This window comes from Bradyrhizobium sp. Pa8 (genome assembly GCF_052588265.1).
Genome location: NZ_CP176767.1, coordinates 8154918 through 8266716 on the forward strand (window position 1 = coordinate 8154918; position 111799 = coordinate 8266716).

112 protein-coding genes (2 of these 112 only partly in view) are annotated in these 111799 nt (G+C 65.0%); 61 read left to right on the forward strand and 51 right to left on the reverse strand.

The genetic code is table 11. The features are described from left to right. Together ACKWRH_RS38630 and ACKWRH_RS38635 are read left to right on the forward strand one after the other, a co-directional pair. Positions 1-500, forward strand: the 3' portion of a protein-coding gene (locus ACKWRH_RS38630; protein WP_445217813.1) for a 23S rRNA (adenine(2030)-N(6))-methyltransferase RlmJ. The gene continues 361 nt to the left of window position 1, outside the view; only the last 500 of its 861 coding nucleotides appear in the window; the start codon falls outside the window, past its left edge; its stop codon occupies positions 498-500. Positions 501-755: 255 nt separating this feature from the next. Continuing rightward, on the forward strand, positions 756-971 hold the full coding sequence (locus ACKWRH_RS38635; protein WP_008544396.1) for a cold-shock protein: 216 nt from the start codon (positions 756-758) through the stop codon (positions 969-971). Between the two features lie 85 nt (positions 972-1056). Here ACKWRH_RS38635 and ACKWRH_RS38640 read toward each other — a convergent pair whose 3' ends face one another. Beyond that, positions 1057-1680 carry an outer membrane protein gene (locus ACKWRH_RS38640; RefSeq protein ID WP_445217814.1) on the reverse strand — a complete coding sequence of 208 codons (624 nt, stop codon included), beginning with the start codon at positions 1678-1680 and terminating at the stop codon, positions 1057-1059. Between the two features lie 249 nt (positions 1681-1929). Between ACKWRH_RS38640 and uvrC the strand changes: the two genes are divergently transcribed. The 7 genes from uvrC to ACKWRH_RS38675 all read left to right on the forward strand — a co-directional run bounded on the left by uvrC (position 1930) and on the right by ACKWRH_RS38675 (position 8240). Then, complete coding sequence (gene uvrC / locus ACKWRH_RS38645) at positions 1930-3993, forward strand: excinuclease ABC subunit UvrC (RefSeq protein WP_445217815.1); 2064 nt, start codon at positions 1930-1932, stop codon at positions 3991-3993. Between the two features lie 96 nt (positions 3994-4089). Beyond that, entirely contained in the window at positions 4090-4707 is a 618-nt protein-coding gene (pgsA, locus tag ACKWRH_RS38650; RefSeq protein ID WP_445217816.1) for a CDP-diacylglycerol--glycerol-3-phosphate 3-phosphatidyltransferase, read from the forward strand. After that, positions 4704-4955 (forward strand): molybdopterin converting factor subunit 1, encoded by a 252-nt coding sequence (moaD, locus tag ACKWRH_RS38655; RefSeq protein ID WP_018318355.1) that lies wholly within the window; start codon positions 4704-4706, stop codon positions 4953-4955. The genes pgsA and moaD overlap by 4 nt, the downstream gene beginning before the upstream one ends. 3 nt (positions 4956-4958) lie before the next feature. Further along, the gene (locus ACKWRH_RS38660) at positions 4959-5471 is read left to right on the forward strand and encodes a molybdenum cofactor biosynthesis protein MoaE (RefSeq protein ID WP_445217817.1); all 513 of its coding nucleotides are present in this window, start codon (positions 4959-4961) and stop codon (positions 5469-5471) included. Then, entirely contained in the window at positions 5471-6430 is a 960-nt protein-coding gene (prmB, locus tag ACKWRH_RS38665) for a 50S ribosomal protein L3 N(5)-glutamine methyltransferase (RefSeq protein ID WP_445217818.1), read from the forward strand. The genes ACKWRH_RS38660 and prmB overlap by 1 nt, the downstream gene beginning before the upstream one ends. Positions 6431-6520: 90 nt before the next feature. Continuing rightward, positions 6521-7108 (forward strand): phage holin family protein, encoded by a 588-nt coding sequence (locus ACKWRH_RS38670; RefSeq protein WP_445217819.1) that lies wholly within the window; start codon positions 6521-6523, stop codon positions 7106-7108. Between the two features lies 1 nt (position 7109). Then, a complete protein-coding gene (locus tag ACKWRH_RS38675) occupies positions 7110-8240 on the forward strand; it encodes a YihY/virulence factor BrkB family protein (RefSeq protein WP_445217820.1) in 1131 nt (376 codons plus the stop codon). 49 nt (positions 8241-8289) lie between these two features. On the opposite strand, the gene ACKWRH_RS38680 is transcribed toward ACKWRH_RS38675, so the two are convergent. Continuing rightward, positions 8290-9129: a class I SAM-dependent methyltransferase gene (locus ACKWRH_RS38680; protein ID WP_445217821.1), complete on the reverse strand. Its 840-nt coding sequence runs from the start codon at positions 9127-9129 to the stop codon at positions 8290-8292. Positions 9130-9249: 120 nt separating this feature from the next. Here ACKWRH_RS38680 and ACKWRH_RS38685 point away from each other — a divergent pair, with 120 nt between their 5' ends. The 3 genes from ACKWRH_RS38685 to ACKWRH_RS38695 all read left to right on the forward strand — a co-directional run bounded on the left by ACKWRH_RS38685 (position 9250) and on the right by ACKWRH_RS38695 (position 13400). After that, positions 9250-10812, forward strand: a complete 1563-nt coding sequence (locus ACKWRH_RS38685; protein WP_445217822.1) for a winged helix-turn-helix domain-containing tetratricopeptide repeat protein — start codon at positions 9250-9252, stop codon at positions 10810-10812. A 230-nt stretch (positions 10813-11042) separates the two neighbouring features. Beyond that, complete coding sequence (locus ACKWRH_RS38690) at positions 11043-12530, forward strand: EAL domain-containing protein (RefSeq protein WP_445217823.1); 1488 nt, start codon at positions 11043-11045, stop codon at positions 12528-12530. Positions 12531-12545: 15 nt separating this feature from the next. Beyond that, positions 12546-13400 (forward strand): TIGR01459 family HAD-type hydrolase, encoded by an 855-nt coding sequence (locus ACKWRH_RS38695; protein WP_014491965.1) that lies wholly within the window; start codon positions 12546-12548, stop codon positions 13398-13400. A 215-nt stretch (positions 13401-13615) separates the two neighbouring features. Here ACKWRH_RS38695 and ACKWRH_RS38700 read toward each other — a convergent pair whose 3' ends face one another. Continuing rightward, entirely contained in the window at positions 13616-14011 is a 396-nt protein-coding gene (locus ACKWRH_RS38700; RefSeq protein WP_007596883.1) for a response regulator, read from the reverse strand. 233 nt (positions 14012-14244) lie between these two features. Here ACKWRH_RS38700 and ACKWRH_RS38705 point away from each other — a divergent pair, with 233 nt between their 5' ends. The 8 genes from ACKWRH_RS38705 to ACKWRH_RS38740 all read left to right on the forward strand — a co-directional run bounded on the left by ACKWRH_RS38705 (position 14245) and on the right by ACKWRH_RS38740 (position 24372). Then, positions 14245-15216, forward strand: coding sequence for a bifunctional riboflavin kinase/FAD synthetase (locus ACKWRH_RS38705; RefSeq protein ID WP_445217824.1), 972 nt, complete (start codon positions 14245-14247; stop codon positions 15214-15216). Positions 15217-15434: 218 nt separating this feature from the next. Next, the gene (ileS, locus tag ACKWRH_RS38710) at positions 15435-18434 is read left to right on the forward strand and encodes an isoleucine--tRNA ligase (protein ID WP_445217825.1); all 3000 of its coding nucleotides are present in this window, start codon (positions 15435-15437) and stop codon (positions 18432-18434) included. A 9-nt stretch (positions 18435-18443) separates the two neighbouring features. Next, complete coding sequence (gene lspA / locus ACKWRH_RS38715; protein WP_445217826.1) at positions 18444-18938, forward strand: signal peptidase II; 495 nt, start codon at positions 18444-18446, stop codon at positions 18936-18938. 106 nt (positions 18939-19044) lie between these two features. After that, positions 19045-19767: a hypothetical protein gene (locus ACKWRH_RS38720; protein ID WP_445222553.1), complete on the forward strand. Its 723-nt coding sequence runs from the start codon at positions 19045-19047 to the stop codon at positions 19765-19767. A gap of 202 nt (positions 19768-19969) precedes the next feature. Next, positions 19970-21361 (forward strand): M16 family metallopeptidase, encoded by a 1392-nt coding sequence (locus ACKWRH_RS38725; protein ID WP_445217827.1) that lies wholly within the window; start codon positions 19970-19972, stop codon positions 21359-21361. Continuing rightward, a complete protein-coding gene (locus ACKWRH_RS38730) occupies positions 21358-22725 on the forward strand; it encodes a M16 family metallopeptidase (protein ID WP_445217828.1) in 1368 nt (455 codons plus the stop codon). Before ACKWRH_RS38725 ends, ACKWRH_RS38730 begins: the two co-directional genes overlap by 4 nt. Positions 22726-22842: 117 nt before the next feature. Further along, positions 22843-23262, forward strand: a complete 420-nt coding sequence (gene arfB, locus ACKWRH_RS38735) for an alternative ribosome rescue aminoacyl-tRNA hydrolase ArfB (protein WP_445217829.1) — start codon at positions 22843-22845, stop codon at positions 23260-23262. 161 nt (positions 23263-23423) lie between these two features. After that, positions 23424-24372 (forward strand): IS630 family transposase gene (locus ACKWRH_RS38740; protein ID WP_445215585.1). Its coding sequence is split into 2 segments (ribosomal slippage): positions 23424-23759 and positions 23761-24372, totalling 948 coding nucleotides; the frame shifts between segments, so codons are not numbered across the junction. A 6-nt stretch (positions 24373-24378) separates the two neighbouring features. On the opposite strand, the gene ACKWRH_RS38745 is transcribed toward ACKWRH_RS38740, so the two are convergent. Next, positions 24379-24684, reverse strand: a complete 306-nt coding sequence (locus ACKWRH_RS38745) for a hypothetical protein (protein ID WP_445217830.1) — start codon at positions 24682-24684, stop codon at positions 24379-24381. A 303-nt stretch (positions 24685-24987) separates the two neighbouring features. Here ACKWRH_RS38745 and ACKWRH_RS38750 point away from each other — a divergent pair, with 303 nt between their 5' ends. The 4 genes from ACKWRH_RS38750 to ACKWRH_RS38765 are packed head-to-tail and all read left to right on the forward strand — an operon-like array spanning position 24988 to position 27962. Then, complete coding sequence (locus ACKWRH_RS38750; RefSeq protein WP_445222554.1) at positions 24988-25374, forward strand: c-type cytochrome; 387 nt, start codon at positions 24988-24990, stop codon at positions 25372-25374. After that, positions 25375-25770, forward strand: a complete 396-nt coding sequence (locus ACKWRH_RS38755) for a VOC family protein (RefSeq protein ID WP_445217831.1) — start codon at positions 25375-25377, stop codon at positions 25768-25770. Positions 25771-25815: 45 nt separating this feature from the next. Then, complete coding sequence (locus ACKWRH_RS38760) at positions 25816-26364, forward strand: gluconate 2-dehydrogenase subunit 3 family protein (protein WP_445217832.1); 549 nt, start codon at positions 25816-25818, stop codon at positions 26362-26364. A gap of 29 nt (positions 26365-26393) precedes the next feature. Then, a complete protein-coding gene (locus ACKWRH_RS38765; protein WP_445217833.1) occupies positions 26394-27962 on the forward strand; it encodes a GMC family oxidoreductase in 1569 nt (522 codons plus the stop codon). 248 nt (positions 27963-28210) lie between these two features. On the opposite strand, the gene ACKWRH_RS38770 is transcribed toward ACKWRH_RS38765, so the two are convergent. Further along, entirely contained in the window at positions 28211-28528 is a 318-nt protein-coding gene (locus ACKWRH_RS38770) for a ribbon-helix-helix domain-containing protein (protein WP_445217834.1), read from the reverse strand. Positions 28529-28769: 241 nt separating this feature from the next. Between ACKWRH_RS38770 and mutL the strand changes: the two genes are divergently transcribed. Next, entirely contained in the window at positions 28770-30584 is a 1815-nt protein-coding gene (mutL, locus tag ACKWRH_RS38775) for a DNA mismatch repair endonuclease MutL (protein WP_445217835.1), read from the forward strand. 104 nt (positions 30585-30688) lie between these two features. On the opposite strand, the gene rsmD is transcribed toward mutL, so the two are convergent. Together rsmD and ACKWRH_RS38785 are read right to left on the reverse strand one after the other, a co-directional pair. Then, positions 30689-31243 carry a 16S rRNA (guanine(966)-N(2))-methyltransferase RsmD gene (gene rsmD, locus ACKWRH_RS38780; RefSeq protein WP_445217836.1) on the reverse strand — a complete coding sequence of 185 codons (555 nt, stop codon included), beginning with the start codon at positions 31241-31243 and terminating at the stop codon, positions 30689-30691. Further along, the gene (locus tag ACKWRH_RS38785) at positions 31244-33322 is read right to left on the reverse strand and encodes a pseudouridine synthase (RefSeq protein ID WP_445217837.1); all 2079 of its coding nucleotides are present in this window, start codon (positions 33320-33322) and stop codon (positions 31244-31246) included. It lies immediately after the preceding gene. Positions 33323-33441: 119 nt separating this feature from the next. On the opposite strand from ACKWRH_RS38785, the gene ACKWRH_RS38790 reads away from it, so the two are divergent. Further along, positions 33442-33900, forward strand: coding sequence for a nucleoside deaminase (locus ACKWRH_RS38790; RefSeq protein ID WP_038945284.1), 459 nt, complete (start codon positions 33442-33444; stop codon positions 33898-33900). Here the strand turns inward: ACKWRH_RS38790 and ACKWRH_RS38795 are convergent. The 5 genes from ACKWRH_RS38795 to ACKWRH_RS38815 form a co-directional block, all read right to left on the reverse strand. Next, complete coding sequence (locus tag ACKWRH_RS38795) at positions 33897-34802, reverse strand: alpha/beta fold hydrolase (protein ID WP_445217838.1); 906 nt, start codon at positions 34800-34802, stop codon at positions 33897-33899. The genes ACKWRH_RS38790 and ACKWRH_RS38795 overlap by 4 nt on opposite strands. Positions 34803-35017: 215 nt before the next feature. After that, positions 35018-36301 carry a phosphoribosylamine--glycine ligase gene (gene purD, locus ACKWRH_RS38800; RefSeq protein WP_445217839.1) on the reverse strand — a complete coding sequence of 428 codons (1284 nt, stop codon included), beginning with the start codon at positions 36299-36301 and terminating at the stop codon, positions 35018-35020. A 219-nt stretch (positions 36302-36520) separates the two neighbouring features. Beyond that, positions 36521-36820, reverse strand: a complete 300-nt coding sequence (locus tag ACKWRH_RS38805) for a winged helix-turn-helix domain-containing protein (protein WP_445217840.1) — start codon at positions 36818-36820, stop codon at positions 36521-36523. A 3-nt stretch (positions 36821-36823) separates the two neighbouring features. Beyond that, positions 36824-37378, reverse strand: a complete 555-nt coding sequence (locus ACKWRH_RS38810; protein ID WP_445217841.1) for a hypothetical protein — start codon at positions 37376-37378, stop codon at positions 36824-36826. Beyond that, the gene (locus ACKWRH_RS38815; RefSeq protein WP_445217842.1) at positions 37375-38385 is read right to left on the reverse strand and encodes an alpha/beta hydrolase; all 1011 of its coding nucleotides are present in this window, start codon (positions 38383-38385) and stop codon (positions 37375-37377) included. The genes ACKWRH_RS38810 and ACKWRH_RS38815 overlap by 4 nt, the downstream gene beginning before the upstream one ends. A 138-nt stretch (positions 38386-38523) precedes the next feature. Here ACKWRH_RS38815 and xseA point away from each other — a divergent pair, with 138 nt between their 5' ends. Next, the gene (xseA, locus tag ACKWRH_RS38820) at positions 38524-40146 is read left to right on the forward strand and encodes an exodeoxyribonuclease VII large subunit (protein ID WP_445217843.1); all 1623 of its coding nucleotides are present in this window, start codon (positions 38524-38526) and stop codon (positions 40144-40146) included. 178 nt (positions 40147-40324) lie between these two features. Here the strand turns inward: xseA and ACKWRH_RS38825 are convergent, their stop codons facing one another. Together ACKWRH_RS38825 and ACKWRH_RS38830 are read right to left on the reverse strand one after the other, a co-directional pair. Continuing rightward, positions 40325-40474 (reverse strand): hypothetical protein, encoded by a 150-nt coding sequence (locus ACKWRH_RS38825; RefSeq protein ID WP_196236551.1) that lies wholly within the window; start codon positions 40472-40474, stop codon positions 40325-40327. 219 nt (positions 40475-40693) lie between these two features. Beyond that, complete coding sequence (locus ACKWRH_RS38830) at positions 40694-41518, reverse strand: dienelactone hydrolase family protein (protein WP_445217844.1); 825 nt, start codon at positions 41516-41518, stop codon at positions 40694-40696. Between the two features lie 195 nt (positions 41519-41713). Here ACKWRH_RS38830 and ACKWRH_RS38835 point away from each other — a divergent pair, with 195 nt between their 5' ends. Then, the gene (locus ACKWRH_RS38835) at positions 41714-41941 is read left to right on the forward strand and encodes a DUF2093 domain-containing protein (protein WP_014491939.1); all 228 of its coding nucleotides are present in this window, start codon (positions 41714-41716) and stop codon (positions 41939-41941) included. A 16-nt stretch (positions 41942-41957) separates the two neighbouring features. Here the strand turns inward: ACKWRH_RS38835 and ACKWRH_RS38840 are convergent, their stop codons facing one another. The 9 genes from ACKWRH_RS38840 to ACKWRH_RS38880 form a co-directional block, all read right to left on the reverse strand. Further along, positions 41958-42272, reverse strand: a complete 315-nt coding sequence (locus tag ACKWRH_RS38840) for a hypothetical protein (protein ID WP_445217845.1) — start codon at positions 42270-42272, stop codon at positions 41958-41960. 534 nt (positions 42273-42806) lie between these two features. Further along, on the reverse strand, positions 42807-42977 hold the full coding sequence (locus ACKWRH_RS38845) for a hypothetical protein (RefSeq protein WP_445217846.1): 171 nt from the start codon (positions 42975-42977) through the stop codon (positions 42807-42809). 379 nt (positions 42978-43356) lie between these two features. Continuing rightward, complete coding sequence (locus ACKWRH_RS38850; protein ID WP_445217847.1) at positions 43357-43692, reverse strand: GYD domain-containing protein; 336 nt, start codon at positions 43690-43692, stop codon at positions 43357-43359. A 314-nt stretch (positions 43693-44006) separates the two neighbouring features. Further along, positions 44007-45023: a tetraacyldisaccharide 4'-kinase gene (gene lpxK, locus ACKWRH_RS38855; RefSeq protein ID WP_445217848.1), complete on the reverse strand. Its 1017-nt coding sequence runs from the start codon at positions 45021-45023 to the stop codon at positions 44007-44009. Beyond that, positions 45016-46350, reverse strand: coding sequence for a 3-deoxy-D-manno-octulosonic acid transferase (locus tag ACKWRH_RS38860; RefSeq protein ID WP_445217849.1), 1335 nt, complete (start codon positions 46348-46350; stop codon positions 45016-45018). The genes lpxK and ACKWRH_RS38860 overlap by 8 nt, the downstream gene beginning before the upstream one ends. Continuing rightward, complete coding sequence (locus ACKWRH_RS38865; protein WP_445217850.1) at positions 46313-47026, reverse strand: lysophospholipid acyltransferase family protein; 714 nt, start codon at positions 47024-47026, stop codon at positions 46313-46315. Before ACKWRH_RS38865 ends, ACKWRH_RS38860 begins: the two co-directional genes overlap by 38 nt. Further along, on the reverse strand, positions 47023-47265 hold the full coding sequence (locus ACKWRH_RS38870; protein ID WP_014491932.1) for a DUF4170 domain-containing protein: 243 nt from the start codon (positions 47263-47265) through the stop codon (positions 47023-47025). Before ACKWRH_RS38870 ends, ACKWRH_RS38865 begins: the two co-directional genes overlap by 4 nt. A 60-nt stretch (positions 47266-47325) precedes the next feature. Next, a complete protein-coding gene (locus tag ACKWRH_RS38875) occupies positions 47326-48144 on the reverse strand; it encodes a 3'(2'),5'-bisphosphate nucleotidase CysQ (protein WP_445217851.1) in 819 nt (272 codons plus the stop codon). Further along, entirely contained in the window at positions 48131-49534 is a 1404-nt protein-coding gene (locus ACKWRH_RS38880) for a TldD/PmbA family protein (RefSeq protein WP_445217852.1), read from the reverse strand. Before ACKWRH_RS38880 ends, ACKWRH_RS38875 begins: the two co-directional genes overlap by 14 nt. A 276-nt stretch (positions 49535-49810) precedes the next feature. On the opposite strand from ACKWRH_RS38880, the gene ACKWRH_RS38885 reads away from it, so the two are divergent. Continuing rightward, positions 49811-50329 (forward strand): DUF6101 family protein, encoded by a 519-nt coding sequence (locus tag ACKWRH_RS38885; RefSeq protein ID WP_445217853.1) that lies wholly within the window; start codon positions 49811-49813, stop codon positions 50327-50329. 143 nt (positions 50330-50472) lie between these two features. Here the strand turns inward: ACKWRH_RS38885 and ubiA are convergent, their stop codons facing one another. Both ubiA and ACKWRH_RS38895 read right to left on the reverse strand, forming a co-directional pair. Beyond that, positions 50473-51405 carry a 4-hydroxybenzoate octaprenyltransferase gene (gene ubiA, locus ACKWRH_RS38890; RefSeq protein WP_445217854.1) on the reverse strand — a complete coding sequence of 311 codons (933 nt, stop codon included), beginning with the start codon at positions 51403-51405 and terminating at the stop codon, positions 50473-50475. Continuing rightward, on the reverse strand, positions 51402-52061 hold the full coding sequence (locus ACKWRH_RS38895; RefSeq protein WP_445217855.1) for a hypothetical protein: 660 nt from the start codon (positions 52059-52061) through the stop codon (positions 51402-51404). Before ACKWRH_RS38895 ends, ubiA begins: the two co-directional genes overlap by 4 nt. A 211-nt stretch (positions 52062-52272) precedes the next feature. On the opposite strand from ACKWRH_RS38895, the gene ACKWRH_RS38900 reads away from it, so the two are divergent. After that, positions 52273-53037, forward strand: a complete 765-nt coding sequence (locus tag ACKWRH_RS38900) for a 16S rRNA (uracil(1498)-N(3))-methyltransferase (RefSeq protein ID WP_445217856.1) — start codon at positions 52273-52275, stop codon at positions 53035-53037. Positions 53038-53093: 56 nt separating this feature from the next. Here the strand turns inward: ACKWRH_RS38900 and ACKWRH_RS38905 are convergent, their stop codons facing one another. Both ACKWRH_RS38905 and ACKWRH_RS38910 read right to left on the reverse strand, forming a co-directional pair. Beyond that, a complete protein-coding gene (locus tag ACKWRH_RS38905) occupies positions 53094-54104 on the reverse strand; it encodes a helix-turn-helix domain-containing protein (RefSeq protein ID WP_445217857.1) in 1011 nt (336 codons plus the stop codon). Positions 54105-54114: 10 nt separating this feature from the next. Then, entirely contained in the window at positions 54115-54621 is a 507-nt protein-coding gene (locus ACKWRH_RS38910) for a hypothetical protein (protein WP_445217858.1), read from the reverse strand. 200 nt (positions 54622-54821) lie between these two features. Between ACKWRH_RS38910 and ACKWRH_RS38915 the strand changes: the two genes are divergently transcribed. The 6 genes from ACKWRH_RS38915 (at position 54822) to ACKWRH_RS38940 (ending at position 60329) form a co-directional block, all read left to right on the forward strand. Then, complete coding sequence (locus ACKWRH_RS38915; RefSeq protein WP_445217859.1) at positions 54822-55040, forward strand: hypothetical protein; 219 nt, start codon at positions 54822-54824, stop codon at positions 55038-55040. Between the two features lie 193 nt (positions 55041-55233). After that, complete coding sequence (locus ACKWRH_RS38920; RefSeq protein WP_445217860.1) at positions 55234-56385, forward strand: ATP phosphoribosyltransferase regulatory subunit; 1152 nt, start codon at positions 55234-55236, stop codon at positions 56383-56385. A gap of 3 nt (positions 56386-56388) precedes the next feature. Beyond that, positions 56389-57366, forward strand: a complete 978-nt coding sequence (gene hisG / locus ACKWRH_RS38925; RefSeq protein ID WP_445217861.1) for an ATP phosphoribosyltransferase — start codon at positions 56389-56391, stop codon at positions 57364-57366. A gap of 85 nt (positions 57367-57451) precedes the next feature. Then, the gene (locus ACKWRH_RS38930) at positions 57452-58498 is read left to right on the forward strand and encodes a glycosyltransferase family 2 protein (protein ID WP_445217862.1); all 1047 of its coding nucleotides are present in this window, start codon (positions 57452-57454) and stop codon (positions 58496-58498) included. Further along, entirely contained in the window at positions 58495-59340 is an 846-nt protein-coding gene (locus ACKWRH_RS38935; RefSeq protein ID WP_445217863.1) for a ChbG/HpnK family deacetylase, read from the forward strand. Before ACKWRH_RS38930 ends, ACKWRH_RS38935 begins: the two co-directional genes overlap by 4 nt. 125 nt (positions 59341-59465) lie before the next feature. Beyond that, the gene (locus tag ACKWRH_RS38940; RefSeq protein WP_445217864.1) at positions 59466-60329 is read left to right on the forward strand and encodes a DUF2076 domain-containing protein; all 864 of its coding nucleotides are present in this window, start codon (positions 59466-59468) and stop codon (positions 60327-60329) included. A 113-nt stretch (positions 60330-60442) separates the two neighbouring features. Here the strand turns inward: ACKWRH_RS38940 and ACKWRH_RS38945 are convergent, their stop codons facing one another. After that, complete coding sequence (locus tag ACKWRH_RS38945; RefSeq protein WP_445217865.1) at positions 60443-61258, reverse strand: L,D-transpeptidase; 816 nt, start codon at positions 61256-61258, stop codon at positions 60443-60445. 314 nt (positions 61259-61572) lie between these two features. Here ACKWRH_RS38945 and ACKWRH_RS38950 point away from each other — a divergent pair, with 314 nt between their 5' ends. After that, positions 61573-62352: a protein phosphatase CheZ gene (locus ACKWRH_RS38950; RefSeq protein WP_028157918.1), complete on the forward strand. Its 780-nt coding sequence runs from the start codon at positions 61573-61575 to the stop codon at positions 62350-62352. 193 nt (positions 62353-62545) lie between these two features. Here the strand turns inward: ACKWRH_RS38950 and ACKWRH_RS38955 are convergent, their stop codons facing one another. After that, entirely contained in the window at positions 62546-63067 is a 522-nt protein-coding gene (locus ACKWRH_RS38955; RefSeq protein WP_445217866.1) for a hypothetical protein, read from the reverse strand. Between the two features lie 329 nt (positions 63068-63396). Between ACKWRH_RS38955 and ACKWRH_RS38960 the strand changes: the two genes are divergently transcribed. From ACKWRH_RS38960 to ACKWRH_RS38970, 3 genes are all read left to right on the forward strand, one after another. Further along, positions 63397-63693: a co-chaperone GroES gene (locus ACKWRH_RS38960; RefSeq protein WP_014491914.1), complete on the forward strand. Its 297-nt coding sequence runs from the start codon at positions 63397-63399 to the stop codon at positions 63691-63693. Between the two features lie 108 nt (positions 63694-63801). Then, complete coding sequence (gene groL, locus ACKWRH_RS38965) at positions 63802-65433, forward strand: chaperonin GroEL (RefSeq protein WP_445217867.1); 1632 nt, start codon at positions 63802-63804, stop codon at positions 65431-65433. Between the two features lie 143 nt (positions 65434-65576). Beyond that, the gene (locus ACKWRH_RS38970) at positions 65577-66788 is read left to right on the forward strand and encodes a hypothetical protein (protein ID WP_445217868.1); all 1212 of its coding nucleotides are present in this window, start codon (positions 65577-65579) and stop codon (positions 66786-66788) included. 201 nt (positions 66789-66989) lie between these two features. On the opposite strand, the gene ACKWRH_RS38975 is transcribed toward ACKWRH_RS38970, so the two are convergent. After that, entirely contained in the window at positions 66990-67388 is a 399-nt protein-coding gene (locus ACKWRH_RS38975; protein ID WP_071909503.1) for an META domain-containing protein, read from the reverse strand. A gap of 242 nt (positions 67389-67630) precedes the next feature. After that, entirely contained in the window at positions 67631-69295 is a 1665-nt protein-coding gene (locus tag ACKWRH_RS38980; RefSeq protein ID WP_445217869.1) for an L-lactate permease, read from the reverse strand. A 311-nt stretch (positions 69296-69606) separates the two neighbouring features. Between ACKWRH_RS38980 and ACKWRH_RS38985 the strand changes: the two genes are divergently transcribed. Beyond that, on the forward strand, positions 69607-71367 hold the full coding sequence (locus ACKWRH_RS38985; RefSeq protein WP_445217870.1) for an ABC transporter ATP-binding protein/permease: 1761 nt from the start codon (positions 69607-69609) through the stop codon (positions 71365-71367). A 256-nt stretch (positions 71368-71623) separates the two neighbouring features. Here ACKWRH_RS38985 and ACKWRH_RS38990 read toward each other — a convergent pair whose 3' ends face one another. The 4 genes from ACKWRH_RS38990 to ACKWRH_RS39005 form a co-directional block, all read right to left on the reverse strand. Beyond that, positions 71624-72655 (reverse strand): TorF family putative porin, encoded by a 1032-nt coding sequence (locus ACKWRH_RS38990; RefSeq protein WP_071909500.1) that lies wholly within the window; start codon positions 72653-72655, stop codon positions 71624-71626. 452 nt (positions 72656-73107) lie between these two features. Beyond that, the gene (locus tag ACKWRH_RS38995; protein ID WP_071909499.1) at positions 73108-73482 is read right to left on the reverse strand and encodes a histone; all 375 of its coding nucleotides are present in this window, start codon (positions 73480-73482) and stop codon (positions 73108-73110) included. Between the two features lie 67 nt (positions 73483-73549). Further along, positions 73550-74872, reverse strand: coding sequence for a glycolate oxidase subunit GlcF (gene glcF, locus ACKWRH_RS39000; protein ID WP_445217871.1), 1323 nt, complete (start codon positions 74870-74872; stop codon positions 73550-73552). Further along, a complete protein-coding gene (locus tag ACKWRH_RS39005) occupies positions 74869-76107 on the reverse strand; it encodes an FAD-binding protein (protein WP_445217872.1) in 1239 nt (412 codons plus the stop codon). The genes glcF and ACKWRH_RS39005 overlap by 4 nt, the downstream gene beginning before the upstream one ends. A gap of 222 nt (positions 76108-76329) precedes the next feature. Here ACKWRH_RS39005 and ACKWRH_RS39010 point away from each other — a divergent pair, with 222 nt between their 5' ends. Then, positions 76330-76815, forward strand: a complete 486-nt coding sequence (locus ACKWRH_RS39010; RefSeq protein ID WP_445217873.1) for a putative quinol monooxygenase — start codon at positions 76330-76332, stop codon at positions 76813-76815. 47 nt (positions 76816-76862) lie between these two features. Here the strand turns inward: ACKWRH_RS39010 and ACKWRH_RS39015 are convergent, their stop codons facing one another. After that, positions 76863-78356, reverse strand: a complete 1494-nt coding sequence (locus tag ACKWRH_RS39015; RefSeq protein ID WP_445217874.1) for an FAD-linked oxidase C-terminal domain-containing protein — start codon at positions 78354-78356, stop codon at positions 76863-76865. Positions 78357-78620: 264 nt separating this feature from the next. Here ACKWRH_RS39015 and cycA point away from each other — a divergent pair, with 264 nt between their 5' ends. Next, positions 78621-79016 (forward strand): cytochrome c-550 CycA, encoded by a 396-nt coding sequence (cycA, locus tag ACKWRH_RS39020; protein WP_445217875.1) that lies wholly within the window; start codon positions 78621-78623, stop codon positions 79014-79016. Positions 79017-79133: 117 nt separating this feature from the next. Here the strand turns inward: cycA and ACKWRH_RS39025 are convergent, their stop codons facing one another. After that, positions 79134-80090 (reverse strand): alpha/beta fold hydrolase, encoded by a 957-nt coding sequence (locus ACKWRH_RS39025; protein WP_445217876.1) that lies wholly within the window; start codon positions 80088-80090, stop codon positions 79134-79136. Positions 80091-80417: 327 nt separating this feature from the next. On the opposite strand from ACKWRH_RS39025, the gene ACKWRH_RS39030 reads away from it, so the two are divergent. Further along, entirely contained in the window at positions 80418-80600 is a 183-nt protein-coding gene (locus ACKWRH_RS39030; RefSeq protein WP_014491898.1) for a hypothetical protein, read from the forward strand. Between the two features lie 7 nt (positions 80601-80607). Here ACKWRH_RS39030 and ACKWRH_RS39035 read toward each other — a convergent pair whose 3' ends face one another. The 3 genes from ACKWRH_RS39035 to ykgO form a co-directional block, all read right to left on the reverse strand. Then, complete coding sequence (locus tag ACKWRH_RS39035; RefSeq protein WP_028147974.1) at positions 80608-80868, reverse strand: hypothetical protein; 261 nt, start codon at positions 80866-80868, stop codon at positions 80608-80610. Positions 80869-80992: 124 nt separating this feature from the next. Further along, positions 80993-81634, reverse strand: coding sequence for a tetratricopeptide repeat protein (locus ACKWRH_RS39040; protein ID WP_445217877.1), 642 nt, complete (start codon positions 81632-81634; stop codon positions 80993-80995). A 106-nt stretch (positions 81635-81740) separates the two neighbouring features. Then, on the reverse strand, positions 81741-81866 hold the full coding sequence (gene ykgO / locus ACKWRH_RS39045; protein WP_006611362.1) for a type B 50S ribosomal protein L36: 126 nt from the start codon (positions 81864-81866) through the stop codon (positions 81741-81743). Between the two features lie 341 nt (positions 81867-82207). Between ykgO and ACKWRH_RS39050 the strand changes: the two genes are divergently transcribed. The 4 genes from ACKWRH_RS39050 to ACKWRH_RS39065 all read left to right on the forward strand — a co-directional run bounded on the left by ACKWRH_RS39050 (position 82208) and on the right by ACKWRH_RS39065 (position 85620). Continuing rightward, complete coding sequence (locus ACKWRH_RS39050; RefSeq protein ID WP_027565452.1) at positions 82208-83092, forward strand: amidohydrolase family protein; 885 nt, start codon at positions 82208-82210, stop codon at positions 83090-83092. A gap of 227 nt (positions 83093-83319) precedes the next feature. After that, entirely contained in the window at positions 83320-84051 is a 732-nt protein-coding gene (locus tag ACKWRH_RS39055) for a haloacid dehalogenase type II (protein ID WP_445217878.1), read from the forward strand. Between the two features lie 41 nt (positions 84052-84092). Then, positions 84093-84560 carry a YbaK/EbsC family protein gene (locus ACKWRH_RS39060; protein ID WP_445217879.1) on the forward strand — a complete coding sequence of 156 codons (468 nt, stop codon included), beginning with the start codon at positions 84093-84095 and terminating at the stop codon, positions 84558-84560. Between the two features lie 193 nt (positions 84561-84753). Continuing rightward, positions 84754-85620, forward strand: a complete 867-nt coding sequence (locus ACKWRH_RS39065) for an adenylate/guanylate cyclase domain-containing protein (protein WP_445217880.1) — start codon at positions 84754-84756, stop codon at positions 85618-85620. A gap of 126 nt (positions 85621-85746) precedes the next feature. Here ACKWRH_RS39065 and ACKWRH_RS39070 read toward each other — a convergent pair whose 3' ends face one another. Beyond that, positions 85747-86109: a hypothetical protein gene (locus ACKWRH_RS39070; RefSeq protein ID WP_445217881.1), complete on the reverse strand. Its 363-nt coding sequence runs from the start codon at positions 86107-86109 to the stop codon at positions 85747-85749. A 95-nt stretch (positions 86110-86204) separates the two neighbouring features. Further along, positions 86205-87191 carry a tripartite tricarboxylate transporter substrate binding protein gene (locus ACKWRH_RS39075; protein WP_445222555.1) on the reverse strand — a complete coding sequence of 329 codons (987 nt, stop codon included), beginning with the start codon at positions 87189-87191 and terminating at the stop codon, positions 86205-86207. Between the two features lie 148 nt (positions 87192-87339). Here ACKWRH_RS39075 and ACKWRH_RS39080 point away from each other — a divergent pair, with 148 nt between their 5' ends. Further along, positions 87340-87597: a hypothetical protein gene (locus ACKWRH_RS39080; RefSeq protein WP_445217882.1), complete on the forward strand. Its 258-nt coding sequence runs from the start codon at positions 87340-87342 to the stop codon at positions 87595-87597. Between the two features lie 53 nt (positions 87598-87650). On the opposite strand, the gene ACKWRH_RS39085 is transcribed toward ACKWRH_RS39080, so the two are convergent. Both ACKWRH_RS39085 and ACKWRH_RS39090 read right to left on the reverse strand, forming a co-directional pair. Next, complete coding sequence (locus ACKWRH_RS39085) at positions 87651-88172, reverse strand: REP-associated tyrosine transposase (protein ID WP_445217883.1); 522 nt, start codon at positions 88170-88172, stop codon at positions 87651-87653. Positions 88173-88303: 131 nt separating this feature from the next. After that, the gene (locus ACKWRH_RS39090; RefSeq protein WP_445217884.1) at positions 88304-89236 is read right to left on the reverse strand and encodes a LysR family transcriptional regulator; all 933 of its coding nucleotides are present in this window, start codon (positions 89234-89236) and stop codon (positions 88304-88306) included. Between the two features lie 117 nt (positions 89237-89353). Here ACKWRH_RS39090 and ACKWRH_RS39095 point away from each other — a divergent pair, with 117 nt between their 5' ends. The 3 genes from ACKWRH_RS39095 to wrbA are packed head-to-tail and all read left to right on the forward strand — an operon-like array spanning position 89354 to position 91489. After that, a complete protein-coding gene (locus ACKWRH_RS39095; protein WP_028147961.1) occupies positions 89354-90106 on the forward strand; it encodes an SDR family NAD(P)-dependent oxidoreductase in 753 nt (250 codons plus the stop codon). A 38-nt stretch (positions 90107-90144) separates the two neighbouring features. Continuing rightward, positions 90145-90843 carry a pirin family protein gene (locus ACKWRH_RS39100; protein WP_166344778.1) on the forward strand — a complete coding sequence of 233 codons (699 nt, stop codon included), beginning with the start codon at positions 90145-90147 and terminating at the stop codon, positions 90841-90843. 46 nt (positions 90844-90889) lie between these two features. Further along, entirely contained in the window at positions 90890-91489 is a 600-nt protein-coding gene (gene wrbA, locus ACKWRH_RS39105) for an NAD(P)H:quinone oxidoreductase (RefSeq protein WP_445217885.1), read from the forward strand. Positions 91490-91768: 279 nt separating this feature from the next. Here wrbA and ACKWRH_RS39110 read toward each other — a convergent pair whose 3' ends face one another. Together ACKWRH_RS39110 and ACKWRH_RS39115 are read right to left on the reverse strand one after the other, a co-directional pair. Then, the gene (locus ACKWRH_RS39110) at positions 91769-92653 is read right to left on the reverse strand and encodes a protein-L-isoaspartate O-methyltransferase family protein (protein WP_445217886.1); all 885 of its coding nucleotides are present in this window, start codon (positions 92651-92653) and stop codon (positions 91769-91771) included. 113 nt (positions 92654-92766) lie between these two features. Then, positions 92767-93243: an Lrp/AsnC family transcriptional regulator gene (locus ACKWRH_RS39115; protein ID WP_014491880.1), complete on the reverse strand. Its 477-nt coding sequence runs from the start codon at positions 93241-93243 to the stop codon at positions 92767-92769. Between the two features lie 122 nt (positions 93244-93365). Here ACKWRH_RS39115 and ACKWRH_RS39120 point away from each other — a divergent pair, with 122 nt between their 5' ends. Next, positions 93366-93905 carry an RBBP9/YdeN family alpha/beta hydrolase gene (locus ACKWRH_RS39120; RefSeq protein WP_445217887.1) on the forward strand — a complete coding sequence of 180 codons (540 nt, stop codon included), beginning with the start codon at positions 93366-93368 and terminating at the stop codon, positions 93903-93905. A gap of 21 nt (positions 93906-93926) precedes the next feature. Here the strand turns inward: ACKWRH_RS39120 and ACKWRH_RS39125 are convergent, their stop codons facing one another. The 3 genes from ACKWRH_RS39125 to ACKWRH_RS39135 form a co-directional block, all read right to left on the reverse strand. Beyond that, positions 93927-95069 (reverse strand): GNAT family N-acetyltransferase, encoded by a 1143-nt coding sequence (locus ACKWRH_RS39125; protein ID WP_445217888.1) that lies wholly within the window; start codon positions 95067-95069, stop codon positions 93927-93929. Positions 95070-95186: 117 nt separating this feature from the next. After that, positions 95187-96539 carry an O-antigen ligase family protein gene (locus tag ACKWRH_RS39130; RefSeq protein WP_445217889.1) on the reverse strand — a complete coding sequence of 451 codons (1353 nt, stop codon included), beginning with the start codon at positions 96537-96539 and terminating at the stop codon, positions 95187-95189. A gap of 51 nt (positions 96540-96590) precedes the next feature. Then, positions 96591-97658 carry a glycosyltransferase gene (locus ACKWRH_RS39135; protein WP_445217890.1) on the reverse strand — a complete coding sequence of 356 codons (1068 nt, stop codon included), beginning with the start codon at positions 97656-97658 and terminating at the stop codon, positions 96591-96593. A 248-nt stretch (positions 97659-97906) separates the two neighbouring features. On the opposite strand from ACKWRH_RS39135, the gene ACKWRH_RS39140 reads away from it, so the two are divergent. After that, positions 97907-98893, forward strand: a complete 987-nt coding sequence (locus ACKWRH_RS39140; protein WP_445222556.1) for a glycosyltransferase — start codon at positions 97907-97909, stop codon at positions 98891-98893. A 15-nt stretch (positions 98894-98908) separates the two neighbouring features. Here the strand turns inward: ACKWRH_RS39140 and ACKWRH_RS39145 are convergent, their stop codons facing one another. Next, positions 98909-99937 carry a glycosyltransferase family 2 protein gene (locus ACKWRH_RS39145; protein WP_445217891.1) on the reverse strand — a complete coding sequence of 343 codons (1029 nt, stop codon included), beginning with the start codon at positions 99935-99937 and terminating at the stop codon, positions 98909-98911. A gap of 396 nt (positions 99938-100333) precedes the next feature. Here ACKWRH_RS39145 and ACKWRH_RS39150 point away from each other — a divergent pair, with 396 nt between their 5' ends. From ACKWRH_RS39150 to ACKWRH_RS39170, 5 genes are all read left to right on the forward strand, one after another. Continuing rightward, on the forward strand, positions 100334-101134 hold the full coding sequence (locus ACKWRH_RS39150) for a class I SAM-dependent methyltransferase (RefSeq protein ID WP_445217892.1): 801 nt from the start codon (positions 100334-100336) through the stop codon (positions 101132-101134). 282 nt (positions 101135-101416) lie between these two features. Next, complete coding sequence (locus ACKWRH_RS39155) at positions 101417-103798, forward strand: exopolysaccharide transport family protein (RefSeq protein ID WP_445217893.1); 2382 nt, start codon at positions 101417-101419, stop codon at positions 103796-103798. Next, positions 103791-104597 carry a WecB/TagA/CpsF family glycosyltransferase gene (locus ACKWRH_RS39160; RefSeq protein ID WP_014491871.1) on the forward strand — a complete coding sequence of 269 codons (807 nt, stop codon included), beginning with the start codon at positions 103791-103793 and terminating at the stop codon, positions 104595-104597. Before ACKWRH_RS39155 ends, ACKWRH_RS39160 begins: the two co-directional genes overlap by 8 nt. Positions 104598-104616: 19 nt before the next feature. Next, positions 104617-105609: a UDP-glucose 4-epimerase GalE gene (gene galE / locus ACKWRH_RS39165; protein WP_071909477.1), complete on the forward strand. Its 993-nt coding sequence runs from the start codon at positions 104617-104619 to the stop codon at positions 105607-105609. A gap of 223 nt (positions 105610-105832) precedes the next feature. Further along, a complete protein-coding gene (locus ACKWRH_RS39170; RefSeq protein WP_445217894.1) occupies positions 105833-106174 on the forward strand; it encodes a hypothetical protein in 342 nt (113 codons plus the stop codon). Here ACKWRH_RS39170 and ACKWRH_RS39175 read toward each other — a convergent pair. Further along, entirely contained in the window at positions 106148-110263 is a 4116-nt protein-coding gene (locus ACKWRH_RS39175) for a bifunctional diguanylate cyclase/phosphodiesterase (protein ID WP_445217895.1), read from the reverse strand. The genes ACKWRH_RS39170 and ACKWRH_RS39175 overlap by 27 nt on opposite strands. A gap of 294 nt (positions 110264-110557) precedes the next feature. Here ACKWRH_RS39175 and ACKWRH_RS39180 point away from each other — a divergent pair, with 294 nt between their 5' ends. Together ACKWRH_RS39180 and ACKWRH_RS39185 are read left to right on the forward strand one after the other, a co-directional pair. Beyond that, the gene (locus ACKWRH_RS39180; RefSeq protein WP_445217896.1) at positions 110558-111610 is read left to right on the forward strand and encodes an Ldh family oxidoreductase; all 1053 of its coding nucleotides are present in this window, start codon (positions 110558-110560) and stop codon (positions 111608-111610) included. A 19-nt stretch (positions 111611-111629) separates the two neighbouring features. Further along, a protein-coding gene (locus tag ACKWRH_RS39185; RefSeq protein WP_445217897.1) for an LLM class flavin-dependent oxidoreductase crosses the window boundary here: on the forward strand, positions 111630-111799 show its beginning. Its footprint extends 1198 nt past the window's final position; 170 of the gene's 1368 nt are visible here — the first part of the coding sequence; its start codon is at positions 111630-111632; its stop codon lies beyond the right edge, outside the window.

The following is a 111799-nucleotide window of genomic DNA, read 5'->3' on the forward strand; positions in this document are numbered from 1 at the left end:
TCGAGCCGAAGGCGCGCAAGGCGCTGATCAATGTGCTGCGCCGCGACGAACAGGCGCGCGTGGTTGATCTCGACGGCTGGGTCGCGCTGCCGGCCTTCGTGCCACCGAAGGAACGGCGCGGGCTCGTGCTGATCGACCCGCCGTTCGAGGCGAAAGACGAGTTCGAAAAGCTCGGCGACGCCTTCTCGGCGGCTTTCGCGAAATGGCCTACCGGTATCTATGTAATCTGGTATCCGGCCAAGAGCCGGCGCGCCACCGACACGCTGGTGCAATCAGTGGTGCGGCTCGCAGCCGCAGCAAAACCACCAGCAAAATGTCTGCGTCTCGAATTCAGTGTCGCGCCGCAGCTTGATGGCGCCGCCCTCACCTCCGCCGGATTGTTGATCGTCAATCCGCCGTACACGCTGCAAGGCGAGCTCAAGACGATCCTGCCCGAGCTGGAGATACCGCTCGGACAGGGCGGAGCTGCCAGATTCCGATTAGAGGTGCCGAGGCCGTAACACCCCGGCATTCTTGGGAAAAATATGCAGGAGCGGTAGTCAATCTGCAGAGAACCGTATTATGCTGTTTCCGTGACTGGCTTTACGTTCCGCTTCCGCGAATGGTTGCGGCGGAGTGAAGGCCTAAGAAAGATCCGATCGGACCGAAAGAAAAGGTCCGCCCAAGGATGGCCAGCTCCCGGGCTTCGTAAGGCCCGGTCATGTCGTGACGTGAGTCTGCGTCGCGACGGAGGAGCAATGAGGGGGAGTTTCCCGATGGCCATGACGGGAACGGTCAAGTTTTTTAACGGCGAGCGCGGCTACGGTTTCATCAAGCCCGACGATGGCGGCCGCGACGTCTTCGTGCACATTACTGCTGTGGAGCGGGCGGGACTGAAAGACCTCGCCGAAGGACAGCGCATTACTTTTGAAGTCGAGCCGGACAAGAAGGGGAAGGGACCAAAGGCGGTCAATTTGGTCATCCTCTCCTAGAGCGTTTTCGAGCGAACACCTGGCGAAAAAAATCCCGGCCGCGAGCGGCCGGGAGGCTGTTGTCCGGTATTTTCTTCTTCAGCTATCAGAAGTGATAGTTCACGCCTGCGCGCACAACGCTGGCGCTATAGCCGTTTGACACGCCAGTAATTGCGAACTGGCTCGTCGACAGATCGATGTAGAGATATTCGAGCTTGGCGCTCCAGTTCGGCGCGAAGCCGACTTCCGCGCCGGCACCGATGGTCCAGCCTGCGGTGGTGTGCGACTCCGTCCAGCCGAATGTCTGCGCGCGCAGCTCGCCGAAGGCGAGGCCGGCGGTGCCGTAGAACAGCACGTTGCTGAAGGCATAGCCGGCACGGCCGCGCAGCGTGCCGAACCAGGGATTGGAGAACTTCCACGGCGCGAAGGTGTCATCAGCGCCGGCGGCCTGGATATCGCCCTCGACGCCGAACACCCATGGACCGTTCTGGAAATTGTAGCCGGCCTGCACACCGCCAACGAAACCGGAGGGCTTGACGGGCGAGTTACTCACCGAGCCCCACCCATAGCCGAGATTGGCACCGAGATACGGACCGGCCCAGCTATAGGCATTGAGCGGCTGATTGACGGTGTAGGGCGCACCCTGCCCGTAATTGAGATCGGCGGCCTCTGCCGAAGCTGTCCAGCCGGCTGCAACCAACACGGCTGCGCCTACAACGAACCCCCTCATCGGTACTCTCCAACGCAACTGCCGCGCCCCGCGATGCCTGCGCCGCCGCGCAAGGCAAAATCGCATGGTTACGGAACCTCCTCTTTTTCGCGTAAGATTTATCGAGAGTTTTAAGTTAAAGGCCTGTTAAGCCGGGTTACCGCGCTCTTAACAGGCTTAAGCAAGCGTTACCCGGAACCGCGCCGCCATCCTGTGTGTGCCGCAAGGCTGGAACTTCAAATCGGCACCCCCAGCGCTTAAATTCGCATCATGGCTCACGATTCCACCGACAATCCGGACGACGCGCGCGCGCGCAAATCTCCGCGCGGCACGACGGCCGACGCCCCGCCGGAGAGCCTGGCGCCGCCGGACCTCGATCCCGCCACCACCGCTGGCGAGGACGAGGACGATGCGCTGCTGCCTGACATCCTGGAGGAGAGCGGCGCGGTCGGCGAAGAACCGCTGGCGACCGGCCATGAGGCGATCGAGCGCGCGGTCCGCCTCGCGCCCACCTCGCCGGGCGTCTATCGCATGCTCAGCGCCAATGCCGACGTGCTCTATGTCGGCAAGGCCAAGAACGTCAAAAAGCGCCTGTCGAACTATGCGCGCCAAAGCGCGCCGCAACCGGCGCGCATCCTGCGCATGATAGCAGCCACGGTGACCGTGGAGATCGTCTCGACCAACACCGAGACCGAAGCGCTGCTGCTGGAAGCCAATCTCATCAAGCAGCTCCGGCCGCGCTTCAACGTGCAGCTGCGCGACGACAAGTCGTTTCCCTACATCCTGATCACCGGCGACCATTGGGCGCCGCAGATCCTGAAGCACCGCGGCGCGCAGACCCGGCCCGGGCGCTATTTCGGCCCGTTCGCTTCCGCCGGCGCGGTCAACCGCACCATCACCGCCTTGCAGCGCGCGTTCCTGATCCGCTCCTGCACTGATTCCTTCTTCGAGAGCCGCTCGCGGCCCTGCCTGCTCTACCAGATCCGCCGCTGCGCCGGCCCCTGCACCCGCGAGATCGACTTCCCCGGCTATACGACGCTGGTGCGCGAAGCGACCGACTTCCTCTCCGGGAAGAGCCACGCGGTGAAGCAGGAGCTTGCCGCCGAGATGGAGAAGGCCTCCGGCGAGCTCGAATTCGAGAGCGCGGCGCTCTACCGCGACCGCCTCGCCGCGTTGTCGGCGATCCAGTCGCAGCAGGGCATCAATCCGCGCACGGTAGAAGAAGCCGACGTATTCGCCATCCACCAGGAGGGCGGCTTCTCCTGCGTCGAAGTGTTCTTCTTCCGCACCGGACAGAACTGGGGCAACCGCGCCTATTTCCCGCGCGCTGAGAAGACCTATACGCCGGAGGAAGTGCTGGGCTCCTTCCTCGCCCAGTTCTACGACGACAAGCCGCCGCCGAAGAACATCCTGCTCTCGCACGAGATCGAGGAGAGCGAGCTGCTCGCCAATGCGCTGTCGATCAAGGCCGGCCACAAGATCGAGGTCACGGCGCCCAAGCGCGGCGAGAAGAAGGAGCTGGTCGCCCACGCGCTGACCAATGCGCGCGAGGCGCTCGGCCGCAAGCTCGCGGACACCGCGACGCAAAGCCGGCTGCTCGACGCCATGGCCACGACGCTGAGCCTGCCGCATTCGCCCAAGCGCATCGAGGTCTACGACAACAGCCACATCCAGGGCACCAATGCGGTCGGCGCCATGATCGTCGCCGGCCCCGATGGTTTCGTGAAGAACCAGTACCGCAAGTTCAACATCAAGTCGGAAGGGCTCACACCCGGCGACGATTACGGCATGATGCGCGAGGTGCTGGAACGCCGCTTCAAGCGCCTGGTCAATCCGCCCGAGGACGCCGCCGGCAAGGCCAAGGACGACGACTTCCCGCAATGGCCCGACCTCGTGATCATCGACGGCGGTCGCGGGCAGCTCAACGCCGTCCGGGAGATCTTTACGAATCTCGGCCTGACCCAGGTGTCGCTGATGTCGGTCGCCAAGGGACCGGACCGGGATGCCGGCCGCGAAACCCTGTTCATGCCGGAGCGCGAGGCAATCAAGCTGGAGCCGCGCGATCCCGTGCTTTATTTCATCCAGCGCCTGCGCGACGAGGCCCACCGCTTCGTCATCGGCTCGCACCGCAAGCTGCGCAAGAAGGACATCCGCGAGGCCGGTTTGCAGGAGATTCCGGGCATCGGCCCGTCACGCAAACGTGCCTTGCTGCACCATTTCGGAACCCTGAAGGAGATCGAGCGGGCCTCGATCGTCGATCTCGGCAAGGTTCCGGGGGTGAGCGCCGAGAGCGCCCGCAGGATTTTCGACTATTTCCATCCCCAGCCGGGGTGAACTAAGGGGGCCGCGGTCATATGGTCGTCGCATGCTGCACCCCATTTGGGGAGCGGGACGGTTGACCTTCAGGCACGAGCGGTATTGGTAGGACGGATGAACATCGCCACGACACGAGGGACGACCAGCCGCGCGATGTCCCTCCCGAACATCCTGACCTATGGCCGGATCGCCGCGATCCCGGTCGTGGTCGGGTGCATCTATGCGCAGTCGATTCTGGATCAGCCGCTGTGGCTGCGGTGGGTCGCGGTCGCCATCTTCATCGCGGCAGCAGTGACCGATTACCTCGACGGCTATTACGCGCGGATCTGGAATCAGCAATCGGCATTCGGCCGGATGCTCGATCCGATCGCCGACAAGCTGCTGGTGGCCTCCTGCCTGCTGATGCTCGCCGCCGACGGCATCATCCATGGCTGGTCGCTGTGGGCCGCCATCGTGATCCTGTGCCGCGAGATCCTGGTCTCGGGCCTGCGCGAATATCTGGCCGCGTTGCGGGTCAGCGTTCCCGTGACAAAACTTGCGAAGTGGAAGACGACCGTTCAGCTCATCGCCATCGGCTTCCTGCTCGCGGGCCCGGCCGGCGATGAGGTGCTGCCCCTGGTCTCGATGATCGGGCTGGCGCTGCTCTGGGCCTCGGCGATCCTCACCATGTACACCGGCTACGACTATTTCCGCGCCGGCATCCATCACCTCATCAAGGAGGATGAGGCATGAAGGTGAAGTACTTTGCCTGGGTGCGCGAGCGCGTCGGCAAGGCCGAGGAGACCATCGAGCCGCCGGCGACCGTGCGCACCGTCGAGGAGCTGATCGCCTGGCTGTCCGGCCAGAGCGAGGCCTATGCCTACGCCTTCGAGAAGCCGAAGGTGATCCGCACCGCGATCGATCATGCCCACGTCAAATCGGACGCCGCGATCGCGGGCGCCCGCGAGATCGCGTTTTTCCCGCCGATGACCGGCGGCTAGGCCATGACCTCCCCCGTAAGCACCGTCCCCGTAAGCACCGTCCCCGTCAGCCCCTGCCTCGTCACCATCCGCATCCAGCAGGACGATTTCGACATCGCGCGCGAGATCGCGATCCTGACCGGGAGCCGCACCGACATCGGCGCGGTCGTGAGCTTTTCCGGCATCTGCCGCGGCGACGAGGACAGCGCGAAGATCGCCGCCCTCACGCTCGAACATTATCCCGGCATGGCGGAGGAAGAGATCAAGCGCCATGCCGACGAAGCCACATCGCGCTGGCCGCTGAACGGCGTCACCATCATTCATCGGGTCGGGCGGTTCATGCCGGGGCAGAACATCGTGCTGGTGCTCACGGCGTCGCAGCACCGCCAGGCGGCATTCCAGGCGGCCGAGTTCCTGATGGACTATCTCAAGACCAGCGCGCCGTTCTGGAAGAAGGAAGAGAGCGCCACCGGCACCGGCTGGGTCGAAGCCCACGCCCGTGACGACGAGGCCGCCGCACGCTGGACCCGATCCTGATGGCAAGAGTATCCAAAAAGACCGCGCGCGGCCGCGCGGCACCGAAACTCGCGAAGGTTGGCCGCGGCGAGTTGCTCACGCTGATCGATTTCGTGCGCTACGCCGTGAGCCGCTTCACCGAGGCCAAGCTCGCCTTTGCCCATGGCACGACCGATCCGGTCGCGGAAGCAGCCTTCCTGGTCTGCGAGGCCCTGCATCTGCATCCCGACCAGTTCGAGATCTTTGCCCATGCCTGCGTCACGTCGGCGGAAGGCAAGACCATCCTCGACCTCATCCATCAGCGCGTCACCACGCGCAAACCGGCTGCTTATCTCGTCAACAAGATCTACATGCGCGGCCTGCCCTTCTATGTCGACGAGCGCGTCATCGTTCCGCGCTCCTTCATCGGCGAACTGCTGGAGTCGCATTTCGGCGGCGACGGCGAGGCGGGCTCGCTGATCGACGACCCCACGGCCGTCGAGCGCGTGCTCGATCTCTGCACGGGCTCTGGATGTCTCGCCATCCTCGCCGCGCATCATTTCCCGAATGCCACCGTTGATGCCGTCGACATTTCCAAGGGCGCGCTCGAAGTCGCCGCGCGCAATGTTGAGGAGCACGGGCTCGACGAACGGGTCACGATCCATCGCGGCGACCTGTTCGCCCCGCTCGGCGAGAGCAGATACGACCTCATCATCACCAACCCGCCTTACGTCGATGCGGAAGGTATGGCCGCGCTGCCGCCGGAATGCCGGGCCGAGCCAAAGCTCGCCTTTGACGGCGGCCCCGACGGTCTCGACGTGGTGCGCCGGATCCTGCGCGATGCGCCCGATCACCTGACGCCGGATGGCGGCTTGATCTGCGAGATCGGCCGCGGCCGCGAACTGGTCGACGAGGCCTTTCCGGAACTGCCGCTGCTCTGGCTCGACACCGAGGAGTCCGAGGGCGAGGTGTTCTGGATCGCGGCCGCCGATCTCGGCTGATCCGTCACGGCACCTACGCTCCGCGCGGAACAAGTCAAATTCCGCCACGTTCATCCCCCGACGAATTTTTCGTTCTCGGAGGATGTCCGCATGCTCGCGCCATCGGGCGAATTGCTGCGCGCCGGCATGGCGCTCAAGATCAATCATCTCAAGCGCGCCGCGCGATCGTACTTGCGCGACCGCACCAATCAGGCCACGGGCCGCGCGACGTCCTATGCGGTCGCGGCAGGACTGTTTGCAGTGGCCGGGCTGTTCCTGATCGCCACCCTCTTTGTCGGCCTGATGGCCCTTTATCGTTGGGTCGCGATCACCCACGGACAATTCTGGGGCTTTGGTGCCGTCGCGGCCATACTCCTGGTGCTGGGCGTATCCTGCGCCGGCGTGGCTCTGGCCCAAATGAAGCGTCGGGACAAGCCGATCGTGCCGCTTGCCAGCCGCATGCGTGTTGCGATCGCCACCCCGCGGATCCCGCGCGGAACGGTCAAGCAGGCGGTGAAAGAGGTCGCAACGACGATTCCGCTGGTGCCGCACGCACCGGGCGAACGTGGCCGTGGCGGCAGTGCCGTGTCGGCTCGGACCAACCGGCCCGTGCAGCTGGGTCTGATGCTCGCAGCCGTCGGGCTGTTGGGCTTCACGGCCGCACGCCGGCGCCGGCACGGCCACAGATTGGACGCTTGAAATGCGCGCGCGGCACACCGAGCACCTCGACAGTTGGTTGCTGGTCGCCGCCACCGCCGTCTTCGTGCTGTCTGCGGAACGCTACTTTCAGGAGTCCGGCCCGATCGGGTCAGGGCCTCCGCAAAACCATCGCAACAATGAAGCAAGTTCGCCGGAAACGAGCCCGGCCGGCGCGGCGATGCAGCCCGGCCACGGCCGGCGCGCGAAAACCCCTTTCGCGATCCCGTGGGCGGGCTGGAAGGACATCTTCTGGCGCACCTATCAGCGCATCGACGACGATCGCCTGCTCGCGACCGCGGGCGGCGTCGTCTTCTTCGGGCTGCTCGCGATCTTTCCCGCCGTGACCGCGCTGGTCTCATCCTACGGACTGTTCGCCGATCCCTCGACGATCAGTTCCAACCTGCATTCGCTCGCGATGATGCTGCCCGAGGGCGCGTTCCAGATCGTCGAGGACCAGGTCGCGCGCGTGGTGTCCCACGGCAATACCGCCCTGGGTGTCACCTTCCTGTTTGGCCTCTTGCTCGCAATCTGGAGCGCCAATGCGGGCGTCAAAGCCATCTTCGATGCCCTCAACGTCGCCTATGAGGAGCGCGAAAAGCGCAGCTTCATCCGGCTGAACACGGTGTCGTTGGCTTTCACGGTCGGCGGCATCGCAGCGCTGCTGCTGATGGTGGGCACCGTGGTCGCCTTCCCGCTCGCGCTCAACCATCTCGGCATCGCGCCCGAGAGCAAGCTGATCGTCGCTCTCGCGCGATGGCCGGTGCTGTTCGTCATCCTGCTGGCGGCGCTTGCCGTCCTCTACCGTTTCGCACCGAGCCGCGACGCGCCGCGCTGGCAATGGCTGAGCCTCGGCGCCGTGACGGCCGCCATCCTCTGGATCGCCGGCTCGGCGCTCCTGTCCTGGTATCTCTCGGAATTCGCCAATTACAACGCGACCTACGGCTCGCTCGGCGCGGCGATCGGCTTGATGATGTGGATGTGGATGTCGGCGATCGCCATCATGTTCGGGGCCGAGCTGAACTCGGAGATCGAGCGGCAGACCCTTCGGGATACGACCACCGGGCCGCCCAAGCCGCTCGGCACCCGCGAGGCCGTCTCGGCCGACACGGTCGGCGCCGCCGCGCCATCCTGATTGCCGGCGGTCAGGCCGGGGCTCGGCCTGACCGGATCACGACAGCAATTCAGCGCTTGCTGATCACTGCCTCCAGATACTCGCTGTGCACCACCACCGTACCGTCGTCGGCACGGTTGAACTCGCCGAGCAGCGCCATGAGATCGCGCCGCAGCGCGGCCTGGCCGGTCTCCTCCAGCGCCGCGAACGCCTTCAGCATCGGCCCGTAATAGGACTTGAAAACCTCGAGCCAATGCTCCGGCGAGCGATAGCGGAAGACGAACATCCTGGGCTCGGCGGCGATCTCGGAGGCCTGGCCACCAAACATCTCTTCGAGCCGCCCCGGGGTGCCCCACAAGGCCGGCGACTTCACGCCCGCCGGCGGCGGCACATGCTTGCCGATGGTCTTGAAGAGCTGGCCGATGAAGCCCTGGGGCGTCCAGTTGGCGAGGCCGATCTTGCCGCCGGACTTGCAGACCCGCGCGAGCTCGGACGCCGCCTTGTCCTGATCCGGCGTGAACATGACGCCGAAGGTCGAGAGCACGACGTCGTAGCTGGCATCCGCAAACGGCAGCGCTTCGGCATCCGCTTCACGGAATTCGACGATCAGATGCTCCGCCGCGGCCCGTTCACGTCCCCGCTTGAGCAACGCGGGAACATAATCGGTCGATGTGACGTCGCACCAGCGCCGCGCGGCGGCCAGCGTCGCATTGCCGTTGCCGGCGGCGACATCAAGCACCTTGCTGCCGGCGCGCAAGTCGAGCGCCTCGCAGAGCTGCTCGCCGACGATCTGCAAGGTGGTGCCGACAATGGCATAGTCGCCGGATGACCAGGCGCCGTGCTGGCGCTGCTTGACGGCGGCGAGATCGGGTTGGGCGATGGCCGGCTTGAGCGCGGCGGTTGTCGACATGGCAATTCTCCTGCGGTTGAAAACGCCGGGACGATAGGGCGCATGCGGCTCGCTGGCCTTGAGAGCGGCGTTATTTTACGCTGAGAACACCTTGATTTCCCCGCGCGAGCCGAGGGCGGCGTGACATTTCATTTCGAGGATTTCGTGCTCGACCCCGAGCGCCGCGAATTGCGGCGGACAGAGACGCTCGTCGCGCTCGAGCCCCAGGTGTTCGATCTCCTGCTTTATCTGGTCCGCAACCGCGAGCGCGTGGTGACGCGGGATAATCTGCTCGACGCGATCTGGAACGGCCGCGTCGTCTCGGAATCGACGCTGACCAGCCGGATCAACGCGGCGCGGCGCGCGGTCAATGACAATGGCGAAGAGCAGCGGCTGATCCGCACCGTCGCGCGCAAAGGCGTGCGGTTCGTCGGCGAAGTGACCGAACGCTCCGCCGCGGCCTCATCGTCGACACCGGGCAAGCCGCCCAGCGCAACACCGACGGAATTGCCACTGCCCGATCGTCCCGCCATTGCCGTCCTGCCCTTCACCAACATGAGCGGCGAGGCCGAGCAGGATTATTTCTCCGACGGCATCAGCGAGGACATCATCACCGCGCTGTCGAAGCTGCGCTGGTTCTTCGTGATCGCGCGCAACTCCTCTTTTATCTACAAGGGCCGCACGGTTCACCTGCGGCAGGTCGCCGAGGAGCTCGGCGTGCGCTATGTCATCGAGGGCGGCGTCCGCAAGGAGGGCGATCGCGTCCGCATCACCGCGCAGCTCAACGATGTCGCCACCGGCAGCCATCTCTGGGCCGAACGCTACGACCGCGAGCTCGCCGACGTCTTCGCCGTACAGGACGAGATCACCGAACGCATCGTCGCCGCGATCGAGCCGCAGCTCTACGCCGCGGAGAATTTTCGCGCCGAGCGCAAGCCGCCCGACAGCCTGGACGCTTGGGACCTTCTGATGCGCGCCCTCTCCCATTACTGGCGCGTGACGCAGCAGGACCACGTCGCGGCGCGAGCCCTGCTCGAAAAGGCCATCGCGCTCGACCCGAACTACGGCAAGGCGCTCGGGCTGCTCGGCACCAGCTACATGTTCACGGCGCATATGGGCTGGATGGAGATGGCTGCGGCGCTGCCGGTGGCCGAGCGCGCGGCGCGGGCCGCGATCCGCGCCGACGACCAGGATGCCTGGGCGCATAATGCGCTCGGCCATGTCGATCTGTTCGCACGCCGGTTCGAGGATTCGCTTGCCGAATTCGAGACCGCGCTGCGGCTCAATCCGAACTTTGCGCTGGCGCAGGGCTATTATGGCCTGACGCTCAGCTATTGCGGCCGCTGGCGGGATGCCGACGACGCCGCGCGGCGGGCGATCCGCCTCAGCCCGCGCGACCCCTATGCACCCGTCTATTTCGGCATCGCCGCCTTTGCCCGCTTCCTCGGCAGGGACTATGCGGAAGCGATCCGGCTCGCACAGGAGGCCCTGCGCCAGCGCAGTGACTTCGTCGGCGGGCACCGGGTGCTGACCGCGGCCGCGGCCATGGCCGGGCAGACCGAGACCGCCCGCGCGGCGCTGAAGGAACTCCAGCGTGCCCAGCCCAACGTCTCGCTCGCCTGGATCGCCGAGTTCATGCCGATCAAACTCGCCGCCGACCGCGAGCACTACCTCGAAGCCTTTCGCCGGGCCGGCCTGACCTAGACTGTCCGGGCATGATCTCCGCGCAAGCGCGTTCCGCGTTTGTCGCGAGGGAAAACCGCTGCACACGTTTCCGGATCGTGCTCCGGCGCCCCGAACAGGCCGCTATCCCCTCGAATCAACAATGATGTTAAGGTCGCTTGGCTTGGGGGAGCATGAGGCGTGACGGGTTCGCACACTGACCCGTGTTTTCCCGGATGAGGTAGTCAGCTCTTTGAGGCGTAACGCGCGGCATGATTCGCATTTCGACGATCTTCATCGCCATCTGCATGGTTCTGGTCGCGGCCTCGCTCGGGCTTGTCCTCTACTCGGTCGCCGGCATCAGCGGAACCGAATCCGCCATCGTGGCGCTGACCGCGCTGACCTTCCTGATCCTCTACAACGCGGTTTCGATGCGGCTGCGCGACCGCAGTGACGTCGGCGGCCAGATCGCCGACCTCTCGCGCGGCACCGCCGACCTCGCCCGCCAGGTCGCCGAGTTCGGCCGCCGGCTCGCGGCGATGGAGGGGCGCATCGCCTCGGCCAATTCGACCAACTCCGACCGCATCCAGTCGGTGGTCGGCGAGATCAACGAGCTCGGCGGGCTGGTCAGGCAGCTCGCCACCACCGTGTCAGCCCATGAAGACCTCCTGGCCGGGGCCGCGCCGACACCCGCTACTGCTCCGGTCGCCCGGACAGAGCCGGAGGCGCCGCTCGACCTGATTGCGCCCTTCGAGGAGCGGTCGGCCCCCCCTCCGCCACCGCCCGCACCGCCGCCGCCGCCAACACCGGCGACCCAGACCCAGGGCGCCTTTCCGGTTCAGACGGCCAATGGCCGCAACCAGACCCAGTTACTGGCGACACTGCGCAACGCCATCGACGAGAACCGCATCGACATCTTCCTCCAGCCGATGGTGACGCTGCCGCAGCGCAAGGTTCGGTTCTACGAAGCCGTGACGCGCCTGCGCGACGAGCGCGACCAGCTGAGCGCCGCCGAGGAGTTCATCAGCATCGCCGAAGCCTCGGGTCTGATCGGACGCATCGACAACATGGTGATGCTGCGCTGTGTGCAGGTGCTGCGGCGCCTGATGGTGCGCAACAAGGATGTCGGCGTGTTCTGCAACGTCGCGGCCTCCACGCTCGGCAATTCCACGAGCTTCGCGCAGTGCCTCGACTTCCTCGAAGCCAACCGGGCGCTGGCGCCATCGCTGGTGCTGGAGTTCAAGCAGTCGACCTTCCGCAATCTCGGCCCGGCCGAGACCGAGAATCTGGCGGCGCTCGCCCAGCGCGGTTTCCGCTTCTCGATCGACCATGTCACAGACCTCAGGATCGAGCCGCGCGAGCTCGCCGATCGCGGCGTGCGCTTCATCAAGGTGCCGGCGTCCCTCCTGCTCGACCCCAGGCAGGCCTCGACCTCGGACATCCACCCTTCCGATCTCTCCGACCTGCTCGGCCGCTTCGGCATCGACCTGATCGCCGAACGGATCGAGGGCGAGCGCGCGGTGGTCGATTTGCTCGACTATGACGTGCGGTTCGGTCAGGGGTTCCTGTTCGCGCCGCCCCGCCCATTGCGGCCTGAGGGGGCATCTGCTACCGGCGGGGCCTCGCCGAACCCGGCACAGGAAATTCAGGGATCCAATGGCTCCGCTTCTCCCAGCCAAGGTACGACATCTGGCGCGACGTCTTCAGCGCCTCCAGCCCCACGTATCACCGGCAACGCGGCGCTCGCGCGCCGGATCTGATCGGCCGCACGCATCATGACCACGCTGCATTTCGCCGAAAGCCTGCGCGAGCTCGTAGGCGGCGTTGACGTTGTGCTCAGCGACATCTGGGGCGTGGTCCACAACGGCCTGGAATCCTTCCCCGAGGCCTGCGAGGCGCTGCACACCTATCGCAGCCGTGGCGGCACGGTGATCCTGATCACCAATGCCCCGCGCCCGGCCGACTCCGTCCAACGGCAATTGCGCAAGCTCGGCGTCGCGGACGAGACCTATGACGCGATCGTCTCGTCGGGCGACCTGACGCGGCTCTATGTCGCCGAGCATCCCGGCCGCAAGATGTTCTGGCTCGGACCCGAGCGCGACAACTCGATCTATCGCGGCCTCGATGCGACGACCGCGCCGCTGGAAGAAGCCGACTACATCGTCTGCACCGGCCTCTATGACGACGAGACCGAGACGGCGGAAGACTATCGCGGCATGATGCTGAAGGCGCGCGAGCGCAAGCTGACGCTGGTCTGCGCCAACCCTGATATCGTGGTGGAACGCGGCGACCGGCTGATCTATTGCGCCGGCGCGATCGCGGAACTGTATCGTGAACTCGGCGGCGAGGTGATCTTCTACGGCAAGCCGCATCGCCCGATCTACGAGCGCGCGATGATGCTCGCCGGCGAGCGCCAGGGTCATATGATCGACCGGAAGAAGGTGCTGGCAATCGGCGATTCCGTCCGCACCGACCTCACCGGCGCGCGCGAATTCGGCATCGACTGCCTGTTCGTCACCCGTGGCATCCATGCCGAGGAGTTCGAGGGCCTCGACCAGCTCGACCCGAAATCGGTGATGGAGTTGTTCGGCCACCCGCCCAAGGCGCTGATGCGCGAATTGAAGTGGTGATGGTGGAGCCCACGCAGGTTCTGCGGGCTTAGACCAATTGCTTAGACCTAAATGCCGTCATGGCCGGGCTCAGCCGTCCGAAGGACGGCGTCGCTTCCGCTCGCCTACGCCCCGGCCATCCACGTCTTCATTTGCAGGATCCAAGAACGTGGATGCCCGGGACAAGCCCGGGCATGACGATCTCTTTAGAGAGCTGCTATGCGGTCAGGCGGCGCTTACGCGCTCGCCATGTCCGGGAAGACCGCTTCGATCTTGGTCTTCAGCGTCGCCGCGTTGAACGGCTTGACGATGTAGTTGTTCACGCCGGCCTTCTTGGCCGCGATCACGTTCTCGGTCTTCGATTCCGCGGTGATCATGATGAAAGGCGTGGTGGCGAGGTTCGGATCCGCGCGCACTTCACGCAGCAGGTCGTAACCCGTCATCGGCTCCATGTTCCAATCGGAAATCACGAGCCCGTACTTCTTGCCACGCATCTTGTTCAGCGCCGCCGAACCGTCGCTTGCATCATCGATATTCTCGAAGCCAAGCTGCTTCAGGAGATTCCTGATGATACGGATCATGGTGCTGTAGTCATCAACCACCAGAACCGACATCGACAAATCAACCGCCATCTCGACTCCCCCAACGCAAACCCAGGAAATATTACGATCGGACCCGCCGGGGCCGGAGCCCCGCTGTTCCACATTTCAAGGACTAGCACCAAGGCGTTAAACAGCGCGTTAACTGGGGACGCCTCCGAAGGACTGAAATCACGTTCAATGCGACCGCTCCCCCTGCCGCTTGACTTCGTCCGGCCGGTCAAGCCACGGTCCGGACCGGTCCTGCCGCTTCGAGAATTCCCCTGATGGTCCCGCATTTTACCGTTATCCGCGACACAACGCCGGATTCCGCGATTTTGCGGGGCGCCGTGGTCGCCATGGGCAATTTTGACGGCGTTCATCTCGGCCATCGCGCGGTGATCGCAGCGGCGCTGGAAATGGGCCGGGCGCATGGCCGCCCTGCGCTGGCATTGACCTTCGAGCCGCATCCGCGCCGGTTTTTCAGCCCGAACACCCCGCAATTCCGCCTGACGGACGAGCGGGCCAAGCTGCGGCTTTTGGCCGGCACCGGGCTCGCCGGCGCCGTAGTCATGACCTTCGACAAGGCCAGGGCCGGGACCAGCGCGCAAGACTTCATTCACCATGACCTGATCGGGCGCCTCGGCGTCAGCGGCATCGCGGTCGGCTACGACTTTCATTTCGGCAAGGGTCGCGTCGGCTCGCCGAGCCTCCTGGTGAACGAGGCGCCCCGGCTCGGCATCGAGGTCGACGTGCAGGCCCATGTCGACATCGACGAGCGGCCGGTCTCCTCCAGCGCCATCCGGATCGCGCTCGCCGAGGGCCTCATCGACGAGGCCACCACCATGCTGGGCGCGCCCTGGTTCATCACCGGCGAGGTGATCCACGGCGAGAAGCGCGGCCGCGACCTCGGCTATCCCACCGCCAACATCCGCCTCGATGCCAATTGCGGCCTCAAGCACGGCATCTATGCGGTGCGGGTCGGCCGCGGCGCCGAGCGGCTGGACGGGGTGGCAAGCTTCGGCCGCCGTCCGACCTTTGATAATGGCGCGCCGCTGCTGGAAATCTTCCTGTTCGACTTCAAGGGCGACCTCTACGGACAAGCGCTCGACTGCGCCTTCGTCGGCTTCATCCGCGAGGAGCTGAAATTCGACAGCCTGGAGGCCCTGATCCGCCAGATGGACGACGATTCCGCCCGCGCCCGCGCCGTGCTGGCCGCCGCCCCGGACGCGTTTCCGCGGCTTGGCGTGATCGATTGAGGCCCAAATCCGGCCCACCGAACCTTTTGCGCTTCTACCTTTTGCGCTTCCCTTGGCCCCCTGCTATGGAGAGCCCATGTTTGCGCGGCGCATCATAGGGATTAGCGGCCCGGCTTCCGCCTGAGCCTGAAGGCTCGGCGCAAGACCGGGATTCTGTCGTTTCACCCCGCGATTCCAGTCGCTATCCGTTTCCGCGCCCTTCCGAGCCAGTCAGCCCCATGTCCGAAAAGCCGCAAAAGTCCGACGCCAAAGACTATTCCAAGACCCTTTATTTGCCGCAGACGGATTTCCCGATGCGCGCCGGCCTGCCGCAGCGCGAGCCGGAACTGCTGAAGTATTGGAACGACATCGGCCTCTACGACAAGCTGCGCCGGGAAGCCCAGGGCCGCGCCAAATTCGTGCTGCATGACGGCCCGCCCTACGCCAACGGCAACATCCATATCGGGCACGCGCTGAACAAGATCCTCAAGGACGTCGTGACCAAGAGCCAGCAGATGCTCGGCTTCGACTCCAATTACGTGCCGGGCTGGGACTGCCACGGCCTGCCGATCGAATGGAAGATCGAGGAGGAGAACTACCGCAAGAAGGGCAAGCAGAAGCCCGATTTCCGCGACTCCGCCGCGATGGTGGCGTTCCGCAAGGAATGCCGCGCCTATGCGACGCACTGGATCAACGTGCAGCGCGAGGAGTTCAAGCGGCTCGGCATCATCGGCGACTGGGATCATCCCTATCAGACGATGAGCTATCCGGCCGAAGCGCAGATCGCCCGGGAGCTGATGAAGTTCGCGGCCAACGGCACGCTGTATCGCGGCTCCAAGCCGGTGATGTGGAGCGTGGTCGAGAAGACCGCGCTTGCGGAAGCCGAGGTCGAGTACGAGGACTACACCTCCGACATCGTGTGGGTGAAGTTTCCCGTCACGTCACCGGCACATGGCGCACTCGCCAGTGCCTCCGTCGTGATCTGGACCACCACGCCCTGGACGCTGCCCGGCAACCGCGCGATCTCGTTCTCGCCGAAAATCGCCTACGGCCTCTATAAGGTGACGGATGCGCCCGCCGACAACTGGGCCAAGACCGGCGATCTCCTGATCCTGGCCGACGCGCTCGCCGCAGAAGTGTTCAAGCAGGCGCGCGTCACGTCCTACGAGAAGGTGCGCGACATTCCCGGCGATACGCTGGATGCCGTCGAATGTGCCCATCCCTTGCGCGGATTCGGCGGCGGTTACGAGTTCATCGTGCCGCTGCTCGCCGGCGATCACGTTACCGACGATACCGGCACCGGCTTCGTGCACACCGCACCCGGCCACGGCCGCGAGGACTTCGATGTCTGGATGGCGAATGCACGCGAGCTCGATGCGCGCGGCATCCCGACCGCGATCCCCTACACCGTCGATGAGAACGGGGCCTTCACCGATCATGCGCCGGGCTTCACCGGAAAACGCGTGATCAACGACAAGGGTGAGAGGGGCGATGCCAACGAGGCCGTGATCAAGGCGCTGATCGAGGGCGGCAAGCTGCTCGCCCGCGGCCGCCTCAAGCACCAATATCCGCACTCCTGGCGCTCGAAGAAGCCGGTGATCTTCCGCAACACGCCGCAGTGGTTCATCGCGATGGACAAGGACATCAGCGATGACGGCCATGCGAAGAAGGGCGACACGCTGCGCGCCCGCGCGCTGCATGCGATCTCGGTCACGCAATGGGTGCCTCCGGCGGGCGAGAACCGCATCAACGGCATGATCGCCAATCGTCCGGACTGGGTGATCTCGCGCCAGCGCGCCTGGGGCGTGCCGATCGCCGTGTTCGTGCGCGAGAAGAGCGACGGCTCGGCCGAGATCCTGCAGGACGAGATCGTCAACCAGCGCATCGCCGAAGCCTTCATGGAGGAAGGCGCCGACGCCTGGTACATGGACGGCGCCCGCGAACGCTTCCTTAGGGAACGCGCGAGCGAGGACTGGAAGAAGGTCGACGATATCTGCGACGTCTGGTTCGATTCAGGCTCCACGCATGCCTTCGTGCTCGAGGATCGCCAGAACTTCCCGCAGCTCGGCAACATCGTCCGCAAAATCGACGGCGGCAACGACACCGTGATGTATCTGGAAGGCAGCGACCAGCATCGCGGCTGGTTTCATTCCTCGCTGCTGGAAAGCGCAGGCACGCGGGGCCGCGCGCCCTACGACATCGTGCTCACCCACGGCTTCACGCTCGACGAGAACGGCCGCAAGATGTCGAAATCGCTCGGCAACACCGTCGAGCCGCAGAAGGTGATCAAGGATTCGGGCGCGGACATCCTGCGCCTGTGGGTCTGCGCCACCGACTATGCCGACGACCAGCGCATCGGCCCGGAGATCCTGAAGAACACCATCGAGACCTATCGCAAGCTGCGCAATTCGATCCGCTGGATGCTCGGTACGCTGCATCACTTCAAGGCGAGCGAGAAGGTCGCCTATGCCGAGATGCCCGAGCTCGAGCGGCTGATGCTGCACGAATTGGCCGGCCATGCCGAGACCGTTCGCAAGGCCTATGCCGCCTTCGACTACAAGACCGTGGTCGCAAGCCTGGCAGCCTTCATGAACTCCGAGCTGTCGGCGTTCTATTTCGATATCCGCAAGGACACGCTCTATTGCGACCCGCCGTCCTCGGCGGCGCGCAAGGCCGCGCTCACCACGATCGACCTGTTGTGCGACGCGCTCCTGAAGTGGCTCGCGCCAATCCTGAGCTTCACGACCGATGAAGCCTGGCGCATGTTCCGGCCGAACGCGGAGCCTTCCGTCCATCTGACCCTGTTTCCCGAAGGCATCGAGAAGCTCCGCGACGACAAGCTCGCCGCGAAGTGGGAGACCATCCGCAACGTCCGCCGCGTCGTCACCGGCGCGCTGGAGCTCGAACGCGCCGCCAAGAACATCGGCTCGTCGCTGGAGGCCTCGCCGGTGATCTATGTCGCCGACAGGGACATGATGATGACGCTGTTCGACGTCGATCTCGCCGAGGTCTGCATCACCTCGAACTACGAAGTGCGTGAGGGCGAGGCGCCGGCGAGCGCGTTCCGGCTTGATGCGGTGCCCGGCGTCGCGGTCGTGGTCGAGAAAGCGGTCGGCACCAAATGCGCCCGCTCCTGGAAGATCTCGCCCACGGTCGGTGAAGACCCTGAATACCCCGACGTCACCCCGCGCGACGCCCAGGCGCTGCGCGAATGGAAGGCGCTGGGGGTGGGGGTCTGATCCCCGGCCATGACCCCGCTTCGCGCCGGCATCCTCGCGGCAATGGTCACGCTGGTGGCCGACCAGGCCTCAAAGCTTTGGCTCCTGAACGTGTTCGACCTCGCCCGCCGTGGCGTGGTGAAGGTGACGCCGTTCTTCGATCTGGTGCTGGCCTGGAACATCGGGATCAGCTTCGGCTGGCTCCAGAACGACGGCCAGTCGGCGCAGATCGCGCTGATGGCGGTCAAGGTCGTCGCCGTAGTCGCGCTGGCGATCTGGATGGCCCGCTCGCACACCCTGCTCGCCACGATCGCGCTCGGGTTGATCATCGGCGGCGCGATCGGCAACGGCATCGACCGCTTCGCCTACGGCGCGGTGGTCGATTTCGCCCTGTTCCACATCGAGATCGGCGGAAATACCTATAATTGGTATGTGTTTAACCTCGCTGACGTGGCCATCGTTGTCGGGGTGGCGGCGCTATTGTATGATTCCTTCCTGGGGGTACCCGCCGCAAAAGCGCCCTGATCCCGGCCGATACGGACCGGCAGGTGGAACCCTGCTTTTTGCGAGGATTGGCCGCGTGCGAGCGGCAAAGTGCAGCAATCTGCCACAATATGGAACAGGTACAGTGATGCGCAGCTCCGAGACCAGCGGTTCGATGGTTCGAGACCCCAAAGCGGGGTTCTGGCGGGCGTTGAAATTGTCCGCGGTCATGCTCGGCATCGGCCTCGTCATGACGGCAGGCCCGGTCCGTGCCGGTGACGACGACGATGATGATGACGGGATGACCTTCGAAGAGAAGATCATCGACAATCTGATGTCCGGCATCGGCGCCAAGAGCATGGAAAAGCCCGGCATCGAATACCGCGAGCGCTCCCCGCTGGTCGTGCCGCCCAAGCTGGACCTGCCGCCTCCCGCGACCCAGGCCAAGAATGCACCGAACTGGCCCAAGGACCCCGAGGAGAAGCGTCGCAAGGAAGCCATTGCCGCGCGGAAGAAGGCCACGAAGGCGACGGAGAGCTGGCAGGCCGCCCAGCCGCTGACGCCCGCAGAGATGAAGGCCGGCCAGACGGCCGCCCCCGAGCGCACCAGCAACGACCCGATTCAGCCGGGCACCAACAGCAACCCGTCGCTCAGTCCCACCGAACTCGGCTACGCCGGTGGTCTGTGGAACATGATGAAGGGCGGCAAAAGCTCCGAAGAGAAGCAATTCACCAGCGAACCGCCGCGTTCGTCGCTGGTCGAGCCGCCGCCGGGCTACCAGACCCCCTCGCCGAACTACGCCTACGGTGCCGGGCCGGACAAGACGCGCCGGACCTATTTCGACATCATGTCGGGCAAGGAAAAGGAATAGCGTTCCTGTCCCACTGCGACATCCGGACAGGCGCATCCTGGCATCGGCGGTTTATGCACGCCGGGCGCCGTCTGCAAATTGCTAATCAGTAACTTGCCTACGCGTTGAGTTCTCTGCTTCGTGACGCGAAGCCTCAGCCGCACGGTGTAGCATGCCGTGCCTCCGAGCCGGATATCCGGGCTCGGCTTCCATAAGGATCATGATGTCCGCTTACCGATCGGCTGCCTGCCTCCTTGCCGCGCTGCTTTCGACGAGTGTCCTCTCAACCGGCGCCGCCCTCGCCCAGACCACGGTGACATCGGCTCCGCCCGCCAGCTTCACGCTCGGCAACGGCATGCAGGTCGTGGTGATCCCGGACCACCGCACGCCCGTGGTCACGGAGATGATCTGGTACAAGGTCGGCTCGGCCGACGAGACGCCCGGCAAGTCCGGGCTCGCCCACTTCCTCGAGCATCTGATGTTCAAGGGCACTTCGAAGCATCCGGTCGGCGAATTCTCCCAGACCGTGCTCCGCGTCGGCGGCAATGAGAACGCCTCGACCTCGGTCGACTACACCAACTACTACCAGCGCGTGCCGAAAGAGCAGTTGCCGACCATGATGGAGTTCGAGGCCGATCGCATGACCGGCCTGATCCTCAAGGACGAGAATGTGCTGCCCGAGCGCGACGTCGTGCTCGAAGAGTACAACATGCGGGTCGCCAACAATCCGGACGCGCGGCTCAACGAGCAGATCATGGCCGCGCTCTATCTCAACCATCCCTACGGCCGGCCGGTGATCGGCTGGCACCAGGAGATCGAGAAGCTCGACCGCGAGGATGCGCTCGCCTTCTATCGCCGCTTCTACGCGCCGAACAACGCGATCCTCGTGATCGCCGGCGACGTGGAAGCCGCCGACATCCGCCCGCTGGTCGAGCGGAATTTCGGCTCCATTCCGGCCCAGCCCGCGATCCCGGCGCGCCGTGTCCGCCCGCAGGAGCCGGAGCCGGCGGCGCCGCGCACGGTCACGCTGGCCGACCCGCGCGTCGAGCAGCCGAGCCTGCGCCGCTATTATCTGGTGCCCTCCGCGACCACGGCCGCGGCCGGCGAGAGCGCCGCCCTCGACGTGCTGGCGCAGCTGATGGGCAGCGGCAGCAATTCCTATCTCTACCGCGCGCTCGTGGTCGACAAGCCGCTCGCGGTCTCCGCCAGCGCCAGCTATTCGAGCATCTCGCTCGACCCGACCCAGTTCGCGATCTCGGCCTCACCGAAACCGGGCGTCAGCTTTGCCGATGTCGAGCAAGTGGTCGACGGCGTCATCGCCGACATCGCACAGAACCCGATCCGCGCCGAGGATCTCGAGCGGGTCAAGACCCAGCTCATTGCGGAAGCGATCTACGCCCAGGACAACCAGGCGGTGCTGGCGCGCTGGTATGGCGGCGCGCTGACCACGGGCCTCTCGATCGAGGACATCAGGAGCTGGCCCGACCGCATTCGCGCGGTCACCGCCGACCAGGTTCGCACTGTCGCGCAGAAATGGCTCGAGAAGAAGCGCTCGGTGACGGGCTATCTGATCAAGGACACCAATGCCGCCAAGCGCGAGGAGAAGCGTTCGTGACCTATCCCTTCCTTCGACGCGTTGCATTCTCGCTTGCCACCGGCGCGGCACTCGCGCTTGCTACGGTGTCGCCGTCACAGGCGGCTGCAAAGATCCAGCACCTGACTTCGCCGGGCGGCATCGAAGCCTGGTTCGTACAGGATGCGACCGTGCCGCTGATCGCCATGGAATATTCCTTTGCCGGCGGCTCGGCGCAGGATCCCAAGGACAAGTCCGGCGTCGCCAACCTGGTCGGCGACCTCCTCGACGAAGGCTCCGGCGATCTCGACTCCAAGACCTTCCATGAACGGCTCGACCGCCGCGCCATCGAGCTCTCCTTCAGCGCCACCCGCGATACGTTCCGCGGCAGCCTGCGGATGCTGCGCGACAACAAGGACGAAGCCTTCGACCTGCTCAGGAGCGCGCTGACCTCGCCGCATTTCGACACCGCCGACGTCGAGCGCATCCGCTCACAGGTGATCTCGGGCCTGCGCCGCGAGACCACCAATCCGTCGTCGCTGGCGAGCCGCAAATTCCTGGAGGTCGCGTTCGGCGACCATCCCTATGGCCGGCAGACCAATGGCACGCTGGACAGCGTGCCGACCATCACGGTCGCCGACATGAAGGATTATGTCGGCCGCGTGATTGCGAAGGACGGGCTGAAGATCGCGGTGGTCGGCGACGTCGATCCGGCGACGCTCGGCAAGCTGCTCGACCACACGTTCGGCAGCCTGCCCGCAAAGGCCAATCTTACGCCGGTCGCCGACGTCGAGGCGGCAAAACCGCCGCAGCGCGCCTTCGTGCCGCTCGACGTGCCGCAGACCGTCATCACCTTCGGCGGCCCCGGCGTGAAGCGCAGCGATCCGAACTTCATGGCCGCCTATGTCGTCAACCACATCCTGGGCGGCGGCGGACTGTCCTCGCGGCTCTATCGCGAGGTGCGCGAGAAGCGCGGGCTGGCTTATTCCGTGTTCGAATCGCTGCTCTGGATGGAACATTCGGCGGTCTTCATCGGCAACACCGGCACACGCGCCGACCGTGCCGGCGACACCATCGACGCCATCGACAAGGAAGTGCGCCGCATGGCCGAGGAGGGCCCGACGCAGAAGGAGCTCGACGAAGCCAAGTCCTACCTCAAGGGCTCGCAGATGCTGGCGCTGGATACCTCCTCAAAGCTCGCGCAGGCGCTGCTGCAATACCAGCAGGACAAGCTGCCGATCGACTATATCGAGAAGCGCAACGCCATCGTCGATGCGGTGACACTGAACGACGCCAAGGCGGCCGCCAAGCGCCTCTGGGGCCAGGGACTTCTGACCGTCGTCGTCGGCCGCGCGCCGCAGGCCGCCGCGCAGCCGGCGGCAGTGCCGGCGACGAAGTCGAACTGACGGTCCCCTGACGTCTCTGAAATGGCCGGGCTTGTCCCGGCCATTTGCGTTTCCAGGATGCGCCATTGCCGAACGTGGACGTCCGCGATATGTCCGGACATCACGAATGGTGCCATCATGCTGCGGATATCCCGCGATCTCGTCATCGACGAGGACGACATCGAGATCGGCTTCGTCCGCGCCTCCGGCCCGGGCGGGCAGAACGTCAACAAGGTCTCGACCTCGGCGCAGCTGCGCTTCGACACGCGCAAGCTGACCTTGCCGGAGGATGCGGCGATCCGGCTCGCCCGCATCGCCGGCCAGCGCATGACCAAGGACGGCGTGATCGTGATCCATGCCCAGCGCTTCCGCACCCAGGAGCGTAACCGCCAGGACGCCATCGACCGGCTCGTCGATATCCTGACCGAGGCAATGATACGACCGAAGCCGCGGCGCGCGACACGGCCGACCTTTGGCTCCAAGCAGCGCCGGCTCGACGGCAAGAAGCGCCGCAGCGACATCAAGGCAGGGCGGGGCGGCGGCCGCTTCGACGAATAGCAAGCAGACCCAGTCAAAAAACTCCGGCCGCAGGGCGACCGGAGTCTGCTTGCTTCACCCGGCGGGACTAGAGCCTTTCATTGCTTAATTGAATCGGAGGGGATTCCGGTTTTTGGCGGATTGTGATTCAAGATGCTGACTGGATTGGAGGCCAGCATCGCATGACCCGACCTCTTTCCCTGGATCTTCGCGAGCGTGTGGTGGCGTCGGTTTTGGCGGGCGAGAGCTGCCGGTCTGTGGCGGAACGGTTTGGTGTTGCGGTCTCGTCGGTTGTGAAGTGGTCACAGCGGCAGCGGGCGACCGGCTCGGTTGTGCCTGGCAAGATGGGCGGTCACCGCAAGCCTGTGCTTGATCCGCACCGCGCCTTCATCGTCGAGCGGATCACTCAGACGCCGCACCTGACGCTGCATGGTCTGAAGGCGGAACTGGCAACCCGTGGGGTCAAGGTCTCACACAACGCGGTCTGGCTGTTCCTGCGTCGGGAAGGGCTGCGGTTCAAAAAAAACACTGTTCGCCCTCGAACAGGCTCGCGCCGACGTCTCTCGTAGGCGCCAGCGTTGGCGATCCTGGCAGGCCGGACTTGATCCGGGCCGGCTCGTCTTCATCGATGAGACCTGGATCAAGACCAACATGGCCCCTTTGCGGGGCTGGGGCCCCAAAGGGGCACGCCTGCGCGGCTTCGCCCCACACGGTCACTGGCGTACCCTCACATTCCTCGGCGCGCTCCGTCATGACCAACTCACGGCACCCTGCGTCTTCGACGGCCCGATCAACGGCGAATGCTTCCGCGCTTATGTGAAGCACCTTCTCCTGCCAACCCTGCGCGAAGGCGACATCGTCATTCTCGACAATCTCGGAAGCCACAAGTCGAAAGCTGTCAGGCAGATGATCCAGGCTGCTGGCGCCAGGCTCTGGTACCTGCCGCCATACTCGCCCGACCTCAACCCGATCGAACAGGCCTTCTCCAAGATCAAACACTGGATGCGGCAAGCTCAGAAGCGCACCATCGAGGACACTTGGCGCCACATCGGTCACCTCGTCCACGACATCCAGCCTCGCGAATGCGCCAACTACTTCGCCAACGCCGGTTATGCTTCAGTCAAAATGTGAAACGCTCTAGTAGCGCTTGCTCGGGGCTGCACCGCCCGTCGCGGAATCGTCGGCGGTTCCCTTATGCGCAGCGCTACCGGTGGTGCCGACCGTGCCCTTGGTGCCTTTGGTCGACTTCATGCCCGTCTTCTCGCCCGCCACGCCCGGCTGAGCATTCATCTCCTCATCCCCGCTGCCCATGGTGCTGCCTTGCATCGGTTTGCCTTGCACGGTGCCGCCTGTCTTGGCGGGTGGCGCGCCTTGCGCGAGAACCGGCGTCGCAATGAGAGCCGATAGCGCGCATACGATCATCGAGGTCTTCACCAACTTCATCCATTTCTCCTGGATTTATCCGCGACGAATGGCTCGGCTGCATCCTGCGCCGCTCACCTGCACCGGGTCATTGCATCGCGTAGAGAGTTCAAGCGGCGCGGTTGTCATGCAATGCGCATGGTGTGGTGATCGTTTAGGGATTTGACGGCGGTTTCGCGGAATTGTGCTCCGCATATAAGGCATTGCGGAACACACGCGGCCACCAGCGTCTCCGCGCGCAGCGAAACAGCCCGCTACTACCACCGCATCTTTGACGCCGCCTAGAGTTTGCGCACGTTGATGTGGATGGGCGGATTCTTGGCGATGCGCGCAGTCGTGCTGGGATTGTGCACCGCGATGGTGCTGGTGGTGCGGGTTGCCGATGCGCAAATGCCCCTGCCCGCTGCGAAGCCACCGGATGGCGCGACACTGTTCAAGCAGCAATGCGCGGTGTGCCACACGACAAGCCTGTCAGAACCGACGCGGCAAGGCCCCCCGCTGGTCAAGACCGTGGGGCGCCCCGCCGGCAAGGTCGAGGGTTTTCACTATTCGGAGGGCCTCGCGAAAGCGGACTTCGTCTGGGACGAGGCCAGGCTCGATGCCTGGCTGGCCAACCCGCAGGCCGTCGTTCCCGGCGTGACCATGGTCTACCGGCAGGCCAAGCCGGAGACGCGCGCCGCCATCATCACCTACCTGAAGGAGCTGAACTGAATGGCAAAGCCCGTTCATTCCATGATCCGCGTGCTCGACGAGGCCCGCTCGCTCGACTTCTACAAGCACGCCTTCGGCTTGGAGGTCGCCGACCATCTGAAATTTTCGGACTTTGCCCTGATCTATCTGCGTCATCCCTCCTCACCTTTCGAGCTCGAGCTGACGGTGAATTTCGATCGCAAGGAGCCGTACCAGCTCGGCGACGGCTATGGACATATCGCCGTGGTGGTCGAGGATCTCGATGCCGAACATGCCCGCTTCGAGCGCGAGAAGCTCGCACCGGGACCGCTGCGCGACTTCAAGCACGACGGCAAGACGCTGGCGCGCTTCTTCTTCGTCAGCGATCCCGATGGCTACAAGATCGAGGTGATCCAGCGAGGGGGTCGTTTCGGCTGATCAAAATCACAAAAATCGAAATCACAAAATCTACGGAGGAATGCCATGAGAGAAGTCGATCGTCGAAGCAAGCACAGCCGCCGCGTCTTTCTCAAGGGCGCGGCGACCGCCGTTCCGGTCGTCGCTGTCGCGACCAGCGTCGCCGTCAGCATCGAGGACGCCTGGGCCGATGATGCCAGCACGCTTTCGCCCGCAACGATGAAGACGCTACTGAAGGTTGCGCGCGACATCTATCCGCACGACGTCCTCGGCGACAGCTACTACATCACGGCGATCAAGCCGTGGGACGGCAAGGCGGCCAAGGACCCCGCCGTCAAATTGCTGATCAGCGACGGCATCACGCGGCTCGATCAGAACGCGCGGGATCGCCACAAGGTGGCTTACGCCGAAGTACCATGGGAAGCCGACCGCGTGGTGCTGCTCAAGGAGATCGAGCAGAGCGACTTCTTCCAGAAGGTGCGCGGCGACCTCGTCGTGTCGCTCTACAACCAGAAAGAGGTCTGGCCGCGGTTCGGCTACGAAGGCTCCTCCGCCGAGCATGGCGGCTACATCAACCGCGGCTTTGCCGACATCGACTGGCTGCCGAAGGCTTAAGGCTCACCCAACGGTTCAGGAGAACGCATATGGCAAAATTCGATCTGAACGACTCCAGCGTTGTGGTGATCGTCGGCTCCGGTGCCGGCGGCGGCACGCTGGGCAACGAGCTCGCGCAGAAGGGCGTCAAGGTGGTCATTCTCGAAGCGGGTCCCCGCATCGAGAACCAGGACTTCGTCAACGACGAGTGGGAGAGCTTTTCCCAGCTCGCCTGGACCGATGCCCGCACCACGTCGGGGACCTGGCGCGTCGCCAGGGATTTCTCGGGCCTTCCCGCCTGGATCGTCAAGGCGGTCGGCGGCTCGACCACACACTGGGCCGGCGCGTCGCTGCGCTTCGACGAGCACGAGTTCAAGGTGAAGAGCGCCTACGGCAACATTCCCGGCGCCAATTTGCTGGACTGGCCGGTGACGCTGGCCGAAATGGAGCCGTGGTACGCCAAGGCCGAGAACAAGATGGGCGTGACGCGCACCAACGGCATTCCCGGACTTCCCGGCAACAATAATTTCAAGGTGCTGGAGGCCGGCGCGAAGAAGCTCGGCTACAAGACCGTGCACACCGGCAACATGGCGATCAACAGCCAGCCGCGCGATGGCCGCGGCGCCTGCCAGCAGATCGGCTTCTGCTTCCAGGGCTGCAAATCCGGCGCGAAATGGTCGACGCTCTACACCGAGATCCCCAAGGGCGAGGCGACCGGCAATCTCGAAGTCCGGCCGAGCAGCATGGCGGTCAAGATCGAGCATGACGCCGGCGGCAAGGTGACCGGCGTGGTGTACGCCGACGAGAGTGGCGCGATGCAGCGCCAGAAGGCGCGCATCGTCGCGGTCGCCGGCAATTCGATCGAGAGCCCGCGGCTGCTCCTGAACAGTGCCTCGACCATCTTCCCCGACGGCCTCGGCAATTCATCGGGCCAGGTCGGCCGCAACTACATGCGGCACATGACCGGCAGCGTCTACGCCGTGTTCGAGAAGTCGGTGCACATGTATCGCGGCACCACCATGGCCGGCATCATCCGCGATGAAGCCGCCAACAATCCGAAACGCGGCTTTGTCGGCGGTTACGAGATGGAGACGCTGTCGATCGGCCTGCCGTTCATGGCGGCGTTCCTCAATCCCGGCGCCTGGGGCCGTCCGTTCACGGCGGCGCTCGACGGCTATCCGCGGATGGCCGGCATGTGGCTGGTCGGCGAGGACATGCCGCAGGAGACCAACCGCATCACGCTCGATCCCGTCGTGAAGGACAAGTTCGGCCAAGCGGTCGCGAGCGTGCATTTTGACGACCATCCCAACGACCTCGCGATGCGCGCACATGCCTACAAGCAGGGTGCGGCGGTCTACGACGCCGTCGGCGCCACCGTGACCTATCCGACGCCTCCCTATCCGAGCACGCACAATCTCGGCACCAACAGGATGAGCGAGAAGCCCCGGGATGGCGTGGTCAACAAGTTCGGGCAGAGCCACGACGTCAAGAATCTGTTCGTCTCGGACGGCAGCCAGTTCACCAGCGGCGCAGCCTGCAATCCGACACTGACCATCGTCGCGCTCGCGATCCGGCAGGCGGATTACATTGCGGGGGCGATGCAGAAAAAGGAGATTTGACGTCGGGCGTCATCGGCTCCGCATGGAGCACACCGCTCTCTCCCCGTCATTGCGAGCGAAGCGAAGCAATCCAGAATCCCACCGCGGTGACGGTCTGGATTGCTTCGTCGCAAGGGCTCCTCGCAATGACGGCGGAGAGAGTATCGTAGCCCGGATGGGGAGCGAAGCGTAATCCGGGGTGCTCGCGGGTGAGCTGAATCCCGGATTCCGCTTCGCTTCATCCGGGCTACGCGCTTTTGTCGGGATAGCTACTCGGCCGCATCGAGGATGGGCGCGACGGTTGCCTTGAACTCCTGCACCGGCACCATGCTCCGGGAGCGGTAGATCAGGCAGGAGCAGCGCAGCAGCGAGGCGAAATTATTGACCTCGCCGTGATGGTCGAGCACCTCGTTGTAGAGCGTGGTCAGGAATTTTCCGACGCTCATGTTCTCCTTGGCCGCGATCTCCTCCAGCGTGTCCCAGAACGCCATTTCCAGCCGGATCGAGGTGCAGTGCCCGCCGATCCGCAACGAGCGGGTCTGGGATTCGTAGTTGCGTTGGGGCTGGTGCGCGAAGAAATTGCACATGGCGTCCTCCCGTCCTGTTGCCATTTTTTCACGATGCTACACCGCTGCCCGGCCCCCCACAATCATGACCGCAGCAGGGCAACCGCTCCGTCCTGGTTGCGCAATTTTCTCGAACGTCCAATCCCTTCAATGTGATAGGCATCCCTCTTCCCCAGGCCGCCACACGGCTGTTGCCCAACACATGCTTTTGACGCAACACGGCCTAGAATAGCGCCGTCTGCGAATCCAGATCGAAAGCCCCATGCCCGTCCGCCAGCTGCCAGAGCAAGTCGTCAACCGCATCGCCGCCGGCGAGGTGGTCGAGCGCCCGGCGAGCGTGGTCAAGGAACTGGTCGAGAACGCCATCGATGCCGGCGCGAGCCGGATCGACGTCTTCACCGATGGCGGCGGCCGGCGGCGGATCGGTATCACCGACGACGGCGGCGGCATGACCGCGAAGGACCTCGCGCTCGCGGTCGAACGCCATGCCACGTCAAAGCTCGACGACGAGGATCTGCTCCAGATCCGCACGCTCGGGTTCCGCGGCGAGGCGCTGCCCTCGATCGGCTCCGTCGCGCGTCTCTCGATCACGACGCGGCATGCGAGCGAACCACATGCCTGGGCGCTGTCAGTCGAGGGCGGCGACAAATCCGAGACCATGCCGGCGGCGCTGGCGCATGGCACGCGCGTCGAGGTCAACGACCTCTTCTATGCAACGCCCGCGCGGCTGAAATTCCTGAAGACCGATCGCACCGAGGCGGAGGCGATCCGCGAGGTGGTCAGGCGCCTCGCAATGGCGCGGCCCGACGTCGCCTTCACGCTCGCGGGCGAGGAACGCGCCCCGGTGACCTGGACCGCCGCGCTGCCCGGCGCCGCCGGACGGCTGACGCGGCTCGGCGATATCCTCGGTGCAGAATTCCGCAGCCACGCCATCGAGGTCCATGCCGAGCGCGAGGGCGTCGTCGTCGCCGGCTATGCCGCGGCGCCGGCGCTGACCAAGGCCAATGCGCTCGGGCAATATCTCTTCGTCAACGGCCGTCCCGTGCGCGACAAGCTGATCCTCGGCGCCGTGCGCGGGGCCTATGCCGACTATCTGCCGCGCGACCGCCATCCGGTGCTGGCGTTGTTCGTCACGCTCGATCCGCGCGAGGTCGATGCCAATGTGCATCCGGCCAAGACCGAGGTGCGCTTCCGCAATGCCGGCCTCGTGCGCGCGCTGATCGTGCACGGATTGAAGGAAGCGCTCGCGCGCGAGGGCCAGCGCACGGCCGCCAACAGTGGCGAGAGCGCGTTGTCCTCGTTCCGGCCCGCCTTCACGCCGCCGAGGCCTGCGAGCTGGGACTGGCGCGCCTCGCCATCCGCCCCGGTCGCGCCGATGCCGTCGTTCGACGGATCCGCTGCGCCCGTCTTCGCCGAGCGCGCACAGGCGGCGTTCGATGTCGGCTCGCCCAGTGCGGACGTGCGGATCGAGACGCAGCCGGTGGCCGATCTCGTCGACCGCCCGCTTGGTGCTGCGCGCACGCAGATCCACGAGACCTACATCGTCTCGCAAACCCGCGACGGCCTCATCATCGTCGACCAGCACGCCGCGCACGAGCGCATCGTCTACGAGCGGCTGAAGGCCTCGCTCGCCGCCAACGGCGTGCAGCGGCAGATCCTCCTGATCCCCGAGATCGTCGAGATGGACGAGGCGACGGTGGAGCGCCTGCTCGAGCGCAGCGAGGAGCTTGCGTCATTTGGGCTGGCGATCGAATCCTTCGGCCCCGGCGCGGTCGCGGTGCGCGAGACGCCGTCGCTGCTCGGCAAGACCAACGCAGGCGGGCTGCTCCGCGATCTCTCCGAGCATATGGCCGAATGGGACGAGGCGCTGCCGCTGGAGCGCCGCCTGATGCACGTCGCCGCGACCATGGCCTGCCACGGCTCGGTGCGCGCCGGCCGCCGGCTGCGGCCCGAGGAGATGAACGCGCTGCTCCGCGAGATGGAGGACACCCCGAACTCCGGCCAGTGCAATCACGGCCGGCCGACCTATGTCGAGCTGAAGCTGAGCGACGTGGAGAAGCTGTTCGGACGGCGGTGAACTGACGCTCTTGTAGGGTGGGTTAGCGAAGCGTAACCCACCACGGTCTTCCTCCGCGCAAGCAAGATGGTGGGTTACGCCTTCGGCTAACCCACCCTACAAAGCTACGGCTTCTTCAGAAACACGAACTCCGTGTCATCGTAAGCCCGCCGCTCCAGCTCCTCGTACCCCTCCGGCGTCACGAACTGCGCAGCCTTCGCCTCTTCCACCACGAGCAACGCACCCGGTGTCAGCCAGCCACCGTCGCGCAAGCTCACAAGCGCCTTCTCCGCAAATCCCTTGCCGTAGGGCGGATCGAGGAACACCAGCGAGAACGGCTCGACGGGATGCGCAGGCCCGAGATCGGTCGCATCGCGGCGATAGACCTTGGTCACGCCGCCAAGGCCGAGCGTCTCGACATTGTTGCGCAACAGCGCGCGGGCCTCGGCGCCGTTGTCGACGAACAGCGTGAACTTTGCGCCGCGCGAGGACGCCTCGATGCCGAGCGCGCCGGTGCCGGCGAAGAGATCGAGCACGCGCGCATCCTGGATCGGATCGTCATAGGCGTGCACGAGGATGTTGAACACGGACTCGCGCAAGCGGTCCGCCGTGGGGCGGATGTCGCGCGAGGACGGTGAGGCGAGATTGCGCCCCTTCAAACGACCGCCGACGACGCGCAATTAGTCCTCCCGCGGCGTCAGATCGCGCTTGCCGTGATAGCCGCGCTTGGGGCGGCGCGGCGGGCCGTAGCCGTTGGCCTCGGCCTCGTTGCGCTCGCGCGCTTCCTCGCTGCCGGTGCGCTGTACCAGCACGCGGCGGCCCTTGCGATCGTTGATCACGTCACGCTTGCTGGCAGGCTTCTTCTCGCGTGGCGCTTCGCCATCGGGTGAAGAAGATTTCTTCGGCACGTCGAACTGCGCGCCCGACTTCTCGATCACCTTGTCGCCGAGCTGATCACGCAGCACGCGCGACTTGATCTCCTCGACCTGGCCTTCGGAGACCTCGCCGAGCTGGAACGGCCCGTAGGACACGCGGATCAGCCGGTTCACCTCGAGCCCGAGATGGGCGCAGACGTTGCGCACCTCGCGGTTCTTGCCTTCGCGGATCGCGAACACCAGCCAGACATTGGCACCCTGGTCGCGCTCCAGCGTCGCCTCGATCGGACCGTATTTGACGCCCTCGACCTCGATGCCGTTCTTCAATTCGTCGAGCTGCGCCTGGGTGACGTCGCCATGGGCGCGAACGCGGTAGCGGCGCAGCCAGCCGGTGTCCGGCAGCTCGAGCGTACGCGCGAGCCCGCCGTCGTTGGTGAGCAGCAGCAGGCCTTCGGTGTTGAAGTCGAGCCGGCCGATCGAGATCAGCCGCGGCAGGCCTTCGGGCAGATTGTCGAACACGGTCGGACGGCCCTCGGGGTCGTCGTGCGTGGTCATCAGGCCGCGCGGCTTGTGATAGAGGAACAGCCGCGTGCGCTCGCGCTCCGGCAACGGCTTGCCGTCGACAGTGACGACATCGTTCGAGGTGATGTCGAGCGCCGGCGAATTGATGACGCGGCCGTTGACGGCGACGCGCCCCTGCGTGACCATCTCCTCGGCGTCGCGGCGCGAGGCGAGGCCCGCACGCGACAGCACTTTTGCGATACGCTCGCCGGCCTTCTTCGGCTTCGGTGCTTCGTCACGGCGCGGACGGCCCTCGAAATCCCGATCACGGTCCCGATAGGCGCCGCGGCCACCGAAAGCGGGACGCTTCTCGAAGATCCTGCTCTCATCCTCGTTTTCACGGCGCGGACGGTCGCCGAAGCGGCCTTCGCTGCGCGGATGCTCGTGCCAGTCGGAGCGGCCCTCGGAGCGCTCGCGCGGACGATTGAATTTGGGACGGTCACCGCCGCGTTCGCCATCGCTGTCACGACGGGGCCGATCGAATTTCGGACGATCGTCGCGCGGGCGATCGAACTTCGGCCGATCGAACTTGGGCCGATCGCGGAACGGACGATCGCCGGACGCGCGATCGTCGCGCGAGCGCGAGAAACGCGGACGGTCATCGCCGCCACCCTGCCGATCGTCGCGCTTCTGCCAGGGCTTGTCTTCGCTGCGGTCGCGGCCACCGAAATCCTTGCGCGGACCTTTGCCAAAATCCTTCCGCGGCGGACGATCGCCACGCGGACCCGCATCGCGCTTCTGCCACGGCTTTGAATCGCTGCGCTCGCCACGATCGCGCGGGCGGTCGCTGCGGTCTGGTGCGCCGCGCGAAAACTTCCGCTCGCCGTCGAACTTGCGTTCCGGGCGGTCGCCACGCGGCGCGTAGGGCCGCTTGTCGCCGAACTTCTTGTCACCGAACCGGCCGGCGGGACGGGTATCGTCGCGATCCCGGCTGCGCGGCGGACGGTCGTCTCGGCCATAGGACGGGCGATCACCGCGCGGCTTGAACGGCCGCTTCTCGCCATCGCGCGAGCCGCGATCGGAGAACGGGCGGTCGCCACGCGGCTTGAAGCTGCGCTCCTCACCACCACGGTCGTCGCGCTTGAATTTCGGACGGTCGCTGAAGTCGCGGCGCGGGGCATCGCCCTCCTCACGGCGGCGGAACGGACGGCTGTCGCGGTCACCGCGGGGCGGGCGGCTGTCGCCCCCCTCAGGGCCGCGCTTGGCGAATTTCTTCTCAGGGCCGCGCGGCTTGCCGGACCGGCCCTTGGGCGGGCCACCCCTGCCCGGGCCTCGATCACGCCGGCCGCGGGAATCGTTGTCTTTGTCGCTGTCGCGAGGCATGAATAATCTCACTTAGGGGGTGGCCAGAAAGCATTGTGCGCGCTCGTTTCGAGCCGCATGCTCAGGCAAATCCGGTATTCACTCTTGCTGAAGGCGGAGCTACTAGCAGGTTTCTGGCGATGATACGAGGCTTGAAAGCCCCCTCTTTCATGGATTTGGCGCTCAAAACGGCCGAAAATGCCGGAAAGGCGGGCGAAGTTCCGATCGGATGCGTCGTGGTCCGCAATTACGAGGTGATCGCCACCGCGGCGAACCGGACGCTGACCGATTACGACCCGACCGCCCATGCCGAGATCATTGCGCTGCGCGAGGCCGCGAAAAAGATCGGCAGCGAGCGCCTGGTCGACTGCGACCTCTACGTGACGCTGGAGCCCTGCACCATGTGTGCGGGCGCGATCTCCTTTGCAAGGGTCAGGCGGCTCTATTACGGCGCCGCCGATCCCAAGGGCGGCGCGGTCGAGTCCGGCGTGCGGTTCTTCGCTTCCCCCACCTGCCATCATGCGCCGGATGTCTATTCCGGGGTCGGCGAGAGCGAGGCGGCGCGGCTGCTCAGGGACTTCTTTCGGGAGCGGCGCTAGGGCGCCGAGAAGAACTCGCGGAGCGCCTTTGCGGTGACGTCGGGGTTCTCCTCGGTGAGGAAATGGCCGGAGTCCACCGGCATGCCGTCGACGTTGGTCGCCCATTGCTTCCAAATGTCGAGCGGCGTCGCGGCGGCCTGAGCGATGCCTGCGCCACCCCACAGGGCCAGCATCGGCACCGTGATCTTCTTGCCGGCCTCGAAATCGACCTTGTCGAGGTCGTAATCGAAATAGGCGCCGGCGCGATAGTCCTCGCACATCGCATGCACGCGGGCGGGATCGCGGAACGGGGCGATGTAATGTTCGAGCGCACGCTCGTCGATGGCGTCCAGCGTCTTCGACTTGGTCTGGCTCGCCATCTTGAAGCGCAGGAAGAACTCGCCATTGCCCGAGATCAACGTCTCCGGCAGCGGCGCGGGCTGGGCGAGGAAGGTCCAGTGATAGATCTTCAGCGCGTAGGCGCGGTTCATCCGCTCCCAGTAATTATAGGTCGGCAGGATATCGAGCACGGCGAGCTTCGATAGCCGGCCGGGATGGTCGAGCGCCAGCCGATACGACACCCGGCCGCCGCGGTCGTGGCCGGCGAGCGCGAAGTGGACGTGGCCGAGCTGCTCCATCGCCTCGACCATGGCCTTGGCCATCGCGCGCTTGCTGTAGGGGACGTGCAGCGCATCGCTCTCGGGCATGTCGGACCAGCCATAGCCGGGCAGATCGGCGATGATCAGCGTGAACTTGTCGGCGAGCTGCGGCGCCACGCGGTGCCACATCACGTTGGTCTCGGAGAAGCCGTGCAGCAACAGCAGCGGCGGCCCCTTGCCGCCGACGCGGGCGAAGATGCGGCCGAGGGAGGTGTTGATCCATTCGGAGGCGAAGCCGGGGTAGAGGTCGGCGAGATCGGACATCTTCGGCATCCTTATCTGGTCAGTCTTGTCTGGTCGGTCTTGGGCCGCCTCAAACAAAAATGTCGAAAACAACCCCATGCACAGTAGCACGGTGATCACCTGTGAGGGTTGCTAACCCCAACAGGCGATTGCGCAATTTTGGAATGTCGATGTGGCGGGGCGGAGGCACGCGGCAATCTTGATGCCGGCACGCGCGTATTCCGGAGAAAAGCCTGTCAGCCCCGGGCCTTCTCGGCTTCCACCGCCTGCCAGCCGATGTCGCGGCGGCAGAAGCCTTCCGGCCAGTTGATGCGGTCGACGGCCTGATAGGCGCGGCTCTGCGCCTCCGTCACGGTCTTGCCGAGCGCGCAGACATTGAGCACGCGGCCGCCATTGGCGAGGATCGCGCCGTCCTTCTCAACCGTGCCCGCATGGAAGATCTCGGCGGTCTCGACCTCTGAGGCGTCATCGAGGCCCTCGATGCGCGTGCCCTTCTGATAGTCGCCGGGATAGCCCTTGGCCGCCATCACCACAGTGAGCGCGGAGTCCGGATGCCAGCGCAGGTCGAAGTGCTTCAGCTCGCCGTCGCAGGAGGCGAGGAACGCCGGCACGATGTCCGACATCATGCGCAGCATCAGCACCTGGCACTCGGGATCGCCGAAGCGCACGTTGAACTCGAACAGTTTTGGGCCCTGCGTCGTCAGCATGATCCCGGCGTAAAGGATGCCGCGGAACGGCGTGCCGCGCTGCTTCATGCCGGCAACCGTCGGCAGGATGATCTTTGCCATGATCGCGTCGTGGATCGCGGGCGTGACCAGCGGCGTCGGCGAATAGGCGCCCATGCCGCCGGTGTTCGGGCCGAGATCGTGGTCGAACACCCGCTTGTGGTCCTGCGCGGAAGCGAGAGGGATGGCGGTCTCGCCGTCGCAAAGCGCGAAGAAGCTGATCTCGCGGCCCGGCAGGAATTCCTCGATCACGACCTCGGCGCCGGCCTCGCCAAAGGCGCCCTCGAACATCATGGCGATGGCGTCCTCGGCCTCGCGCACGGTCTTGGCGACCACGACGCCCTTGCCGGCGGCAAGTCCGTCGGCCTTGACCACGATCGGCGCACCCTGGCTCTGGACGTAAGCACGCGCATCATTGGCGTTGGTGAAGCGCTTGTAGGCGCCGGTCGGAATGCCGAATTCGGTGCAGAGCGCCTTGGTAAAGCCCTTGGAGCTTTCGAGCTGCGCCGCCACCCCGCTCGGCCCGAACGCCTTGATGCCGGCGGCGGTGAGATCGTCGACGATGCCGGCGGCCAGCGGCGTCTCCGGGCCGACCACCACGAGCTCAACCGCATTCGTCTTGCAGAAATCGATCACGGCGGCATGGTCGGCGACATCGAGCGCCACGCATTCCGCCTCCCGCGCGATGCCGGCATTGCCGGGCGCGCACCAAAATTTGGTCACCAGGGGGGAGGCTGCGATCTTCCACGCCAGGGCATGTTCGCGGCCGCCGGAACCGAGCAGGAGGATGTGCATCGAAGGCTCAGAATAAGGGGTTTGCTGGGGGCGGAGGTCGCACGAATCGCCGCGGGTCTCAAGGGGAAACGCCCCACACTCCCCGTCATTCCGGGGCGTAGCGAAGCCGCGAGCCCGGAATCCATAACCACCATCGTGAGTATGGATTCCGGGCTCGCGCCCAAGAGGGCGCGCCCCGGAATGACGGCGGAGAGGAGTGCCCCGGCACGACGCCGGAAGCTAAACCTGCTTGCCCGCAATGATCTCCTGCAAGGTCGCCACGTGGCGTGCGAAGGCGCCGCGGCCGGCCGCGGTCGCGGTGACCGTGGTCTGCGGTTTCTTGCCGACAAAAGCCTTGTCCACGGAGACGTAACCGGCCCTGGCGAGGGTCTCGATATGCGCGCCGAGATTGCCGTCGGTGGCGCCGGTGAGCTTCTTCAGCCTCGAAAATTCCAGTCCCGCCGTCGCAGGCAGCGCGTTCAATGCCGCCATGATCTTGAGGCGCAGCGGCTGGTGGATGATGACGTCGAGCTCGGCCATCCGCTAGATCCGCCGCATCCAGAGGCCGCCGAGGATCAGGCCGCCGCCGTTGACGAAGGCCATCCAGAGCGGGAACGCCTCGCCGATGTAGAAGAAGCCGATCAAGGTCAGCGCGGCGATGCCGAGGCCGATCGCCACAAAAGCGTAGCCGAACCAGAGACCCGCCAGCGTGTAGAACAGCATGAAATAGAGCGGCCAGAACGTGCCCAGCTGGCGCGGACCGAAATGGCTGATCACATTGGTGCAGAGATAACCGAAGGCGAAGAACAACGCGAGCACCAGGAGCATCCTGATGCTGGCAGCGGTGCCGTTGGCGTGTTGCGGCGGATTCAGCAGGCGGAGCACGACCAGACCGCCGACGCCCACGACATCCGCCGCGACCCAGGCGTAGACCGCGTAGACCGGCCAGAGCCACGTGACGAGATTGGCGGCGAACACCAGTACGCCCCACCAGACTGCCGCGAGACTCGCGAGCTCATAGAGCTGCGATTGCTTCACGCGCTGGACGATATCGTCGATGTCGGCCAGCGCTGCGGACGCCTCCTTGCTGTCGATCATGACTGCCCTGCCCCGCGCGTTGCGACGTCGTCGGCGATGACGGAGACCGCCTTCGGGTTGGTGACGATGCCCATGTGGTTGATGCCGTCGATGACCTTGACGTCGATCGAAGGCTTCACCGCTTGCACGGTCTCGGCATATTTGTCCGAGATCATCATCTCGTCCTCGGCGGCGCCGAAGATCGTGATCGGACGCGTCGTCAAGGGAAGATCGATGCGATAGCCGCGCGTGCCGAAATTGCGCATCAGGCGATCGGAATAGATGGAGACGAGATACTTCGCCGAATTCTGCGGTACGGCCAAAGCGAGCACCGGAAGCTGCGAGCAGCAGTCGATGCCGAGCTTGCGCAGCGCGGCAAGACCGAAGTAGCGCGGCATGTCGACGTTGGCCCAGCCCCCGGCTTTCGGTTTGTTGGTCGGCGCGTCATAGCCGAGATAGGGCGCGAGCAGTACGGTGCGGACGAACATGTCCTGCATGATCGGCGTCGCGGCGACGCGCAACGAGAAGCCGGCCCCGGCGGAATGGCCGATCAAAGTGAGCGGCAGATCCGGTGCGCTCTTGCGGACGTGAGCGACGAAGTCGACGAGATCGTCCTCGAGCTGGCCGACATAGCCGATGTCGCCGCGCGTGCCGGAGCCACCATGGCCGCGGATGTCCAGCGCCCAGGTTTCCACCCCGCGCGAGGCGATCGCATGGGTCAGCGCGTGATTGACGGTGCCGCTGGAGCCGGAGGAGCCATGGATGAAGATCGCGCCGCGGCCGGCCGGAGCACCATTCGGCGCGTAGTGGCGGAAGCCGATCCAGGTGCCGTCGCGGGCCTGGAAACGCTCGAGGGGCGGCAGGGTGGACCAGTCGATTCCCTTGGTGGAGTCGGAGACCGATCGCATCTCAGGCGGCCGGTCCAGCGGCGTTGCTATCATCGCGGCCAAGATCAGCGTCACACCGCCGACGGCGCACAGGGCCCATTTCAGTCCGTTCAAAACGCCGCGCAGCAACCGGATCGCCATGGCTCAATCTCCCTCAAACGCATCAACAATAGAGAACTCTATAGTACAGAGTACTCTTCATATCAATCCCCGGATTGGCGCCGCGCCACGAAAATCCTTAACGTCGGGTCTGACCCCAAAATGCCGAATCGTTTGCCGATGCCTTCAGCGGAACCCCTGCTCAACGCCCCCGAATTCACCGTCTCCGAGCTCTCGCAGTCCCTGAAGCGGACGGTCGAGGACGCCTTTGGCCATGTCCGGGTCCGCGGCGAGATCTCCGGCTTTCGCGGCGCCCACTCCTCCGGCCACTGCTATTTCGCGCTCAAGGACGAGAGCGCCAAGATCGAGGCGGTGATCTGGAAGGGCGTGCACTCCCGGATGCGCTTCAAGCCCCAGGAAGGGCTCGAGGTCATCGCCACCGGCAAGCTCACGACCTATCCGGGCTCTTCCAAATATCAGATCGTGATCGAGGCGCTGGAGCCGGCCGGCATCGGTGCGCTGATGGCGCTGATGGAGGAGCGCAAGAAGAAGCTCGCCGCCGAGGGCCTGTTCGACGAGGCGCGCAAGCAGTTGCTGCCCTGGCTGCCGGAGGTGATCGGCGTCGTGACCTCGCCGACCGGCGCCGTCATCCGCGACATCCTGCATCGGCTCGAGGACCGCTTTCCCCGCCACGTGCTGGTGTGGCCGGTCAAGGTGCAGGGTGAAGGCTCGGCCGAGCAGGTCGCAGCCGCGATCCGCGGCTTCAACGCGCTGCCGGAAGGCGGCAAGATTCCGCGGCCCGACGTACTGATCGTCGCGCGCGGCGGCGGCTCGCTGGAGGACCTCTGGTCGTTCAACGAGGAGATCGTGGTGCGGGCGGCAGCCGAGAGCATGATCCCGCTGATCTCGGCGGTCGGGCACGAGACCGACATCACGCTGATCGACTTCGTCGCCGACAAGCGCGCGCCGACGCCGACAGCGGCGGCCGAGATGGCGGTCCCAGTGCGCAGCGATCTCTTCGTCGAGGTCGCCGATCTCGCGCGGCGCACCCGCGCCTATTGGCAGCGTGCCCACGAAAGCCGCCGCAGCGAGCTGCGCGCCGCCGCGCGCGCGCTGCCGGCGGCAGGCGATCTGCTCGCGATCCCGCGGCAACGGCTGGATTCGGCGGGCGCCTCGCTACCCCGCGGCCTCAAGGCCAATACGCATGCGCATTTCCGCAGGTTTACCGCGGCGAGCGCAAAGCTGACGCTGCGGGTGCTGCACGGGCAGATTTCGCAGGCCGATCACCGCCTCACCGTGTGCGGCGAGCGGCTCGGCCTGTCCGCGCGATCGCTGCTGCGGCAACGGCGCGACCGTTTTGCCGGGCTGGAGGTGCGCTTGCGCGCCTCGAAACTTTCGAATGCACAGGCGCAGCGCAACGCAATTGCCCGCCAGCGCGAGCGCACGCATCGTCTGGCCGAACGCGCCGGCCGCGCGCTTGTCACGCTGTTGCAGCGGCTGGATGCCCGCGTCGAGAACAGCGGCAAGCTGCTCTCCGCCTTGTCGTATCGCGGCGTGCTCGCGCGCGGTTTCGCGCTGGTGCGGGATGAAGCCGGCCATCCCCTGCATGCGGCGGACGCGATTGGTCCCGGCGCACGCGTCGAGATCGAGTTTGCGGACGGCCGTGTCGGCGCGACGGCGGATGCGGATCGCCCGGCACCGACGGCAAAGCGTGCGCCGTCGCAAGCAAAGCCGGCCGCGCAGGACGCAAAACCTGCGCCGAAGCGCGTGACCAAGCCGGTGGATCAGGGCAATTTGTTCTGAGGCGCTACGGCGGCGTTCCGCCCTCGGTGTCATTCCCCGCGCAGCGGGGAATCCAGTACGCCGCGGCTTCTCGGTGACTCACGGACGTCTCGGAGTACTGGATCGCCCGGTCAAGCCGGGCGACGACACCGAGTGTGTGGTGCGCGCATGCAGCCCCAACCACGTCAATGTAGCCCGCCTACCGGCAGGACAATCCCGCGTCGATCGTGGTCCAGAAGCCGCAATGTTCCGGTGCGCGTTGCGGCGCGCCGGCGTGGGCTTCGAACAGGAAGATCGCGACGGTGAAGACGATCAGTGCGGATGAGAACAGGACGAAGCGGTTGCGCATGAGGACTGCGTTTAATCGACATCGTGGTCGAACTAAGGCGCCGTCACCTGCTGAAACCGCCGCGACACGCGATACGTAGATTCACGGTCGGCCATACTCCGTGCAGGGCGGTGGTCGATGCGGGGCTGTCCGCCAAAATTGTTCCTCGGGCGGCCCCGCTTCCGCCTTCGCTCTATCGAGCTACGGCGGGACAAGTCCATCCGGGCTACAGGACGGCCCTCACCGCGCCAGCCACTCCGCGACTTCCTTCTGCGCCTCGGCGCGTGCCTGCGCATCGGTGCCGAGATGGCCGTGCTCGGGCGCGGCGGCGTCGGTGGTGCCGGCAGCTGCGTGCAGCGGCGTATTGGCGCGGTCGAAATCGTGATAGGCGTCGGGATAGACCACGATGCGCGTGAGCGCGCTGCGGCCGCGCGCGCCGTCGACCATCTGGCGGCAGGCCGGCGGCGACGAGACGTCGTCATTGGCGCCGATCAGTACCAGGGTCGGCACCCGCGCGCTCCAGCCGAGGCCGGCGGAGATCCGGCAATCCGGATAGAACGCGATCGCCGCGCGAAAATCCGGCCCGGCTTCGCGCGCGGCGCTCTGCGGACGCACCGCCCAGAGCAGTGCGCTCGCGCCGTTGGCCCAGCCGATCAGGCTGACGCGGTCGCGCGCGACCCAACTCTGCTTCATCAGCCAGGCGCGCGAGGCCGCGATGTCGGCGACACGCTCGCGACGCGCCTTGACGTGCATCTCCTTGACGCGGCATTGCGGCCCGAGCTCGCGCGAACCGTAGCTGTCGGGCAGCAGCACGGCATTGCCGGCCTTCAGCAGTTGCAGCGCCCAGTCGCGATAGCGCGGCAGCACCGATTCTGAATGATTGCCAAGGCCGCCGCAGCCGTGCAGCGCGATCACGGTCGGAAACGGCCCCTCGCCTTCGGGCTTGTAGAGCTGCGCATGCAGGATTCCGGACGACAGCGGAATGTCGACCTGCTGCGGCGCCGGCGCGGCGTGCGCGGCCGACATCAGCAGCATCAGGAACAGGGCGGTCAGTCGAAGGCGCATCGGATTCTGCCGTGGAAGATGCCGGAACCGGCCATCCCTCGCGCGAAGCACTATCATGCGGAAACGGCGGCAAAACATCACAAACCGGTGGGTTTACCGGGCGGACAAGCCACCCTATCTATGCTAAATCCCGTCCAACACATTCGTGCCCTCCAGGGTTTTCCAGGGAGAGGCCTTCCACGGAGACTTTCGACCGTGCTGAACAAGTTCGGCCCCTCGGGCCATGGCGAAGCGCAGGTGCAATATCTCGACGGCGATTTCCGCGTGATCTCGCCGGGGACCTTCGTGCGCTGCGCGATCACCGACACGCGGATCCCGCTCGACGAACTGAAGTACTGGAGCGTGGACCTGCAAGAGGCCTACGCCACGCCCGCCGCCGTGCTCCAGCGGCATTTTCCGGGCGCGCTGAAGCCGCAGCCGTGAGGCCACCGGCACGCGACTATTGCTGCTCCGTGCCATCGCCGCCCACGCAGGTCTTGATGAAACTCTTCCTGGGCTCGCCGACAACCTTCTGATCGATCGCCTGCTTCAGGCAGTCGACCCGCGCCTGCGCCATGCAGAGCTGCATCTGGTCGCGCTTGTCCTGTCCCTTCAGGCTTTGCGTCGTCGCAAGACACGTGACGCGCTTGGTCGCGGGGACCGGCACCGTGCCGGTTGGAGCAGCGGGAGCCGTCGTCGGCGTCGTCTGCGCAAATACCGGCGCAATGATCAGACACACAAGACTGGCAGCGACGGCTGCGGATGGCAGTTTCATCGGATTCTCCTGATCGTCTGGAACCGATAGGCGGCTTGCGATGAATGTCGCCTGAATGGCAGGCTGCTGCAGGGTGAGCAAAGTGTAGCTGTCCTGCCGACGTCGCACGAGCGGCACAGCTTTTCGCGCAGCATGAGGATGGAGACGATGTTCGCGCGCGCCTGACCTGCGCGCCTCACAGCCGAAATCATCTCCGTCGTGCCGATCCACGTTGCATCGAATCGCTCTTGCACTCCGTAGTACGTCACTTCGCGCTGTGGTTGGAATCTTCGTTGCGGTTGGGCGCCCTTAAGTTGTTTGACGAAGTCTTGGTGAAACAGAGCGCTGTTAAACTACATGTTAGGTAATTAGCCCTGCTCTTTTATCGCACAGACCATCAAGTCAACCAAACGGCCATTGAGCTTTGGAATTGGCACAGTCTGTGAACGGGCTCATATCGAAGAGCCATCTGACGGGCTACGATCACCCCGAAAATTCGCGGTGGAATATTTTGTAAATCGAAAGTCAACGATGGGGGTGATCATGCCCACCATACTAGACATGCTCTATCGTGAATATTGCCGCGCCCGCCTCGCTGAAATGCGGAAACAGCTTCTGATCATAGCTCAACGCTCTGAAGCTCCCGAGGCGCATCATCATCTTGCGGATCAGGGTGACGATGAGAGGACGGACGCACAACGCAAGACCGGTCGCGGCGTGCCGCATTGAAGCGGCCCCGAGACCGGCGAACTCTCCCGCGTAGCATTGACCAAGCAATTGGCGGCAGTTTGGGAGCAAGCGATGAATACACCCGAATGCTATACTGTCATGGTGGCCTGCGTCTCGTGCCTGACCATCATTGGAATGATTGCCGTTGGAGCCTGGTGAGGGACTGACCGCTGAGCCGGGATTCCACGCCGTTGGCGGTCCGCTGGCAAGCACGTTCAGTCGGACCTGTGGCGCCGGACACAGCACGCGCCCTCCCGCATCGTCCGTCGATGGACGCAGGAAGGCCTTGCCTCAGCGCGCAGACCTGCTTCTTGCTGTGAGGTGAGCGTTGCCGCCGCTTGATACGATTGCGGCGGCATCGCTTGGGATCCGGAGGTCAGCCTCCGGGCGGAGTATACGAAGAACGCAGCTTCGCCGCGTTCTGGCGGACCTGCTTGATCTCGTCCTGCGTGAACAGCCGGGTCAGTTTCACGTTCTGCAGGGCGCCCGCCGTGACGGTCAGGCCGGAAATGGCCGGAGCCGCGCTCGGATCAGGCACATCGAAAATCAGCAGAACGCCTGGACCGTCGGCGGCAACGCTGTACATCGAAATCAGCTTGCCGCCGGCCGCTTCAATGAGTTTTGTCGCCGCCTCCTGGCGATTGGTCGTGGGGTTTTCCAAAATGGCATTGAGAGCGCGTGGTGTATATTGTCCGGTGAGGCAAAAATGCATGGCATGTTCTCCTCTGAGCTTTTGGCAATAACTCTCCTGCCGTTACGAGCTGGTCGTAACGGTCTCGCATCTGAAATGATGAAGGTACGTTGCCCGCCGTGGGCATAAACGCCGCCGATGATTGCCGGGAGTTCGGCACGTCCCGGTGACGGCTCTCATGCAAGGCTACATCAACTCCCGAACGTGCGGAAGAGGATTCATCCGCCGCGACATGTCGCCCCGATCAATCGTCGCATATCGCATGGCGCGCGGTCTTGGGCTACGGCGGAGCGCTTTGCCCACGCCAAGAAATCATTCAAGAAATCATCAAGAAATCATCGCCTGCCGAACCGCCGCTCGCGCGCCTTGTAGAGATGATCGCTGATCAATTGCCGGAGCGCTGCCGGATCATCGAATTCGAGCTGCACCGCGAACGGCACGATGCCATCGGGCACGCCGTCGCGGCCGCGCAGGCGCGCAAGATCCTTTTCCGTCGTCACCAGCGTGAGTTGCTCGCGCTGCGCCTCGGCTGCGAGCGCCGCGATCTCGTCCTGCGAAAACATGTGGTGATCGGCGAAGGGGCGCGTGCGCGCTACCTCGATGCCGCAGGCGCGCAAGCTGCGGAAGAAACGCGCGGGATCGCCGATGCCGGCGAACGCAAGGACTCGTTTGCCGAGGAGTTGCGCGACCGAGGCCGCATCCGGCTTCAGGCGCGCGCGCAGCTCCGGCTTGTTGCGCTTCGCAAGCTCCGCCGCGACATCGTTGGCGGCATGGCCATTGCCGATCAGCACCAGCGCATCGGTGCGCGCGAGCTGCGCCTTCAGCGGCGCGCGCAAGGGACCGGCCGGAAACACCTTGCCGTTGCCGAGGCCCCGTTCGCTGTCGATCACGATCAGGGAGGCGTCCTTCAGCAGGCGCGGATTCTGGAAGCCGTCGTCCATCAGGATCACGGTCGCGCCCCGCGACTTCGCGAGCGCGACGCCTTCGAGACGGTCGTGCGCGACCACGACAGGAACGTCGCGCACCATCATCAGCGGCTCGTCGCCGATGTCGGACGCGGTGTGGCGCTCGCGGTCGACCATGACCGGACCCTTGAGGCGCCCGCCATAGCCGCGGCTGAGCACCACCGGCGTCTCGCCGAGGTCGCGCAGCAGCTTCGTCAATGCGAGCACGGTCGGCGTCTTGCCGGCGCCGCCGACATGGTAGTTGCCGACGCAGATCACGGGGATGCCGGCGTCGAAGCCCTGGCGCAGCATGCGCCGTTCGGTGATCGCGCCATAGAGCAGACCCAAAGGCCGTAACGCATGAGACTTGAAGGAACGCGGCCGGTACCAGAAGGCCGGCTCACGCATTGGCGGCCCCCATCTCGATGGTGAGCTGCAACAGATAGGGCTCGAGCGCGGTCATGGTGCGATTGAGCGCGCCGCCGAGCTCCTCGACCACGCCTGCGCCTGCGCGCTGCATCCTGTCGCGCACCGCGGTATCGGCCAGCAACTGGCCGAGCTGCTTGACCAGCGCCTCCTGCGTGTCGGCCTGGCGCGCCCCGCCGCTGCTATCGAGCGCCTCGTAGACATCGGCGAAGTTGAAGACGTGCGGACCATGGACGATCGCGGCGCCGAGCTTGATCGCCTCGATCGGATTCTGGCCGCCATGGCGGATCAGCGATCCGCCCATGAACACGACCGGCGAGAGCCGGTAGAACAGGCCGAGTTCGCCCATGGTGTCGGCCACATAGACGTCGGTCGCGGCCGTCGGCAATTCCTCGCGCGAGCGCAACGCCGGCTTCAGGCCCGACGCCGTGATCAAGCCCGCGATCGAGGCGCCGCGATCCGGGTGCCGCGGCACGATCACCGTCAGAAGCTGCGGGAAGAAACCGACGAGGCTGCGATGCGCCGCGACCAGCATCTCGTCCTCGCCCGGATGGGTCGAGGCCGCGACGATGATCGGGCGGCCGCGCGTCATCGCCATCAGCCGTTCGAGCTTGGCGGGATCGGCCGGCGGCGCGGCCACGTCGAGCTTGAGATTGCCTGTCGTGACGACGTCGCGGCCGCCGAGCGCGGAGAAACGTTCAGCATCGGTCTTCGATTGCGCCAGGCAGATGTCGAACCGCGACAGCAGAGCCGAGATGGTGCCGTACATCCGCCGCCAGCGCGGGAAGGAGCGCGGCGACATCCGCCCGTTGATCAGCACCATCGGCAGGCGGCGCGCGGCGCCCGCCAGGATCAGGTTCGGCCACAAATCGGATTCGATGAACAGCGCCAGCGACGGCTTCCAGTGATCGAGGAAGCGCGCGACATAGCGCGGGGAATCATACGGCACGTATTGATGGATGACGTCGGGCGGAAAGCGCTTAGCGACCACGGCGGCGGAGGTGACGGTGCCCGAGGTGAGCAGGATGCGCAGGTTGAGGTCGCGCAGGCGCTCGATCAGCGCGGCCGCGGCGAGCACCTCGCCGACGCTGGCGCCGTGAATCCAGACCAGGGGGCCGTGCGGACGCACGTCCCGGGACAGGCCCCGCCGCTCGCCGACGCGGGCGGGATCCTCCTTGCCCTGCTTCAGCCGCCGCTTGATCAGCGCCGGCGCAAGCGGCACCAGGCCCGACGCCAGGCGCCGGTACATCCGCAGCGTTATCGGCAGCGAATTAGCCATCTTGGCGCCCCGGACGGCCGAGTTGCGCATAGGCGCGGCGGGTCGCCTCGTTCAAGGTCTCTTCCAGCTCCAGCCGCAGCGCTTCCATGGTGGCGGCGTCGGCATCCGGCGGCACGTGGATTTCCTTGATGCCGACCAATGCGCCCCGCCCGAACGGGAGGTTGATGGTGGTGCGGTCCCAGTTCTTGAGCCGGATGAAGCGGCTGGTCGCCATCGCGAAAGGCATGATCGGCCGCCCCGATTCCCGTGCCAGCATGATGATGCCGAGCCCGGCCACGCGCGAGCGCTTGGGGACATCGGCGGTCAGCGCGACATTACAACCGTCCTCGAGCGTGTGCACCATTTCCCTGAACGCCCCCACCCCGCCCTTGCGGTGGAAGGCGCCGCCGTGGTCACCGGAACCACGGATCAGGCCGATGCCGAGCCGCTCGACGGCGATCGCGTTGAACTCGCCGTCGCGATGCCGCGAGATCAGGACCTTGGCCCGGTAGGAGTCCTTGTTCTTGATGAAGGGCGTGAGGAAATGCTGGCCGTGCCAGAAGGCGAAGATCGCAGGGATCTGCGGCTCGACGATGTCATAGACGTCAGGCGGATCGAACGTGAATTTGTTGGTCCGCCAGACCAGACGCAGATATTCGGCCGCCAGAACCCCGACGGCACGCTGAAGCCAGCTGCTCCGCAGCGTATTGCGAAGCAGTTTTTTCAACGCGCCGGTTCTTGATTCGGGTCGAGCAGCCGATGGAGATGGACGATGAAGTAGCGCATCTGCGCGTTGTCGACCGTGCTCTGCGCCTTGGCGCGCCAGGCGACGTGAGCGGACGCATAGTTCGGATAGAGGCCGACGATCTCGACGTCATCGAGGTTCTTGAAGGTGTTGTGCTCGAGATCGAGCAATTCGCCGCCGATGACGAGATGCAGCAATTGTTGCGGGGCACTATCTGGCATGGGTTCTGTTCCTAACGGGCTGCCCGGCAAAGCAGTGTTCGAGAAGCACGGCGGACGCACTCAGGGCAAGGGCCGATTTCGAAAATGCGCGACGATGCCCGCATGACGATCGCGACCTGCTGCCACCAGCACCCCGTGCGTGACTTCCCGGCGGTTATAGAGGATGGGATCTCCGGAGAGGTCGCTCATCCTACCATCCGCTTCCTGCACGATCAAATCGGCCGCCGCAAGGTCCCAATCATGGCTGTTGCCCCCGGCAAAAGCCGCATCCAGCACGCCATCGGCGACCCGGCACAGGCGCAGCGCGAGCGAACCGATTCGCGGATGCAGCTTGATGTCGCCGCCAGCCGTATTGAGCCGCTCGACCATCGGCTTCGGGCCGGCGACGCGGGAGAAGTCGAGCGCTGATCCGGACGCCGCCCGCACGGCCTTGCCGTTGAGCGTCGTGCCCTGCCCGCGGGCCGCGAAGAAGAACTCGTCGGTCGCGGGCGCGAACACCGCAGCCAGCACCGGCGAGGCATCCTCGACCAGCGCGACGCTGACGCACCATTCGTCATGGCCGCCGAGATAATTGCGGGTGCCGTCGATCGGATCGACCACCCAGGTCCGCCGCCGCGAGAGCCGCACCTCGTCGTCGGCGCTCTCCTCGGACAGCCAGCCATAATCGGGCGTCGCCGAGCGCAGGCGCGCTTCGAGCAAGTCGTTGACAGCAATGTCGGCTTCCGACACCGGCGAGGACGCGCCCTTGGTCCACTTCCTCAACTCGGTGCGGAACATCGACTGCGCGAGGCTGCCTGCCTCCCGCACCGCGTCCTGCAGCAGCGCCGCCTCGCGCGTCGGGATGGTTTCGTCAGTTGAATGCGCGTCAGCGTCCGCCAAGCGTCAAACCCTCGATGCGCACCGTCGGCGCATTGACGCCGTAGCGGAACTCGAGATTGTTCGCCGGCTGCATCGACTTGAAGATCTCGAACAGATGGCCCGCGATCGTGACTTCGCTGACGGGATAGGTCAGCTCGCCATTCTCGATCCAGAAGCCGGAGGCGCCGCGGCTGTAATCGCCGGTGACGCCGTTGACGCCGGAGCCGATCAGGTCGGTGACGTAGAAGCCCTGCTTGATGTCGGCGATCAGTTCGGCCGGGGTCGGCGTGCCGGGTTCGAGATGCAGATTGTACGGCCCGGGCGACGGCGAGGACGAGACGCCGCGATGGGCGTGGCCAGTGGTGGCAAGACCGAGCTCGCGCGCGGTCGCGCAGTCGAGCAGCCAGGTCGTCAGCACGCCCTCGTCGATCAGCGCGATCTTCTTCACCGCGACGCCTTCGGCATCGAAGGTCTGCGAGCGCAGGCCGCGCTTGCGCAGGGGATCGTCGATGATGCGGATGTTCTTGGCGAACAGCTGCTGGCCGAGCTTGTCCTTCAGGAAGCTGGTCTTGCGTGCGATCGAGGCGCCGTTGATGGCACCGACGACGTGGCCGACCAGCGAGCCCGCCACGCGCGGATCGAACACGACCGGCACCTTGCAGGTCTCGACCTTGCGCGGATTGGAACGCGCCACGGTGCGCTCGCCGGCGGAACGGCCGACCACTTCCGGCGACAGGAGATCGGCGCCGTGCGGCGCCGAGGTGAAGTCGTAATCACGCTCCATGCCGGTGCCTTCGCCCGATATCGCGGTCGCCGAAATGCCCTGGCTGGAACGCAAATAAGAACCATGGAAGCCGGTGCTGGTGACGAGCACCATGCCGCCCATGCCGGCGGAGGCGGAGGCGCCGCCGGACTTGGTCACGCCCTTCACGGCGAGCGCGGCAGCCTCGGCTTCGAGCGCGCGGCGCTCGAGCTCGGAGGTCGCGGGCACGTCGGGATCGAGCAGATCGAGATCGGGGAAGTCGCGCGCGAGCAGTGCGGGATCGGCGAGGCCGACATATTTGTCGTCGGGCGCGACGCGCGCCATCGCCACCGCGCGCTCGGCAAGCTTGGTCACGGCATCGCCGCTGACGTCGTTGGTCGAGACCACCGCCTGGCGCTGGCCGACCAGCACGCGCAGGCCGACATCGTCGCCCTCGGAGCGTTCGGATTCCTCGACGCGCCCGTCACGCACCTCGACGCCCTGCGAGACGCCGCGCACGGCGACCGCATCGGCCGCATCCGCACCGGCGCGCTTGGCCGCCTCGACCAGCCGCTGCGCGAGATCGGAGAGCGCGGACTGATCGAACAGGTCGCGATTGGCTTTGGACGAATCCTGGGGCGAAAGCGTCGAGCTTGGTGAAGGGTTCACAAACGAAATCCTGTTGCGGCGGGAGGTTTCGGGGCGATACCGGCCCTGAACACCAGATGTGCCCAATTGGTACGGACTTCAAGCGTTTTCAGCCCGCAAAAAGCTCAGATTCGCAAGTCCGGCGCAACGTCTCGTCAATCATGCGTGCCAAGGTCTTGTCAATCATGAGCGGCGGTGACGCTGGATTAACCAGCCTTTTTAAGTGGTTTCGGAACGGCGCGCGCTAAGGTCCTCGCATCGACCGGGAACATAATCCCGGCGGGGAGAACTAAAGCCGTGAGGCGTCAAACAGCAACAAGCGGGATCGCTCCCGCCGGGTCGGGCCGCAGCCTGCGGCTCGACCCTCTTTCCCTTCCGGTCCGCTTCGATGCGCACGATCCGCGCGCCGACGGATACACCCGGCAGATCGAGCTTCATCGCGAGCGTGTCGTGCTGCGCCGTGCCGTCCGCGGCATGCAGATGGCAATCAACGTCCGCGTCAGCGACTTCATCGGCGTTGCGTTGCGCGGCAATGACGAGGCACAGACCCTCGTCCTCGTGCATCGCGATCCCTCGCTGTCCGTTCCGCTGCTGGTCAGCACCGATGGCGACGAGCTCGCCGAGGCCTGGGCGATCTGGAGCGAGCTGTTCGCGCTTCCGCAGCTTGACGAAGGTGCCCGCAAGCCCACGCCGCGCCGTCGCCGCGCCAACGCGATCCGTGCCCGCCGTCCGAAATTCCTGATGCGCCGGCGCACCGCCATGACGCGCGAGCTGTCGGTTCATCAGGGCGAACACGAGATCATCGCAAGGAATTGAAGGTGCCGTAGGGTGGGTTAGCCGTAGGCGTAACCCACCTCCTTGCTCTCGATGCGGATACAAGTTGGTGGATTACGCTTCGCTAATCCACCCTACGCATTTCCGTCAGGCCGCCCGCATCACTTTGCCCACCCTACGGGCAGCTACGCCGCCCGCATCACCGCGTCGACCAGCAATCCCGCAAACAGCAGGAAGCCCGCGTACTTGTTCGAGTAGAACAGGCGCTTGCAGAGCAAGGGGTCGGTGATATCCAGCCGCACGATCTGCGACGCCAGATGCACCGCGAACGCCGCAAGCCCGAGCCAGGCCGGCCAGCGCGCATCGCCGGACGCCAGCGCCACGCCGATCAGCATCACCGAAAGCCCGTAGAACAGGATCAGCGCCTGGTGCGTGTGCGCGCCGAACAGCCGCGCGGTGGACTTGATGCCGATCAGCGCGTCGTCCTCGGCGTCCTGATGCGCATAGATCGTGTCATAGCCGATCACCCACGAAATCGATCCGGCATAGAGCACCAGCGCGGTCAATTCGATGCGGCCGAAGGTGACGGCAAATCCCATCAGCGCGCCCCAGGAGAAGGCGAGGCCGAGCACGATCTGCGGCCACCAAGTGATGCGCTTCATGAAGGGATAGATCGCGACGATCAAAAGCGAGGCGATGCCGGTCAGGACCGCGAAGCGGTTGAATTGCAGCAGCACCACGAGACCGGTCAGCGCCTGCGCGACCATGAAGGCCAGCGCCTGCCTGGCCGTCACCTGGCCCGACGGCAACGGCCGCGAGCGGGTGCGCTCGACCTTGTCGTCGAGATCGCGGTCGGTGATGTCGTTCCAGGTGCAGCCTGCTCCGCGCATCACGAAGGCGCCGATGAAGAACAGCACGATGGTAAGCGGCAGGCCGCGGACATCATGCGCCATGCCGGCGGCGAGCGCCGCCGACCACCAGCACGGCATCAACAGGAGCCAGGAGCCGATCGGACGATCGAAGCGCGACAGGCGCAAATAAGGCCGCGCCCATTGCGGCGCGAGCGTATCGACCCAGTTGCCGGTGGAATCGGCAACGCGGGCGGATGTATCACTCATCGCGTGAGGACGTTGCCGTTGAGCGTATCGAAGGTGCTGCCGCCCTTCTTGCCGGCATTGGCTTCAGGCGCCGAGCCCGAGCCCAGCACCTCGCTCAGCGACGGACCGGCCGGACCGCGCGGCTGGTTCTGCATCTGCTGCGCGACGTTGCAGACCTTCGTCGACATGGCCTCGGTGTTCTTGTGGCCGTCCTTCATCTGTGCGCTGACCTGCGCCGGAATCCCGCACTTCGAGGCGTTGGCCTCGATGTACTTGATCATCTTGGACTCAGCCTGGCTGAAATTGCGGATCAGCTTGCAGGCCTCGTCCGGCGGGGCGTGACGGTCGCTTGCCGCCTTGATCAGCTTGCCGCGCTTCTCGGCTTCCTCGCGCAGAGGCATGAACGCCTTCATGCAGTCCTCGCCGGGACCGCCTTGCGTCGGCGGGGCGGCGCTGAAGGCACCTGCACCACCGACGGGCGCGGCGCCGTTCACGGGAAACGATCCTTGGGGCGCTCCACCGACCGAAGCGGTCGGCGCCGAGCCGTTCACGGGCGGAAACGCGGAACTGGTTGGGGCCTGGCCAGGCAGCGGCGCGGGGAAGCCCTGCGCGTGGGCACCCGCGGCGCCCAAGGTGACCATGGCGGCAGTGATCGGAACCATCAAATGACGGATCATCAAGGCAGTCTCTCCGGCAGGAGCTTACGGGGCTCGGCGCCTTCCCAATTGAAGCGCAACCAGCGTGCTCGCGATTCTACGATTCCCGCCGGCCCTTAACAACCCGCCGAATAGGGCAAGAGCGCGGCGCGCCGACGCACCGATTTGGCAATATTTACCCCCGAAATGGCGGCTTTCGGTTAATAACGGCGGCAAATTGGACCTTTGAACGATGCCCTCCCACGATTTTCGTGCCCCCCGCCTGTTTGTCGATGTCCCCCTTGCCCAGGACGCCAGGGTTCCGCTCGACCGCGACCAGAGCAATTATCTCGGCAATGTGCTGCGGCTTGCCGCCGGGGCCGAGGTTTTGGCGTTCAACGGCCGCGACGGCGAGTGGCAGGCCGCGATTGAGGGCCGCAAGCGGCCGGATGGCCTCGTCATCCTCCAGCAGACCCGGCCCCAGGACCGGCTGGCCGAGCTCGCTTACGTCTTCGCGCCGCTCAAGCATGCCCGGCTCGACTACATGGTTCAGAAGGCCATCGAAATGGGCGCCGCCACGCTTCAGCCGGTCCTGACCCGCTTCACCCAGGCCTCCCGGGTCAACACCGAGCGGATGCGTGCCAATGTCGTCGAGGCCGCCGAGCAATGCGGCATCCTCAGCATCGCCACGGTGGCCGAGCCCGTGCCGCTGGACCGGTATCTCAGTCAGCGCCCTGCCGACCGGCTGCTCATCTTCTGCGACGAGGCGGCGGAGGTCCAAAACCCCGTTCAGAGCCTGCGAGACGCGCGCGAATCCGGCCATGACCAAGACAGAGTTGGCATCGACGTGCTGATCGGCCCCGAAGGCGGCTTTGCCGAGGAGGAGCGCGCCCTGCTGCTGCGGCAGCCCAAGATCCTGCGGCTGGCGCTGGGACCCCGGATCATGCGGGCCGACACGGCCGCGGTGGCGGCGCTGGCGCTGGTGCAGGCGGTGCTGGGCGATTGGGGCGGCACCTGACCTAGCGAAGCGAACCTAACGTCGATTCACGCGCGGCGGCTCTGCAGGTTCGCGCTTTAGATGACCTCTCGCTTCGACCGATGCAGGGTCTCGGACGGGAGTTCTCCGAAAGCCGCCCTGTAGCTCGCTGCGAACTCGCTCAGATGCCAGAAGCCATGGCCGATTGCGCAGGCCTTCACACTGCGGCGAGCCGGGCCGGTGCGCAGCTGCTTTCGAACCGACCAGAGGCGCAAGACCCGGCTGTAGCGATGAGGGCTCATGCCGCAGATGGCCTGCGTCGCACTCTGGAGGGTCCGAACGGACACGCCCACCCGCGCTGCCAGTTCGGTCGTCTTGTGCCAGATCGCGAGATCGTGGCGGATCAATCGTTCCATCTCTGCGACGATCCGCTGATAGCTGTCCGTCGTGGAGTGCATGGGCCCGCGATTCGCGTCGGACCGAATGGCAGCATCCATTGTGACGAACAGGGATTGTTCGACCGCCGTTCGCGACGTCGGCTCGTTCAGGAAGTCTGGATCATGTGCCGCGGTTTCAAGCGTCGTGGAAATCGAGCCATGCAGGGAGGCAAGTACGTCCGATGCCGGGCTCAGCAAATGATAGCCGTCATCCAGCTGAGACCAGGGCTCGCGCTCGGGCAGGCTGAAATAGGCGACAGCCCACAAACGCCCCGCCGGCTCATAGACCAGGCAATCGGATCTCCCCTTGAGAACGAGTATCGAGCTGCCAATTGATTGCCCGTTGATGCGGGTGGAGGTTACATGGTCCATCGGCACCGCCACCGCGACGGCGTGCGCCAGATCATAACCGCGGATGATCCGCGGGAAGGTCTTCACCAAAGACAGCGTCAGGACCGGCAGGCTAAGCCGGGCGCGCTTGATTGCAGTCGCCCCGGCCGACAGCGGCATGCTGGATGCGCCGGCATATCTCTCACTCTCTCCGAAATGATCGATGTCGTACGATTGGAGCTCGAGAGCCGCGGATGGCTTGAGACCCTGGAATGACAGCAAGCCGTCTAATGCTGTTCCTTGCGCTCCATCGCGAGCAGTATCGAAAAGGCCTTGATCCATATCCTGCCGCTTACTTCGCCTTCCTTGTCGATGCAGTGCCCTTGGGGGCACGCAGATCATCCGGACCATTGATGCCGGCGCGTTTGAGATCGCGGAGCAGTTTTGTGAGCAGCAGCATGTTAGTCTTCTGCAGTTCGTGATTGTTTCCAAACCTGAATGCGTTCTGCTCGGTCACGATGAGCCCGGCCTTGGTTTCGGCGAGAATCTTTCGTCTCTTTAGTCCCGTCACGCGACGACGAACCGTCTCGAGCGGCAGGCTGAGGAAGCGAGAGAGCGCCGCGCGGGACACCCCTTGCTTGATCGCATCCGGCTCGACCGCGTGAATGCTGGAGAATCTCTCGTCCAGCGACGGATCGTTCATCACATTGATGACGTTCGCGTTGAGAATCGCATGAACGATCAATAGGTCCAGCGGATCGAATTCGTCGTAGTGCCGGAACAGCTCGCTGATCGAAAACAGCATATAGGCCAGCGTGTGTCGCGAGACCGTCCGGATAACATCTGATGCATTGCGCATGAATCGAAACCAACATTCACATTGTAAGCGAAGGCAGCAGCGAATGGGTCATCCGCCATACCCAATATGAGTATGCGACGACTTGCCTGTCCTCCTCAATTTCTCAATGTGACGTCGAGCTTGCGGTTGCTGCATTGAGTCGCATGCGCGGACAAAAATCAGCGACGGGCAATGAGGCTGTCGCGCGGGACGACATGGCCATGGACGACGATGTTGCATCGGACAGGCGGCGACGCGAGGAGCTCGGGCTCATCAAGGCATTTCTCGGCATAAGGGACCCGAGCAGGAGACAGAGAATTCTCGAGCTTGCCGAGGAGCTCGCAGATCACGCCGCGTCCGAAACCGCAGGGCTTGCCTTCGCCTCGACCGATGCATCGCTTGGCGATGCGCCCAGAGATCGCCCTGGCCAGACTGAGTGAAAGCCAAGCCTCTCCCGTCCCAGGTATTAAAATACCCAAGACACGTTCTGACAGATCGCTGCGTCCCACCTCCAAAGCCGTTAAGCGATTGATCCTTTGGAGGTCGAAACCGCTTTCGGGCCATGCTAAGGCCTGCGCCAATTCGCCTCCCCCTTTGCCCTGCCCGGTTCCGCCGGGACGATGGACCCCTGTTATGACCGCGACTGCCACCTCAAATGCTGCCGGCTCCGCCGCTTGGGCGGATACGCTGCTCTTGTCGTTCGCGCAGGCCGGCTATGTCAGGGCCGAGCCCGCGATCCTGCAACCGGCCGAGCCGTTCCTGGACCTCTCCGGCGAGGACATCCGCAAGAGCCTGTACCTGACGACGGACCTGTCCGGCGAGGAGCTTTGCCTGCGCCCGGACCTGACCATTCCCGTCGCCCGCGACTACCTCACCTCCAGCCGCGCCGGCCAGCCGGCCGGGTTCAGCTATCTCGGCCCGGTGTTCCGTTACCGCAACGGCCGGGCCAGCGAGTTTCTTCAGGCCGGCATCGAATCGTTCGGCCGCCAGGACCGCGCCGCGGCCGACGCCGAGATGCTGGCGCTGGCGCTGGAAGCGACCGCCGCCTTCGGTGTCCGCGATGTCGAGATCCGCACCGGCGACGTGGCGCTGTTCAACGCCCTGCTAGATGCGCTCGACCTCTATCCGGTGTGGCGCCGCCGCCTGGTCAAGGATTTCAACCGCAAGATCAGCCTGGAAAAAGATCTGGAGAAGCTGGCGGCCGCGACCACCGCGACCCGCAGCGAATATGAGGGTGTGCTGGCCGCGCTCGCCGGCTCCGACCGCAAGGCGGCGCTCGCCTTCGTCACCGATCTGATGTCGATCGCCGGCACCACCAATGTCGGGGGCCGCACCACGGCCGAGATCGCCGACCGTTTCCTCGAGCAGTCGACGCTGAAGGGCGGCGCACTGCCGCGCGAGGCGATCGCCGTGCTCAAGCGCTTCCTGTCGATCGCGGGCAATCCCGACGATGCCGTCGCCGAGCTCCGCGCGCTCACCACGGACGCGAAGCTCGACCTCAGCGCTGCCGTGGACCAGTTCGAAAGCCGGGTCGGCTTCATGGCCGCGCGCGGCATCGACTTGAAGCAGACGCGCTTTTCGACCGCGTTCGGACGCGGCCTCGACTATTACACCGGCTTCGAATTCGAGCTGCATCACAGGGGCAACGGCGCCGAGCCGCTGGTCGCCGGCGGCCGCTATGACGGGCTGATGACCCAGCTCGGATCGGCCGAGCCGATCCCCGCGGTCGGCTTCTCGGTCTGGGTCGACGCGCTGACCCGGATCGGTCGCAAGGTGGGAGCTTAAGTCATGAGCGCGCCATTCGTCCTGGCCGTTCCCTCCAAGGGCCGCCTGCAGGAAAACACCGAGGCGTTCTTCGCCCGCGCCGGGCTCAAGCTGTCGAAGGCCGGCGGCGCGCGCGACTATCGCGGCACGCTCGCAGGCCTCGACAATGTCGAGGTCGCCTATCTCTCGGCGAGCGAGATCGCCTCTCAACTGTCGCGCGGCTTTGCGCATCTCGGCGTCACCGGCGAAGACCTGGTGCGCGAGAACATCGCGGATGCCGACAAGCGCGTGTCCCTGATCGACGGGCTCGGCTTCGGCTATGCCGATGTCGTCGTCGCGGTGCCGCAGGCGTGGATCGACGTCCGCACCATGGCCGACCTCGACGACGTCACCACCGGCTTCCGCGAGCAGCATCACATGCGGATGCGGGTCGCGACCAAGTTCATCAACCTCACCCGCACCTTCTTCCAGAGCCACGGCATCACCGATTACCGCATCGTCGAAAGCGCGGGCGCGACCGAAGGCGCGCCGGCGGCCGGCAGCGCCGAGCTGATCGTCGACATCACCACGACCGGCGCGACGCTCGCCGCCAACGGCTTGCGGGTGCTCGACGACGGCGTGATCCTGCGCAGCCAGGCCAATCTGGTCGCCTCGAAGGATGCCGACTGGTCGCCGCAGGCGCGGGAGACCGCGCGCGTCATCCTCGATCACATCGCAGCAAGGGCGCGGGCCAACAAATACCGCGAGGTCCGCACCCGCTTCCAGCAATGCGACGCCGTCCTGCTCGGCGAAGCCCACGAGCGCTTCGGCGTCGAAGCCCCGTTCGGCGGGCCGACCTCGTCGGGCATGCTGACGCTGCACTGTCCGCCGGGTCAGCTCTATGCGCTGGCGAGCTTCCTGCGCGAGCATGGCGCCGAGACCGTCTCGGTGGTTTCGCTCGACTATGTGTTCGACCGGGAGAACCCGCTGTTCGCCAAGCTCGAGGCATTCCTGCGGCAGTGAGCCTCAGGTTCGTTCAGCGTAGCGACAGCAAACGGCAGCTACCATATGCTGTTGAGAACCATGGACGCCTCTGGAACCTTGATCAATGACGCTGGGCTCTGACGTTTCCGGCATGACGACCACCGCGGCCAGTGCCGCCGCGAAGGGGCTGTCGATTGTCGTCCCCGTCTACAACGAGGCGGCGGGCCTCGCCGCCCTGCACCAGCGCATCTGCGATCTCGCCAAGACGCTGCGGCAGCGCTATCGCCTCGGCTGCGAGGTCGTCTATGTCGACGACGGCAGCGCGGACGCGACGCTCTCGATCGCCCGGTCGCTGCCGGCCGACGCGGTCGACGTCCAGGTGGTGTCGCTGTCGCGCAATTTCGGCAAGGAAGCCGCCCTGATGGCCGGCCTCGACCATGCCAGGCTCGGCGCCGTGATGTTCATGGACGGCGACGGCCAGCATCCGCCGGCCCTGGTCGAGCAGCTGGTGCGGCACTGGATCGAGGACGGCTACGACGTCGTCTATACCGCCAAGGCGCATCGCGACAACGAGCCCTTCCTGCGCCGCGTCGCCGTGCGCGGGTTCTATTCGCTGATCAATTGGGGCGCGCGCCAGAAGATCCCCGAAGACGCCGGCGACTTCCGCCTGCTGTCGCCGCGCGCGGTCGCAGCGCTCAGGCAGCTGCCGGAGCGCAACCGCTTCTTCAAGGGCCTCGCGAGCTGGATCGGCTTCCGCCAGATCCGCGTCGACTACGAGCCCGCGCCGCGCACCCATGGCGTGACGACCTTCAGCGCCGCGCGCCTGCTCGGTCTTTCGATCGAAGGAGTGACCTCGTTCTCGGTGGCACCGCTGCGCTTCGCCAGCCTGCTCGGCGTGATCCTCGCCGGCGGCGCCTTCCTGTTCGGCCTCTCGATCCTCTGGGAGGTCTGGACCACGGGCAAGCAAGTGCCCGGCTATCCCTCGCTCGTGATCGGCCTGATGACCATCGGCGGCGTGCAGCTCATCATGATCGGCATCGTCGGCGAATATATCGGCAAGATCCTGTCCGAGCTGAAGGCGCGCCCGATCTACTTCGTCGCCGAGCACAGCGAAAAGCATTTCGAGACCGGGAAGGCCGACGACGCCTCGAAGAGGACGGCCGCCGAATGAGCGGGGCCGCGGGCCTGCGGCGGATCTGGCTCTGCGCCGACGATTACGGCATCAGCCCGGGCGTCAATCGCGCCATCCGCGACCTTATCGAACGCGGCCGTCTCAATGCCACCTCGGTGATGATGGTGGGACCGGCGATCGAGCGCGGCGAGATCGAGGCGCTCCAGACGGCGGCGAAAGCGAGCCCGCGCTGCGCGATCGGCTTGCACGTGACATTGTCGGCGCCGTTCCGGCCGCTCACCATGCATTTCCGACCGCTGGACGGCGACATGTTCATGCCGTTCCCGAAACTGCTGCGCGCCGGCCTTGCACGCCGGCTCGACCGCGAATTCTTTCGCAACGAGGTCAAGGCGCAGCTGGCGGCGTTCGCGGAGGCGTTCGGGCGCGCGCCTGACTTCGTCGACGGCCATCAGCATGTGCAGCTCTATCCGCAGGTGCGCGACGGCTTTGTCGATGCGGTCAGCGAAGCCGCGCCCAAAGCCTGGGTCCGCCAGGGCGGGCGCGACCTGCCGCTTGTGCAGCGGCTGGCCTCACCAAAAGCCATGGTGCTCGATATCCTGAGCGCACAATTCCGTCGCCGCGCCGCCAGGGCCGGCCTCAGCTTCAATCCCGGCTTCGCCGGCGCCTATGATTTTACCCGCGAGGCCGATTTCGGCGCGTTGATGCGGCAGTTTCTGGAAGGCCTCCCCGATGGCGGCCTCGTGATGTGCCACCCCGGCTTCGTCGACGAGATCCTCACCGGCCTCGATCCGATGACGGACGTCCGCGAACGCGAGCACGCTTATCTCTCGGGCGATGCGTTTGCGCGCCTGCTGGCCGACAGCGGCGTCACGCTGGGGTGAAACCGGTGGAAAGCAAGCCGCCGGGCAGCTTGTCGCATACCGAAATTTAATCCGGCCGGCACTGTTGGGGCCACAATGGAACCCTACATCTGCCTCGCGCTTGGTTTGAGCGAGGGAGACTGATCATGACGCCGCAGGAACGCCAGCTCGTCGACGAGCTTTTCGACCGGCTTTCGAAACTGGAAAACGCACCGCGCGATCCCGACGCGATCGCCGCGATCTCCGATGGCCTGCGCAAGGCCCCCGGCGCCGTCTACGCGCTGGTGCAGACCACGCTGTTGCAGGACGAAGCGCTGAAGCGCGCCCATAACCGCATCCAGGAGCTGGAAGCGGCCCATGCGCCTGAGCAGGCGCAGTCCGGCGGCTTCCTCGATACCATGCGCGACTCGCTGTTCGGCGGAGGCCCCTCGCGCGGCTCGGTTCCGAACGTGCCGCCGCGTGACACGCGGCCGGTCTGGAACACCGGCCAGGCGATGCCGCAGACGCAGCCCGGTTACGGCGCGCCGCCTCCTTATGGACAGGCTTACGGCCAAGGTCCGGGTCAGGCTCCGGGTCAGGGCTATGGCGCCCCGCCGATGGGCGGTGGCGGCGGCTCGTTCCTCGGCACCGCGGCGGCAGCCGCGGCCGGCGTCGTCGGCGGCTCTCTGCTGCTCTCCAGCATCCGCGGCATGATGGGCGGATCGCACCAGCAGGCCTTCGGCGACACCAACGCGCTCGGCGACCGCAGCGCTGGTGGAAGTCCCTGGGGCGGCAGCGACCAGTCCGGCGGCTCGCTTGCGCGCGATGCCGGTCTCAACGACATCGGCTCCAACCGCGACCGCGACGACGGTTCCCGCCAGGGCTTCACCGACCAGGCGTCGAACGACCGGGACAACAACAACAACGATCAGAACTACGACGACAACGACCACGACGACGGCAATATGGACATAGCCGACGACGACAGCGATTTCGGCGGCGGAGACGATGGCGGCAGCGACTACGCGTGAGGCCGTTCAATCGTCTTGCAAACAAAAACGGCCGCCCAGGAGGCGGCCGTTTTCATGTCGAGCGTCAGGCGTTGGCCTCTTCCCTTCTCCTATTGTGGGAGAAGGTAAGAACATCACATCACCACGACCTTGGTGCCGACATTGACGCGGCCGTAGAGGTCGATGACGTCCTCGTTGCGCATGCGGATGCAGCCGGAGGAGACGTTGGTGCCGATGGTCCAGGGCTCGTTGGAGCCGTGGATGCGGTAGAGCGTCGAGCCCAGATACATCGCGCGCGCACCGAGCGGATTTTCCGGGCCGCCTTCCATGTGCCGCGGCAGGTCGGGCCGGCGCGCGATCATTTCCGCCGGCGGCGTCCAGTCCGGCCATTCGCGCTTGGCCGTGATCGACTTCACGCCGGACCAGGTGAAGCCGGGACGGCCGACGCCGATGCCGTAGCGCATCGCCCGGCCGTTGCCCTCGACCAGATAGAGGAACTTGTTCGGCGTATCGACCACGATGGTGCCGGCAGTTTCCTTGCCGCTATAGTCGACGGATTGCTTCTCGAATCTCGGATCGAACGGACGCTGGCGCGGATCGACCGCCTCCTGCTGGAGACCTGCGCCTTGCTGATATCCACCCTGCATCTGCGGCTCGCCCATCGGCGGCAGACGGCGCTGGTCGTAATAGCCGGGCTGCTGCTGATAGACCGGCTGCTGCGGCGCGTAGGCCGGGCCGCGGCCGGGACCGTCACCGAACAGGAACTCGATGAAGCCGCCGCCCATGTTCGCATTGGAGGCGACGCGCACCGGCGCCCGCGGCACCTGCGGCTGGTAGAGCACCGCAGGCGGATCATTGGGCACACTATTGTCGAAGGCGTTGGCGCTGCTCGCGCCGGCAATGAAGGTGCAAGCGCTGCCGAGCAGCGCGACAGACATTTTCTTGAACATCGACGTACTCTGTACTGTTTCGTCTAGATCACATGCGTCGTGCAGAGCCGATGGCTGATCGGCGACCGCGACGTGGTCAATAAAGAGCAAAAGCCGTTTTGTTTGGTAAACGTATCAGCCGTTTCGATTCACCACGTCGCGAGCGAGGGTGCAATTTGGCGATCAGCGTTTATTTTCGATGAACGCCGCAGGCCCATGGTTAATCGCTTCTTTTCGAGGCGTCGCGTGCAGCCGCTCAACAGTTCCCGCTGTGAACCTCGTGTTAAATCGCTTCTGCCTACAAAGACGCGTGAGTGAGGTGGGGGGAGTTCCTGATGGCTATTCACCGCAAACGTTTTCGTGTCGAAGAGGCTATTGTCGGCGAGATGCCCAGCCCCGAAATGATTGAGGAGGCTGCGCCGATGCATAACGAGATCATGGCGGAGCTGCGTGCGATCCGCGCACAGATGGCGAAGGGCACTGTGCCCTTGTCCGGCAGCGCAGCCATGGCGGCGATCGACGCCTCCACCGCCCACGAGCTCTCCGAGGCTCGTACCATGCTCGATACCTACCGGGCGCAGATCGAGCAGTGCGAGAAGCTGAAGGTCGAGCTCGACCTCATCCACGACGCCATCGACCGCACCAAGCGCGAGATCGCGACGCTGCACGGCAAGAGCTTCGACGGCGGCGAAATGGCCAAGGTCAATGGCGAGCTCGGCGCGGTCGTCGGCGGCACCGAGCAGGCAACCCAGCAGATCCTCGAAGCCGCCGAGTCGATCGACCAGGCGGCCAGCGCGATGTCCAAGGTGCAATCGGCCGACCAGCAGAAGCGGCTCGCCGACGACATCCAGGAACGCGTCATCTCGATCTTCGAAGCCTGCAACTTCCAGGACCTGACCGGCCAGCGCATCAGCAAGGTCATGACCACGATGAAGTTCATCGAGCAGCACATCAATGCGATGATGGAGATCTGGGGCGGCGTCGACGCGATCAAGGCCCATGTGCCGGCGCCGGCCGACACCCGCAGCGAGGACGAAAAGCTCCTCAACGGCCCCAAGCTCGCCGGCGACGTCGGCCACGCCTCGCAAGACGACATCGACGCGCTGTTCGACTGATCGGGCGCGACATTACGGAAAAAAGCAAAACGCCGGCGAGAGCCGGCGTTTTTGTTTGTGGGGGCCATCCCCTCAACTGTCATCGCCCGGCTTGACCGGGCGATCCAGTATTCCAGAGGCGGCGGTGATTGAGCCGATAGGCCACGGTGTACTGGATGCCCCGGTCAAGCCGGGGCATGACGAAGTAGAGAGACTACGCCCTCGGCGCGCAGCGGACGTAGACCATGTTGCCGTAACGGGTGGCGGCGTCCTTGTCGATGAAGCGGGTAATCAGGACGCGGCCGTCGAAGGAGACGATCTCGCGGTCCTGCTCGCCGGGGGTCGGACCCGCCGGCCCGATGTAGTTCTTGCCGCTGGGCGAGCCCTTCAGCCGCAGCTCCTGCGGCGTCGCCTGGTCGGCGAGATGCATGATCACGCCGCCGGAGGAACCGGCGGTGATCACGTAGGGATTCTTGCACTGCGATCGGGCCGCAGCCTCGGTGCGGGCGCGGTCGGCCGGGTTCTGGAACGAAGCGAGACCCCAGCGGCCGACGATCTCGTCGGCGCGGATGCTCGCCGGCATTTCCGGGCCGGTGCCGGGCTCGGCCTCGGGCGGCGGCGAAGACGACGAGAACGACGGTAGGCTCATGCCGCCGCCGCAGGCGCCAAGCAGCAGCGCCAGGCAAGAGGCGGCCGCCAGATTGGCAACCGTGCGTGCGTGAGCTGACCTGATCATGACATTCCCCCGAGCAAACCGTCCCCCAAACGAGACCCCGACCGCATCCCTCCTGCAGCCAAGCGCAAAACCGCTGTCGGAGCAATGACGTCCTTTATACGCCAGCGCGACCAATAAGTTTCTGTAGACACGATCCTATATCCGCCTCACCAATCGCTTAACCACCCTTGCTTGACAGGATCGCGGCCAAGCCATATTTCCGGGCGCACTATTAGCACTCGGAAAGCCCGATTGCTAAGCGCGCCGTTCGATCCTCGGCAAGAGGGTGGACGGACGCCGCCCCTACCCACTTCCATTCCTTCCGAAGCGAGCCTCCAAAGGGAAACGTCATGGCTAAATCCAAATTTCGTCCGCTGCATGACCGTGTCGTGGTCAAACGTATCGACGCCGAGGAAAAGACCAAGGGCGGCATCATCATTCCGGACACCGCCAAGGAAAAGCCGTCCCAGGGCGAGGTCGTCGCCGTCGGCCCCGGCGGCCGCGACGAGGCCGGCAAGCTGATCCCGATCGACCTCAAGGTCGGCGACCGCGTGCTGTTCGGCAAGTGGTCCGGCACCGAGGTCAAGATCGACAACGAAGAGCTCCTGATCATGAAGGAGTCGGACATCATGGGTGTCATGGCCTAAGGCCGTCAGCCTGAACAGCCGCTGAATGTCATGCCCGGATCGCGCGATCCGGGCATTCGGTCATTCCGCAAGCGGCAGACACATCACGAAACACGAGGGATTGAAGAAATGGCTGCCAAAGACGTCAAGTTTTCCGGAGACGCGCGCGAACGCATGCTGCGCGGCGTCGACATTCTCGCCAACGCCGTCAAGGTGACGCTCGGTCCGAAGGGCCGCAACGTCGTCATCGAGAAGAGCTTCGGCGCACCCCGCATCACCAAGGACGGCGTCACCGTCGCCAAGGAGATCGAGCTCGAGGACAAGTTCGAGAACATGGGCGCGCAGATGCTGCGCGAAGTCGCCTCCAAGACCAACGACACCGCCGGCGACGGCACCACCACCGCGACCGTGCTGGCCCAGGCGATCGTGCGCGAAGGCGCCAAGGCGGTTGCCGCCGGCATGAACCCGATGGACCTCAAGCGCGGCATCGACACCGCGGTTACGGCGGTGATCAAGGACATCGAGAAGCGCGCCAAGCCGGTCGCCGCCTCCTCCGAGGTCGCCCAGGTCGGCACCATCTCGGCCAACGGCGATGCCGCCATCGGCAAGATGATCGCCCAGGCGATGCAGAAGGTCGGCAACGAGGGCGTCATCACCGTCGAGGAAAACAAGTCGCTCGACACCGAGGTCGACATCGTCGAAGGCATGAAGTTCGACCGCGGCTATCTGTCGCCCTACTTCGTCACCAACGCCGAGAAGATGACCGCCGAGCTCGAGGACGCCTACATCCTCCTGCACGAGAAGAAGCTGTCCGGCCTGCAGGCCATGCTGCCGGTGCTGGAAGCCGTGGTGCAGTCGGGCAAGCCGCTCGTCATCATCGCCGAGGACGTCGAGGGCGAGGCGCTGGCCACCCTGGTCGTCAACCGCCTGCGTGGCGGCCTGAAGGTCGCCGCCGTCAAGGCGCCGGGCTTCGGCGACCGCCGCAAGGCCATGCTCGAGGACCTCGCGATCCTCACCGGCGGCCAGCTCATCTCCGAAGACCTCGGCATCAAGCTCGAGAACGTCACGGTGAAGATGCTCGGTCGTGCCGGCAAGGTCGTGATCGACAAGGAGAACACCACGATCGTCAAGGGCGCCGGCAAGAAGCCGGAGATCGAGGCCCGCGTCGGCCAGATCAAGGCCCAGATCGAGGAGACCACCTCGGACTACGACCGTGAGAAGCTCCAGGAGCGCCTCGCCAAGCTCGCCGGCGGCGTCGCGGTGATCCGCGTCGGCGGCGCGACCGAGATCGAGGTCAAGGAGAAGAAGGACCGCGTCGAGGACGCGCTCAACGCCACCCGCGCCGCGGTGCAGGAAGGCATCGTTCCCGGCGGCGGCGTCGCGCTGCTGCGGGCCAAGAAGGCCGTGGGCCGTCTCACCAACGCCAATGCCGACGTCCAGGCCGGCATCAACATCGTGCTGAAGGCGTTGGAAGCCCCGATCCGCCAGATCTCCGAGAACGCGGGCGTGGAAGGCTCGATCGTGGTCGGCAAGATCCTGGAGAACAAGTCCGAGACCTTCGGCTTCGACGCCCAGAACGAGGACTATGTCGACATGGTCGAGAAGGGCATCATCGATCCCGCCAAGGTGGTCCGCACCGCGCTGCAGGACGCCTCGTCCGTGGCCGGCCTGCTGGTGACCACCGAGGCCATGGTCGCCGAAGCGCCGAAGAAGGAAGCTCCGCCCGCCATGCCGGGCGGCGGCGGCATGGGCGGCTTCTAAGCCTCCGTTCCATTACAATGTTGCGAAGGCCGCCTCCGGGCGGCCTTCTTTTTTGCCGACCCTGCCCCTTCTGCTTTCCAATTCAACCGGCGGCCAAAACCCACTACGGTGGCGCGCCGATTCGATTGCGCGAGGATTCATCGATGCGTGCGCTTCTGGTTTGTTCGACAGCCCTTTTGGCGGCCCTGCTCGCCGTCTCGCCCGATGTCGCATCGGCCCAGATGAAGCTGTCGCCGAAGGCCACGGCGCCGGGCGGGACGGAGACCCGCTATTTCACCTCGATCGACGGGCTGATGGACGGCAATGCCGACGTGATCCTGAAGGAGACGCGGCAGGGCAAGACGGTGACGGCGGCCGTGCTCGACGTCTGCTATCCCGTCGCAAAAAATTCCGACCGCAAGGACCGCTTCGTCGTCAATCTCCAGGTCGCGGGCCAGAACCTGACGGGCACGACGCAGAGCCTCGGCGAGAAGGCGCCCGTCACCGTCAAGCTGCTGCGCAAACAGGCCGGCGACACGTTCGAGTTCCGCGGCCAGATCGCGATCGGCCAGGCCGTGACCGAGGTCACCTCGCCCGACAATTCCGATCTCAGCGAGAAGGAATTCCAGGACAACCAGACCTCCGACGACGGCATCACACCGCAGCCGAAGGATTTCACCGACGTCTCGCCGGAAGCGATCGCGGTCAAGGTCAAGCTGGATGCGGCGACCGAGTTCCTGAAGAGCCTGAAGGGCCAGGACATCGAGGTGACGCTGGCGAGCCTGACCGTCGGCTGCGACGCGCTGCGTGCCGGCGAGCAGACCATCAACATGTCGGTTGATCCGGAACGCGCCGGCGCGCTGCTGGCGAAGTTCAAGGCGATGCCCGGCGTCACCGCGGCGGGCTGGACCGCGGGCATGACCGAGATGGACCGCACTATCCGCTTTCCCGCGGCCGACTGGCGCGACGGCGACAAGATCAGCCGGGACAAGCTCGCCTCAGCCGTCGCCGGCGTGCTGAGCCGGACGCTTGCGGCAAAGCAGGTCTCGCACAGCTTCAACCCGGCCACCGGCAAGCTCAAGCTCGCCTTCAAGCGGCCGAACCAGGATTTTCCGGCACTCGAGCTCACCGACACGATCGAAGTTGCTGGCCTCATCTCACCCGACAAGCCCGGCACAACCGACAAACTGATGCTCTGGATCGGCAGCCCCTCGACCACGACCGCCGATGAGAGCAGCGGCGCCAAGCTCAATCTCTCGGATGACGCTTCGGCCGACGAGGAAGGCGATCAGCCCGACGACAACGGCTCGATGGAGGCGCTCGCCAAGGAGCTGAAGGGGCAGCGCTGGGACGCCGACAAGTCGGTGTGGAAGTAGGCGCAGACACCCACTCTCGCAGTCATCGCCCGGCTTGACCGGGCGATCCAGTACTCCGAGACAGTTGTGGTTGAATCGAGAGGTCGCGGCGTACTGCGTGCCCCGGTCCCGGCTCCGCCAAGGCTACGCCGGGCCACAAGCTCGCTCGGCCGCCGAAGCTTCAGCGAAGGCGGCAAGCCGGGGCACGACAGCGAGCGCGCCTCAATTCCCCGTCGTCCTGAAGCGCAGCGGCTTGGGGCCGATCAGCGTCAGCACGTCGCCCTGGCGCTTCCAGGTCTCGACGCTGCCCAGTGCTGCGACGAGTTCGTCGTCGGCCTGCGCCCTGGCCGGCGGGCAGGAACGGTCCTGGATCTGGCCGGGCACGAAGATCACTGTGTTGCCGGCGACCGAGAACTGGCCCTTGCCGCCTTTGCACCAGAGCTCCAGCACGACTTCGCCATTGTCGCCGATCTCGATGTTCGGAATCCGCTTCGAGCCCGGCTGCGGTAGGGCCTCCAGCGTCATCTCGGTACCGAACGGAAAACCGTCCTCTGCACGCGCGAGCGTGGACATCGCGAGCATTGCAACCGCCAAACACGCCATCTGCTTGAGCGAAACCATGAGACCTCTCGACCGACCTGATTTGCGGCACCTTCTATAAGACGGCGGCGCCGTTGAGAAGGTTCGCGGGGGCTAAAGCGCGATGAGATTGGGACGAATCGTCATCGCGCTTCAGGTTGTTGTTAGAGCATGATCTTTCCGGAAAACCGCTTCGCACTCTTCCGGATCATGCTTTAGATGCAAAAATCCCCGCAAGGCGGCGGAGCCCTGCGGGGATTTGCGTTGAAGCGAGGCGTGGCCTGCTACTTCAGCACCATCGCCGTGAACGGCCAGACATAGGCCTGCAACGTCACGAGCACGCCGACGAGACAGGCCAGCACGATCGAGTGCCAGAACACGAAACGCAGGATCGTGCCCTCGTGCCCGTACCACCGCGTGGCCGTCGAGGCGACGACGATCGATTGCGCATCGATCATCTTGCCCATCACGCCGCCGGACGAGTTCGCGGCCGCCATCAGAACCGGCGACAGGCCGAGCTGCTCGGAGGTGATCTTTTGCAAATTACCGAACAGGATGTTCGACGCCGTATCCGATCCCGTCAGCGCCACGCCCAGCCAGCCGAGCAGCGTGCCGAAGAAGGGATAGAGCACGCCGGTTGCGGCGAAGGCGAGGCCGAGCGTCGCGTCGACGCCGGACAGCCGCGTCAACGTACCGATCGCGAGCATCGCCGAGATCGTGATCAGCGAGATCGCGCACAGCCGGATGGTGCGGCCATACTCGACCAGCAGCCGTCCCGGGCCGACGCCCATCAGGAAGCCCGAGACGATCGCCGCGATCAGCATGCCCGTGCCGGTGAAGGACAGATAGGTGAACGCGAACACCGCGCCTTCCGGCGTCGGCTTGGCCGCCACCGGCGGCACCTTGTTGATCATCTGGTGCAGATCGGGAACGGCGTAGTTCCAGGTGAAGATCCCGTTCGCCCAGGTCTTGAAGGCACCGTTGCCCCAGATCAGCATCACGATACAGACGATGATCCACGGCAGCAGCGCGCTCCACAGTTCGGACTGGGTGAGCGGCGTCTTGTCGAGCGGCGTTGCCTTTTCCATCTGCGCGGCCGACTCGTCGTGGCCGCGCAGTTCCGGCGATGTCCAGAGCTGCCTCGGCTGCCACACCTTCAGGAACAGGATCAGCGCGCCCATCGAGATCAGCGACGCCCCGATGTCGACGATCCAGGGATTGATGAAGTTCGAGATCACGAATTGCGGGACCGCGAACGACACACCAGTGACGAGGATCGCCGGCCAGACGTCCTTCATGCCGCGCCAACCCGCGAACGCCCACACCACCCAGAACGGCACGATCAGCGAGAAGAACGGCAATTGCCGTCCGACCATCGCGCCGAGGATGTAGGGATCGAGCCCGGTGACGGACGCAAGGCCCTGGATCGGCGTGCCGAGCGCGCCATAAGCGACCGGCGCGGTGTTGGCGATGAGTGACAAGCCTGATGCCGCGAGCGGCGAGAAGCCGAGGCCGATCAGCACGGCACCGGTGATAGCGACCGGCGTGCCGAAGCCCGAAGCACCCTCAAAGAACGCGCCGAACGAGAACGCGACCAGCAGGAGCTGCAAGCGCCGGTCCTCGGTGACACCGCCGATGGCGCGCTTGAGCAATTCGAAGCGCCCGGTGGACACTGTCACCTGATAGAGGAAGATGACGTTGAGGACGATCCAGCCGATCGGAAAGAAGCCCGTCACGACGCCGAGGATCGAGGCGCGGATCGACATACCCGCCGGCATCGTGAAGACGAAGATCGTGATCAGGTTGGTGATGATCACGGCGATCACGGCTGCAATGTGCGCTTTCACGCGCCCGCTCGCGATCATGATCAAGAGCGAGACGACCGGTATGGCCGCCGCGATGGTCGACAGTGCCGCGTTGTTCAGCGGATTATAGATTTGATTCCACATGGCTTCCTCCCCCACGCCTGTTGCGGCAGGCGGCCCGCGTGGACAGCCGAACCTGCTTGACGCTGGAAGCGATAACCCCCGAGCTGGACGCGAATTCCTCGCGAGTGCGGCGGTTCCCGTCCGCTCACAAGCCCGCGAAGTCCCGGAGGCCCCCACCCCGCGCCGTTGTACCCATGCTAGGGTTGCAAGCTGCGACAAGCCAACGCAAATTGCTCAACTTGCGACTTTAGTCTAAGCGCGCCCGTTTCTGCCATTGCCACAGCCATTTGGCCTATGGCCGTTGTGCACATCCCCTCAGGAGACAGAGCTCTGTGAAGAACATCAGCGCCACGCTCGCGACAGTCTGGCGAATCGCCATCCCCTATTTCCGGTCCGAGGACAAATGGGCCGGCCGCGGCCTGCTCGGCGTCGTCATCGTGATGGAGCTGACCCTGGTGGCGATCAACGTGCTGCTCAATCAATGGCAGAACCGGTTCTACAGCGCACTCCAGGCCTACGATCTCAACGAGTTCGTCATGGAGGTCTGGATCTTCCTCGGCCTTGCTTTCACCTACGTCGCACTGGCCGTCTACAAGCTTTACCTGAACCAATGGCTCCAGATTCGCTGGCGGCGTTGGCTCACTCAACACTATCTCGGCGAATGGCTCGACGGCGCTACGCATTACCGCATGCAGCTCAAGGGCGACCCGGCCGACAATCCGGACCAGCGCATCACCGAGGACGTCAAGAACTTCGTCGAGCAAACGCTCGTCCTTGGCCTCGGTCTGCTGTCGTCGATCGTGACGCTGGCCTCGTTCGTCGTCATCCTCTGGGGTCTGTCCAACAAGGCCCCCCTGCACATCTACGGCACCGATTTCGTCATCCCGGGTTTTCTGGTCTGGTGCGCGCTGGTCTACGCGATCCTGGGGACGGGACTGACGCACTGGATCGGCGCACCGCTCATCAACCTCAATTTCGAGCAGCAGCGGTTCGAGGCTGACTTCCGCTTCAACCTCATCCGCGTGCGCGAAAATTCCGAGCAGATCGCGCTGTTGAAGGGTGAGAGCGCGGAGCAAGGGCATCTTCTGCACCGCTTCGGCTTCGTCATCGCCAACTGGTACGCGATCATGAGCCGGACCAAGCGCCTCACCGCCTTCACGGCAAGCTACGGGCAGGCTGCAACGATCTTTCCCTACGTCGTGGTTGCTCCTGCTTACTTCGCCAAACGCATCCAGCTCGGCGACATGATGCAGACCGGCTCGGCATTTGGCAGCGTGCAGGATGCGCTGTCTTTCTTCGTCACGGCCTACCGCTCGCTGGCCGAGTGGCGCGCGATCGTCGCCCGTCTCGACGGCTTCGAGATGTCGGTCAGTTCCGCTGCCAACATCGCGGCGCGCGAGCCGACCATCGGCGTTGCGCCATCGAACGGCAAGGCAATCACGCTTGCGCAGTTGCTGGTGAAGCTGCCGAACGGTGAGCCTCTGGTCAGCGCGGATGCCTTCATGGTCGAGCCGACGGAGCGGGTGCTGGTGACGGGACCTTCCGGTTCCGGCAAGTCGACGCTGTTCCGGGCCATCGCCGGCATCTGGCCCTTCGGCACCGGGGCAATCGCCATTCCCGAGAAGGCCAGGCTGATGATGCTCCCCCAGAGGCCGTATTTTCCGATCGGCCCGCTCGGCGACGCCGTGATCTACCCCGCCGCGCATGGCACGATCACGCCGGAGAAGATCGCGGAAGCGCTCAACTCGGTCGACATGCCGCGGCTGGCGAAACGGCTCGACGAGGAAGGCCATTGGAACCGGACGCTGTCGCTCGGCGAGCAGCAGCGCCTGGGGCTCGCGCGGGCCCTGCTGCACGTGCCGGACTACCTGTTCCTCGACGAGGCCACCGCGTCGCTCGACGAACCATCGGAGGCCCGGCTGTACCGGCTGCTGGTGGAGAAGCTGCCGCAGGCCACCATCGTCTCGATCGGCCACCGCTCGACGCTCGACGCCTTCCACACCCGCAAGGTGGCGTTGGTGAAGGACGGCGAGATCCACGTTCTCGGCAAGGACGGCGAGCCGGCCCAGGCGGAGCCGACCGCGGCGAGCTGAGGTGGCACAACCAGGCCTGAGGCTACCCTCGATAGGACCTTCGTTGCAGCCATCCTTCGAGACGCCCGCCTCCGGCGGGCTCCTCAGGATGAGGTCTGTCATCGCGGCAAGATCCCCGACCCTCGTGGTGAGGAGGGCCGCCTTGCGGCGCGTCTCGAACCATGCAGGCCGAGCGCTCTCACAGACGACCCCAAGCCCAAAGCAAAAGGGCGGCAGATTGCTCTGCCGCCCTCGTTAGGTCGTCTCGGGAAGAAACTTACTTCAGGTTGGTCATCGCCGTCAGGTCGACCGAGAGCTTGGCGACGCCGGCCGCGCTGCACCAGTTGGAGCCGAACGCCGTGGCCGCGTTCGCGCCGCCATTGATCGGCGTCACGAAACCGGGGCTGGAGTTGGTGGCCGAGAAGTCGCTGGTGAAGGCGTTGCAGTTACCCTTCGAGAGGTCGGTGTCGTAGTAGCGCAGATCGAGCGTGAACACCTTGTAGGTGAAGCCGACGCCGACGTTCCAGGTGTTGTAGCTCGGCTCCTTGATGCCGTTGGAATACAGCGGGTCGCCGGCAATGCCGTAGAAGATGTCGGAGGTGCCGAGCCACTGACGGCCGAATTCACCCGACACATACATGCCGACGCCGCTGGCACCGAACGTGGTGCTCGGCGCGGTCCACTTGGCAGTGATCGAGGCGTAGTTACCCCAGGCGCCGAGGTTCAGGAAGTTCGGCGAATAGTACTCGTTGAAGCCAACGACCCACTGGTCGTTGATGTTGAGATTCAGCTTGGCATAGACTTCGTAGAAGCTTGCGTCCTTCTTGGCGAAGTTGCCGTTGATCGGCAGGCCGATCGCGCCCTGCGAATTGTCGAGGCCGGTGCCGCAATTGCCCTGGGCGAGGGTGCCCTGCGAACCGAAGCAGCTTCCGCCCGGATAGAGGTAGCCCCAGATACCGAAATCGAAGGCGAACATGCCGAAGGTCGGGCGGATACCGCCGTAGATGTCGACTTCAGCCGCGGCGCGGTTCGGGAACGAGATGCTCTCCGCGGACGCACCGACGTAGAGCTGGAGGTCCTTGTTGACGTTGTAGCGCGGCTCGAAATAGGCCGCGACCGACGGGTTATGGTTCGACTGAGTAACGCCGCGGAAGATGTAATCGCTCATGATGCCGGCGCCGAAGGCGACATCCCAGGGGTCAAAGGCGGGCGGCGGCGGGGCCTTCAGAGCCTTGACCGGCATGTCTGCCGCGAAAGCCGAACCCGTCACCATTGCCAGCGCCGTTGCCAACAAAGCCACTTTTTTCATTTCGATCCCCATCACCAGTTCCACCCAGTCGGTTTCCCGGAAGCCCCCGGGCCGTACGACCTGACTGCAAAATTTCGTTACCGCGACAATCTGGCTGGGAGGACACGAACCGTGAAGCAAAAATCACGAGCATCTGCCGACTTTTTAGGCGTTCTGACACTTCTACAAAAGGTTGTCCGCCTGTGTTGCTTCCTGATCACATTATTTGCATTCCAAAGTGCACAGAGCCGTCCGGATTAGTATCGGAGCCGCCGGTGCAGTGGTGCTTGCGTCACGAATCACGCTGACGCGAGAAACGACAACCGGGCGGAGACCATTGTGACGATGCAAAAAGGCCGCAGCGTCACCGCTGCGGCCTTCCTGTTGTCGGTCGTTGTCGTCGGGATGGACCCAGCGTTGGCCCTCACCTTGGACCTGACTTGGACCCTAACCGTGGGGGCCCCTCGGGGGGCCTAACCCTGCCCTTCGGCCGGCGTCGGCTCCGCAGAAGACGAAGGCATCGCCCAGCTTGTCTCGGCGGCGGGCTCCGGAGCCGGAGCTGCCACCGGCGCTGACGGCTTCGGCGCAGGAGCTGCCTTCGCCTTCTTCGGTGCCGCTTTCTTTGCGGCCTTCTTCGGTGCAGCCGGCTTGGCAGCCTTCTTGGCCGACTTCTTCGCAGCCTTCTTGGCGGCCTTCTTCGGTGCAGCCTTCCTGGCAGATTTCTTCGCAGACTTCTTGGCAGACTTTTTCGCGGACTTCTTGGCTGCCCTCTTCGCGGTCTTCTTCGCCGCTACAGCCTTCTTGGCCTTTTTGGCCTTCTTGCTTTTTTTCTTCTTCGCTTTCGCCATCGTGGTCCTCCTGTTGCCGCCGAACAATGGTCGATCGGGCGTCTTCAGCCGTCACCTCCGGACGAGGCTAGCTCGACGCATTCAATGCCGGCCGCGACCCGCCCGTAGCCCAATCGAGAAGCTCAATCGTGTGTACGACCGGAACTGACGTGCCACTGGCAATCTGCACCATGCAGCCGATATTGCCCGCGGCAATCATGTCCGGCTTGACGCTTGCGATGTTGGCAACCTTGCGATCGCGCAACCGGCCCGCAAGCTCGGGCTGGAGAATGTTGTAGGTCCCCGCCGAGCCGCAACACAAATGGCTCTCCGGCACATCTTTCACCACGAATCCATTCTTGGAAAGCAATTCTTTCGGAAGGCCCGTGATTTTCTGCCCGTGCTGCAGCGAACACGCGGAGTGATAGGCGACGACGATGTTGTCCTGTCGCGTAGTGGTCGCGAGCTCGAGGCCGGCAACGAATTCGGTGATGTCCTTGGCGAGCCCGGACACCTGCGCCGCGTCGGCAGCAAACGCCGTGTCCTCGCGCAGCAGATAACCGTAGTCCTTGATCACCGTGCCGCAGCCGGAGGCCGTCACCAGGATGGCGTCGAGCCCCTCGCCGGCCGCTTCCTTTCGCCACGTCGCGACGTTGGCGCGGGCCCGCGCCAACGCATCCTGGTCGTTGCCCAGATGATGGGTCAGCGCGCCGCAGCACTGCTCGTCCCGGACCAGGACAACCTCGATGCCGTGGCGGGTGAGGAGGCTGATGGCGGCCTGGTTGATGCGCGGCGCCAGCACCTGCTGGGCGCAGCCTTGCAACAGCGCGACCCGGCCGCGCTTCTTGCCGAGTGCCGCGAACACGCTGCCGGGGAGCGGGCCGGGCGACGGCAGACGGTTCGGCGCCAGCGCCAGCATCGCCTTGAGGCGCTGGATCAGGCCGGGCGTCGCCGACGGCCGCGGCGTCGGCAGGAATACGGCAAGCGGTCGGGCGAGGCGCGCCAGCCACATGCTGGTGCGGAAAAGCTGCGGATTCGGCAGGACAAAGGCCAGCACCTGGCGCAACAGCCGCTCGGTCAACGGCCGCTGGTAGCGCTGCTCGATCCGGACCCGGGCCTGGTCGACGAGATGCATGTAGTTCACCCCTGAGGGGCAGGTCGTCATGCAGGACAGACACGAGAGGCAGCGGTCGACATGCTTGACCACCTCGGCCGTCGGGGCCTGGTCCTTCTCCAGCATTTCCTTGATCAGGTAGATGCGGCCGCGCGGGCTATCGAGCTCGTCGCCGAGCAGCACATAAGTCGGACAGGTTGCAGTGCAGAAGCCGCAATGGACGCAGGCGCGCAGGATCTTGTCGGCTTCCGCGATGTCGGGGTCGGCGAGCTGCGCCAGTGAGAATTCAGTCTTCATGCCGCAGCGCCCCGCGTCAGCCGCCCCCGGTTCAAAATGGTTTTCGGATCGAAACTGGCGCGGACCCGATCGCTTAGCGCGGCAATGCCTGATGCCTGCGGATGGAATACGTCGACACCGCGCCTGACGTCCTCGGCCGCCCGGATCAGCGTGGCGTGCCCGCCGACCGCATCCGCACGCTGGCGCACGGCCGGGGCATGCGCATCGGCCTTCGGCGGCAGCGCGGCCCAGAGCAGGCCGCCGCCCCAATCGTAGATGATGTCGCCGCCGGTCTCGCGCGCCAGTTGGGTCCCGAGCGCCGCGCCGGAAGCCGGCGGACAAACGATCCGCCACACCGGCCAGGCCCCAACTGCACCGCCCGCCGCGAACGGCAGGACGTCGCGGATCGTGGCCCACAATGCGGCGGAGGCCGCATCCTCGACCAGTGTCGCGGTTCCGAACGGCGCCAGCAATTCGCGCAGCGAGCCGGCGCGGTGCGCGGCGGACGCCGTGATGCCCTCGAGCCGCAGCACGGTCAGCGCTTCGCCCTGGCTGGCGATGTCGCCAAGCCCGTCGGTCTTCGCCCGGAACGCCGATTTCGGCAGATGCGCGGCAGCGGAGACGTCGAAGGGCGAGCCGAGCGCCGCGGTCATCGCCTTGTTGGCGGCGGCATCGTCGAGCCCGCGCAGCAGCAGCGTCCGTTCCGCTTCCGGCTTCGGCATCACCTTGAGCGTGACTTCGGTCATCACCGACAGCGTGCCCCAGGACCCCGCCAGCAGCTTGCAGAGGTCGTAGCCGGTGACGTTCTTCACCACCTTGCCGCCGGTCTTGAAGCTGTCGCCGAAGCCGGAGACGGCGTGCGCCCCCAAGAGGTGGTCGCGCGCCCCGCCCGCCTTGATCCGCCGCGGACCGGCGAGCCCGGCCGCGATCATGCCGCCGATGGTGCCGAGTGCCGGCGTGCCGAGCAGCGGCGCGGTGTTCATCGGCTCGAAGGCGAATTGCTGGTTCTTGGCATCGATCAGCGACAGCACGTCGGCCAGCGGGGCGCCGGCCTGGAGCGTGACGATCAGCTCGTTGGGTTCGTAGGAGGTGACGGCATTCAGCGCGGAGAGGTCGAGCACGGCGTTGGTCGCCATCGTGTGGCCAATGCTGCGCTTGCTGCCATGACCGATGATCTCGAGCGGCTGCTCGTTGGCAATCGCCGCGCGCACCACCTCTTCGACGTCTTTGGCGTCTCTGACCCTGAGCGTATCCACGGGAAAAGGCGGTAGCGAAATTCGCCGCCAAAATCAAATGCGGCGTGACGTCGGCGATCATCGCCGGTGCAGTCGGGGGATCCTGCACGGGCGGCCACAACGCTTCGATCATGATCGAAGCGTTCACGACATCGACACTTCGATCAGCGGCGAACCAAAGCCGGCAGACCCTCGCTACAAGTTTGCGCCGATCGCGATCGAAGCCAACCGATGGAGACAAGCATGCGATCGACACATCAGCGGCTGATGCCGCGCGCCCACGAAGCGTTCAGCCGCAGGTCGGTGATCCGGGCCTTCGGCGCCGTCCTGGCGATCTATCTCTCGCCATGGGCGGCGGCGTCATCTCAAGCCCAGCAGCAAGGAGCAAGGACCATGAACCACTATGCCACGCAGAAATCCCTCAGCGACGCCGTCGACGGCGGCGGCCTGCTCGTCGTCGCGCAATGGGAGGCGAAGCCCGGCGAGGCCGACAAGGTCGCCGCGATCCTCGACCGCTTCCTGCCGGAGGCGCAGCGCGAGGACGGCGTCAAACTGTTCCTGATCTCGCGCGCCAGGGACAATCCGGCCCAGTTCCTGTTCTACGAGCTGTTCCGCGACGAGGCGGCTTTCAAGGCGCATCAGGAGAGCCCGCATTTCAAGACCTGGATCGCCGGCGAAGCCCTGCCGCTGCTGGCGAGGCGCGAACGGGCTCAATACGGGCTGCTGTGAGGTTGAGGGGAAGGGCTCGCACCGCGGGCCCTTCCTCTCACGAGTGCCTAGAACCGCGGAATATCCGGAAACGCCACCTTGCCGGCGTGCACATGCATGCGGCCGAGCTCGGCGCAGCGGTGCAGGGTCGGAAACACCTTTCCGGGGTTGAGCAGGCCCTGCGCGTCGAAGGCGCATTTCAGCCGCTGCTGCTGGTTGAGATCGATCTCGGTGAACATGTCGGGCATCAGGTCGCGCTTCTCGATGCCGACGCCGTGCTCGCCGGTGAGCACGCCGCCGAACTCGACGCAGGCGCGCAGGATGTCGGCGCCGAAGGCCTCGGCGCGCTCGATCTCGCCGGGCTTGTTGGCATCGTAGAGGATCAGCGGATGCAGATTGCCGTCGCCGGCGTGGAACACGTTGGCGCAGCCGAGCTGGTATTTTTCCGACAGCTCGCGGATGCGCGCCAGCGCCTTCGGCAGCGCGCCGCGGGGGATCGTGCCGTCCATGCAGAGATAATCGGGCGAGATGCGCCCAACGGCCGGAAACGCCGCTTTGCGGCCGGCCCAGAACAAATTGCGTTCGGCCTCGGAGGTCGAGATCTGGCAGGTGGTCGAGCCGCAGGCATTCGCAATGGTCTCGACGCGCGTGATCAGCTCGTCGACCTCGATCTTGGGACCGTCGAGCTCGATGATGAGCAGCGCTTCGACGTCGAGCGGATAGCCGGCATGGACGAAGGCCTCCGCGGCGTGGATCGCCGGCTTGTCCATCATCTCCATGCCGCCGGGAATGATGCCGGCGCCAATGATGCGCGCCACGCATTCGCCGGCGGCCTCGACCTGCGCGAAGCCGACCATCAGCGCCCGCGCCGTCTCCGGCTTTTGCAGGATGCGCACCGTGATCTCGGTGATGACCCCGAGCAGCCCTTCCGAGCCGGTGATGACGCCCATCAGGTCGTAGCCGGCGTTCTCCGCCGACTTGCCACCGATGCGCAGGATCTCGCCGCTCATCAGGACAATCTCGCAACCGAGCACGTTGTTGGTGGTCATGCCGTATTTCAGACAGTGCACGCCGCCGGAATTCTCCGCGACATTGCCGCCGATCGAGCAGGCGATCTGCGAGGACGGATCGGGGGCGTAGTAGAAGCCGGCATGCGCGACCGCCTGGCTGATGGCGAGATTGGTGACGCCGGGCTCGGTGACGACGACGCGGTTGTCGAAATCGATCTCGCGGATCCGCTTGAACTTGCCGAGGCCCAGCAGCACGCCATCTTCCAGCGGCAGCGCGCCCCCGGACAGCGAAGTGCCGGAGCCGCGCGGAACCACCTTGATCCCCTGCCCGGCACAATATTTCAGGACGAGCGAGACCTGCTCGGTGGTGTCGGGCAGCACCACGACCATCGGCGGCTGCCGATAGGCCGTCAGCCCGTCGGATTCGTAGGCCCGCATCTCGGAGGCGCTGTCGATCACGCCCTCGCCGGGCACGATTGCGCGCAATGCAGCCACGATCTCAGCGCGGCGCGCGAGCACGGCCTGGTCGCTCGCGGGCATCATGATGGCCATAACATATCCTTCCGGCTCGTAGCCCACGATCAAATTGTCGCGGCAAATCAACCACGTCCGCGCCTGTTTGGGTAGGCCATCCGAAAGTCGGAGCGGCGATCTTCGGCGAGTTCGCTCTGGGACAAGTAGGACAGCATGAAACCTGTCATGGTTTCGCAGCTTGTCCAAGCCGGGCGGGCCTGCCAAAACCGGCGGGTCCGTCGTTTGCCGACCAGGCAAGACCGACCAGCCTAGACCAACCAGGGAAGAGACGAAGAGCACCCGATGACAAAACTGACTTTTGGCGCACTGATGATCCTCACCGTGACTGCCGCCGCACCCGCCGCGATGGCGCAGGATGTTGCGGCCGGCAAATCGTCGTTCAACAAATGCCTGGCCTGCCACGCCATCGGCGAAGGCGCCAAGAACAAGGTCGGCCCCGAGCTCAACGGCCTCAACGGCCGCAAGTCAGGCAGCGCGCCGGACTACAGTTATACGGATGCGAACAAGAATTCCGGCATCACCTGGGACGAAGCCACGTTCAAGGAATACATCAAGGACCCCAAAGCCAAGATCCCCGGCACCAAGATGGCGTTCGCCGGCATCAAGAACGAGAACGAGATCAACAATCTCTGGTCCTACGTCTCCCAGTTCGACAAGGACGGGAAAATCAAGCAGTAAGCGCGTGAACGGCGGCCGCCCGAGCTTCGGTTCTGATCGAGTCAGAACCGAAGCTCGGGCTTATTGTTTTGACGCGTTTCTTCACGCGAACCGGTATCCACTTCGCTCGAAAATGCTTTAATCGGCGGCCACCTGCGCCTGGGCGATTTGACCGATCATCGTCTCGATCTCCGTCTTTACGAGGTCCGGCACAGCGTTCTGCACCATGTGGCCGAGATCGGGCAGCACGATCAGCTTCGCACCCGGCACCATCGCGGCGAAGGGACGCGCGTGGATGTCGGTCTTCACCGTCTTGTCGGGCTCGCCGGCGATGATCGTGACCGGCGCCTTGATCTCGCCATAGCGCGCAGCCTGCGCCGTCACAGCTTCCTTCAGCGTCACCAGGTCATAGGCGTTGGCTATGAACTCGCGCGGGCGCAGCAATAGCGGCGTCGCGGAGTCCTGCACGAAGCCGTCCGGCATGATTTGCGGCAGGAAGACGCTGCGCGCGCCGGCCTCGGCAACGAAATACCCCATCGGCAGCGTGATGGTGTAGGCGAGCAGCGGGCCGATCACCGGCGTTGCGATGATCTCGTTGTAGCGGCCGACGCCGCCGCGCCAGGGATGGGTCACCGGCGCCAGCATGACGAGACCCGCGACGCGGCCGGGATGATCGAGCGCGATCCGCGCGCCGAGCGCACCGCTCCAGGAATGCACGACGAAGACAGCGCGATCGATCCCGAGCTTACGAAGCGCCTCGTCGATCATCCGGGCCTGGATCTGCGGCGTCGAATCCTGCCGCCGCATCCGGGTGCTCCAGCCGTGACCGGGACGGTCGATCAAAATGACGCGATGGTCTTTGGCCAGGAGGTCGCCGAGCGGACGCCGCATCGCTTCGAGATTGGAGCTCGCGCCGTGCAGCATCACGATCGGCACGCCTGAACCGCGCGGACCGATATCGACGACGTGAAGCACAGCGCCGTCGACCTCGACCATCCGGCCCTGAGGCGGAAAGGCGCGTTGCACCGCGAGGACGCCGGCCTGCGTGGCCAGCGCCAGCAGAACCAGCGCGGTCACGACTGACATCACGATCATGGAGAGAATCCGGGCGATCCAGGGCACCTGGCAGCTACGAGACTAGCGGGCGGCAGTTTCGCTCCGTGAGATCCCGCGCTCCACCTGAAATGCCGGGGCTGTGGATATGTGCATAATTCCAGCAGGAAAAAACGCAACAAAATCAATGGAATTCCTCGCAGTGCGCAAGCCTCGGGCCAGCTTCATGCAGTCGTCATCGCGGCTTCCATATAATCGCCACGGTCGGTTCCGCCATCTAGGCGCGGGTGGGCGCCGATCCTCCTCGCAACTCCAGGAGATGCGGGAAAGGCCGGCAGGATTTGTCCTGATTTGAACCGGAGAATTTCGATGAGCTTCAGATCCAACGACACTGCGATCGACGAGATCGTGGCAAGCTGTAACGGCGACCTGCGCGGCGCCGTGCGGGCACTGCTCCTGATCAACGAGCATCTCGAGACGGAGCTTGCAAAGGCCTACGCCGCGGCCGCCGATCACGGCCTTGTCGAGCGCGCCGGCAGCATCCTGCACTAGGTGCAGGCTAGTTAGTTCCGTCCTCGTCCTTTTCCTCGTCGGGCGTGACCGCGGGGCAGGCGCGAATCGTCGAACGGGCAAGTTTGGCATCGGCCCTGGATTTGTAGGGACCGTCGCCGAACCAGATGTCGCCGATGATCACGGGATTGCTGGTTACGATGTTGCATTTGCCCGTGGCGCGATTGCCGACCACCCAGAACAAGCCGTCGGCGAGGCTCACCGAGCCCGACGCGAGCAGCAATACACCTGCAAAGATCAAACGCTTCATGGCCGTGCTCCTGCCATGCAGGTAGGCCTGCGCGCGCTTCAACAATACCCCCGAGAACGCCGCACGTGTGATCGTGGTTAATCCGCGCACGCTGCAATCACTCGGGAAATGATCAACTTGTCCGCTAGATGTCGCGGCCCTCGACCTTCTCGGTCAACGCCTTGACCTGCTCGGGGATCTTCTCGAGGTGCGGATTGACGGCCAGCGCCTTGCGGTAGGCCTCGAGCGCACGTTTCTCGTCACCGACCTCCTGCATGATCATGCCGAGGCCTGCGAGCGCGCCGAAATGGCGAGGCTCCCGGATCAGCACCTCGCGGATGTCGGCAAGCGAGCGGCCGTAGTCATTCTGCATGTAGTAGAGCGTGGCGCGCCGGTTCCAGGCCTCGATGTAGTCGGGCCTGAGCTTGATGACCGAATCCAGCAGCTTGATCGCGATGTCGATCTTCTGCGCGTCGACCGCGGTCTTGGCCCGCGCCATCAACAGCGATGCGGTATCGCTCGGGGTCTGGATCCAGATCGCCCAGATCCGCGCCTCGACATGCTTGGCGCTGGCCTCGTCGGGCGCGGCCTTGAGTGCGCCGAACAGGAAATCGAGATTTTTGGAGCGATCAACCTTGGGCAGCTTGGCCGGCGCCTCCGGCAGCTTCTTCTGCTCCTTGCCGGGCGGGGCCGGAAGCTCCTTCTGCGCCAGGGCTGGAGTAAGGCCAGCTGTACCCAGAACAAGGGCAAGACACAGGGTGCGCGCGAAGGGGAATCTCACTGCCATGAGCAAAGTCTAAACGCGCAAAGCCGCCCTTGCAAAGCAGGGCGGCGTCAAACTCGTGTGAGACAGTGGTCTTGCGGGGCGCGCGCGAGCGTCCGGCAGGGCGAACTCAGCCCTGACGAGCCTTGAAGCGGCGCTGCACCTTGTTGATCACATAGACCCGGCCCTTGCGACGGACCAGGCGGTTGGCGCGATGGCGACCGCGCAGCGATTTCAGCGAGTTACGGACCTTCATGGCAGAATCCTGAACGTTCGAAAGGCCGTGTTCGGCACTACCGTTTCGGCACGCGCGAATGTGGCAAAATGAGATCTTTCCCGCTGGCGGACCGACCGCCCGGGACGGGGCGGTTCTTAAGGCATGGGAGGACCGGATGTCAATGTTAACTGCCCTGTTCCCACCCAGCAAATTCGCGAAAACAACCCCATGCACAGTAGAAATGGCCGGATCGGCCCAATCCGTTCAAGAGCGGCCAAGCACAGCAAAGACTTTTGCGGGCGGCGGTTTCGGCTGCAACGACGCCTTGCCAAATTCGTTATATCATATAATCAATTCGACAACCCGTCGGGAGGAAACCAATGCCGAAGCTGAAGCTGCCCAACATCGACGATGTCGTCGCCATCGACATCCACACCCACGCCGAGGAGCCCTGCGGCACCCACCCCGACGACGGCTATGACGATTTCCAGGCGCAGATGGCGGACTACTTCAAGTCGCCGCACAAGCATCCGCCGACGGTGCCGGAGACCGCGGCCTACTACCGCTCCAAGAACATCGCCGCGGTGATCTTCCCGGTCGACGCCGAGCGCGAGACCGGCTTCCGCCGCTATAAAAATGAGGAGATGCTGGAGATCGCCTCCGACCATCTCGACGTCCTCATCCCCTTCGTCTCGATCGACCCGCACAAGGGCAAGCTCGGCGTGCGCGAGGCGCGCAAGCTGATCGAGGAATACGGCGTGCGCGGCTTCAAATTCCATCCGACCATGCAGGGCTTCTACGCCAACGACCGCATGGCCTATCCGCTCTACGAAGAGATCAACAATGGCGGCGCGATCGCGCTGTTCCACACCGGTCAGACCGGCGTCGGCTCGGGCATGCCGGGCGGCATGGGCATGCGGCTGAAATATTCCAACCCGATGTACATGGACGACGTCGCAGCAGATTTCCCCGACCTCAAGATCATCCTCGCCCATCCCTCCTTCCCCTGGCAGGAGGAAGCGCTGTCGGTCGCGACCCACAAGCCGAACGTCTACATCGACCTCTCGGGCTGGTCGCCAAAGTATTTCCCGCCGATCCTGGTGCGCTACATCAACTCGATCCTTCAGGACAAGATGCTGTTCGGCTCGGACTGGCCGGTGATCACGCCGGACCGCTGGCTGTCGGACTTCGCCAAGATCGAGATCCGCGACGAGATCCGGCCGAAGGTGCTGAAAGCGAACGCGCGAAAACTGCTGGGAATCTAGGCGGAACTCATCGAGGGCTTCGGCTGACCGAAGCCCTCACACTCTGAGCACCAAATTGCGGATCGCGGCCCTGGTCGTGTTGTAGACGCTGACTGAGGCGTCCCCATCATCCCCGCCGCCTTGAACTGTGGTCTGCTCCTGATGTGCTCCTTCATTGAGGTTGCACTGAGCTGGCGACCTCCCCACCTATCAAGGAGCATCGACCTTGGACCCCGGAGGAGCGAGCCATGAGCATCAAGGCCGTCGTCTTCGACGCCTACGGTACGCTCTACGACATCCAGTCGGTCGCAGAGATCACCGAGGATGCGTTTCCCGGTTACGGCGAGATCATCACGCAAATCTGGCGGATCAAGCAGCTTGAATACACCTGGTTGCGCTCGCTGATGCGGCGCTACCAGGATTTTGCGGCCGTCACGCGCGACTCGCTCGCCTATACGCTGCGCCTGCTCGGGCTCGCCTACGAAGGCGAAGCGTTCGAGCGGGTGATCGAGAAATATCTGCATCTCGATCTCTACCCCGATGCAGCCGCCGCGCTTGCGGCGCTGAAGCCGCGAAAACTCGCCATCCTCTCGAATGGCAGTCCGGATATGCTGAATGCGCTCGTGCGCAATTCCGGGCTCGACCGTCTGCTCGATGCCACCATCAGCGTGGATGCGAGGAAGGTCTTCAAGCCATCTCCAGAAGCCTACACGCTGATCGGCGAGGTGTTCGGCACCAGGCCGGAAGAGGTTCTGTTCGTCTCGTCCAATCCCTGGGACGTCGCGGGCGCAAAGTCGTTCGGGCTGAACGTCGCCTGGATCGAACGCGTGACGCCCGAGGCGATGGCGCTGGCTTGCGTCGAGAACGAACTCGTGGCACCGCTGACGATGTTCAAGGCGATCCGGACCCAGATGGACGAGCTTGGGTTCGCGCCGGATCATCGTGTCCGCGCGCTCTCGGAACTGCCAACGATCGCCTAAGGATCGCCGCCCGCCCATGAGTTTGGAATGAGCTGACTGGAATGAGCCTGCAATCCGTTCGCGCCTTCTTCGCCGAGAAAGCCCCCGACATCTCCGTCATCGAATCCCCGATCAGCTCAGCGACCGTGCCGCTGGCCGCCGAAGCCTATGGCGTCGAGCCCGGCCGGATCGCCAAGACCCTGTCGTTGCGCATCGGCGAGCGCGTGATCCTGATCGTTGCCGCCGGCACCTCGCGCATGGACAACAAGAAGGTCAAGGCTGCGTTCGGCGGCAAGCCGAAGATGCTGGGGCTGGAAGAGGTCGCCGAGATCACCGGCCACGAGGTCGGCGGCGTCTGCCCGTTCGGACTGAAGTCGCCGCTGCCGATCTATTGCGATGTGTCGCTGAAGGCGTTCGACGTGGTGGTGCCGGCCGCAGGCTCGACCCACAGCGCCGTGCGCATCACGCCCAAGCGGATGGCAGAGCTCACCGCGGCCGAATGGGTCGACGTCTGCGAGCACAGGCCTTAAGGCGGCTCCGGCCGGTCCTCGTGAACCGCGGCGCGGAGGGTGACCTCACGCCAGGTCGGCTTTGGCACGTGGCTGGCTGCATTCGTTGCACGGGTATGACGGTTTCGGGACTGGACAACCGGTCGTTGAGCCGCGATGGGGCCAGATGCGATGCCTGATGCAATTGCCGGTCAGGAAGGCTAGCATATGGACCATGACCGACGAAAAGGTGAAACGACGATTGACCACCGTCCTGTGCGCTGACGTGCAGGGCTATTCTCGCCTCATGGGAGCAGACGAGACCGGAACGCTGGAGACGCTGCGCCGCTACCGCACTGCCTTTGCGGGACTGGTGGAGCGCCATGACGGCCGGATCGTGAATACTTGGGGCGATGCCGTGATCGCCGAGTTCGCCAGCGTCGTCGAGGCCGTGCAATGTGCGGTCGAAATTCAGCAGGAAATTTCCAACCAGGATTCGGACCCACCGCACGCCCACCCGATGCGGTTTCGCATCGGCATCAACCTCGGCGACGTGATGGTGGACGGGTCCGACATCTATGGCGACGGCGTCAATATCGCGTCGCGGCTGCAAGAGCTCGCCGAACCCGGCGGTGTCGTGATCTCAAGCTCCGTCTACGATCAGGTGCACAACAAATTGTCCGTTGGCTTCGACTGTCTCGGCCAGCGACCAATGAAGAACGTTGCTCCCATGACCAGCTATCGCGTGTCCACGAGCGGCCAAAGCGCTGGGCGACGGAGCTTCCCGGTTGACGACAGCGTCACTCCCCAGGACCGAGCAGTTGCAGAATCGGAAACTGGCGCTCGATGGATTGACAGCAGGCACGAGCCATCCAATTGGATCGGCTTCGTCTCGGATTGGCTGGCGAAGCTGCCCCGCCCGGTTGCAGCGGCCCTCACGGTTTCGGGCTTTCTGATTCTGATCAACGTTTTCACCGGCATGCACAAGATCTGGTTCCATTGGCCAGTCGCAGCAATACTCTTCGGTGTCATCCTGCGGACAGCGCTCGGGCACCGACCGGATTCGGACAGTAAGGGGGAGCGCCGAACGAGCCGGGAGTGATGCGGTTGCGACCGCATCTTCGCGCCCACGGTGCGAAGACGTCGCGATAAATCGTCATCGCGCTCCAGGCTATTGCTTGAGCATGATCTTTTCGGAAAATCGTATCAAACTTTTCCGGATCACACTCTAGTCGTTGTCATCATCATAATAGGGACGCGGCTGTGGTGGCGCGGCGACAGGCGGCGGCGCATTGTTGTACCGCGGCGGCGGCACAGCCCGGCCGCGCGGGACCGGCTGCTGCGGCTGGGCCTGGTTGTTCGACTGGAACACCGCCCGGCATGCGCTCGAAAGCTGCGGCGTGTTCTGCTGCAGGCAGGCCACGATGCGGTTCGTGTCCGGAATCTGGTCGCTGCAAAGGCGCCAGACATCCGGCGTGCACGCCATCTGCTGTTCCATTGTGCCGCGATATTCCTGGGCTGACGCCGCACCCTGCGCGACGATGCCGCTAACTGCAAGCGCCAGACCCAGCGCAATTCGCTCTGTTCGCATGTCCCGATCCTTCTCGATTCCCTTGATTTGTCTTCAATCAATGAGACGCGGTCAGGTTCTGGACCAACAAAAAAATGTGAAAATGCGGCGGGAACCTATTCCACCCGGCCGATCTTCTTCACCGCCGCGATCAGCCGCGCGCTGTCCGTCGCCACGAATTGCGAGAATGCCGGCGCGTCCTGATAGGCGACCAGACTGCCCGAGGCCTCGAAGCTCCTGAGCACATCCGGGCTCATCATCACCTGCGCCATCGCTTCGCGCAGGCGGCTCGCGACCGGCGCAGGAAGACCACGCTGTGCAAAGAGCCCGGCCCAGATGTACATCTCGACGTCCTTGTAGCCGAGCTCCTGGAAGGTCGGAACGTCGGGGAAGCTCGCGATGCGCTGTGCGCCGCAATTGCCGAGCACGCGCAGCTTGCCGTCGTCGACCTGCGGCTTCAGCGTGCCGGGCGCCGCTGCTATCGCCTGCACGGTGCCGCTGAGCAGCGCGGTCAGTGCCGGGCCCGCGCCGCGGAACGGAACATGCAGCAATTTGATATCGGCGCTGTTCGCGAACATCTCCATCGCGACATGCAGCGTCCCGTAAGGACCGGACGAGCCGTAGGTGATCTGGCCTGGTCGCCTCTTCGCATCCTCGACGAAATCCTGCGCCGTCTTCCACGGCGCCGAAGCCGGCACTGCGAGCAGCGTGGGATCGGCCAGAACGCGCGCGATCGGCATGAACTGCGAGACCTCGTAGGCGACGGGTCGGTCGAACAGACGGTCGGCCTCGGGGAGCACCGCGAGCGAGGACAGCGTCATCAGCAGCGTGTAGCCGTCGGGCTCTGCGCGGGCCGCCGCGGCATTGCCGACCGATCCGCCGCCGCCACCGGCGCGGTTGTCGACGATGACGGGCTTGCCGAGGATCCGCTCCAGTGCCATCGCGACGGGACGCGCTGCAAGATCGGCCTGACCGCCCGCCGGAAACGGCACGATCAGGGTGATGTTGCGCACCGGATAGGCTTGCGCGAAGGCCTTGTCAGGTAAAGCAGCCCGCAACATCGGCAATGCCGCGGCGGCACGCAAGAGATCGCGTCGATCCATCATGGTCCCCTACCCCCCGATTTTCTTTTGTTTCGCCAGCCTAGCGTGCCACGCGGCAAGAACAAGGCATTAACGAAGCATTGACCATGTCCGGCCCCGTCAGGAACGCATCCGTGAGCCCGCTGTTGCCCTCTTGAGGGAGTGAGTGATGCGGAATCTTGCGACCATCGACGTCGCCCTGGACGAGATGCTGGTGAATCTCGCAGCGATCGTCTTGCGGCTTTCAAAGCCCGAATTGACGCGAACGCCGGAAGCGCGGCGTGCCCTGGCGCAATCGGTCCATCAATACGCCGCCTGCGCGGCACGCTCGACCGACCCACGTGTTCATGAACTGAAGTCGCAGCTGGAGGAGACGCTGAAGCCAGCCTTGCGCATCGTCGCGATCAACGGCATGAAAGTACAGTAGTGGCACCGCAAAGCGATATGCCGTAGGGTGGGCAAAGCGAAGCGTGCCCACCATCATTCGCCGAATTGCCCCGCGATATCGCGCATATCCCCTCCCCAATCCACGGGAAGTGTGCCCTGCTCCACATAACGATGGAAGCTGCTGAGCGACCAATCGCGTACACGCGTGACAAGACCGTGCTTCACGGGATTGAAATGGATGTAGTCAACGTGCCGCTCCAAATCCGCGTCGTCGCGAATTGCGTGCTCCCAATAACGGCGCTGCCAAATGCCTTTCTCGCGCTTCTTCAATTTGCTCATTGAAGGCGGCCCAGCCTCCAAGCCTCGCGAAAATCCACCTTTGATCAGATTCCAGCGCGACGAAAAGTCGACGTCGCCATCCGGCAACGCCCAGATCGCGTGGAGGTGGTCCGGTAAGATGCAGATCGCAACCGTCTCGAATGGCTGGCGTTCAAAGACGGTTCGGTAAATTCGCCTCAGGCGATCGGCTTGATCGACGAGCAGCGTGCTCGACCGATCCGCGAGCACGACGGTGAAGAAGAACATCCTGCCCTGCGCGCGCCGATATCGAGACACCTGCGATTCCCTCAGGCAAAGACGTGGGCACGCTTTGCTTTGCCCACCCTACGAGAGCTTGCTCGGACGATAGACTAGCGAGGTCTTTTCGGGTGGGCAAAGGCGCGAAGCGCCATGCCCACCAAGCAGATTTACCCCTTCACCTTCCCGCGCGGCCGCCGCTTGCAGGTGCCCGGCAGCTTCGCCGCGAGAAAATCGCCGAGCGCCTCGACGCGTGCGGGGCGCGGGCCGCCGGGTGGCGTCACCAGATGCACGGCGCCTTCGGCCTGCTTCCAGTCTTTCAGGATCACCTCGACCTCGCCGGACGAAATCGCCTCGCCGACAATGAACTCGGGCAGCTCGGCGATACCGAGGCCGGCGATCAGCGCCGGCATCACGGCTTCACCGTTGTTGACGCGGAGCTGTCCGCCCGGACGGACGCTGGCCTGCTCGCCAGCCGAATTGGTGTAGTTCCAGACATTGGGCGTCGAGAGATAGGCGTAGCTGAAGCATTTGTGTTCGGCGAGATGCATCGGATGCGTCGGCCGGCCATGTTGCTTGAGGTAGGACGGCGCGGCCACCGTGAAGCGCGGCATGGTGAAGAGCCGTCGCGCGATCAGCGAGGAGTCCGGCAGCCGCGCGATCCGCACCGCCATGTCAAAACCTTCGCCGATCAGATCGATGGTCGCATCGCTCAGATGCAGATCGACCGAGACCTCCGGATAGGTTTCGAAGAACTCCGGCAGCAGCGGCGCCACCGCCTTGATCCCGAACGTCATGGGCACGGCGAGCCGGACCAGGCCGCGCGGCGCCACCGATTGCGCCAGTGCCTCGTTCTCGGCCGCCTCGCCGTCGACGAGCAGGCGCGTGGCACGTTCGGCGAGCTTGTGCCCGGCATCGGTCAGCGCCAGCCGCCGCGAGGTGCGGTTGAACAGCCGGGCACCGAGCCGCTCCTCCAGCCGTGTGACCGCCTTGGACACCGTTGCCTTGGACATCGCGAGCTCGCTCGCGGCCCCTGCAAACGACCGTAATTCCACGACTTTTGCGAAAATTGCGAGCGCCTCGAAATCGGGGAGTTTTGCCATGTGCGGCGGTCCAATTGGGGTATTTAAGGAAACAATGTGTTTCGACAGTTTCTATTTCTATACCACAGATGGAGGCTTATCCAAGGGTCATCAGACATTCAGGAATGGAGAAATCCAATGACCAAGAAGCTCTCAGGCAAGGTTGCCCTCGTCACCGGCGGCTCGCGCGGCATCGGCGCGGCCTCGGCCCGCGCTCTCGCCGATGAAGGCGCGGATGTCGCCATCAGCTATGTCGCCTCGCCCGAAAAGGCCGAGGCGGTTGTTACCGAGCTCAAGGCCAGGGGCGTCAAGGCCCGCGCTTTCAAGGCCGACCAAGCCTCGGCCAAGGACGTGACGCAGCTCGTCAACGACGTCGCCAGGGAATTCGGCCATCTCGACATCCTCGTCAACAATGCCGGCGTTGCCGCGGGCGGCGCGATCGACGATGCGAAGGCTGACACGGCCGCGCTCGAGCGGCAGGATTCCATCAACGTACACGGCGTGATCGCGGCGATCCGCGCTGCCTCGCAATTGATGGGCGAAGGCGGCCGCATCGTCACCGTCGGCTCCATGCTCGCCGACCGCGCCTCGTTCCCGGGGCTTGCCGACTACGTCGCCACCAAGGCCGCCGTCGTCGGCTACACCAAGGGCGCGGCACGCGACCTCGGCCCGCGCGGCATCACCGTGAACGTGGTGCAGCCCGGCTCGATCGACACCGACATGAACCCGAAGGACGGCGGCGAGTTCGCCGAGACGCAGCGCAAGCAGCATGCGCTGCAGCGCTTCGGCCGCCCCGAGGAAGTCGCCGCCGGCGTCGTGTTCCTCGCGAGCCCGGAAGCCTCCTTCGTCACCGGCACGGTGCTCAACGTCGACGGCGGATTCGGCGCCTGATCCAGGCGCCACCCGCTCAAGTAAAAGGAATTACGCAGATGATCGAACTCAGACCTTTCGCAAAGCTCGGCGGCGCCGATCACGGCTGGCTCAAGGCCAAGCACCATTTCTCCTTCGCCAGCCACTACGATCCGAACAACATGGGTCACGGTGCCTTGCGGGTGTGGAACGACGACGAGATCGCGCCGAACACCGGCTTTCCGGCCCATCCTCACGCCAACATGGAAATCATCACCTATGTGCGCGAGGGCGCGATCACCCATCAGGACAGCCTCGGCAACGAGGGCCGAACTGAAGCGGGCGACGTGCAGGTGATGAGCGCCGGCAGCGGTGTCCGCCACTCCGAGTACAATCTGGAGCCGACCAAGACCCGCATCTTCCAGATCTGGATCGAGCCTGTGGCACGCGGGGGCCAGCCGACCTGGGGCTCGAAGCCGTTTCCGAAGGCGGACCGCTCCGGCAAGCTCGTCACCATCGCCAGCGGCGACGAGAACGACAAGGACGCCCTGCCGATCCGCGCCGATGCGCGGGTGCTGGCGACCACCCTGAAGGCCGGCGAAACGGCTGAGTATTCAGCTCAGAAATCGCGCCACCTTTATCTCGTGCCGGCGGCGGGTGCAGTCGAGATCAACGGCGTACGCGTCAATGCCCGCGACGGCGCTGCGATCCGCGACGAGGACAAGCTGAAGATCACGGCACTCGAAGACTCCGAGCTCGTGCTCGTCGACGCGGCGTAGCGATCCAGGCAACCAATCACCTCACGTAATCCCAACGGAGACCACCATGACCAAAGTTCTCGTCCTCTATTATTCCGCCTATGGCCACATCGAAGCGATGGCCAACGCCGTCGCCGAAGGCGCGCGCGAGGCCGGCGCCACCGTCGACATCAAGCGCGTACCCGAGCTGGTGCCGGCCGAGGTCGCCAAGGCGTCCTATTACAAGGTCGATCAGGCAGCCCCCGTCGCCAAGATCGAGGACCTCGCCAACTACGACGCGATCATCGTCGGCACCGGCACCCGTTTCGGCCGCATGGCCTCGCAGATGGCGAACTTTTTGGACCAGGCCGGCGGGCTCTGGGCCAAGGGCGCGCTGCACGGCAAGGTCGGCGGCGCCTTCACCGCAAGCGCGACCCAGCATGGCGGCCAGGAGACGACGCTGTTCTCGATCATCACCAATTTGCTGCATTTCGGCATGGTCGTTGTCGGTCTGAACTACGGCTTCGCCGGCCAGATGAAGCTCGACGAGGTCACCGGCGGCGCCCCCTACGGCGCCACCACGATCACCGGCGGCGACGGCAGCCGCCAGCCCAGCGGCAACGAGCTCGCCGGCGCGCGCTACCAGGGCCGCCAGATCGCGGAGACCGCCAGGAAACTGCATGGCTGAACTTCATGGCTGAGCGCAGTTAGGCTTTACGCACGAACGACTGCATGGCTGATGCGACGGGGGCGGCGTTCTCATTCGGGAATGCCGCCCCATCTACGTCGTCGGGATATTTGACCAAAAGCGATACGAATGGCTTTCGAACTGTTGTTGATCGCGCAGATGATCCGCAGGCCTGCGCAGGCATTGGCGCGGCGCTGGTATTGCCGGAGCCTGTTCCGCGCCTCACGCGGCCGGCTGCAATGCGCCGGGTGCACGAAATCGTAAGGCGTGAGCGATCCGTCACGCCTGCGTGAGGTCGGCGTGGGGCTTGATTGAAACCGTCGGGACGGGTGCCGCAACCGTCGAAAGCCACCAGCCCTCACCGGCAAACCAGCACGTCTCGTCCGGAGCACCCTCTCTGCACAGCGACTGCACGCTCTCCCATCCTTTCGCGAACGCCTCGGCCAATCGCCGGCCGGCATCCGCGTCCTGCAGTCCCGCGCAGCCGATGAACTGGGCTCGACTCAGGAATTTCGCCGGCCAGACCGCGCCCGCGTCCGGGCGCGTGATCATCAACATGCCGCCGAGCATCCCCTCCGGCGCCAACGGAAACACCAGCCGGCCGCCGGGCCGCAGCGCATCGAGCCATTCCGTGGCCGGCTGCGCCGCGCCCGCACAGACATAGATCACATCCGCGCCCGGTAAGTCGCACGCGATACCCGAGCGATCTTCCAGCTCGATATGCGGGATGTCCTTCAGATTTTCGCGCGCGAGTGCCGCCAGGCGTTCGTCGATCTCATAGGCATGGACACGGCCCGAAGCTCCCGTGAGCGCGGCGAGAATGGCCGTGTAGTAGCCGCTGCCGGCACCGATCTGGATCACCGTCTCGCCTTCCCGCACGCCGCAGCCGCTGAGCCAATAGGCGTGCGCGCCGGGCATCCCGATATTGAGGCCGCGCGCCGGGTCCAGCGCCAGAAGCGTGTTTTGATAGAGGAAGGCGGGGTCATCGTCGGGCGTCACGACATAGGGATGGCCGCCGACGGAGATCGACCACGGTCCGGGTCCGGCGAAGGGTTCGCGCCTGACCGTGCGAAAGGCCTGCTCGATACGGGGATCCGTCGTCTTGGCCGCAGCGCAGATCAACTGCGCATAGAATGCGCGATATTTTGTCGAACGATCTTCCATGTCGCCTCCGGGAAACAGAGGTGACGATAGCACAACGCGCGCGATCATCGAAGCTCGGCGCAATCGAAGGCTTTGTGACAGCCCGGTGACGTGTCGATCGCGCGGGCCACGCCTCAACCGCGTTCGGTCTTCTTCCTGATGAGGTCTTTACCGATCGGTCGCGCCGGCTCGCTCCGCAGCACGAGCGAGGTCGTCACAGCGCCGAAGCCGGCGATACGATCCACGATCGTCTCCAGATCTTCCGGTGCCGGAACCAGCACCTTGAGCACGAAGCAATCATCGCCGGTTACGCGATGGACTTCGACGATGTGCGGAATCTCGCTGAACCGTTTGAGGCAGGTCTTGATGTGCTCATGCGAGGTGCGCAGGCGGACCAGCGCCATCAGGCCGAGCCCTAGCGCGCGCGGATTGATGCGGGCGCCGTAGCCTTCGATAATCCCGGCTTCCTCGAGTCGCTTCACGCGCTCGGAGATGGCCGGCTGAGACAGCCCGACGGAACGGCCGAGTTCGGACAGCGGCACCCGCGCATTGGCCTGCAATGCCTCCAGGATCTTCAGATCCTTGGTGTCAATGCTTCCGAAGCGATCCAAGACAATTCTCCATTCCACCTTGAGATCATCGGCAGATGATCTCTTTCGCCGATGACTTGCCATGTGACGCAGCACCAAGACCAGCCACACTGCACGTGCATCTCAGATATCACGGGACGATCATGCACGACATCATCACCTTGCCCGGCCTCGGCAGCTCCGCAGAGACTCATTGGCAGACATTCTGGGAGCGCAACGATACACGTTTCACGCGGTTTCAGCCGGCGAGCTGGGACCGGCCGGAGCTCGCCGATTGGGAGCAATCCCTGGAGCAGGCGGTCAGGCGCTGCGCGAAGCCGCCGGTGCTGGTCGCACACAGCCTCGCTTGCCTGCTGGTGGCGCACTGGGCCACGCGCTTCCCATCCACGATCGCGGGTGCTTTTCTGGTCGCGGTGCCCGATCCCGATGGCGCCAATTTTCCCGCGGAGGCAGCTGCGTTCAAGCCGGTGCCGAACCGCACGCTGCGCTTCCCCGCGCTCATCATCGCCAGCACCGACGATCCCTATGGCAGGCTTGATAAGACGCAGCAGCGGGCGCGTGCCTGGAAGTCCGGGCTGATCGTGCTGGGCGCCCTTGGCCACATCAATGGGTCGAGCGGGCTCGGCGACTGGCCGCAGGGTCGCGCGCTGCTGGACGCCTTCAGTGCCGGCCTTTCGAGATGACGCGGGTACGGACGGCCTCCGTCACCGCATCTTGCGTATCGCCCGGCTGGCGACGGCGGCGAGCCTGGGATAGCGACGCAGGTTCTGCGCGGCATGGTCGCGCCATGCATAGGGAGCGCCGCGCCATGACAGCGCGATGCTGACATCGGTCAATGCGAGCTTCTCGGCGCCGAAGCGGCGCTTGTAGTCCTGGTTGCCGATGCTGAGATCGAAACGGCGCACGCCCTCTGCATGCAGCGCCGCCATGGTACGCTCGGTGACGAGCAGCCCCGGCGAGCAGTTCGACCATGAATCGCCGGCGTGGCTGATGCGCAGGAGGAAATAGCTCGCGCCAAACCTGACGCCAAACGTGGTGGCGACGACGGCCTCGTCGCAGACCAGCGCCGTGATGACGGCATAGCCCTCCGCGACACCCTGGCGGGCGACCTCGCGATAGAATCGGGCATGAGCGTCGTCGTTGAGCACGAAGCGCGAACCGAGCTTTCGCATGCGCGCCTGCTGCTGGACATCCATCACGTCCAGCAGCTCGCGCGCCCGCGCGACATCCGCGGCGATCTCGAACCGCGCGCCGGCATGACGGCTGAAGACCCGCCAGCAGCGCGGCATCTGCATGCGCTTGATCGAGGCCCGATAGGCTTCATAGTCGTCGCCCGTCAGCACGAGATTGCCGTTGAGCGAGCAGGATCCGATCCGTCCGAGCGACACCAGCGGGTTCGGCTTGGCACCGACATGGGCCGGCATCTTCTTCAGCCGTAGCAGATCGAAGCGGTCGGGCAATGCGCGCACCGCGTCGACCAGCGCCTTGCCGATCGCATCCGTCGCCGCAGCGTCCAACGCGGCATCGAGCGCCAGGATCGGCGCGTTGTTGTCGGAGACGCCGAGGTCGGCGAATTCGACGATGCGGATGCCGCGCCTGATGTGGCTGATCATCGGCACCACCGCGATGTCCTTGCCGGTCGCGGCATCGGAGATCAACGCGATCAGCGGTGCAGAGTCGTGAAACGCCTCGTACCATGCGCCGAGCCAGTAACCGTGCTGGAACGCGGTGCGATGCCCCGCGCTCAGGCGCGATGCGGCCTGCCGCCAGTCACGCACGAAATCGACAGCGATTCCCGACGTGCTGGACACAAGACCATCTGGTTGCTCGACGCTGAGAAACGTCATCCGCGGGACATGCGATTACTGAATGTTTCCAGATAGATTATGTTTGTCGCAGACCACAAGTGACGTAACGGCTTATCGTTAAGCCAACATCACTATCGCTCCGGCTGCGACAAGCTGTCAGCGCTCCGGTTCCGTCTGTTTGACGCATTGGAACCTGGCGAGGAAATGCAGGCCAGCCACTGCAAGCGCGAACATGAACCAGATCGGGTTCTGCCGTTCGAGCAGGAAGGTCTCGGTGGCCCCGTAATACAAGCCGAACAGCCATACGGTGAGGAACAGTTTTGCCAGCGCGCGGCTACGGTTGTGAGCCTGGGCCGACTGGAAATTGCCGAGCGGTGCGAGCACGAAGACGAGGATCACGAGCAACAGCCCCGGCAAGCCGATGGTGACCGTGAGATCGAGATAGCTGTTGTGGCTATGCGCCGCGGACGTCGCCCATTCGGACCCCTGAGCGGTCTGCCGCGCGGTCACGTCGTCCCAGAAGGCCGCATAGCCGTGACCGATGATCGGTTTCTCGGCGACGGCCGCGAGCGCGAATTCCCAGATGGCGGAACGGCCGGTGAAGGTGGGATCGAGCGGAAGCAGCCGCGTCAGCGCCCCGAGCGCCGGGCTCAAGACGCTGCCGACCGTCAGCAGGTTCATCACGATCAGCGGCACGAAGCAGATGAGCCGCTTCAGCCACAGGCTTGGCGTGACATAGACCAGCGAGGCGAGCCCGTAGATCGCAAGGCACAGCACCGTCGACGTCTTGCCGCCGGTGAAGATCAGGAAGATGCCGGCCAGCGCGGCGATCGCCGGTCCCATCACGAACGACCCGACGCCGCAGAGATAAATCCCGACATAGACCAGGATGGTCATCACCGGCGAAGCGATGTTCTTGTGGCCGAAGCTGCCGCGCCAGTCGCCGGCAAGCTGCGGCTCAGTGAGGTCGAGCGCGGTGTGCATCGAATATTGCGGCGCGAGGAAGACGCCGAGATAGCACAGCACCAGCAGCACGAGCGCGGCGCCGCCAAGGCACAAGTTGAAAGCCCGCTGTGTCGGCGGCAGCAATGGCAACAGCACGGCGAGCGACGTCACGCTGACCGCCAGCGCGAAGCGCTGGATCGAAACGCCGCGGCTCTCGGAGAAGACGATGTTGATCAACAGCCAGCCGACGAGGCAAAGATGCAGCGGCGTCACCAGGCTCTTCAGCGCTGGCGCATCGGTGGCGGCGACGAACAACATCGCGACCGCAGCCAGTAGACCCCAGGAGATATAGGTGAGCGCCATGCGCCCGCCGACGACCGTGGTCACATCCTCGTTGCGAAGGTCAGGAAACGGATCGAGCGTGACCAGCACCAGCAGCAGCGCCGCAACCGCGACGAGGCAGCGCGCCGCCTGTGCGGCATTCAGCCCCGCGAGCCCATCGTGCAGGACGTGGCCCAGCGTTCGGGTCTCGACGTCGGTCATGTCAGCGGCGCTGCGATCCATGCTTCGATCCATGGCCCAAGGCAGGTGATGAAGCCGGGGAAGCTTTGGGTTTTAGCCTATCCTTGTTAAGCATCCGTCAACCAATAGGCCCGCGGCCTGCGTTGCCGCCTGCGGGCGCACGATGCTGCGCGCGATCTCGTAATATTGCAGCGCCCGTTGCTCCAGCGTGAGATTGGCGAGCACGAAGCCGCGCGGATCGAACGCATCAGCGGTGCACCCGGCCCAGAAACTGTCCCAGCCCGCCTCGAACCCCGCGATGTCGATGAACTTGGCACCGCAGCGGTCGTCCCAATACGGCACCGACGACACCGGTGCGAACTGGACGCGGTGCGGATAATAATCCGGGTCGCGCCACGGGCCGCCGGGATCCCAGGCGAACACCGGCACGCCGCAGGACAGAGCCTGCTGATAGGCGATGCCCTGGCTCTCGTTCTGGCACAGGAAGATCATCGCGCGCGAGCGCGCCAGCGCGGCCTGATAGTCTTCTTCCTTGTAACTGCCGTAGCGCAATTTCGTGAACGAGCGGCCCTCCTTGAGGAGCCGGGCGCGGACGGGCTCGATCAGCTCCGGCGCATAGCGCTCGCGGTCCCAATGGACCTTGTCGTAGATCAGGACGTCGACGGTCTTTTGCGTCGGCGCCGACGGCGCCCAGAGATCCGTGTCGATGCCGATCGGCCAGGCCTCCGTGTCGGGCCAGTACGGCCGGTACATGTCGACGTACCAAGGGCCGGGCACCACGACCTTCTTCACCGGCAGCCGCTTGAACAGATCGGGGTCGTCGAGCGGATGATTGTGGGCGGCGACGCCGAGCAGGATCGGATTCTTCCACGCGAACTTGTCGAGCAGGAAGGTGCGACCGATGATGCAGGCAAGCTCGTCGGGATGCTGCGCGATGTAGCCGTAGTCATTGACGCGGTAACGGATGCCGAGCCGGTCGAGCCCTGCGCAGAGATTGAGGAACACGCGAAGCTGCCCGCTCATGCGCGGTTCGCCGAGCAGCATCCGGCGCGCCATGCGCCGCAGATGCCGGTCGCCGGGAAACCAGCGATCGTCCTTGTCCTCGTAGAAGAGGTTGAGGACGATGGCATCGGGGTCGTGTTCGAACGTCTTTGCGGGCACTAGATCCATCCGCGGCAATCAGGTCCGCATTCTCGCATGGGACCGGCTGTCGCACTCTTCCAAATTTGCGACAGGCTTAATGCCCGCGGCTTAACGCTAATTGACGAAACCAGCGGCACGCAGGCCTTCGCGACAACGATTTGGTCGTAATGCGAGTATCATTCGCGGCGGGCCAATGTTGCGATTGATCGCAATGCCAGTCGGCAGATGCGCCCTGGTTAACAGACCCTTAAAGGCGAGCCGTGGCTCTGATCACCGCCGAAGATGTTCTCGATTTACCGGCTACCTCGCGCGTCGTTCCGGCGCCGCGTCTCCCGCTGCCGGCCGGCTCAACCACATCGGTGTCCGTCGTCATTCCCGCCAAGAACGTTGCAGCCTATATCGGCGAAACCCTAGCCAGCGCACTGGCGCAAGGCGAGATCACCGAAGTGATCGTCGTCGATGACGGCTCGAGCGACACCACCACGGCTATTGTCCGCGCCATTCGTGACCCGCGGCTGCGCCTGATGACCAACGACTCCGCCGGCGTATCCGCCGCGCGCAATCTCGGCGCACGATATGCGAGCGGCGAATGGCTGCTCTTCCTCGATGCCGACGACCGCCTGCGCCCCGGCGCGGTGCCGGCCCTGCTGGCGGCGGCCCGCGGTGCTCCGCGCGCGGTTCTCGTCTACGGCGACTACAACACGATCGACAGCGAGGGACGGCAGATCGGCCGGCGGGGCCTGCTGAAGGGACGCCGCAAGCCGTCCGGCGACGTGCTGGCACGGCTCGCGGCCGGCAATTTCATCGTCAATGGCGGCATCGCGCTCGCACGTGCGGAGGCCTTCCGCGCCATCGGCGGCTTCGACACTTCCCTCAGATATTGCGAGGACTGGCATTGCTGGTGCCGCCTCGCCGCTATCGGCGAGTTCGAGTTCGCACCAAAGCTTCTTCTCGACTATCGCCTGCACACCGCCAACACCATGAATGCGGCCGTGCGGACGCCGAAGGATTTCTTCCCGGCAATTGCGCGGGTGTTCGACGATGGCCTGATCCTGGCGAGACTGCCCGTGGGTACGGCAGCCGGGCTGCGGCTGGCTGCCGAGATCCATCTCGTCACCTATTCTGCGATGCAAGCGGTCCGCTTCGGCAGATATCGCCAGGCATTCGGCTATCTCGGGATGGTCGGACGACGCTCTCTCAAGGCGCTGCCGCGCGCGACGCTCAGGGTGGCCCTCGCCCGCTTCGGCATCTAACCCGACACTGTAACGTCAGGACACGATCTTCGAGGCCTCGTACGGCTTCGGCTCGATGCCGAACGCCGCCAGCACGGAGCCGAGCGCGACCAGCGCCGGATGCATGGCAACGACGGCCTTCGATGTCGCGAGCAGACGAGCGGAACGCAGCAACGACAGGGGCAACCGTCCGAGCATCTGCGCGAACACCCGCGCCCGCGCGCCCGCGCTTTGTGCGGCCTTGTACTGCACGCGATAATTAATAGCGCCAATGCGCAGGCCGCGCTTGGCGATCCAGCCGAGGCTGGTGCGGTTTTGCGGCACGGTCTCCGTGATGACCGCCTCCGCCGTCCAGTGGAAGATCATGCCGGCATCGCGGCACCGCACGAAGAAATCGCAGTCGCCGCCGCCGAGGAAATTGAAGCGCAGGTCGAAAGCGGGACGATCGAACCGCTCGAACGCCGCACGCGTGATCAGGCAGTTGCCACAGCCATAAATCAGCGGCACCGCGCCGCTGTAATCATAGGCGGGGCAGAAGGCGGGATGACGCGCGAGCCAGGGCTTGCTGTCGTCGTCGAAGACCGGCAGCACCGGCCCGCCGACCACGTCGGCGCCGGTCGCCTCCGCGGTGCGAACCATCAGCTCGAGCCAGTCGGGCGAAGCGATCTCGTCGTCGTCGATCATCAGGAAGCGGGTCGCGGCGGGAAACAGCGCCTGGGCCGTCTCGAATGCGGCGTTGATCGCCTGGCAATTGCCCTGCCGCTTCTCGACCAGGCAAACGCCCTGGAGCCGGCCGTCGGCCAGATACTCCGCGGCAACCGGCGTGCTTTCGCGCCCCACCGCGTCGTTCTCGACCATGACCACCGCGAAGGAGCGCGGAGTGCGCTGGCTCGCGAGCGAGTCCAGCGTCAGCCGCAGATGGTGCGGGCGGCGGAAGCAGGGAATGCAGACGACGATGCCGACCGACAGGTCGATGACGCGGGAGCTCGCCGCGATCTCCCGGTTGGGATCACGCACGGCATCCGAGATCCGGCTGGCGGAAAGGTCTGTCGGGATCAGCGTCATGGCATCCTAGATGTCCGAGATGTATTGAAAAAGCCCTGCGTCAATCACGCAGGAATCGGCGCTGTCCTGCGACGGCACGTCGCCGCGGGACAGATCAGTCCCAAAATGAACGGCGGGCCCGAGGCTCGCGACGGCGCAACGCCGCCGATCTCCCGCCCTCCATACGCTTAACCGCTTTTGCGCGTTTCTCCTCCAAATTCCTGCATAAGTGATAGTGCAATTCGCAGTCCATCACGCGCACAACAGCGCAACATGGACAATGCCGTAGTTAACGCCTGCCCGCATTAACCCGACCGTAAGCACCGCGACCGGTGAAGCGGCGCGGCACCGAATTTGCTCTTCGGGCATGCGAGATTTTTCCTGTAAATTTGAGTCGAACAAGCGCGGTCAGAAAAAATGAACAAGCCAGCCTCGATCGATTTCGCGACAGCCACGGCGATCCAAATCCCAGCGGCCAGTGCACGCACCCAGGCGCTGCACGATCTGGTCCCCGGCGAAGCCCGCGACAGCCTGCTCGCCGTCCACGACGTGCTGCGCCGCGAATTGCCGCAGGGCCAGCTCGCCATCTACGAAGCCGGCGGCGGCTCGTGCAGTGTCCTGCCACCGGAGTTGCTCAACCGCAGCAAGGTCACCGTCGTCGACATCGACGAAGACCAGGTCCGCAACAACACTTACGCGGACGAGGCGATCCTCGGCGACGTGCAGACTTACAGCTTTGGACGCGAAACCTTCGATCTGGTGATCTGCTACAACGTGATCGAACATCTGCCCCATGTCGATGCCGCGCTCCTGAATTTCCGCGACGCGCTCAAGCCCGGCGGAATGATCCTGATCGGCGCACCCAATCCGCGCTCGCTGTCGGGCGTCGTCACCAAATACTCGCCGCACTGGTTTCACGTCTGGTTCTACCGGAATATCCGCGGCATCAAGGATGCCGGCCTGCCCGGCGAGCCGCCGTTCCCGACCTTCTTCCATCCGCTGGTGACGCTGCCGCGGCTCGAAGCATTCGCCGCGGCCAACGGCCTCGAGATGATCTACCGCCGCGAGGTCGAGAGTCCGCGCTATCCCGAGATGCGACGGCGCAAGCCGCTGTTCGCCGCTCTGGTCGATGCCGCCGCTGCCGTGATGAACGCCGTGCTGCGGGGCGGGATCGACGTTCGCCGCGGTGATTACCACGTCATTCTGCGGAAGAGCTGACGATCATGGCACGCGCGCGGTCCATCGCAGGACGAGCGAGGCCTGGCGGCCTCGCTGCGCGCGGTAACGAACCGTTAATCCCTTGGGGACCTCAGCGTCATCGCGACGCGTCGAAGAGCGAGATGCGCTTAAACGCTTTGTTTGCCATTTCGGTGAATAGTCCCTCAATGAGTATGGTTAATTTTCCCTGTTGCGTTGATTGGGCACCTATATCCCGGGTGCGTGGCGTAAAGCGAAGAGTAACCCCTCAGCCCGCGGTCGTTGGAATGAAAGCTGGGGACTATGCTTGACTACAACCAGCCGATAGATCGGGCCGGATCGGAGGCCCCGCAGCAACAGAGGCCTCAGACCGGTTTCAACGCGCTGCAGCTCGTCAATCTGCTCTGGCGGCGGAAGATCGCGATTGCCGCTGCCGCACTCCTCGGTGCGACGCTTGCCGTCACCGCGGGCAAGAGCGTGACGCCCCGCTACACCGCCACCGCCCAGCTCTATGTCGACCCGCGCGAGCTTCAGCTCGTCGATCGCGAGCTCACGCCGCGTGCCCAGGACGTCTCGGGCATGGCCATGGTGGTGGAGAGCCAGGCGCGCCTGATTACCTCGAACAGCGTGCTGCTCCAGGTGATCCAGCAGGCTAATCTGGACAAGGATCCCGAATTCGGCGGCGGCGGTGATGCCAGGAGCCTGATGTCGTCGCTGCTCGGCCTGATCGGCCTTCAGCCCCGCGCGCCCTCCGCCGCGGAGACGAAGGAAGTGCAGCTCGCAGCGCTCGACGCGCTGAACAGGCACATCACGGTTCGCAAGACCGAGAAGAGCTTCATCGTCGACATCGAGGTCTGGTCGACCGACCCGGCGAAGGCGGCGATGCTCGCCAACACGCTGACCAGCGCCTACCTCGCCGAATCCCGCAACTCGCAGGCTTCGGCCGCGCGACGCGCCACCAACGATCTCTCCGGCCGCCTCAAGGAGCTGCGCGAGCGGCTGCGCAGCGCCGAGACCGCGCTCGCCACCTACAAGGCCCAGAACAATTTCGTCGGCACCCAGGACGCGCTGATCAGCGACCAGCAGCTCTCCGCCAGCAACCAGCGGCTTTCCGCGGCCCGCGCGGCGACGATGGACGCCCAGGCGCGGCTCGACCAGATCGAGGCGAGCCGGCGCACCGCTGCCGATGCCGGCGCGAATTCGGAAGCGCTGCAATCGCCGACCATCGCAAACCTGCGCGCGCAATATGCCGACGCCCGCAAGAAATATGCGGAGCAGGCCGGCGAGCTCGGCCCGCGGCATCCGGCGCTGCGCCAGACCGAGAAGCAGGTCGAGGATCTCAAGCGCACCATCAACGAAGAGATCGACCGCTTCGCCCAGTCCGCCAAGAACGATCTGACGCGCGCCCGGGACTTTGAAGCCTCGCTCAACCGGGCGCTGGAAGCGCAGAAGCGGCAGAGCGTCCAGCTCAGCCAGGCTGCCGTGCGCCTGCGCGAGCTCGAACGCGAGGCCGATGCCAGCCGCGACGTCTACCAGTCCTTCCTCAAGCGCTCGCGCGAGACCGAGGAGCAAGAGACCCTGAACACCTCGGCGGCCCGCGTCATCGGCGAAGCCACCGTGCCGCAGCGGCGCTCGTTCCCGCCGGCGATGAGCATGTTCGCCATGATCGGCTTCATCTTCGGCGCGCTCGCTGCTGCAAGCTGGTTCGTCGCGGCCGAGCTGCTGTCCGCCGGTGCGACTGCGCCGGCAGCGCCCACACCGGCCCGTCGTGAGCGCACGCCGGCACCGCGAACTCCGCGAGCGCCGGAGGTTTCGCGGACACCGGAGGTAGCCCAGCCGCAGCCGGCTCCGCGAGCTCCGGAGGTTGCGCAGTCTCTACCGGAGCTGGCTGCGCCATCGCTGCAGCCTGAGATGGACGAAAGCACGCTGATCGGAAAGCCGCTGATCGCGCGCCTGCAGGAGGCCGACGTCATTCACACGCTCGGCGCCATCCTCGCCACCGGCGGCGGCGTCGATCTGACCCGGCTGGGCTGGCCGACGCTCCGCCCCGGCTTTCCGCTGACGACGCTGCTCAACGCCTGGCGCGACATGCGCAGTGCTGTTGCCCGGCATGCCGGCGGCAAGGCCATGCCGGTCATCGCACTCGTCGGCGCGGGCGAGACCACCGGGCGCAGCGTGACCGCGCTGAATTTCGCGCTCGCGGCCGCGCGCGACGGCGCCCGCGTGCTGATGATCGATGCCGATCATCAGGCACATTCGCTCTCGAACAAGGTGAGCCGCCCCGGCAAGAGCGAGCCGAGCCGGCTCGGCTGGCTCTCGATCGGCAGCAAGGCCGCGCGCGAGATCAAGACGGCCAACGGCATCTCGGTGCTGCCGGCCGCCGACGGCGATGCAGGCAAGGCGACTGAGGCCATGCGCAAGGCCATCGAGCAGGCGCGCGCCGCCGGCGGCTACGATCTCGTAATTCTCGACGGCCCCGTGACGCCGCTTGGTGCAGCTAGCCGCAAGCTGCTCGACGACGCCGACGCGCTGGTGGCGGTGCTGCCGACCAGCCTCGACATCAACGACGGCCTGGAAGAAATCCTGAACACGCTCGGCCGCGCCGAGCGCAAGCTCGTCGGCGTCGTGCTCGACGAGCTCACCCCCGCAACTCAAGCGCGCCAGCGAGGCAGACAATATGCTTGAGCGCCGCGTCAATCTGGACGGCCGGGCCGCAACCGCCGACGTGCCGCGGATCACCGTCGGCGGCCTTCGCATGGCCGCGCTCGACCTGGAAGCGACCGCCGATTTCATGATCGAGGCCACCGATCCCCGACATCGCATCGGCCGTCCGCTGTACCTGACTTCGGCCAATGGCGAGGTGCTGGCGCGCTGCTCGACCGAGCCGCAGACCGAGCGCCTGTTCCGCGCCGCCGATTTGATCAATGCCGACGGCCAGCCGCTGGTCGCGGCGTCAAAGCTGCAATCCTGGTTTCCGTTGCCGGAGCGCGTCGCGACCACCGATTTGTTCCACGTGGTCGCGCGCAAGGCCGAAGCCGTCGGCCGCACCTTCTACATGTTCGGCGCCAGCGAGGAAGAGAACGCCGCGGCGGTCGCGAATGTCCAGCGGCTGTATCCGAACCTCAAGATCGTGGGGCACAGCCACGGATATTTCCGCGGCGACGCCCTGCGCGCGAAAGTCGAGGAGATCAACGCGCTCGCCCCGGATTACCTCTGGGTCGCGCTCGGCGTGCCCAATGAGCAGGCATTCGTCGAGGAATACACGCCGTTGCTGACCAATGTTGGCGTTATCAAGACATCCGGCGGCTTGTTCAACTTTTTATCGGGCAGCCGGTCCCGCGCGCCGCAATGGATGCAGAAGATCGGCCTCGAATGGGCTTGGCGCACATGGCTCGAGCCGCGCCGCCTGCTCTGGCGCTATTTGACCACCAACCCTCGCGCGCTCTATCTTCTCTTCAGCCGCAAACGGCCTTCCAATCGCTGAGAGAAGAGTAGAAGACGACATGACCGACCGACCGACCGTCCTCGTCACAGGGGGCGCGGGCTATATTGGCTCGCATGCCTGCCGCGCACTGTCTGCCGCCGGCTATCAGCCCGTCGTTTATGACAATCTCTCGACAGGTCATCGCAGCTTCGTCGCGGGTCCGCTAGTGACGGGCGACCTGCTCGACGGCGCCGCGCTGGCGCGCGCCTTCGCCGACCACAAGGTCACGGCCGTGATGCATTTCGCGGCGGCAAGCCTGGTCGGCGAGTCCATGACCGACCCGCAGAAATACTACATCAACAACGTCCAGGGCACGCTGTCGCTGCTGCAGGCGATGCGCAACGCAGGCTGCCAGCGCATCGTGTTCTCCTCGACAGGCGCCGTCTACGGCAACGCCGATTCCAAGGAGCTGCCCGAGGACTTCCCCTGCGCACCGATCAATCCCTACGGCGCGTCGAAATGGATGATCGAGCGCATGCTCGCCGATTATCGCGCAGCCTATGGCTTCGGCGCGTTCTGCCTGCGCTACTTCAACGCCAGCGGCGCCGACCCGGCCGGCGGCATCGGCGAGTTGCGTGACAACGAAACGCATCTCATTCCGCGCGCCATGATGGCGCTCCAGGGCCATGTCGACTTCGCCGTGTTCGGCGACGATTACGATACGCCCGACGGCACCGCGATCCGCGACTACATCCACGTCACCGACCTTGCTGCGGCGCATGTCGCTGCACTGAAGCTCCTGGAAACGGGACATGCCGGCGGCAGCTTCAATCTGGGCACCGGCTCCGGCTTTTCGGTCCGCGAGATCCTGAACGCCATCAGGCAGGAGACCGGCCGCGAGGTGCCGCACACCATGAAGCCGCGTCGCGCCGGCGATCCCACCTATCTGGTCGCCGATGCCTCCGCCGCGCGAAACGTGCTGAACTTCGTGCCGCGCCATTCCGATCTAAAGACGGTGATCCGGACTGCCTGGGCCTGGCACCAGACAGCGCATCCACTCAGGACGCGCTAGACGCCCGTATTGCGACTTGCCGGTCGGGCCCCTGAGCGGCTAAAGAGATGATCACAGCCGGCGGCGGCGCATGTCCCGACCGCCGCATGTTGCTCTTATGGCCGCCAATGGAAGCGGCATGTGAGGCTCCGCCAATAGCGCGAGCCTGTTCTTCACAGCGAAGGCCACGATCGAGTCCGGGCATCGGCCTGCTTTCAGGCGCGGCCCAGGGAGCACGGAGCGAATGCATCAGGCCGCAAGCCTTCAATTCGAGCGCGTGATGGACGAGCTCGTCCTATGGCACGCCGTGCCGGAGGACGAACGCTCGCCGGCACCGGCCTGGTGGTGGGGACCGGCGATGGCGGTGGTCGACGCCCACGAGCCGATGCGACAGGTGTGGTGTTGTGAGCTGAGCCTCGGCGACGGCTCAAGCTTTGCCGAAGGTGCGCATGCCCTCCTGGAGCTGTTCGCCGAGCAAACCTCGCAGCCCTGGCCGGATGATTTTCCGCGCAAGGCGGAAACCAAGCAAGACAACGTCCGCGAGCTGCACCCGCAGCCGTCAGATGACAGCGCGTTTCAGCCGTAACGCCGCGGCCTCGGTCGCAGCGAGGTCCGGCTCCGGCTGGAGCGGCGGTGCGACAGGCAGCTCCATCGGCCGCAGCAGCTCGGCCATCTGCCGCGCCGGCACCGGCCTGGAGATGAGGAAGCCCTGCATCTCGTCGCAGCCATGGGTGCGCAGGAACGCCTCCTGCTCGGCGTTCTCGACGCCTTCGGCAACCACGGTCATGCCGAGTGCCTTGCCCATGCTGATGATCGCCTGCGCGATCGCCTGGTCCTCCGAATCCTGCGGCAGGTCGCGCACGAAGGAGCGGTCGATCTTGATGGTGTCGATCGGAAAATGCTTCATCAGCGACATCGACGAATAGCCGGTGCCGAAATCGTCGATGGCGAGGCGGATGCCGCGGCTCTGGATGGCGTCGAGCACCTTCAGCGCGCGACCGACATTGCGCATCATCATGCTCTCGGTGACCTCGAGCTGGAGCAGCACCGGCGACATGCCGGAGGCGGCCAGCGCCTCGTCGACGTCCTGCAACAGATGTTCGTCGACAAACTGCCGCGGCGACAGGTTGACCGCCATCGACACCGGCAACAGGCCGCGGCGCTGCCAGGCCATGGCCTGCGCGCAGGCTTCTCTCACCACCCAGCGGCCGATCGGCACGATCAACCCGGTCTCTTCCGCAAGCGGAATGAACTGCGCCGGCGAGATGCTGCCGAGATCCGGGTGCGTCCAGCGCAGCAGCGCTTCCACGCCGGTGATCTGGCCGGTCTCCATGTCCACCTTGGGCTGGTAGTTCAGCGAGAACTGCTCCCGCTCCAGCGCCCGGCGCAGCGCGCTCTCGAGCGACAACCGCTCGATCGACTGCGTCTTCACCTCCTTGGAGAAGAAGCGATAGCCGTTCTTGCCGTCTTCCTTGGCGAGATACATCGCCATGTCGGCGTTCTTGGTCAGCGTCTGAACGTCGGAGCCGTTGGCCGGATACATCGCGATGCCGATCGAGGCCGTGGTGTGGCACTCGTGGCCGGCCAGCTCCATGGGCTCGGCGAGCGCCGCGAGCAGCCCGGTCGCGATGCGCTGGACGTCGTCGATCTCACCGCACTGGTCGAGGATCACCACGAACTCATCGCCGCCGAGGCGTGCGACCACGTCGGTCGCCCGCAGCGCACCGCGCAGCCGGCTTCCCACTTCGAGCAGGAGCAGATCGCCGGCCTCATGGCCGAGCGAATCGTTGATGACCTTGAAGCGATCGAGATCGATGAACAACACCGCGAAACGGTGATCGTGGCGCTGAGCTTCGTCGATCGCCTCCCGCAACAGCCCGTTGAAGGTCTCGCGATTCGGCAGGTCGGTCAGGCTGTCATGCGAGGCGAGGTATTCGATCCGCTCGTCGGCCTCGTTCTTCTCGTCGGCGCGATCGAAATTCTCCATCGCGAAGGAGACGTTGTCGGCGAGGCGCTGCAACAGCTCGACGAACTCGGCCGTGAAGGTCTCCTGCTCGGTCGACATGTAGATCATGACGCCGACGGGCTGGTCGTGCGTGATGAGCGGGAACGCCGCGCCGGAGCGTGCGCCGTCACCTTGCAGGACGGCATGGAAGGCGCTCACACGGCTGTCGTTGACATAGTCGTTGCTGACACAGGGCTGCCGGGTACGGAACGCGGTGCCGCTCATGCCACGCCCTTCGGGCCGGTCGGCGTCGATGGAGAGACGAACGTTCCTCGTGGTTTCGGCGGATGGCCCTGCGGCCGCGACAATCGCGAGCTGGTCGCTGTCTACCTTGGCGAGCGCAATGGTCGTCGAGGTGAATTTGCCGCCGGTGGACGCGGCCTGACACACCAGCTCGAACAGCTCGGTGCGCGACTTGGCCCGCACGATCGCTTCATTGGTGGCGCTCAGCGCGGCGAACATGCGCGTCAGGCGCTCCTTCTGCGCCTCGGCCCGTGACCGCTCCTCGGCCCGGTCGAAATTGTCGAGCGCAAAAGAGACGTTCTCGGCAAGGCGCCCCAGCAACTGGATGAGGTCGGGCGTGAAGGTGCCTTCGTCCGGCGAAAGGAACAGAAGGATGCCGACGGCATCGGTGCCGTTCTTCAGCAGCGGGAAGCAGCCGCCGGATTTCGTCCCGTGATCCCGCGCGATTCGACGCCAGTGCGTCGCACGAACGTCCGTGAGGAGCTCGTTCGCGACGCAAGGTGCCTTGGTGCGAAATGCGGTGCCGGCGAGCCCCCGTCCTTCGGGCTCGTCGGCGGACGTTCCGAAACGCCAGTTCTCGACGTGACTGCGGCACTCGCCCTTGGTGACGGCGATTTCGAGATAGCGCCCCGTCGGATCGACCAAGGCGATGGTGGCAGACGTGAACGTGCCGCCGAGCACGGCGGCCTCGCACACGGCTTCGAACAACTCGGCGCGGGACTTCACGCGCATGATCGCTTCGTTGGTCGCGCTCAGCGCCTCCAACATGCCCCGAAGGCGATTGCGCTGCATCTCGGCTTTCGCCTTCTCGTCGGCGCGATCGAAGTTCTCGAGCGCGAAGGCGACATTGGCCTGGAGCCGTTGCAGCAGCTCGACGAACTCGGGCGTGAACGTGCCGCGTTCCGGTGAGTTGAAGAGGAAGACGCCTTCGACCCTGTCGCCATTGAACAGCGGCAGCGCCGCGGAGGATCCGATCCCGTTGCGGCGGGCGTTGGCCTGCCAGGGCTTGATCCGGTCGTCGGACAGCACGTCGTTGCTGAGGCAGGGCTGGCGCGTCCGGAACGCAGTCCCGGTCAGCCCGCGCCCCTCGGGCATCTGGTCGGAGGTGGAGAACTTGAAGGTGCGGACCATCTCCGCGTTCGGCCCGTAGCAGGCGACGACGCGAAGCAGCTCGGCGTGGTGATCGACGAGTGCGATGGTGGCCGAGGTGAACTTGGCGCCTTTCGCCGTCGCTTCGCAGACGAGGTCGAAGAGCTCGGCCCGCGAGCGAGCGCGCAAGATCGCCTCATTGGTCGCGCTCAGCGCCGCATACATGCGCGCCAGACGCTCTTCCTCGGCGGCGATCTGCGCCTTCTCGGCCTCACGGTCGAAATTGTCGAGGGCAAAACAGACGTTCTCGGCGATGCGCAGCATCAGCGCGACAACTTCCTCGTCCTTCGCCCAGGACTGGCTGAGGAAGGACAGGATGACGCCGATGCTTTGGCCATGCTGGATCAGGGGAGCCGCGATACAGGCGGCAACGCCCGTATTGACATTGGCCTGCTCCCACGGCGTCCCCTTGGTGCGACGCGCGAGATCGCGTTCGACAAACGGCTTCTGGGTGCGAAACACCTCGCCGGAAATGCCGCGACCATAGGGATTCTCGGGATCGACGGAGTAGTGGGTCCGGGCCACGATCTCCAGATTCTCGCCGGTGCCGGCGACAGGCTTCAGCCAATGCGAGTCCTGCTCCTTCAGCAGAACGAAGGTCGCCAGCGACTTGCCGCCGTGCACCGAGGCGTCGCACACGAGCTGATACAATTCCCGCTCGGTCTTCGCACGCAGGATGGCTTCGTTGGTCGCGCTGAGCGCGCCAAACATGCGGTTGAGCCGTCGCGTCGCCCGCTCGCTGGTCTGCCGCGCGGTCTCGCGCGCGAAATTGTCCAGCGCATAGGAGATGTTGGCCGACATGCGCTCGAACAGCGACACCATCTGCTCGTTCAGCGAGCCGGCTTCCCTGCGGGTCACATACAGCACTCCGACGCTCTTGCCGTTGCAGAGCAGCGGCAGCGCAGCCGCCGCGCCGATGTGGGCCTTGGCTGCGCCCTCGCGCCACGCCAGCGAGCGAGGATCATTCAGGTAATCGTTGCTGATACTCAGCTTCTGATTGCGAAAGGCTTCGCCGCCAACACCCGCTCCCTCGGGCGTGCCGGAGTCAGTCGTGATCTCGAGCGAACGCAGCCGCGCAACGTCATCGCCGCAACCGGCCGCAAAGCACAGTCGCCGGCCATCCGGCTCCACCAGAAACACGGCAACGGCCAAAAAGTCTCCGCTCGAAAACCCGGCGTCGCAGACCTTCTGGTACAGCTCGTCCGGCGATTTCGCGTAAAGGATCGCTTCGTTGATGGCGCTCAACGCTGCAAAGGTGCGCGCGAGGGTCGTCTGCACGGTCTCAGCTCCCGGGCATTTCTGCCTAATTCTCCCGGGTGCTTTATGAACGGCGACGGCCTAAGTGGTCGTTATTGCGCGCTGCAAACCCGCGATCAAAGTGAATGAGCTGCGAACGGCCGGCGCCAAACTGTCGGGAATGCCGCCGCACGGGAGGATTCTTCGACCAAAGGCGCGCTCTCGTTGCGAATTTGCAGCCCTGTATTGGTTTACGGGAGATTGATATCGCTCCCACGCTTTGAGACGATGGTCCCAACAAGCAGCCCGTTAAGGGCACAATGCCGAGGGAACGCCATGCCCGTCGTCAAGACTGACCGCCTCACGCTCATCAGCGCCGCGCTGCTCCGGGCCGCCGGAGCTTCCGACGACGAGGCCGATGCGGTGGCCACAGGCTGCGTCAACGCCAACCTCGCCGGCCACGACTCCCATGGCGTGATCGCGGTTCCGACCTACATCGACCGCATCAAGGCCGGCCACATCGTGCCCGGCGCCAAATGGACCATCGTCCAGGAATCGCCGACCACGACGGTGATCGACGGCCAGTGGGGGTTCGGCTTCCACGTCAACGCCAAGGCGATGGCGCTGACGATCGAGAAGGCGAAGACGGCGAACGTCGCCGCCTGCACCGTGTTCCGCCAAAGTCATGTCGGCCGCCTCGCCGCCTATCCGTTGATGGCGATGCGCGAAGGCATGATCGGGATTGCGACGGCGGATTCCGGCCGCTCGCCGAAGCATGTAGCGCCGTTCGGGGGCAAGGAGGCAAGGCTCGGCACCAACCCGATCTCGATCGCGGTGCCGTCCGATCTCGATGCGCCGTTCTATCTGGACATGGCGACCTCGGCGGTTGCGGCCGGCAAGATCCAGCTTGCGGTCGCCCGCGGCGAGGAGATTCCGACCGGGTGGATCATCGATGCCGAAGGACGGCACACCACCGACCCCACGCAATATCGCAAGGGCGGCGCGCTGCTGCCGCTCGGCGGCACCGAGGGCTACAAGGGCAGCGGCCTCGCCGCCATGGTCGAGGTGCTGTGCGGCCTGCTCACCGGCCTCGGCTTCGGCGTCGAACCGACGGGACGTCACAATGACGGATGCTTCATGGCGGTGTTCAACGTCGCCGCGTTCCGTCCGCTGAAGGATTTCAAGCGCGAGGTCGCCGAATTCGCGCGCTACCTGAAATCGACGCCGTCCTCCGAAGGCAGCAAGGGCGTGTACTATCCCGGCGAAATCGAGGGGTTGCGCGAACAGCAACGCCTGCGCGACGGCATCGAGATCGAGGATGCGACCTGGGAAAAGCTGCGCGCGCTGGCGGGCGAGTACCGGCTCGACACGGTCCTCGATCTGGCCTGACGGAATTTGGGAGAACAGCATGACGCGGCAGATGATACTGGTCGGCTTCCTCCAGGCGCAGAACTGCACGAATTTGCCGAGCTCGTGGCGGCATCCGGACTCGCGCGACGATTCGATGTCGGCGGACTATTATCAAGAGATCGCCAAGATCCTCGAAGCCGGCAAGTTCCACATGGCGTTCTTCGACGA

Coding starts and splice junctions, on each gene's coding strand:
- ACKWRH_RS38635 (WP_008544396.1), top strand. CDS start 756: ATGGCCATGACGGGAACGGTCAAGTTTTTTAACGGCGAGCGCGGCTAC.
- ACKWRH_RS38640 (WP_445217814.1), bottom strand. CDS start 1,680: ATGAGGGGGTTCGTTGTAGGCGCAGCCGTGTTGGTTGCAGCCGGCTGG.
- uvrC (WP_445217815.1), top strand. CDS start 1,930: ATGGCTCACGATTCCACCGACAATCCGGACGACGCGCGCGCGCGCAAA.
- pgsA (WP_445217816.1), top strand. CDS start 4,090: ATGAACATCGCCACGACACGAGGGACGACCAGCCGCGCGATGTCCCTC.
- moaD (WP_018318355.1), top strand. CDS start 4,704: ATGAAGGTGAAGTACTTTGCCTGGGTGCGCGAGCGCGTCGGCAAGGCC.
- ACKWRH_RS38660 (WP_445217817.1), top strand. CDS start 4,959: ATGACCTCCCCCGTAAGCACCGTCCCCGTAAGCACCGTCCCCGTCAGC.
- prmB (WP_445217818.1), top strand. CDS start 5,471: ATGGCAAGAGTATCCAAAAAGACCGCGCGCGGCCGCGCGGCACCGAAA.
- ACKWRH_RS38670 (WP_445217819.1), top strand. CDS start 6,521: ATGCTCGCGCCATCGGGCGAATTGCTGCGCGCCGGCATGGCGCTCAAG.
- ACKWRH_RS38675 (WP_445217820.1), top strand. CDS start 7,110: ATGCGCGCGCGGCACACCGAGCACCTCGACAGTTGGTTGCTGGTCGCC.
- ACKWRH_RS38680 (WP_445217821.1), bottom strand. CDS start 9,129: ATGTCGACAACCGCCGCGCTCAAGCCGGCCATCGCCCAACCCGATCTC.
- ACKWRH_RS38690 (WP_445217823.1), top strand. CDS start 11,043: ATGATTCGCATTTCGACGATCTTCATCGCCATCTGCATGGTTCTGGTC.
- ACKWRH_RS38695 (WP_014491965.1), top strand. CDS start 12,546: ATGACCACGCTGCATTTCGCCGAAAGCCTGCGCGAGCTCGTAGGCGGC.
- ACKWRH_RS38700 (WP_007596883.1), bottom strand. CDS start 14,011: ATGGCGGTTGATTTGTCGATGTCGGTTCTGGTGGTTGATGACTACAGC.
- ACKWRH_RS38705 (WP_445217824.1), top strand. CDS start 14,245: ATGGTCCCGCATTTTACCGTTATCCGCGACACAACGCCGGATTCCGCG.
- ileS (WP_445217825.1), top strand. CDS start 15,435: ATGTCCGAAAAGCCGCAAAAGTCCGACGCCAAAGACTATTCCAAGACC.
- lspA (WP_445217826.1), top strand. CDS start 18,444: ATGACCCCGCTTCGCGCCGGCATCCTCGCGGCAATGGTCACGCTGGTG.
- ACKWRH_RS38720 (WP_445222553.1), top strand. CDS start 19,045: ATGCGCAGCTCCGAGACCAGCGGTTCGATGGTTCGAGACCCCAAAGCG.
- ACKWRH_RS38725 (WP_445217827.1), top strand. CDS start 19,970: ATGTCCGCTTACCGATCGGCTGCCTGCCTCCTTGCCGCGCTGCTTTCG.
- arfB (WP_445217829.1), top strand. CDS start 22,843: ATGCTGCGGATATCCCGCGATCTCGTCATCGACGAGGACGACATCGAG.
- ACKWRH_RS38745 (WP_445217830.1), bottom strand. CDS start 24,684: ATGAAGTTGGTGAAGACCTCGATGATCGTATGCGCGCTATCGGCTCTC.
- ACKWRH_RS38750 (WP_445222554.1), top strand. CDS start 24,988: ATGCGCGCAGTCGTGCTGGGATTGTGCACCGCGATGGTGCTGGTGGTG.
- ACKWRH_RS38755 (WP_445217831.1), top strand. CDS start 25,375: ATGGCAAAGCCCGTTCATTCCATGATCCGCGTGCTCGACGAGGCCCGC.
- ACKWRH_RS38760 (WP_445217832.1), top strand. CDS start 25,816: ATGAGAGAAGTCGATCGTCGAAGCAAGCACAGCCGCCGCGTCTTTCTC.
- ACKWRH_RS38765 (WP_445217833.1), top strand. CDS start 26,394: ATGGCAAAATTCGATCTGAACGACTCCAGCGTTGTGGTGATCGTCGGC.
- ACKWRH_RS38770 (WP_445217834.1), bottom strand. CDS start 28,528: ATGTGCAATTTCTTCGCGCACCAGCCCCAACGCAACTACGAATCCCAG.
- mutL (WP_445217835.1), top strand. CDS start 28,770: ATGCCCGTCCGCCAGCTGCCAGAGCAAGTCGTCAACCGCATCGCCGCC.
- ACKWRH_RS38785 (WP_445217837.1), bottom strand. CDS start 33,322: ATGCCTCGCGACAGCGACAAAGACAACGATTCCCGCGGCCGGCGTGAT.
- ACKWRH_RS38790 (WP_038945284.1), top strand. CDS start 33,442: ATGATACGAGGCTTGAAAGCCCCCTCTTTCATGGATTTGGCGCTCAAA.
- ACKWRH_RS38795 (WP_445217838.1), bottom strand. CDS start 34,802: ATGTCCGATCTCGCCGACCTCTACCCCGGCTTCGCCTCCGAATGGATC.
- purD (WP_445217839.1), bottom strand. CDS start 36,301: ATGCACATCCTCCTGCTCGGTTCCGGCGGCCGCGAACATGCCCTGGCG.
- ACKWRH_RS38805 (WP_445217840.1), bottom strand. CDS start 36,820: ATGGCCGAGCTCGACGTCATCATCCACCAGCCGCTGCGCCTCAAGATC.
- ACKWRH_RS38810 (WP_445217841.1), bottom strand. CDS start 37,378: ATGATCGACAGCAAGGAGGCGTCCGCAGCGCTGGCCGACATCGACGAT.
- ACKWRH_RS38815 (WP_445217842.1), bottom strand. CDS start 38,385: ATGGCGATCCGGTTGCTGCGCGGCGTTTTGAACGGACTGAAATGGGCC.
- xseA (WP_445217843.1), top strand. CDS start 38,524: ATGCCTTCAGCGGAACCCCTGCTCAACGCCCCCGAATTCACCGTCTCC.
- ACKWRH_RS38825 (WP_196236551.1), bottom strand. CDS start 40,474: ATGCGCAACCGCTTCGTCCTGTTCTCATCCGCACTGATCGTCTTCACC.
- ACKWRH_RS38830 (WP_445217844.1), bottom strand. CDS start 41,518: ATGCGCCTTCGACTGACCGCCCTGTTCCTGATGCTGCTGATGTCGGCC.
- ACKWRH_RS38840 (WP_445217845.1), bottom strand. CDS start 42,272: ATGAAACTGCCATCCGCAGCCGTCGCTGCCAGTCTTGTGTGTCTGATC.
- ACKWRH_RS38845 (WP_445217846.1), bottom strand. CDS start 42,977: ATGCGGCACGCCGCGACCGGTCTTGCGTTGTGCGTCCGTCCTCTCATC.
- ACKWRH_RS38850 (WP_445217847.1), bottom strand. CDS start 43,692: ATGCATTTTTGCCTCACCGGACAATATACACCACGCGCTCTCAATGCC.
- lpxK (WP_445217848.1), bottom strand. CDS start 45,023: ATGCGTGAGCCGGCCTTCTGGTACCGGCCGCGTTCCTTCAAGTCTCAT.
- ACKWRH_RS38860 (WP_445217849.1), bottom strand. CDS start 46,350: ATGCGCAACTCGGCCGTCCGGGGCGCCAAGATGGCTAATTCGCTGCCG.
- ACKWRH_RS38870 (WP_014491932.1), bottom strand. CDS start 47,265: ATGCCAGATAGTGCCCCGCAACAATTGCTGCATCTCGTCATCGGCGGC.
- ubiA (WP_445217854.1), bottom strand. CDS start 51,405: ATGAGTGATACATCCGCCCGCGTTGCCGATTCCACCGGCAACTGGGTC.
- ACKWRH_RS38895 (WP_445217855.1), bottom strand. CDS start 52,061: ATGATCCGTCATTTGATGGTTCCGATCACTGCCGCCATGGTCACCTTG.
- ACKWRH_RS38900 (WP_445217856.1), top strand. CDS start 52,273: ATGCCCTCCCACGATTTTCGTGCCCCCCGCCTGTTTGTCGATGTCCCC.
- ACKWRH_RS38905 (WP_445217857.1), bottom strand. CDS start 54,104: ATGGATCAAGGCCTTTTCGATACTGCTCGCGATGGAGCGCAAGGAACA.
- ACKWRH_RS38910 (WP_445217858.1), bottom strand. CDS start 54,621: ATGCGCAATGCATCAGATGTTATCCGGACGGTCTCGCGACACACGCTG.
- ACKWRH_RS38915 (WP_445217859.1), top strand. CDS start 54,822: ATGGACGACGATGTTGCATCGGACAGGCGGCGACGCGAGGAGCTCGGG.
- ACKWRH_RS38920 (WP_445217860.1), top strand. CDS start 55,234: ATGACCGCGACTGCCACCTCAAATGCTGCCGGCTCCGCCGCTTGGGCG.
- hisG (WP_445217861.1), top strand. CDS start 56,389: ATGAGCGCGCCATTCGTCCTGGCCGTTCCCTCCAAGGGCCGCCTGCAG.
- ACKWRH_RS38930 (WP_445217862.1), top strand. CDS start 57,452: ATGACGCTGGGCTCTGACGTTTCCGGCATGACGACCACCGCGGCCAGT.
- ACKWRH_RS38935 (WP_445217863.1), top strand. CDS start 58,495: ATGAGCGGGGCCGCGGGCCTGCGGCGGATCTGGCTCTGCGCCGACGAT.
- ACKWRH_RS38940 (WP_445217864.1), top strand. CDS start 59,466: ATGACGCCGCAGGAACGCCAGCTCGTCGACGAGCTTTTCGACCGGCTT.
- ACKWRH_RS38945 (WP_445217865.1), bottom strand. CDS start 61,258: ATGTTCAAGAAAATGTCTGTCGCGCTGCTCGGCAGCGCTTGCACCTTC.
- ACKWRH_RS38950 (WP_028157918.1), top strand. CDS start 61,573: ATGGCTATTCACCGCAAACGTTTTCGTGTCGAAGAGGCTATTGTCGGC.
- ACKWRH_RS38955 (WP_445217866.1), bottom strand. CDS start 63,067: ATGATCAGGTCAGCTCACGCACGCACGGTTGCCAATCTGGCGGCCGCC.
- ACKWRH_RS38960 (WP_014491914.1), top strand. CDS start 63,397: ATGGCTAAATCCAAATTTCGTCCGCTGCATGACCGTGTCGTGGTCAAA.
- groL (WP_445217867.1), top strand. CDS start 63,802: ATGGCTGCCAAAGACGTCAAGTTTTCCGGAGACGCGCGCGAACGCATG.
- ACKWRH_RS38970 (WP_445217868.1), top strand. CDS start 65,577: ATGCGTGCGCTTCTGGTTTGTTCGACAGCCCTTTTGGCGGCCCTGCTC.
- ACKWRH_RS38975 (WP_071909503.1), bottom strand. CDS start 67,388: ATGGTTTCGCTCAAGCAGATGGCGTGTTTGGCGGTTGCAATGCTCGCG.
- ACKWRH_RS38980 (WP_445217869.1), bottom strand. CDS start 69,295: ATGTGGAATCAAATCTATAATCCGCTGAACAACGCGGCACTGTCGACC.
- ACKWRH_RS38990 (WP_071909500.1), bottom strand. CDS start 72,655: ATGAAAAAAGTGGCTTTGTTGGCAACGGCGCTGGCAATGGTGACGGGT.
- ACKWRH_RS38995 (WP_071909499.1), bottom strand. CDS start 73,482: ATGGCGAAAGCGAAGAAGAAAAAAAGCAAGAAGGCCAAAAAGGCCAAG.
- glcF (WP_445217871.1), bottom strand. CDS start 74,872: ATGAAGACTGAATTCTCACTGGCGCAGCTCGCCGACCCCGACATCGCG.
- ACKWRH_RS39010 (WP_445217873.1), top strand. CDS start 76,330: ATGCGATCGACACATCAGCGGCTGATGCCGCGCGCCCACGAAGCGTTC.
- ACKWRH_RS39015 (WP_445217874.1), bottom strand. CDS start 78,356: ATGGCCATCATGATGCCCGCGAGCGACCAGGCCGTGCTCGCGCGCCGC.
- cycA (WP_445217875.1), top strand. CDS start 78,621: ATGACAAAACTGACTTTTGGCGCACTGATGATCCTCACCGTGACTGCC.
- ACKWRH_RS39025 (WP_445217876.1), bottom strand. CDS start 80,090: ATGATCGTGATGTCAGTCGTGACCGCGCTGGTTCTGCTGGCGCTGGCC.
- ACKWRH_RS39030 (WP_014491898.1), top strand. CDS start 80,418: ATGAGCTTCAGATCCAACGACACTGCGATCGACGAGATCGTGGCAAGC.
- ACKWRH_RS39035 (WP_028147974.1), bottom strand. CDS start 80,868: ATGAAGCGTTTGATCTTTGCAGGTGTATTGCTGCTCGCGTCGGGCTCG.
- ACKWRH_RS39040 (WP_445217877.1), bottom strand. CDS start 81,634: ATGGCAGTGAGATTCCCCTTCGCGCGCACCCTGTGTCTTGCCCTTGTT.
- ykgO (WP_006611362.1), bottom strand. CDS start 81,866: ATGAAGGTCCGTAACTCGCTGAAATCGCTGCGCGGTCGCCATCGCGCC.
- ACKWRH_RS39050 (WP_027565452.1), top strand. CDS start 82,208: ATGCCGAAGCTGAAGCTGCCCAACATCGACGATGTCGTCGCCATCGAC.
- ACKWRH_RS39055 (WP_445217878.1), top strand. CDS start 83,320: ATGAGCATCAAGGCCGTCGTCTTCGACGCCTACGGTACGCTCTACGAC.
- ACKWRH_RS39060 (WP_445217879.1), top strand. CDS start 84,093: ATGAGCCTGCAATCCGTTCGCGCCTTCTTCGCCGAGAAAGCCCCCGAC.
- ACKWRH_RS39065 (WP_445217880.1), top strand. CDS start 84,754: ATGACCGACGAAAAGGTGAAACGACGATTGACCACCGTCCTGTGCGCT.
- ACKWRH_RS39070 (WP_445217881.1), bottom strand. CDS start 86,109: ATGCGAACAGAGCGAATTGCGCTGGGTCTGGCGCTTGCAGTTAGCGGC.
- ACKWRH_RS39075 (WP_445222555.1), bottom strand. CDS start 87,191: ATGGATCGACGCGATCTCTTGCGTGCCGCCGCGGCATTGCCGATGTTG.
- ACKWRH_RS39080 (WP_445217882.1), top strand. CDS start 87,340: ATGCGGAATCTTGCGACCATCGACGTCGCCCTGGACGAGATGCTGGTG.
- ACKWRH_RS39090 (WP_445217884.1), bottom strand. CDS start 89,236: ATGGCAAAACTCCCCGATTTCGAGGCGCTCGCAATTTTCGCAAAAGTC.
- ACKWRH_RS39095 (WP_028147961.1), top strand. CDS start 89,354: ATGACCAAGAAGCTCTCAGGCAAGGTTGCCCTCGTCACCGGCGGCTCG.
- ACKWRH_RS39100 (WP_166344778.1), top strand. CDS start 90,145: ATGATCGAACTCAGACCTTTCGCAAAGCTCGGCGGCGCCGATCACGGC.
- wrbA (WP_445217885.1), top strand. CDS start 90,890: ATGACCAAAGTTCTCGTCCTCTATTATTCCGCCTATGGCCACATCGAA.
- ACKWRH_RS39110 (WP_445217886.1), bottom strand. CDS start 92,653: ATGGAAGATCGTTCGACAAAATATCGCGCATTCTATGCGCAGTTGATC.
- ACKWRH_RS39120 (WP_445217887.1), top strand. CDS start 93,366: ATGCACGACATCATCACCTTGCCCGGCCTCGGCAGCTCCGCAGAGACT.
- ACKWRH_RS39125 (WP_445217888.1), bottom strand. CDS start 95,069: ATGACGTTTCTCAGCGTCGAGCAACCAGATGGTCTTGTGTCCAGCACG.
- ACKWRH_RS39130 (WP_445217889.1), bottom strand. CDS start 96,539: ATGGATCGCAGCGCCGCTGACATGACCGACGTCGAGACCCGAACGCTG.
- ACKWRH_RS39145 (WP_445217891.1), bottom strand. CDS start 99,937: ATGACGCTGATCCCGACAGACCTTTCCGCCAGCCGGATCTCGGATGCC.
- ACKWRH_RS39150 (WP_445217892.1), top strand. CDS start 100,334: ATGAACAAGCCAGCCTCGATCGATTTCGCGACAGCCACGGCGATCCAA.
- ACKWRH_RS39155 (WP_445217893.1), top strand. CDS start 101,417: ATGCTTGACTACAACCAGCCGATAGATCGGGCCGGATCGGAGGCCCCG.
- ACKWRH_RS39160 (WP_014491871.1), top strand. CDS start 103,791: ATGCTTGAGCGCCGCGTCAATCTGGACGGCCGGGCCGCAACCGCCGAC.
- galE (WP_071909477.1), top strand. CDS start 104,617: ATGACCGACCGACCGACCGTCCTCGTCACAGGGGGCGCGGGCTATATT.
- ACKWRH_RS39170 (WP_445217894.1), top strand. CDS start 105,833: ATGCATCAGGCCGCAAGCCTTCAATTCGAGCGCGTGATGGACGAGCTC.
- ACKWRH_RS39180 (WP_445217896.1), top strand. CDS start 110,558: ATGCCCGTCGTCAAGACTGACCGCCTCACGCTCATCAGCGCCGCGCTG.